This window comes from Sphingomonas sp. PvP056, from assembly GCF_040549155.1.
Lineage (GTDB): Bacteria > Pseudomonadota > Alphaproteobacteria > Sphingomonadales > Sphingomonadaceae > Sphingomonas.
Genome location: NZ_JBEPST010000004.1, coordinates 172009 through 285882, shown reverse-complemented (window position 1 = coordinate 285882; position 113874 = coordinate 172009). Strand labels below are relative to the sequence as shown.

Genomic DNA, 113874 nt, shown 5'->3' with positions numbered 1-113874 from the left:
CAGCTCCCCGCCATCGCCTTTCTGCGCGATCATCGCCGACACCTTCGACGATCCGATGTCGAGTGCGGTGATCAACCCTTCCGGTGCGGTTTTAGCCATGCCCTTACCCCTGTTCCCGCCAACACTTACCGCAATCGTTTAAACCTGTGAATCCTTAGTGATTCTTTTTACCGCGGTGAGCCGCGGCACCGTGCGCGGTGTCGCCGTGGGCGAAGCCGTCGGCGTCACGGTCGCCGGTGTGGTCCCCGCCGGTGTCGCCGTCGTCGCCCCCGGCGTACTCGCCGTCGACGGCGCACCACCCGGATCGGTGATCGCCTTGTTGGTCGTCACGCCTGGTTTGCGCGCCACCAGCCGCGTCGGGTCACGCATGTCGAAACCGAGCCACCCCTTGCCCAGCAACGGGCGCACACCGTCCAGTTGTGCGAACTTGATCAACGCCTTGCCCGCCGCAATGTCGCCTTCGGGCAAGGCGAGCGTCTCGCCGGTTTCGAATGTCAGCGTCCAGCGACGGTTGCCGACCCAGGTTGCCGCCTTGACTTGTCCCTTGAGCGCAGGCGCGACGTCGAGCAGCGCGCGATATGCCGGTTCCTGCTCGTTCGCATGCGGGCCGACCACCAGCGGCAGGTCCGGCATCGCTTCGGGATTGACCGGCTCGAGCCACGTCCCGTTCGACGCGATCAGCGCAAGCTGCCCCTTGTTCTGCCAGATCGCACTCGGCTGCCGCTCGATCACGCTGACCAGCAGCGTATCGGGCAACCGCCGGGATACGTGCACGTCCTCGATCCAGCCGCTGTGCGAGACGAGATCGGAGCGGATCTTCTCGAGACTGACGAGCGGCATCGCCATCGACGGCTGGTTCGCCGCGATCTTGTAGATCACGTTGTGGTCCATCCGGTTGAGGCCGGTGATCTGGATGTTGGTGACGCGGAATCCCGCATCGCCGATCCCCTCGCCGATCGCGGTGCCGATCGCCGCAGGAATGCCGAAGAAGGACGCGAGCGCGATCAGCCCTGCCCCGACCACCCCGGTGATCGTCCAGGTCGCGATCTTGTGCAGCGTCGCGTCGCTGATCGGCAGCGCGGTGATCGCGCGATCGATCACCGACGGCTTGGCCGCCTGCTTGCGCTTGGGCTGGACCGGGCGGCGGACGGTGCCGCGCTTGATCGTTCCGCTCATGGGGAATTGGCCTTCGCCGCTTTGTCCTTGATCGCCTCGTCGACGATGATCTGGACGAGTTGCGGATACTCGATCCCGCAATGCCGCGCCTGTTCGGGGACGAGGCTCAGCGCGGTCATCCCGGGCTGGGTGTTGACCTCGAGCAGGAACAGCCCGTCGACACCCTGTTCGTCATCCCAGCGGAAGTCCGACCGCGACGTCCCCTTGCAACCGAGCAACCGGTGCGCATCGAGCGCGATCCGCTTGCATGCCTCGGCGATCTCGTCGGGAATGTCGGCGGGGAAGACGTGTTCGGTCAGCCCGTCGGTGTATTTCGCGTCGAAATCGTACCAGCCATTTTTGGGCTTGAGCTCGGTAACGCCGAGCGCCCTGTCGCCCAGCACCGCGGTCGTCAGCTCGCGCCCGCGGATATACGGTTCGGCGAGCAGCTCCTCGAACGCGGTCCACGGCCCCGCCACGCCGCGTGCGATCGGGTTGCCGTAATTCCCCTCAGCGGTGACAATCGCCACGCCGACCGACGAGCCTTCGTTGACGGGCTTGAGCACATAAGGCCGGGGCAACGGATCGGCGTCGTAGAGCGATTCAGATTTGACGATCCGCCCGCCCGGCATGGGAATGCCACCGGGGACGAGCAGCAGCTTGGTCAACTGCTTGTCGATCGCGATCACCGATGTCGCCAGCCCGCTATGGGTGTAGGTCAGCTCCATCAGGTCGAGCATGCCCTGGACGGTGCCGTCTTCCCCCGGCGTGCCGTGAAGCGCGTTGAACACGACGTCCGGGGCGGCATCCGTCAGCCGCGCGGCGACGTCCTTGCCCATGTCAATCCGCGTGACGCGGTGGCCAAGCGATTCCAGCGCATCGGCAACACCGCTCCCCGACATCAGCGAAACTTCACGCTCGGCAGAGGGTCCGCCCATCAGGACCGCGACATGAAGAGTCATGCCAATCCTCCCCGGCACGGGGAGGGGGACCATTTTGCCCCTTCCGGCAAAATGGTGGAGGGGGCGGGCAACAAGCGAAGCGCGCGCGGCGCACCCCCTCCACCATTCCCCGTTCCGGGGAGGAACTGCCACGACACGTTCACGCTACCACCCCGACCCGCTGAATTTCCCACGTCAATTCCACTCCCGATTGCGCCATCACGCGATCCCGCACCTCTTCCCCCAGCGCCTCGATCTCGGCGCTGGTCGCGGCCCCGAGGTTGAGCAGGAAGTTGCAGTGCTTTTCGCTCACCTGCGCATCGCCGCGCGTCAGTCCGCGACATCCGGCCGCGTCGATCAACGCCCAGGCCTTGTGCCCGTCCGGGTTCTTGAACGTCGACCCGCCGGTGCGCGACCGCAGCGGCTGCGATGCCTCGCGCTCGGCGGCGATGCGGTCCATCTCCGCCTGGATCACCGACGGTTCCTCGGGATGCCCGCGGAAGGTCGCACTCACCACGATACAGCCTTCGGGCAGATCCGAATGGCGATAGCTGTACCCGACCGCCGCGACCGGCAACACGCGGCGTTCGCCGGTGCGGAGCACGATCTCGCACTCGACCAGCACATCCTTGGTCTCACGCCCGTATGCGCCGCCGTTCATCCGCACGAACCCGCCGACCGTGCCGGGGATCGAGCGCAGAAACTCGACGCCCCCGATTCCGGCATCGCGCGCCGACGACGATACCAGGATCCCGCTCGCCCCGCCGCCGCACACCAGCGTCGTCGCGTCGATCGCGGACACTTTGGCGAACGGCTTGCCCAACCGGATCACCACGCCGGGCACGCCGCCGTCGCGCACGATCAGGTTCGACCCTAGCCCGAGCGGCAACACCGGCACCGCAGGATCGAGCGCGGCGAGGAAGGCACTGAGGTCGGCCGTGTCCTTCGGCTCGAACAGCCACTGCGCGCTGCCACCCGATTTGAACCACACCAGTGGCGCAAGCGGCGCGTTCTCGGTCAATCGGCCTTCTGTTTTGGGCAGATCGCGCGCAGCCCGCGCGCCACCGGAAGGCGGCATCGCGCTCATCGCGCCGCCTCGATGCCAGCCGCCAGCCCCGCCGCCCATTTGGTGATGTCGCCAGCGCCAAGACAGACGACCATGTCGCCCGCCTGCACCACGCCCGCGAGCGTCTGCGCCAGCGCACCCGCATCCGCGATGGTGGCCGCAGAGCGATGCCCGCGGCGCTTGATCCCGTCGACCAACGCGTCCGCATCGACACCCTCGACCGGCTGCTCGCCCGCGGCATAGACCGGCGTCACCAGCACCATGTCGGCGTCGTTGAACGCGCCCTGGAACTCCTCCATCAGATCACCGAGCCGTGAATAGCGATGCGGCTGGACGACCGCGATCACGCGGTTGCGCACGCCTTCGCGCGCCGCGGCGAGCACCGCGCGGATCTCGACCGGATGATGCCCGTAATCGTCGATGATCGTGACCACCCCGCCCGGCACCGCGACTTCGCCGACGTTGGTGAAGCGCCGCTTGACCCCGCCGAACTGCTTGAACCCCTGCTGGATCGTCGCATCGTCGATCCCCAGTTCGAGCGCGACGCCGATCGCGGCGAGCGCGTTCTGGACGTTGTGCCGCCCGGCCATCGGCAGGTCGATCCCTTCGATCGAGCGGCTGGTCCCGTCACGGTGGCGGATGATGACTTCGAAGCGGTTACCGCCCGGCACCGGCGTCACATTGACCCCGCGCACGTCGGCCTGCGCCGCGAAGCCATAGGTCACGACGCGCCGGTCACGAACGCGCGGGATGATGTTCTGCACTTCGGGATGATCGAGGCACAGCAATGCCGCGCCGTAGAAGGGCACGTTTTCGATGAACTCGACATAGGCGTTCTTCGCCTGGTCGAAGCTGCCGTAATGGTCGAGATGCTCGGGATCGATGTTGGTGACGACCGCGATCGTCCCGTCGAGCCGCAGGAAACTCCCGTCGCTCTCGTCCGCCTCGACCACCATCCAGTCGCTCGCACCGAGGCGTGCGTTCGATCCGTAGGAATTGATGATCCCGCCGTTGATCACGGTCGGATCGACCCCGCCCGCATCGAGCAGCGCCGCGACCATGCTGGTCGTCGTCGTCTTGCCGTGCGTTCCCGCGACCGCGACGGTCGATTTGAGCCGCATCAGCTCGGCGAGCATCTCAGCACGCCGCACCACCGGGATACGCCGCTCGAGCGCGGCCTCGACCTCGGGGTTGCCGCGCTTGATCGCGGTCGACGTCACGATCACCGCCGCATCGCCGAGATTGTCGGCGTGATGCCCGATCAGGACCGGGATGCCCTTGGCGCGCAGACCCTCGATGACATAGCCCTCGGCCACGTCCGACCCCTGCACGCTGTAGCCGAGGTTCTTCATCACCTCGGCGATGCCCGACATGCCGATCCCGCCGATGCCGACGAAATGGATCGTGCCGATGTCGGTTGCGACACCCCTCATGCGAATGCTGCCTTCTGATTGGGGTTGCGGCGCTGCGGCGCGCCGATCGGCATGTCGCCGCGCGTATTGCCGAGGCTCTCGACCAGATCCGCGAGATCGCTCGCCGCTTCCGGACGACCACAGCCGCGCGCGCGCGCCGCGGCATTCTGGAGCGCCGCGGGATCGAGCCCGAGCTTCTGCATCTGCTTGGCGAGTTCGACCGGGGTGAAACTGCTCTGCTGGATCGTCCGTGCGCCGCCCGCGAGCGTCATCTCGCGCGCGTTGACGGTCTGGTGGTCATCGGTCGCAGACGGCAGCGGCACGAGAATCGCGGGACGCCCCGCGCACGTCAGTTCCGCCAGCGTCGATGCACCCGCGCGCGCGATCACGACATGCGCCCACGCCAGTTGCTCGGGCAAGTCGGGCAGATAGGTCGCCAGTTCCGCCGCGATCGACAACTCGGCATATTTGGCGCGGCACGCCTCGATATCCTCGATCCGCGCCTGATGCGTCACCTGCAACCGTCGCCGGAACGCCAGCGGCAGCAGCGACAGCCCGTCGGGCACCACCCGGCTGAGCACGCTCGCGCCCTGGCTGCCGCCGGTCACGAGCACGCGGAAGATCCCGTCTTCCTCGAGTAGCGGATACGGCTTGGCGCGAAGCGCGATCACCGCATCGCGCACCGGATTGCCGACCAGATACGTCTTGTCGCGCAGCTTCCCGCCCAGGCGCTCGACCTCGGCATAGGATGTCGCGATCGCATTGACCTTGCGCGCGACCAGCCGGTTGACCCGGCCCAGCACCGCATTCTGCTCGTGCACCGCGGTCGGGATCTTCTGGTTGAACGCCCCCAGCAGCGCCGGCAGCGCCGGATAGCCCCCGAAGCCGATCACCGCATCGGGGCGGAAGCTCTTGTACAACTGGATCGCCATCGCGCGGCCTTTCAGCATCGCGGACGTCGCCTTGAGATAGCCGACCGGCCCGCCGCCCAGCCGCCCCGCGGGGAGGATATGCGTCTGGATCCCCTCGAACAGCCCGGGAAAGCGCACGCCGCGCTCGTCGCTGACGAGGGCGACATAATGCCCGCGCCGCATCAGTTCGGCCGCGAGCGCCGCGGCCGGCACCATGTGCCCGCCGGTCCCGCCCGCTGCCAGTACGAAGTGTTTCGCCACGCTCATTCGCCGCTCCATCGCGCGATATATTTGGATCGCAAGACGAACGGATTGCGTCGGGTAAACGCCAGCAGCAACCCCATTCCGATCGACAAGGCGATCAGCGACGATCCGCCGTACGAGATAAATGGCAGTGTCATGCCCTTGCTCGGCGCGATCCCGGTGTTGACCGCCATCGAGATCAGCGCCTGGATGCCGAACTGCGTCGCCAGCCCCGCCGCCGCGAACAGGCGAAATTCGTCCTGCTCGTCGAGCAGTTTGACGAACACGCGCACAACGATCGCGAGGAACAGCATCGCGATGATCATGCACGCGATCAGCCCGAATTCCTCGCCGATCACCGAGAAGATGTAATCGGTATGCCCCTCGGGCAACCGGAACTTCATCGCGCCGCCGCCCGGCCCGGTCCCGCGCCAGCCGCCCGCCGTGATCGTGTCGTGCGCGGCGTTGGTCTGATAATGGTCGGCCGCGCCCGGACCGTCATGGTCGGGGAAGATGAACGCGTTGATCCGCGCGCGCGCCGTCCCGTAGAACATGTACGCCGCGACCAGCCCCGCCGGGACCGCCGCGACGAAGCCCGCGATGATCTTGGGCGAGGTGCCCGAGATCAGCAGCAACGCCATCCACACCGCGCAGAACACCACCGTCTGCCCGAAATCGGGCTGCAGCATCAGCAGCACCGAGACGAGCGCGGTCATCCCCGCGGTGATCGTCACCACCGGCAACGCATCGTCCTTCGCGCGCATCGACAGCACCCACGCCGCCGTCACGATGAAGAACGGTTTGAGGAATTCGGACGGCTGGAGCAACGACACGCCAAGGTTGAGCCAGCGTGTCGCGCCGTTCTTCTGCACCCCGAACACCGGGACCAGCATCAACAGCACAAGGCACGCGACCGTACCGATCAGCGCCATCCGGCGCGCAACGGGCACGGGCAGCATCGACACCCCCAGCAGGACGGGCAGCGACACGCCGACCCAGGCGAGCTGCCACCATAGATAGAAGAGCGGCGGAACGACGTGCTTGCCGTCCGAATAGCGCGTCGCCGCGGCGGGCGACGCCGCCCCGACCGCGACCAGCCCGACTGCGATCAGCAGCAGCGTCAGCAGCAGCAGCATCCGGTCGATATCCCAGAACCACGTGCCGAGCGGCGACCGGTCGCCGCGTCCGCCGCGACCCTTCATGCTCTTCCACAATTTTGGCGGGCTATTGCTCATGTCGTTCACTGGAGCGCCTCGACCAAAGTCCGGAATTGCGTGCCGCGATCTTCGAAATCGCGGAATTGATCAAACGACGCGCAGGCGGGCGACAGCAACACCGTGTCTCCCGGCGCGGCACTGCGCGCTGCCGCGGCGACTGCGGTGGCGAGATTGCCACATTGCTCGACCGGCACCTTGCCCGCGAGAATCGCAGCGAAGCGCGGTCCCGCCGCACCGATCGTATAGGCGCAGGCGACATGGCCGAACTGCGGTGCGCAGGCGTCGAGATCATCCGACTTGGCCTCGCCGCCCAGGATCCAGTGGATCCGCCCGAACGCCGCCAGCGCGGGCGCGGTGGACTCCGGGTTGGTCGCCTTGCTGTCGTTGACATAGGCGACGCCATCCCGGACCCGCACGCGCTCCATCCGGTGCGCCAGCCCCGTGAAGCTCTGCAGCCCCGCGTCGATCGCCGCTTCGCTGACCCCCAGCGCCTGCGCGACCGCGATCGCGGCGAGCGCGTTCTGCGCGTTGTGCGGCCCTTGCAGCGACGGCCAGCGCGACTGGTCCATGCACACGCCGGGCGCGATTTTGGTGAGATGCTCGCCCCGCGCGGACAGGCTGCGCGCGATCAGCGCCGAGGGCGTGTCGCCGATCCCGATGATCGCGGCATGCTCGGGCGACTGCATCGCGAACAGGCGGGCCTTGGACGCGGCGTAGGCGTCGAACCCGTCATAGCGATCGAGATGATCGGGGGTGATGTTGAGCAACACCGCGACGTCGCAATCGAGGCTCTGCGTTAGGTCGATCTGGTAGCTCGACAGTTCGAGCACATAGACGCCGCCTTCGGGGAGCGGTGGCTGTTCGAGGATCGGCAGGCCGATGTTGCCGCCCATTAGGCTGGGGATGCCTGCGGTTTGCAGGATGTGGTGGATGAGCGCGGTGGTGGTCGACTTGCCGTTGGTCCCGGTGATGCCGACGACCTTGTGGCGCGGCAGCGCGGGGCGCGCCTGGGCGAACAGTTCGATGTCGCCGAGAATGGGGACGTTCGCGGCGCGTGCTTTCTCCGCCACAGGATGGCGATTGAGGGGGACACCCGGGGATACGACGAGGCCGTCGAAGCCCGTAAGGTCGAACGTCTCCGGATCGTCGAAGCCTAAAAGCCCCTCCCCTTTAGGGGAGGGGTTGGGGGTGGGGGAGGTCTCACCGAGACCAGCGCCCGGTACAGCCCCACCCCAACCCCTCCCCTGAAGGGGAGGGGCTTGAGAAGAAAGAGCCGCCCGCTTCGCCGCATCCGAATCCCACGCAACAACCGCCGCCCCGCCCGCAACCAGCGCCCGCACACTCGCCACGCCCGAGCGCGCGAGCCCCAGCACGGCGTAACGCTTGCCAGCCCAGAGAGAGGAAACGATCACGAGAAAGCCACCATAAAGAAAAGCCCCTCCCCTTCAGGGGAGGGGTTGGGGGTGGGGCGTGTCTCACCGAGACCAGCGCCTGGTACAGCCCCACCCCAACCCCTCCCCTGAAGGGGAGGGGCTTGAGAAGAAAGAGCCGCCCGCTTCGCCGCATCCGAATCCCACGCGACCACCGCTGCCCCGCCCGCCACCAGCACACGCACACTCGCCACGCCCGACCGCGCAAGCCCCAGCACGGCAAACCGCTTCCCAGCCCAAGTCGGCGAAACAATCACAGCAGCGCCACCATAAAGAAAAGCCCCTCCCCTTCAGGGGAGGGGTTGGGGGTGGGGCGTGTCTCACCGAGACCGGCGCATGGTACAGCCCCACCCCAACCCCTCCCCTGAAGGGGAGGGGCTTCAGAAAGAAGACCTGCGCGCTTCACCGCAACTTCAACGTCGAAAGACCCGCCAGCGCCAGCACCAGCGCAATTATCCAGAACCGGATCACGACGGTCGGCTCGCTCCACCCGAGCTGCTCGAAATGGTGGTGGATCGGCGCCATCTTGAACACGCGGCGCCCGGTGCGCTTGTACCAGAACACCTGGACGATGACGCTCACCGCCTCGACCACGAACAGCCCGCCGATGATCCCCAGCACGATTTCGTGATGCGCGACGACCGAAATCGCCCCGAGCGCACCACCGAGCGCAAGGCTCCCGGTGTCGCCCATGAACACCGCGGCCGGCGGCGCATTGAACCACAGGAAGGCGAGCCCCGCCCCCACGATCCCGCCACAGAAGATCGCCAGATCGCCCGCATGCGGCACATGCGGAATCCCGAGATAGGTCGCGAACTTGAGGTTGCCCGCTAGGTACACGATCAGCATGAACGCGACGCTCGCGATGATCACCGGCATCGTGGCGAGCCCGTCCAGTCCGTCGGTCAGGTTCACCGCATTGCCGAACGCGACGATCGTGAACGCCGCGAACACGACGTAGAACCACCCGAGCTGGATTACCGGCCCGGTGTAGAACGGCAGATACAGATGCGTCCCGTTCTGGTGAACGATGATCGCGCTCGCAACCAGCGCGATCGCAAACTCGCCGATCAGCCGCAGCTTGCTCGAGACGCCCGCGGTGCTCGCCTTGCGCACCTTGTCATAGTCGTCGAGAAACCCGATCGCGCCAAACCCGAGCGTCACGAAGGTGCACGCCCAGACGAACGGGTTGGACAGGTCCATCCACAACAGGCTGGAGACGACCAGGCTGGTCAGGATCATCAGCCCGCCCATCGTCGGCGTGCCGCGCTTGGACAGATGCGATTGCGGGCCATCGAGCCGAATCGGCTGGCCCTTGCCCTGCCGCACGCGCAGCCAGCCGATGAACCGCGGGCCGATCAGCAGCCCGAGGAACAGCGACGTCGCCACCGCCCCGCCGGTGCGGAACGACAGATAGCGGAAGAGATTGAGCCCCCCCGGGAATCCCAGATATTCGGCGATGAAATAGAGCATTACTGTGTCCCGCCCCGCAGGCTTGCGACAACCGCCGCCAACCCTACGCCGTTCGATCCCTTGATGAGCACCGCGTCCCCCGCCCCCAGCATCGCAGACAGGGCAGCCCGCGCCGCGGCAGCGTCCGCGACATGGACGAAATCGCCCTTCCCCTCAAGCGCGTTCGCCAGCGGGGTGATGCGTTCACCGACAAGAATGCCCGCTTCGACCCCCGCCGCAAGGATCGGCTCGGCGAGCGCCGCGTGATAGGAATCGCTGTCGTCACCCAGCTCGCGCATTTCGCCGAGCATGACGATCCGCCGCACACCCTTTTCGGCGGCGAGCACCGCAAGCGTCGCACGCATCGATGCCGGATTGGCGTTATAGCTTTCGTCGATCACCAGCGCGCTCCCACCCGGAGCGGCTACGGTGAAGCGCGCACCGCGTCCGGCGAGCCCGCCCATCTCCGCCAGCGCCAGGCCCGCCAGTGCAAGGTCACCGCCGACCGCATCGACCGCAGCGAGCACCGCCAGCCCGTTCGACACCCAGTGCATCCCCGCCTGCCCCATCGTGAAGCTCAGCTCGCGCGTGCCGACCTTCGCGGTCACGAACGTACCGCGCGCGGTACGCATCGTCTCCACCGCGCGGACGTCCGCCGCCTTGTCGAGCCCGAAGGTCACGATCCGCGCGGCATGGGGCCTGGCCGCGGCGATCAGCCGGTCGCGGTGGCGGCTGTCATACGGCACGATCGCCACCCCGCCGGGTTCGAGCCCCGCGAAGATCTCGCCCTTGGCGTCCGCGATCGCTTCCTCATTGGGGAAGAATTCGGTGTGCGCGGGGGCGATCGTCGTGACAATCGCGACGTGCGGGCGGACGAGCTGCGTCAGTTGCGCGAGTTCGCCCGCATGGTTCATCCCCATCTCGAACACACCGAAACGCGTCGCGGCGGGCATCCGCGCAAGGCTCAAGGGCACGCCGGTATGGTTGTTGTAGCTCTTGACCGAACGATGCGCGGCATCGGGCGCACCGCGATCGAGTGCTGCGAACAGCGCTTCCTTGGTCCCGGTCTTGCCGACCGATCCGGTGACGCCGATGATCCTGGCCGAGGTCCGTGCGCGCGCCGCACGCGCGAGCGCGTCGAGCGCAAGCGTCGTGTCGGGGACGAGCACATGCGGGTATTTTGTGGGCTCGGACACGACCGAACCGGCGGCACCTTGCGTAAAAACGGTGTCGAGAAAGCTGAAACCGTCGCTGAATGCGCCCTTCATCGCGACAAAAAGATCGCCCTTGCCGACCTCGCGCGAGTCAAAAGTGACGCCGGTCGCGGCGAAGTCGGTCGAGGCGATACCGCCCGTCGCGGCGGCGATCTCCGCCGCGGTCCACAGCGGCGCGCTCATGCGCTCAGCTCCTGTGCCATCTCGCGCGCGACGCTGACGTCGTCGAACGGCAGCACCAGATCGCCCACGATCTGCCCCTGTTCGTGACCTTTGCCTGCAGTCAGAACGATATCCTGCGGTCCCGCCGCCGCGATCGCCGCGCGAATCGCATCTCGCCGCGACCCGATCTCGGTCGCGCCCGGCGCGCCTTCCAGCACCATCGCGCGGATCGCGGCGGGGTCCTCACTGCGGGGATTGTCATCGGTAACAATGACTTGGTCGGCCTGTTCGATCGCGACGCGCCCCATTTCGGCGCGCTTGCCCTGGTCGCGGTCGCCGCCAGCGCCGATCACGACGATCAGCCGCCCGCCCGCATGGGGCTTGAGCGCAGCGATCGCCGCTTCCAGCGCATCGGGCGTATGGGCGTAATCGACATAGACCGGCGCGCCGCTGGCGGCGATCACCGCACGTTCCAGACGCCCTCTAACCGGTTGTAACCGCGTAATATTCGCCAGTGTCGCCGCCACGTCGCCGCCCGTCGCGATCACCAGCCCCGCCGCGGTCAGCGCATTCGCCGCCTGATATGCGCCGATCAGCGGCAGGTTGATCGTATAGGTCGCGCCATCCGCCTCGATCGTCAGCACCTGCCCGAGCAGGCTCGGCACCCGCTTGACCAGCCTGAGCCGCTCCCCCGCCGCTCCCACCATCGCCACCGCAACGCCGCGCGCCTGTGCAACCTTCGCGACCTTCGCGCTCGCCGGATCATCCGCCCACAGCACCGCCGTACCGTCATCCGCCAGCACCTCGGAGAACAGCCGCAGCTTCGCCTCGAGATAAGCGTCCATCGTCCCGTGATAATCGAGGTGATCGCGGCTGAGATTGGTGAACGCCGCCGCCCGAACCGCCAGACCCTCGGTGCGATATTGCGTCAATCCGTGGCTGGATGCCTCGAACGCCACATGCGTCACGCCCTCGCGAGCCAGCCCGGCGACGTTCGACAGGAACGTCACCACATCGGGCGTCGTCAGCCCGGTCGAGACTCGGTCGTCCCCCGTGGTCACGCCCAGCGTCCCGATCGATGCCGCGTGGAACCCCGCCATACGCCACAATTGCCGGACCATCTCGACCGTCGAAGTCTTCCCGTTGGTCCCCGTCACCGCCACCGCGACGCCCGGGAACGGCGCGAAATAGCGCGCGGCAAGCTGCGCAAAGGCACGCCGCGGATTGGCATCGGCGATGTGCACCGCGCCGTCCACCACCGCCTCGGGTCGCGCCACGACCGCGATCGCGCCTCCCGCCACCGCCGCTGCGATATAGTCCTCACCGTTGACGGCCGCGCCCTGAAACGCTCCGAACACCGTTCCCGGAGCGACCTTGCGGTGGTCGATCGCGAAGCCGCTTACCGTCGCGCTTTCGTTTCCACCGGTCAGCGCACCCAATTTCACGGCAAATCCTTCATTCTGCAGTCGCGGCGGGCTTCTTGTCGCCCGTCCATACCAGCGGCAAAAGCTGCGATACATCAATGTCGCGGCTTGTGTCGGGTGTCACCCCCAGCATCGCGCCGGTCCGTGAGATCACCCGCCCGACAACCGGAGCGGCATTCCACGCTGCGGTGGTGAGGCCGAACGTCTCGGCGGTCCCGTTGGGCGAATCGAGCATCGCAACGACGACGTACCGCGGCGCGTCCATCGGGAAGGCGGCGGCAAACGTCGACACGTTCTTGCTCCGCGAATAGCCGCCTGCACCGGCGATTTCACCGGTGCCGGTCTTGCCGCCGACACGGTAGCCGGGTGCATCGCCCTTGCGCCCGGTGCCGAGCAGCACGACCAGCCGCAACAACTGCCGCATCCGCGCGCTGGTCGCCTCGGTCAGCACGCGACGTCCCTTAGGGGCAGCACCCGGTGCAACCTTGAGCAGCGTCGTCGGCCGGTAGATCCCGCCGTTGACGAGCGTGGCATAGGCGTTCGCCAGATGCAGCGGCGTGATCGCGATGCCGTGTCCATAGGCGGTCGTCATCACCGTCGTCCGGCCCCAATAGCGCGGCCAGATCGGCCCGGCACGCTCGCGCAATTCGATTGCGGGGCGTTCGCCGAAACCGAGCGCGGTGAACATCGCCGCCATCCGCTCCTTGCCCATCCGGTCAGCGATCTGCGCGGTCACGACGTTCGAGGAATAGACCAGCGTCTCGGGGATGTTGAGCCAGCGCTTGGGATCGCCGCGATCGTCGTGGATCGTGAAGCGACCGACCTTCAGCGGCTTGGTCGCGTCGAACCGCCGGGTCATATCGGTGATGACGCCGTCGTTGATCGCAGCAGCCATCGCGATCGGCTTAAAGGTCGACCCGAGCTCGTACACCGACTGGGTCACGTTGTTGCGCAGCGCGTCGCTGCTCGTGCCGCTGATCTTGTTGGGGTTGTACACCGGCAGCGACACCATCGAGATGATCTCGCCGGTATGCACGTCGAGGACGACGCCGGTCGCCGCCTTCGCCTTGAAGTTGGTCATCGCGCGACCGAGTTCGCTCTCCATCGCGGCCTGGACCCGCGCGTCGATCGACAGCGAGATCGGTTCGCCGCGGCGGCGCGGATCGCTCAACCGCTCATCGAACGCACGCTCGATCCCGGCGCGCCCTGCGATATGGGCATCGGTCGCGGTCGGGCCGATATAGCCGAGTACGTGCGCCGCCATCGTCGATTGCGGGTACAGCCGCTCGGGCTCGCGCGCGAACACCAGTCCGGGTTCGCCGAGCGCGTGGACCTTGTTGACGAGATCAGGGGATGCGTGTTTCTCGAGATAGGTGAACTTGGCGCGCATCGTCAGCTTCTGGAAATACCAGCCGGCGTCATGTCCCGGCATCAGCCGCGCGAGCGAATCCGCCAGGTCCTGCCGGTCCCCCAGCAACTGCGGCGGGCGTACGCCGATCGTCCAGGCGTCGATCGTCCGCGCCAGCGGCTGACCGTTGCGATCGAGAATGTCGCCGCGGATTTGCGGATTGACCGCGAGGTTCGCCGCACCGGCCGGAGCGCTCAGGATGCCGAGCAGCGCGATCCGGCCGATCACCAGCACGAACCCCGCCATGATCAGCAGCATCAGTATCATCAGCCGCACATGCGCGACCGCGACCAGCGCGTGGCGCTGTTCGTTACCCCGTCGCGCGGGGACCGGCCGGGCGACGAGAGTCGTCATTTACGCGATCGGGTCTCGGCGCGTGCGCCGCTGCGCAAGTCGCCCAGCATGCTGTCGTCGAGCAGCGCGCGATCGAGCATCGCCACTGCCGCACGCGGCTTGGGCGTTGCCACCGCGGCCATTGCGGTACGCCCGACCGGCGCTGCGTCGCGCGTCGGCTTGGTGCGCGGGGAAACGGGTGCCGGAACGATCGCGGCCTGAGCCCGCGGTGCGGGCACCGACGCCGGCGCGGTCTTGAGGGACACCGTCGCAACCGCAACGGCAACGGGTGCCGCCGCCGCCGTGGCGGGCACCACGGCCGCATCCGCCGCCGGGAGCGGGGCGAGCGGCTTGAACGACGCCAGTTGCGGACCGTTGGGCGAGCTCGGCTCGAGTGCCGCAAGCGCGGCTTCGTCGGCCACGAACTGTCCGGCGGAAGGGGCGACCAGCCCGAGCTTCTCGGCGTTCCACTTGTCGAGCTGCGCCAGATTGGCGCGCGTGTCGAACTCGGTTTCGAGCGCGCGAATCTCGCGTTCCGCCCGCGCGATTTCCACGACGGTGCGGTCGAGCTTCTTGCGCTCGGCGGCGACCTGCAACGGCACGAGCAGGAAGCCGAGCGCCACCGCGACGCTCGCCAGGAACCATCCCAGACTCTTCCAAGCCAGCCCCAGCATTACAACGCCCCTTCCGTCCAGGCGGTGGCACTCGTCCGTCGTGCCGTCCGCAATGTGGCTGATCGTGCGCGCGGATTGCGCGCGATTTCTTCGTCGCTCGGGCGCACGCCGCGACCGACCTGTTCGAAACTGGGAGCGTGCTTCGCCGCCACTTCGGGCAGATGCCGCGACCCCGAGGGCATTCCGCCCGAGCGTTCGCGCAGGAAGCGCTTGACCATCCGGTCCTCGAGGCTGTGGAACGTCACGATCGCGAGCCGACCACCCGGCGCGAGTACGCGCTCCGCCGCCGCCAGACCGTCCGCCAGTTCGCCCAGCTCGCGGTTGATGTGGATGCGGATCGCCTGGAAGGTCCGCGTCGCCGGGTCCTTCTTGTCATGCGCCTTATACCCGAGCGCCCGACGAACGACGTGCGCCAGCTCGCCGGTCCGCGTAATCGGCCGCGCCGCGACGATCGCGCGCGCCACACGGCGCGAGCGGGGCTCGTCGCCATATTGGTACAATACATCGGCAATCGCGGATTCGTCGGCGGTGTTGACGAAGTCGGCGGCGCTCTCGCCTTCCTGACTCATCCGCATGTCGAGCGGACCGTCCGACTGGAAGCTGAAGCCGCGCTCGGCTTGGTCGAGCTGCATCGACGACACGCCGATATCCATCGTCACGCCCTGCACCGGCACGGCATCCCGCGCGGCGAGTTCGGCTTCCAGCGCGGAGAAGGTCGCAGGCACGAGCATCAACGCGCCGTCGGACGCATCGACCAGCGCCGCGCCGGCAGCGATCGCATCGGGGTCACGGTCGAACGCAATCACGCGTGCACCGCGCGCCATCATCCCGCGGGTATAGCCGCCCGCGCCGAACGTCGCGTCGACGTGACATTCGCCGGGAGCAATCGCGAGCGCGTCGATCACTTCGTCGAGCAGGACGGGGACGTGGGGAGCCTCGCTCACAGGGCCACTCCCTTGGTCTTGCAGTGATAGCGGCATGCCGCCTGCATCACCGGATCGACATCCGCGGCGTCGAGCAACGTCTTCGGGTCCCAGATCTCGATCCAGTCGAGCGTGCCCCAGAAGAAGGCGTGCTCCCCGATCCCGGCATAGTCGCGCGGGAAGCCGGGCATGATGAAGCGCCCCGAACCGTCGAACGGAACCGGCTCGCCACTCGCGCCGCGGCGCTTGAAGTTATAGTTGGGCTCACCGTCCGCAGCGGTATGCGCGGCTTCCCGCGCATCGAGCTGGGCGCGCAGGATCTTCACGTAGGCCGGGTCGTAGGCGCGCAGGCATTTGTGCTTGGGATGGACACCGACGATCACCGTCCCGCCATCCTTGCCGTCGGGGCGCGGCGCATTGGCTGCCAGCGTCGCTCGGAGAGAAGCAGGAATCGCGACCCGGCCCTTGTCATCGACAAGGCCAAGACCGTCACCCTGATAATCTCCGCGTTCGTCCACGCTTACCCCGCATCAAGCGGGCGAACCTCCCCCGGTCCGGGAAATGCATTCCTGCGTTTCCCAGTGCTGCAAAATGCAGGCGAGATCGGGCTGCCCCTGTTGAATCAGAGGTACCACGGGGATAGCCGGGGATACAAGGGGAAACCCGGGGATGGAGCGGGCCGCGGAGCTAATCCCACGGTTTTCGGCGCAAATTTATCTACATTAATTCAAGCCGTTCCCGCTGTGTTCGGGCAACGCGTGCGATGACGGGGGCGAATCCCCCCGCAATCGGTTGCCGTGGCATGTTTTCCCGTGATTTCCCCGACCCGCCCCAGCCGTGAACCGGCCAGTCCCGGCCCGCCCGATTTCCCCGTCCGGCAGTCACTGCTGCGCGGCACCCTGCGGCAACATCGCATTGTCGATGGCAGTAGCGTTTTCGACTTCGGCACTCGGCGCGACGCCGAGTTCGGCAAGCGGTTCCTTGTTGGCGGCAGTACCGCTCGACCCGGATGCACCCGACACGATGTTGGCGACGACGTCCTCGCGCGCGCTGCCGATCGCCACGACCTGACGGTCATGGTTGGCGGTTGCGAAGATGGCGGCGGCAAGCCCGATAAATAGCAAGACCGCGGCGAGTCCGATCATCCCGACCCGGAACCGCTGCGTCGTTTGCGCTGCGTCTTGTGCAATGATTTTCATAGGCTGTGGTATAAATGTAACGTCATCGAACGTCTTTGTCGATGCAAAGCTCAATCCACCGCGAGCCATGCCGGGACAACCAGCCCCTTCGCCTCCAGCCATGCCCTGTTGTACAGGGTCGAGAGATACCGGAAACCGGTGTCGCACAGGATCGTGACGACCCGCGATCCCGGCCCTAGGTGCCGCGCGAGCCGGACCGCGCCCGCCACGTTGATGCCCGACGACAGGCCAAGACAAAGCCCCTCCTCCGACAACAACCGCGTCACCCACTCCATGCCTTCGGCATCGGAAATGCGGAATTGCGTGTCGATCGGCGCGCCTTCCAGATTGGCGGTGATCCGCCCCTGCCCGATCCCCTCCGCAACCGAGGACCCCTCGGACTTGAGCTCGCCATGCGCGTAATACTCGTAAAGCGACGCACCGTGCGGATCGGTCAGCGCGATGCACACCGATTCGTCATGCGCCTTCAGCCCCATGCCGACCCCGGCAATCGTCCCGCCGGTACCCGCCGCACACGTGAAGCCGTCGATGCGCCCGTCCATCTGGGACCAGATTTCCTCGCTCGTTCCCGTCACATGCGCGCGGCGGTTGGCAATGTTGTCGAACTGATTGGCCCAAACCGCATTGGGCGTTTCCTCGGCGATCCGGCGCGACGTGTGCACGAAATGCCCGGGGTTCGAATAGGGCGCGGCGGGCACCAGCACCAGTTCGGCCCCGAGCGCGCGCAGCGTGTCCATCTTCTCGCGGCTCTGCGTCTCGGGCATGACGATGATCGTCTTGTAGCCCTTGGCATTGGCGACGAGCGCAAGCCCGATCCCGGTGTTGCCCGCGGTCCCCTCGACGAACGTCCCGCCCGGCGCGATCGCCCCGCGCGCTTCCGCATCCTCGACGATGCCGAGCGCGGCGCGATCCTTCACCGACGCGCCGGGATTGGCGAACTCGCACTTGCCGTAGATTTCCGCGCCGGCAGCTTCGCTCGGTCCCTTCAACAGGACGAGCGGGGTATTGCCGATCAGGGCGAGCGTGTTCGATGTCGTGTGCATAAGGGGTTAGCTATGCGTCCGGGTGCCCAGCCGCAAGCAAGCTTCGCTTTGCCGCGGGTGAACGGCGCTACGGCACGCGCAAGATCCCTGTCCCGCACACCGATGTTCTGGTATCGTTCCGCCATCATGGCCACCGCCCCCGAGTCCCTGACCACTGCGTTGGCATTTCCCCCACGCCCGCTGCGCTGGCTGTTTCTCGACCTCAACAGCTATTTCGCGAGTGTCGAACAGCAACTCGACCCGACCTTGCGGGGCAAGCCCGTGCTCGTCGCCCCGATCGACAGCGATACGACCGTGGCGATCGCCGCGAGCGTCGAGGCGAAGCGGTTCGGCATCAAGACCGGCACGCCGGTATGGGAAGCCAAGCGGCTGTGCCGTGACCTCATCATCACGCCCGCCCGCCACGACAAATATGTCGAATTCCACGATGCGATCGTCGCGGAGATCTGGCGGCACATCCCCGTGACCAAGGTTTGCTCGATCGACGAAGTCGCATGCCGGCTGCTCGACAATGAGAACAGCGTCGCCGCCGCGACCGCGCTCGCGCACCGGATCAAGGCGGGGATCCGCGCCAACATCGGCGATTGCATGACGAGTTCGGTCGGGATCGCGCCCAACCGCCTGCTCGCAAAACTCGCGTCCGATCTGCAGAAGCCGGATGGTCTCGTCATTCTCCACGCGGAGACGCTCCCGCAGCGGCTCTACGACCTCCAGTTGCGCGACATCAGCGGGATCGGCGCGAAGATGGAGCGCCGCCTCGCGCAGGAGGGGATCAACGACATCCGCCAATATTGCGAACGACGCCCGCGCGATGCGGGCAACGCCTGGGGCGGAACCAACGGCGATCGCTTGTGGTATCTGCTCCACGGCGTCGACTTGCCCGAAAAGGCCACGCAAAGCCGCTCGATCGGCCACAGCCACGTGCTTTCACCGGGCAAGCGCAGCGCGGTGCCGGTGCGGCTGACCGCACGCCGCCTCGCGCTCAAAGCCACCAGCCGCCTGCGTCGCAAGGCGTATCGCGCGCGCCTGCTCGTGCTCCATGTGCGGTTCGAGGATGACAAGTCGACGTGGCGGTGCTCGATCAAGCTGCCGGCGACGCAGGATAGCTTCGTCGTCCTGGCGGCGCTGGAAACGCTGTTCCCGCGACTGGCGGCGGCGGGCAAAGCGCGACCGGGGGACTTTCAGGTCCGCATGGTCGGCGTCACGCTGGGGGAAATCGAGCCCGTCGCCGGCGAACAGGAATCGTTGTTCGGTTTACTCGACCCCGATGACCCCCTCGCCCGCGAAACCCGTACGCTTGCGCTCAGCCGTGCGATGGACCGGATCAACGAAAAGTTCGGTCGGCACGCGGTCAGCCTCGGACCGCAAAACGGCGGAAGGATTGACCGAATAGGCACCAAGATCGCCTTTGGTAGAATTCCCGATCTCGATGAATTCCATGAGTAATGGTGGCGCTACCACGAAATAATTGCTGCAGTGCGTTAGAGTGGGAACCGCCGCTGCCGTAGGGTCTTGACGGTCCGTACCGCGTGCGCGAAGAAAATTGGATGCTCAATCGACTCCTCCCCGCCGCTGCCGTCGCGCTCCTTGCGCTGTCGGCCTGTGACAACAAGCCAACCGAGGTCAGCTCGGTTGCCCCGGACCCCTTGGCCGCAGAGATCGCCAATCGTGCGCCGGTCGAACTGCCGCCTGCGATCAAGAAGGAAGCGACGTTCCGTTGCGCCGACAACAGCCTTGTGTACGTGACCTTCTTCGAGGGCGACAAGCAGGCGCTGGTCAAGGCGACGCAGACCGGCACCCCGGTCAAGCTGACCGCCGAAAAGGCGGGCGACCCGTTCAAGGCCGATGGCTATGAGATGACCGGAACCGTCAAGGCGGTGACGCTGACTCAGCCGGGCAAGCCCAAGCAGCTCTGCGACCTGTAACGCTCCTTCATTGCGCGCATCGTCGGCATCCGGCACGATGGCCATTCCTGGGCGAAGGGCTTACCGGTGTCGACGATCGCGATTTACAGTCTCAAAGGCGGCGTCGGAAAGACGACGATCGCGGTAAATCTGGCGTGGTCCGCGGCCATCCAGTCGTCGCGCCGCACGCTTCTGTGGGATCTGGATCCGCAAGCTGCGAGCAGCTTCCTGCTGTCGCCAGGCGCCGATCAACCCAGACGTCACCCCCACGCGCAATCGATCTTCGTCAAGGATGGGACACCCGATCCGCTGATCCAGCAGACGGCAATCCCACGGCTCGACCTGATCGCCGCTGACGCGTCGCTTCGCGGGCTCGATCTGCTGTTCCACGAAATGGACAAGAAGAAGCGCCTGCAAAAGCTGTTGAGCGGGCTTCGCAAGACATATGACCGAATCCTGCTCGATTGCCCGCCCGGCCTGACCGAGACGACCGAACAGGTCATGCGCGCCGCCGACCTGATCGTGGTGCCCGTCATCCCCTCCCCTTTGTCCGAACGCGCGCTGGCCGACGTGATCCGGCATCTGGGCGGCAGGACCGACGTGATGCCGGTACATTCGATGGTCGACGGTCGCCGCAAACTCCATGCCGACGCGCTGGCGCGGAATCCCGACTGGCCGGTCATCCCGACCGCGAGCCTGATCGAACAGGTCACCGCCCGCCGCGCACCGATCGGCAGTTTCGCGCCGCGCTCCGCCGGCGCCGCCGCATTCTCGCAGCTATGGCAGGCGATCGAACGCCGTATCGCCGCATGACCAGTTCCCCGTCACGCGAGGCACCCGTAGTGCCGTTCGAACCGCTCGACCCGCAAATCGTGCTCGGCGCCTATGCGGTCGGCGTGTTTCCGATGGCGGACAGTCGCGATGCGGACGAGATCTACTGGGTCGAACCGCAGGATCGTGCGGTCCTGCCGCTCGACGGATTCCATCTGTCGCAATCGCTTCGCAAGACGATCGTGCGCGAGCGCTTTCGCGTCACCGTGGATCAGCGGTTCGGCGCGATGATGCGGCTCTGCGCCGAATCGGTCCCCAACCGCCCCGACACCTGGATCAATCCGCACATTGAGGACGTCTTCAACCGCCTGCACGCACTCGGCTTCGCGCATTCCGTGGAAGTCTGGGACGGCGATACGCTCGTCGGGGGACTGTACGGTCTTGCGCTCGGTCGCGCCTTCTTCGGGGAAAGCATGGTCAGCCGGGCGCGTGATGCATCCAAGGTAGCCATCGCCTGGCTCGTCGCGCGGCTTCAGGTCGGCGGGTTTACGCTGCTCGACTGTCAGTTCATGACCGAGCATCTGGCGTCGCTCGGCGCGGTCGAAATCCCGCGCGCGGCTTATCTGGTGGAATTGTCCGAGGCGCTTTCGGGCGTGATCGGCTCGGATGCTTCGGCGTCGGGCGTCGGCGACTTCTTCGCGCTCGACCGCGGTGCCGTAGCACCGGAAGCGGCCCCCGCGGCAGTCGACTCCGGGCCGCCCTCGGGGAAGGTCATCGCGCAGCTCTTGACCCACACGTCATAGATCGGATGCTGGACGACGTTCAGGCCGGGCCGCTCCTTGAACAGCCAGCCTGAAAAGACCCGCCGCCAGACTTTGTCGGTCCCCGACACGTCGACCTGGACGAACGCGCCGGTGTAATGCTCCTGCTCCCACGGTGCGGTCTGCTCGCACGCCTTCAGGCGCAGCACGACGTCGCCCACCCGCAGCGTCTGGCCGGGTTTGAGCGTCGCATCACGCGCAATGCCGTTCCGCTTGTTGAGGACGCCGAGCGTCGCGACGCGCTCCGCCATCGGGGTCGCGCCAAGGCTGGGGTCGACCCCGCCCGCCACGTCGACGGTCACCACGGTTTGCCCGCTCGTGTCCGCATCCAGCGCGGTGTCGGCGGTTTCGGTCGGGGTCGGGGCGGGAGCATCCTGCGCTCGGTCGCACCCCGTTGTCGCCAGCAGCGCGGCCACACCGGCCGCGCCCAGCGCGCGCCGGATCACGCGTCCGGCGTCCAGGCTTCGTAATCCCCGGTCGCCTGCGCGCGAACACCGCCCTTTTCCATCGCACCGCTCGGGCGATACGCTAGCGCAGTGCCCGTCATGTTGGGTTCGGGCGGAAGCTGCCAAGCGCGCGGCGCGGGAAGCGAGCGTTCCGGCACGTCGGCGACCTGATGATGCAGCCAGCTAAACCATTCGGGTGCGATCCGGCTGGTATCGTTGATACCGTTATAGATGACCCAGCGCCGCGGATTGCCCGCAGTATCGCGTCCGCCTTCGTAATAGACGTTGCCGAGCGAATCCTCGCCCATCCGCGCCTTGCCGCGAAGCCCGAATGCGGTGCCCCAGCTCGCGCCGGTCCACCAGGTGAAAGGATTGAGATTGATGCCCATGCGGTAGCGCTTAGCGCGCCACGGTGCTGCCATCAACCGCGATCAACGCGCCTTCGGTGCCGTCCAGCTGACTCGATCGCCTTCCTTGATGCCGAGATCGAGCGAACGGCCGCCGCGGAGCTCCAGCACCGCGCCGACGGGTTCGCCCGACGCGACCGGGACTTCGGACTGGGGAATGGTGTTCTCGGCGATCCGCGCGATCGTCCGGTCGGGGCGAATGAAGATGATGTCGAGCGGTGTCGGCGTATCCTTCATCCAGAAGCTCGCTTCCTTCGGTTCGCCCGTCGGTGGATACGGTGCGAACAGCATCCCGCCGTTCTCAGGAATGTCGGTGCGGAACATCAGCCCGCGCCGCTGTTCTTCCTCGGTCGTCGCGGATTCAACGAGCAGACGGTGCGGGCCGTTCGCGCTCGTCACCGTTACCGCGACCATGCCCGCCGCGGCTTCGGCCTGACCCGCGGCTTCCTGCTCGGCGGCAGGTGCGCAACCACCGCTCATCGTCGTCAGCAGGATAAGGCCGATGACGGCAGTTGAACGCCTAAACATACGCAGGTCCTAGATCTTCGGTTCGACCGTTACCGCCAGCGGTCCCTTCTCTCCGGACACCATGCGGGCGGAAAGTACCTGTCCTGGCTCGACTTCCTCGAAACCAGCACGGCGCAAGGTCTCGACATGGACGAAGATATCGCCCGAATTGTCTTCGCGCACCAGAAAACCGTAGCCTTTGAGACGATTGAACCACTTCACCGTAACAGGTTCGTACGGCCCCGCCCCTTCGATCAGCGCCGACGGATCGGGCCGTTGCGGTTCGCTGCGCACCTTCGGCGGCGGTTCGACCGCGTTGGTCAGGTCGATCGACAGGATTTCGCTGGCCTGCAGCCCGCGCTCGCGCAAGGACGCGATACATTCGAGCCGCGCACCTTCCGGCAAACTGCGCCGCCCATGCGGGCGCAGTACCGAAAAGTGAATCAGAATATCGCCAATCCCATCTTCGTCGGCGACAAGAAAGCCAAAACCCCGAGTCATGTCGAACCACTTGAGAACGCCTGTATAGCGCCGTGAGTCTTCGTTCACGATGCCGGCTTCATCATTCATTCGACCCTCGCGATCCAGCTCCCCATACGCCGGAATCGGTTCATCACGCATGTTAGAAAGTCCCCCGCTCAGGCCCATAGCATGAGTTCGGGCCCGATCCATAGGCCCGACGTACCCGGACCACTATTCTTGTTACATACGCGTTTAAAGTAATATTGAGTATCAGTATCGCACAACTATTCAAATGGGTCGAAACTTTCCCCCGGCGCAAGGCTCGCAATCTTGCGCGCGATCGTAAAGCCATGACCACCACGGATCATCGCCGCGATTTGTTTCTCCCGCATCGGAGCATCGGCCTGCTGTAGCGCGAACGGTCCGATTCGACGGCGTTTCGCAAAAGCCAGTGCCGTTTCCAATGCGCGATCTTCGACTTCTGGCACGATCGCGGCGCTATCGGCCTCATCGAGACCGGCTTCGCGTAGCGCGCCCGCCACGCGACGCTGCCCCAGACCGCGCCGCCCCATCGCGGCCGCGCGCGCCTCGCCGAAGGCACGATCGTCGATATAGCCCAGTTCGGCGAACTTCTCCGCGATCGCGACGGGGTCGCGGTGGGCCCCTTCCCACCCGCGTTCGCGGATCTTGCGCTGCAGATATGTCACCAATTTCGCACGCGTCGTTGAAAATCGCTCGACATAGCGTAAGGCGAGCCGCTCCAGTGCGCCGCTATCTAGCGGAGGGACTGGCTTTTTCTCCCGCTTTCGGGTTTGGTTCTCAGGGCGCTGGTACATGACGCCATCATTGTGCCACACTCGAACCGGATTTTGAACGCTTGGCATAAGCAGGGGTGCTTGCCGAAAGGGACCATAAGCGTGGCCGAAATAATAGAGCCACGATCGAGGGCGCAGATACAGATGACAGTTGACGTTGCGGGCACGCAGGACCTCGAGGCCGAAACGCCGAAGCCGGTCGCTACGCCCACCGAAGATTCGCTCCCGCGGCGATTCGCCGATTTTGAAACGCTTGGGGCGGCGCTGGATTACGCTGCAACAGGTCAACGCGGGCTTAATTTTCACGACGCACGTGGGTCGCTGACCCGCGCCTATCCGTTTGCCGAACTGCGCGACGATGCGATCGCGATGGCACGCCGGCTGGTCGCCGCCGGGATCAAGCCCGAGGACCGCATCGCGATCGTCGCCGAGACCAGCCCCGACTTCGCGGCGCTGTTCTTCGGCGCGGTCTATGCCGGCGCATGGCCGGTCCCGCTGCCGCTGCCGACATCCTTCGGCGGACGCGATTCCTACGTCGAGCAACTGCGCGTCCAGCTTTCGAGCTGCGAGCCGGTGCTGCTGATCTACCCGCCCGAACTCGCGCAGATGGGGGTCGATGCGGCCCGCGCTGCCGGCACCGATGGAATCGATTGGTCCGAACTCGTCCAGCGCCCCGCACCCGACGTCCAACTCCCGCAGGCCACCGGCGATCAGGTCGCGTACCTGCAATATTCGAGCGGCTCGACCCGCTTCCCGCACGGCGTCGCGATCACGCATCACGCACTGCTCAACAATCTGACCGCCCATGCGTACGGCATGCAGCTGGTCGAAGCGGACCGCTGCATCTCGTGGCTGCCGTGGTATCACGACATGGGCCTCGTCGGCTGCTTCCTGTCGCCGGTGGCCAACCAGGTCTCGACCGATTACCTGAAGACCGAGGATTTCGCCCGGCGTCCGCTCGCATGGCTCGACATGATCAGCCGCAACGACGGCAATTCGATCAGTTACTCGCCGACCTTTGGCTACGACATCTGCGCGCGCCGCATGTCGAGCCAGACCAAGGCGTCGGAACGCTTCGACCTGTCGCGCTGGCGGCTAGCAGGCAATGGCGCGGACATGATTCGCCCGGACGTGATGCAGTCGTTCGTCGACGCCTTTGCGGACGCAGGCTTCAAGGCAAGCGCATTCCTCCCGAGCTACGGCCTTGCCGAGGCGACGCTCGCGGTGTCGATCATGCCACCGTCCGAAGGAATTCGGGTCGAACTGGTCGAGGAAACGCAATTGTCCGGCGTCGCGGCTGGCGAGGATCGCCCGCAGCGTTATCGCGCGATCGTCAATTGCGGCAAACCCGTGAAGGACATGACCGTCGAGATCCGCGAAGAGGACGGCACCCCCCTGCCCGAACGCGCGATTGGCAAGGTGTGGTGCTCGGGCCCGTCGCTGATGGTCGGCTATTTCCGCGACGACGCCGCGACCGACGCATGCATGGTCGACGGCTGGCTGGACACCGGCGACATGGGCTATCTGTCCGATGGTTACGTCTACATCGTCGGCCGTGCCAAGGACATGATCATCGTCAACGGCCGCAACCACTGGCCGCAGGACATCGAGTGGGCGGTCGAGCAATTGCCCGGCTTCAAGGCGGGCGACATTGCCGCCTTCGCGATCACCACCCCCGGCGGCGAGGAAACCCCTGCGGTCCTGGTACAGTGCCGCAGCTCTGACGATGCCGAACGCGTGCGCTTGCGCGAAGAGATCCGCGAGCGGGTCCGGTCGGTCACGGGGATGAACTGTGTCATCGAATTGATTCCCCCGCGGACGCTGCCGCGGACCAGTTCCGGTAAATTGAGCCGTGCAAAAGCGCGGAATTTGTACTTGAGCGGGGACATCAAACCCTACGATCTGGCAGCATAACGCGGCACAACGCGGCAGCGCGAAGGTATAATGCGGTTAAATCTTACCTTCGCGACTGCATTATAACGAACTGCTAACCTTACGGGTCCTACGACGGGCGGTGTGAACGCTCCGCCCTCCTCCCAATTTGCCGAGCCGCGGATCGACGTACAGGCCTTGCTTGGCCTGCAGGATCCCGCGGACGCGACCGATTGGGGTCCGATTCGCGCCGCACAGCTTCATGCCGGGAGCAAGCTCGCCAGCTTTCTCGTGATCGCAAACGGGATCGGGGCGGTGCTGGTCGTGGCGATCCTGTCGCACACCGTCCCGCTCTGGCCACTGGCAATCTGGGGTGCGGTGACCACGCTCGCCAGTGTCGTGGTGGCAGTTCGACGCCATGCGTCGCGACACCGCTCCGCCTATTCGGCACGGCTGAACGACATTCGCCAGACCTTGCTCGACGGCATTCTGCTCGGGGTCGTCTGGTCGATCCCGCCGATCTTCACCGGACTGCGCGGCGACACCGCAACCGCGCTGTATCTGTGCGTCGCGCTGTCGTTGCTGATGACGACATCCGCCATCGCCATCGCCGCGCTGCCGCTCGCAACGCTGAGTTTCCTCGCGATCCTGGGGGGCGCGACCGCGGCGATGATGCTGCTGACCGAAAGCCCGCTGCTCGTGCCCGCGGTGCTTGCGTTCACGGTCGTCCTGATGGTGACGTGCTTCACCCGTGCCAAGGCGCTCGTCCTGTTGCGCGCAAGCGAGATCGCGATCGCCGAACGCGACGAGACCGTCAGCCTGCTGCTGCGTGAGGCGGAGGAACATTCGTCCGACTGGCTGTGGGAAACCGATGCGTACCGCCGCGTCGTGCGCGCTTCGCCGCGCTTTGCCGCTTCCGTCGGGCTCGACGTCGAAACCGTGAATGGAAAGTCGCTGCTCGAGGTGCTCGCCGGGCCGACGTGGAAGGCGAGCGCGTTCCCGCCCGAACTGCGCCAGCTCGCCGAATTCCTGAAAGGGCGCGACGCCTTCCGCGGCCTGGTGCTGCCGGTCAAGGTCGGCTCCAGCGAACGCTGGTTCGAGATCACCGCCAATCCCCGTTATGACGAACGCGCGGTGTTCATCGGCTTTCGCGGGGTCGGATCGGATGTGACCGAACAGCGCGCGTCAGCCGACGAGATCAACCGGATGGCACGCTTCGATACGCTGACCGACCTCCCCAACCGCTTGTTGATCAACGAAACGCTCGCCGACGCGATGGCCGACGCCGCGAAATGGGGCAGCCGCTGCGCGTTCATGATGATCGATCTTGACCGGTTCAAGGCGGTCAACGATACGCTCGGCCATCCGGTCGGGGACCGGTTGCTCGGGCGCGTCGCGGAACGGCTGGCGCTGCTGATGACCGACAATGAGATCATCGGACGTCTGGGTGGGGACGAGTTCGCGGTGGTCGTGCGCGACGCAGGCGACTCGGCGCGGGTCGAGCGGCTCGCTCAGACGATCGTCGATGCCCTGGGGCAGCCGTACGACCTGGACCAGCACACGTTGTACACGGGCGCCAGCGTCGGCGTCGCGATCGGTCCGCGTGACGGACGGACTGCCGAGATGCTGATCCGTTCCGCCGATCTCGCGCTGTACCGGTCCAAGGATGCGGGCGGCGGCACCTATCATCGCTACGAACCACAACTCCATGTCGTTGCCGAGGAACGGCGCATCTTGGAACAGGCGCTGCGCCATGCGCTGAGCAACGACGAACTGCACATCTGCTATCAACCGGTCGTCAATTCCATGACCGGTAGGCTGATCGGGTTCGAGGCGCTGGTCCGCTGGACGCATCCCGAACTGGGCGTGGTCTCCCCCGACAAATTCATCCCCTTGGCGGAAGATGCGCGGTTGATCGCGCCGATCGGCGAATGGGTGCTTCGCGCCGCGTGCAACGAGGCGGCGCGCTGGCCCGGCACCGCGCGAATCGCGGTCAATGTCTCGGCCGAACAACTGCACCACCCCGGCTTCGTCGCGATCGTCGCATCGGCGCTGAGCACATCGGGGCTGCCCGCGCGGCGGCTCGAACTCGAAGTCACCGAGAGCGTCTTCATGCGCGACGATACGACCGCTGTGAAAGTGCTCGACCGGATCCTGGCGCTCGGGGTGCGGCTCAGTCTCGACGATTTCGGCACCGGCTATTCGTCGCTCGGCTATCTCAGTCGCACGCGCTTCTCGACCATCAAGATCGACCGCAGCTTCGTTACCGACGCGTCGAAGGGCGTACGCGAGGCGATCGCGATCGTTCGCGCGGTCATCGCGCTGGCGCAGAGCCTCGGCATGACCACGACCGCGGAAGGCGTGGAAACCGAAGAGGAATATCGCATGGTCCGCGACCTCGGCTGTACCAAGGTGCAGGGCTATTATTTCGGGCGCCCGCTGCTGGTCGAGGATGCGCGCGATGTCGCATTGCGGGCGGCACAGGATCTCGCGATTGCTTGATCCGCTTGCGATCCGCAAAATGTCGCGATAAGGAAGCCCTCGATAGGGGTGTAGCTCAGTTGGTTAGAGCGTCGGTCTCCAAAACCGAAGGCCCACGGTTCGAGTCCGTGCTCCCCTGCCACTTTCCAGAATCACCGCCTTTCTCGCGCCAGCTTGATTTCGCAGGCGGTGCGGATTAGGGTCGTTTCATTCCGAAATTGGGAATGACCGTCATCGGCCCTTCACAGGGCCGGGCAGCGGGCCCATGTCCCATCCTTCGGCGAAAAACACGAGTGCAGCACAGTGGCGAAGACGACTCCTCTCGAATTCATCCGTCAGGTTCAGGCCGAGACCAAGAAGGTCGTGTGGCCGACGCGGCGCGAAACGCTGATGACGGGGCTCATGGTTGTGATCATGGCCACGCTGCTGGGCGTCTTCTTCTTCGTCATCGACACCACGTTCGAGACGATCGTCCACCTGCTGCTGACCCTCGCGAAATAACGGACAGACAGACGACATGGCACGTTGGTACATCATCCACGCCTATTCGGGTTTCGAGGGCAAGGTCCGCGACGCGATCATGGCGGAGGCGACCCGCATGGGGCTCGAGCAGCTCGTCGAGCAGATCGAGGTTCCGACCGAGACCGTGACCGAAGCCCGCCGCGGCAAGAAGATCGCGGTCGAGCGCAAGTTCATGCCGGGCTACGTCCTCGCCAAGCTCAACATGAACGACGACGTCTATCACCTCGTCAAGAACACCCCGAAGGTGACCGGCTTCCTCGGGCCGAACGGCAAGCCGCAGGCGATTCCGGAATCGGAAGCTGCCCGGATGCTCAGCACCAAGGACGAAGCCGCCGCCGCTGCGCCCAAGCAGAAGGTCAAGGTCGACTTCGAGATCGGCGATTCGGTCAAGGTGCTCGACGGCCCGTTCGCGAGCTTCAACGGCATCGTCGAGGAACTCGATTTCGACCGCAGCCGCGTCAAGGTGTCGGTCTCGATCTTCGGTCGCGCCACCCCGGTCGAACTCGAATTCGAACAGGTCGAACGCAGCAAGTAAGTCATTGTGATGCCAAGCGTCTGTGCCGCCTTCTGGGGGTCGGTCGCTTGGATTTCCTCCTGCCATGCGCGCGCCCGGCGGCAGGCCCTAGGCGTGATCCCCGATCAGCCATATATGCTCCGATACCATCGCCGATCGGACCCAGCATGAACCGCCGCACCCTGATTTCTGCGCTCGGCGCGTTCGCCCTCGCCGCCGGTGCGACCGCGGCACCCGCCGCTCCCCCGCCCGCTACACGTGCAACGATCACCGTCTTTGCGGCGGCATCGCTGACCGATGCGCTCCAGGCCGTCGGCAAGGCCTACACCGCGCGGACCGGCGTCCCTGTCCGCTTCTCGTTTGCGTCCAGCAGCCTGCTCGCCCGCCAGATCGAATCGGGGGCGAAGGCGGACATGTTCGTGTCGGCGGATCTGGCGTGGATGGATCACGCGCAAAAGGCGGGTCGGATCGACGCGGGTAGCCGCCGCACGTTGCTGCGCGGCCGCCTCGCGCTGATCGCCCCTGCCGATTCGCGCGTCACGGTCCGTATCGCGCCGCGCTTCCCGCTGACACAGGCGCTGGGGGCGAATGGCCGCCTTGCGGTCGGCGATCCGGCCTATGTCCCCGCGGGCATCTACGCGCAGACCGCCCTCACCCGTCTCGGCGTATGGCCGTCGGTCCAGTCGCGGCTTGCGCGCGCAGACAATGTCCGCGTCGCCTTGTCCTACGTCGCGCGGCACGAAGCCCCGCTCGGGATCGTGTACGAGACTGACGCCCGCGCCGAACCCGGCGTCCGGATCGTCGGCATCTTCCCCGAGGCGAGCCACCCCGCGATCGATTACCCGGCTGCGCTCGTCCGCGGTGCCACTCCCGCGGCGCGCGGATTCGCCGCCTATCTGCAAAGCCCCGCCGCGAAGGCGACGTTCCGGCGCTACGGCTTCCGGACGTTCGGCTAGCGTGTGCTGACCGCGACCGAATGGGAGGTCCTCGCGCTCAGCGTGTCGATCGCGGGGCGCGCGGTGCTGTTCGCCCTGCCGCTCGCGCTGATTGCGGGATGGCTGATGGCGCGGACGCGCTTTCCCGGCCGGACGCTGCTGGATGCCGTGCTGCATTCGTCCTTGTTCCTGCCGCCGGTGGTGGTCGGCCTCGTGCTGATCCTGCTGTTCGGCAATGACGGACCGATCGGGGAGGTTCTGGCACGGTTCGGCATCCGGCTGATCTTCACCGCCAACGGCGCGGCGCTGGCCGCGGGCGTGATGGCCTTCCCGCTGATGCTGCGCGCCTGCAGACAGGCGATCGAAGCGGTCGATCCGCGGATCGAGGCGGTCGCGGACAGTCTCGGGGCCGGGTTCTGGGATCGGACCTTTTCGATCACGCTACCGCTCGCCGCACCGGGCCTGATCGCCGCCGCGGTGATCGGCTTCGCCGCGGCGCTCGGGGAATTCGGTGCGGTAATCACCTTCGCCGCCAATATCCCCGGCGAAACGCAAACCCTCGCGCTCGCGATCTACGCCGCCCTCCAGCAACCCGGCGGCGAGGCGGTGGCGCTGCGGCTCGCGGGAATCTCCTTCGGCGTCGCGATCGTCGCGCTGTTATCGTCCGAGGCCTTGCTCGCTTACGGTCGACGGCGGAGCGGGCAATGATCTCTGTCGCGATCCACCGTACCCTCGGCGCGTTCGATCTCGACGTCGCGTTCGAAGGCCCAGCCGACGGCGTGACCGTGCTGTTCGGCCCATCGGGCGCGGGCAAGAGCGCGACCCTTGCGGCGATCGCGGGGAGTGGCGCTATCGATCGTGGGCATGTTGTGCTCGGATCTCGTGTCCTGTTCGACAGCGCCACACGCGTGAACGTCCCACAGCGCGCACGCCGGATCGGCTGGGTCTTCCAGGATGCACGGCTGTTCCCGCACCTGCGTGTCGAGGCGAACCTGCGCTACGGTATGAGGCGGGCATCCGGCGTGCAGCGAATCGACTTCGACCATGTCGTCGGCGTGCTCGACATCGGGCATCTGTTGCGCCGCGGGGTGCGCGACTTGTCCGGCGGCGAGCGCCAGCGCGTCGCGCTTGGCCGGGCGTTGTTGAGCCAGCCCGAACTGCTGCTGCTCGACGAGCCACTCGCTGCGCTCGACGGCGGCCGCAAGGCCGAGGTGCTCGCCTATATCAAACGCCTCAAGGCCGACTTCGCATTGCCGATGCTGTATGTCACGCACAGCCCGGACGAGGTTCATGCCGTGGCGGACCATGTCGTCATGCTGGACCACGGGCGTGTCGTGACCACGGGCCCATCCACGATCGTCCAGGGCGCCCGGATCGGCGCAACGATTGTCGGGCACGACGAACACGGCCTGCTGTTGCGCGTACCGCACGGAAAAGCCGCCCCCGGAACGACGCTGGACCTAATGATCGACCGCTGATCATCGCCCCCATATTGCGTTTTTCGCCGCCTTCCCCTATGGCGCGCGCTTCGGTCAGGGTCATCCCTGGAGGCTTGGCCGGAACATACCACTTCCAGTATTTCGGAGCATTGCAATGAGCGAACAGATGACGCTCGCAGCCGAGACGCGCGAACAGGTTGGCAAGGGAGCCTCCCGTTTGCTTCGTCGTGAAGGCCGCGTCCCCGCCGTAATCTACGGCAACAAGCAGGAACCCCTGTCGATCCACGTCGAGGAAAAGGCGCTGATGCGTCTGCTCAACACGGGTCACTTCATGAATTCGGTCGTCATGGTCGGCGCCGGTGGCCAGCAGGTTCGCACCCTGCCGAAGGACGTCACCTTCGACGTCGTCACCGAGCGTCCGGTCCATGTCGACTTCCTGCGGATCGGCGCGCATTCGACCGTCACCGTCGCGGTTCCGGTCGTCTTCACCGATGAAGACGATGCACCCGGCATCAAGCGGGACGGCGGCGTGCTCAACGTCACGCGTCACGAAATCGAAGTCGTCTGCGACGCAGCCGAGATCCCCGGCGAGATCACCATCTCGCTCGCAGGCCTCGAAGTCGGCGCATCGATCCACATTTCGGACGTGAAGCTGCCCAACGGCGTCGAGCCGTCGATCGCCGACCGCGACTTCGCGATCGCGACGATCGTGCCGCCGACGGTCCCGACCGCAGCGGACGAAGAGCTGGAAGCAGCGGTTGCCGAAGCGCAGTCGTCTGAAGCCGAAGCCGAAGCAGCAGGCGAAGCCGCTGCCGAGGACGACAAGGCCGAATAAGCCGGTCTGCCCCTCCCTGCTTGCAGGGACAGGGCTGGAAAAAGGGACAGTCTGCGGCGCGAGCGTCCGGCGGGCTGTCCCTTTTTTTTGGAATTGACGATGGTGCGTCTCCCTGCCCGTTCGGTTCGAGCGGCACGAGAGATACAGCGGGCGGACAGGACACGACATGCAACTCTGGGCCGGTCTCGGAAATCCCGGTGCGCAATACGCACTCAACCGGCACAATGTCGGGTTCATGGCGGTCGACACGATCGCCGAGATGCATGGCTTCGGCAGCGTCAAGAAGGCGTTCCAGGGCTGGACGCAGGACGGCCGGATCGGCAGCGAGAAGATCCTGCTGCTCAAGCCCGCGACCTTCATGAACGAAAGCGGCCGCAGCATCGGCGAGGCGATGCGCTTCTACAAGCTGACCCCCGCCGACGTCACCGTCTTTTATGACGAGCTCGATCTCGACCCGTTCCGCGTCAAGGTGAAGACCGGCGGTGGTGCCGCCGGGCACAACGGCATCCGCTCGACCGCGCAGCATATCGGCGAGGAGTTCCGCCGCGTGCGGATCGGGATCGGGCATCCCGGGCACAAGGACAAGGTGTCGCCCTATGTGCTGGGCAATTACGCCAAGACCGAGATGGACCCGTTGAGCGACGTGCTCGGCGCGATCGCGGCGGAGGTGTCGTGGCTGGCGGCGGGGGACGACCAGCGGTTCATGAGCGACGTGGCCTTGCGGCTGGCGCGGTAGGCTCACCCGTTGCGCTTCCCCCTGTAGTTCTTCCCCGGCGAAGGCCGGGGCCCAGTCGCGCAGGTCGAAGTAACAACGCGCCGCCGCCGCCATGGTCCGCCCTCTGCTGGGCCCCGGCCTTCGCCGGGGAAGCGCGAAGAGAGGAAACCGCCGCCACCTAAAATGACCCGCGAAAGAAAAAGCGCCCCCACCATCCGCCCGCGCAACCGATCGCTTGGCAACGGCGGCGCACTGGAGGATAGGCGAGTCATGAAAACCTCCCCCGTCCGCAGCCTGTTCGCCACGCCCTTCTACGACGGCAAATTGAAGGACGCGGCGCTTGTGGCCGAGCTCGACCGGTCGTGCCGGATGCTCGCGGAGGATGACCGCGCGGGACGGACCTGGTCCAAGGCGCACGGCTATCGCGGCTACACCTCCTACGCCTCGCTCAACGACTTGCCGATGCGCGACCCCGCGTTCGGCGATCTCGTCAAATTGCTCAACAAGCATGTCGCGAAGTTCGCCGAGGCGTGCGCGTTCGATCTGCAAGGCGGCAAACTCAAGCTCGACAGCTTGTGGGTCAATGTAATGAAGCCGGGCGGCACGCATTCGGGGCACGTCCATCCGCACAGCGTGATTTCGGGGACGGTCTATATCGCGGTGCCGGACGGCGCAGGGGCTTTGAAACTCGAGGATCCGCGACTGCCGATGATGATGGCCGCCCCGCCGCGCCAGCCCGATGCGCGCGAGGACCAGCGGACCTTCGTCTATGTCGAGCCCGAAGCGGGGAGCATGTTCCTGTGGGAGAGCTGGCTCCGCCACGAAGTCGCACCGGGGACGGCCAAGGCCGAGCGGATCAGCATCAGCTTCAACTATCGCTGGTGATGTTTGGCGGGATGGCTTTACCGTCACCCCTCACCCCAAAAACTCCCGTCATGCTGAACTTGTTTCATCATCCACCGTGCGACAAGCACGGTCCGGGATCGCGGAGGGCTGGATCCTGAAACAAGTTCAGGATGACGGACGGTTTTGCAGAACTCTCGCGAAGATGGAAATGACGAGAGTACGGCATGGACACCTCTTTAGTCCAAAGCCTGTTCCCATTCCCGACACGCTGGCATTCCGCCGCGCAACGGCCTATCGCCCACGCTTCACATCATAACGCGCTTCAAGGACCATCATGGGATTTCGCTGTGGGATCGTCGGGCTGCCGAATGTCGGCAAGTCGACGCTGTTCAATGCGCTGACGCAGACCGCGGCGGCGCAGGCCGCCAATTACCCGTTCTGCACGATCGAGCCCAACGTCGGCAACGTCGGCGTGCCCGACGACCGGCTGTCCAAGCTGGCGGCGGTCGCGGGGTCGGCCAAGATCATCGAGACGCAGCTCGGGTTCGTCGACATCGCCGGGCTGGTGCGCGGCGCGTCCAAGGGCGAGGGCCTCGGCAACCAGTTCCTCGGCAACATCCGCGAAGTCGACGCGATCGTCCACGTGCTGCGCTGCTTCGAGGATGACGATGTCACCCACGTCGAGGGCAAGGTCGACCCGATCGCCGACGCCGAGACGGTCGAGACCGAGCTGATGCTGTCCGATCTGGAAAGCCTCGAAAAGCGCGTCCCCAACCTCGCCAAGAAAGCGACGCAGGGCGACAAGGAAGCCAAGATCGGTGCCGCCGTGCTCGGCCAGGCGCTCGAACTGCTCCGCGAAGGCAAGCCCGCACGGCTGACCGTCCCCAAGGATGAGGACGAAGCCCGCGTGTTCGCACAGGCGCAGCTGCTGACCGCCAAGCCGGTCCTCTACGTCTGCAACGTCGAGGAAGCGAGCGCCGCCGAGGGCAACAGCCAGTCCGCACGCGTGTTCGAAAAGGCCAAGACCGAGGGCGCGCAGGCAGTCGTCGTCTCCGCCGCGATCGAGGCCGAGATCGCGACGATGGACGCCGAGGAACGCGGCGAGTTCCTGTCGGAACTGGGCCTTGAGGAAACCGGCCTCGCGCGCGTCATTCGCGCCGGGTACAAATTGCTCTCGCTGCTGACCTTCTTCACGGTCGGTCCCAAGGAAGCGCGCGCCTGGACGGTGCATGCCGGGGCCAAGGCGCCGCAGGCGGCGGGCGAAATCCACACCGACTTCGAACGCGGCTTCATCCGCGCCGAGACGATCGCCTATGACGACTATATCGCGCTGGGCGGCGAAACCGGTGCGCGCGACGCGGGCAAGCTGCGGCAGGAAGGCAAGGAATATGTCGTCCACGACGGCGACGTGCTCAACTTCCGCTTCAACGTGTGATGTTGCCGGGCGAACGCCGCGCGCGTAATGATGCGCGCGTGTTCGCCCGGATGATCCTTGCGCTGTTGCTCGCCGCCTTCGCCTTTCCGGCGATGGCGAACGGGCCGTGCCATGATTCGGCTGCGATGATGCCCGGGATGATGATGGCGGCGATGGCCGCGCCGATGGCGCACCATCAGAATGCGCAACACGACCGATCCGATGAGCCGCGCGGCATGGCGGCGCATGTCTGCATCGGTTGCATTCCACCGGCGATGATCGCCCCGCGTCCGGTATCGACGCCCTTCACGTATGCGCCCATGCGCCGCGCGATCGCCGTGACGGCGTTTGCCACGGGTCCCAGCGCACCGCCGATCCTGCCCCCTCCGCGACCGACGGTCTGACTCGAGCGGCGCATTTGCGCGCCGCGCAGACCTGATCGATCCGCGAAGGACCTACGATGAACCGACCCCTGTTGGTCACGGCATGCGCCGTGGCCGCGTTGCTGCCGTCCGCGGCACGCGCGCAACATGCGATGATGCCCGGCATGAAGATGGATACGCCGAAGGCAAAGGCGAAACCCGCCCACGCGCGGCCTTCGGCGCGAGCGAAACCCGCCCCTTCCCCTCCTTCTTCGCCTTCCCCGGCGGAGGCCGGGGCCCAGTCGCGCAGCCTTGATCCCCACGCGCAGCACATGATGCCCATGGACGCCACGACTGGGCCCCGGCCTGCGCCGGGGAAGGAAAAAGGCGTGAAGCATGCCAAGCCTCAAACGTCCGCGGGCGAAGCCGACCCTGGTTCCCCTTCCACCTCCCCTTCCCCGGCGAAGGCCGGGGCCCAGGTGCGCAACCTCGATCCCCACGCGCACCACACAATGCCGATGGACACTACTGGGCCCCGGCCTGCGCCGGGGAAGCAGGGCGGGGCAACTGCGCCGACTCACATGATGTCGGACATGGGCATGGCCATGCCGGGTACCCCCGCCACGCCGCAAGACCCCCACGCCGGACACGACATGGCGGGCATGACGATGCTCCCCTTCGACGGTGCATACGGCGAAGGCCCGGGCACGTCGCGCAACCCCGGCAATGCCGGGCAAATGCTCGGCGAACACCGCATGCTCGGGCAGTGGGGCATGATGCTCCACGGCTATCTGTGGGGCACCTATACCGACCAGGGCGGCCCGCGCGGCGCCAACATGGTGTTCGTCGAATCGATGGCGATGCTGTCGGGCACGCGCGATCTGGGCAGCGGCGCGCGGCTTCAGCTCCGCACGATGATGAGCCTCGAACCGCTGATCGGCAAAGCCGGCTACCCCAATCTGTTCGCGACCGGCGAGACCGCGGACGGCGTCAATCCGTTGATCGATCGCCAGCATCCGCACGACCTGTTCATGGAATTGTCCGCGCGCGTCGACGTCGACGCCGGCAACGGCAGCGCGTTCCTCTACGGCGGCCCGGTCGCCGAGCCCGCGATCGGTCCCTCCGCCTTCATGCACCGTGCGTCCGCCACCTATGAACCGATGGCCCCGATCACCCACCACTGGTTCGACAGCACGCATATCGCCTACGGCGTTATCACCGCAGGCTATGCCGCCCCCCGCTGGCAGATCGAGGCATCGGCGTTCCGCGGGCGCGAACCCGACCAGTATCGCTGGGCGATCGAACGCCCGTCGCTTGACTCTTGGAGCGTCCGCGCGACCTGGACGCCCTCCCCCGCCTGGGCGGTCCAAGCGAGCCACGGGCAACTCAAGAGCCCCGAACAGCTCGAAGCGTTCCGCAACGAGCGGCGCACCACCGCGAGCGTGCAATATGCGCACGGCGGAGTCGCCACACTGCTCGCCTATTCGGCCAAGCATAAATTGCCGGGGCGGGTGCTGAGCGCGTGGCTGGCGGAAGTGAATTGGGACATCAACCGCCACGACACGCTGTTCGCCCGCGGCGAGAGCGTCGCCAACGACGAACTGTTCCCCGATCCGGCGAGCCCGCTCCACGACGCGAAGTTCCGCGTCGGCAAGCTGGAAGGCGGCTATGCCTACCGATTGCCGCTGGCCGGGCCGTTCGATCTGGCGCTCGGTGGGGCGGTCGGTGTTTATGCCAAACCCAAGGCACTGGATCAGGCTTACGGCACGTTCCCGGTGAGTTTCAGCCTGTTTGCCAAAGTGTCGCTGGCGCGATGAATTCGGGCTTCGTTCGTGCCGCAAGAATGTCATTGTCGTGACGCAGTTTTCGCGCAAGGGCGGAGTCATGCGTTGGACCACCCGGATTCTCGCCGCTGCGCTGTGCGCCGCTCTGCAAGCCTGCGTCACCGCGCCCGTCAATGCGCCCAGGCGGGATGCGATGGCGGCGGTGGAAGCGCCGCGCGCGCCGGTCACGATCCTGATCTCGATCGACGGTTTCCGCCCGGACTATCGCAACCGCGGCGTGACGCCCAATCTCGATGCGCTTGCAGACGGCGGGATCAGCGCGGCGATGCGGCCGTCCTTCCCCTCGGTCACTTTCCCCAACCATTATGCGATCGTCACAGGCCTGCGCCCGGATCGCAACGGGATCGTCGGCAACCGCATGGAGGACCAGCGCCGCCCGGGCGAAGTCTTCACGATGCAGAGCGACGATCCGTTCTGGTGGACCGAGGCCGAGCCGATCTGGGTGACCGCAGAAAAGGCGGGCATTCGCAGCGCGACGATGTTCTGGCCGGGCTCCAACGTCGACTGGAACGGCATCCGCCCCGATGATTGGCAGCAATACGCCCATGCCATCGATGCGCGTCAGCGGGTCGACTCGATCATTGACTGGTTGCGCCGCCCAGCGGCGACACGGCCCCGCTTCCTGACGCTCTATTTCGACGCGGTCGACAGCGCCGGACACAAATACGGCCCTGACGATGCCCATGTCACCACCGCGGTCCGCGACGTGGACACCGCGATCGGTCGCCTGCGCGCGGAACTGTCCCATCTGGGGCAACCCGCCAATCTGGTGATCGTCGCCGACCACGGGATGGCCCCGATCAGTCCGGCCCGTGTCGTGCGGATCGACAAGATGCTCCCGCCCGATGCGTTCCACGCCGTTACCGACGGTCCCTATGTCGGGCTGGATCCCGTTGCTGGGCGTGATGCGGAGGTGGCGCGTGCCCTGCTTGCCCCCCACGATCACCTGCAATGCTGGCGCAAGGGTGCGGTGCCGGAGCGTTTCCATTACGGGAAGAATGCGCGGGTCCCCGCTTTCGTATGCCTCGCCGAAACGGGCTGGCTCGCGCTGACCAAGGACGCGCCGATCGATCACCCGGTATCCGGTGGCACGCACGGCTTCGACCCCACCTCGCCCGAAATGGCCGCGCTGTTCATCGCAAACGGCCCCGCGATTCGGCCACGCGGCGCGATCACGGCATTCGACAATGTCGATGTGACGCCGCTGCTGCGCGACTTGCTCGGCCTACCGGCAGACGCGAAGCTGGACGGGGACGACACGCCGTTCCGGGAAGTAGTGGCGCGCTGATTTCCGGAAAACATACCGACCGGGGCCAAGCGAACTTGTCGCTTGCACTCGTGTCGCCGCCATCCGACACTCGCGCCATGCAGTATTTCGAAGACATCGTACCAGGGACAAAACAAGCGTTCGGTACGTATCGTGTAACGCGCGAGGAGGTGATGGCGTTCGCCAAAGCCTATGACCCGCAGCCCTTCCATCTTTCCGACGAGGCCGCCGCCGCGACGCATTTCGGTCGGCTATCCGCCAGTGGCTGGCATACCTGCGCAATGACGATGGCGATGGTCGTCGCCAATCTGGAGGCGAACCAGCAAGCCGGGCTGGGCTCCCCCGGGATCGACGCATTGCACTGGCTGAAGCCGGTCTATCCGGGCGACACGCTACGCTGCGAGACGGAGATTCTGGACAAGCGCGCGTCCCGCAGCCGGCCGGAAATGGGGAGCTATCGCAGCCAGATGACCGTGCTCAACCAGGACGATGTCGTGGTCATGACGTTCGTGTCGACCGGGCTGATCCGGACTCGCCCGATCGACTGACCCGCCTCAGCGCGGACGACCGCCACCCGAACGGCCGCCGCCCTGACGCCGCCCGCTGCTATATCCGCCCGGACGGCCGCCGGGTCGGGCACCGATGCTCCCGCGTCCGCCACGGGGAACCCCAAAGCTCCCACGATCCCCGCCGCGAACGCCATAGCTGCCGCGAAAGCCGCCACCCGGACGACCCCGTACGCCGTAATCGCGCCACATCGGGCGGATCTCCCGGCGCGCGCTGCGCCATCCCTGGGCACGGCCCTGCCAGTATCCGCGTTGCTGCGCGTTCCAGCGATACCGACGATTGGACCGGTCGAACACGTAATAGCCTGTGCCGGGATAATAGAAGTCGTTGTTCCAGCCCCAATAGGGATCGCCGGCATAGCCGCCATAATAGGGGTCCCACGCCGCATTGGCGTAGCCGGCCCCGATCCCGACACCCCCGTAGCCGCCACCGTAGCCGCCACCATAGCCGTAACCATCAGCGCAGGCACCAAGCCCCAGCGTCGCGGTCAACGCGGCGGCGGCAAAGGCCAGCTTCTTCAAAGGACGAGGTATCGAGATCGACATGGCGGGGCTCCAATGGTGGCCCGGCGCAGGTCGAGCGTGTCACACTATAACCGTTTGCGACACTACCCGTTCCGCCAGCGCGCTCAGTGCCCGGGGAAGGCGATCAGCGAATCGACCGCGATCCCGTCTCCGCGCAGTGCGTCCGCACCGCCGAGATCGGGCAAGTCGACAAGGAACTGCGCCTGTTCCACCACCGCCCCCGCCTTGCGCAGCAGCCGCACCGCGGCACGTGCGGTACCGCCGGTTGCGATCAGATCGTCGACCAGCAACACGCGTTTGCCGGGCGCGCAGGCGTCCTCGTGCATCGCGATCCGGTCGGTGCCATATTCGAGCGCATAATCCTCGGCGATCGTCACGCCGGGCAGCTTGCCGTCCTTGCGGATCAGCAAGACACCGGCGTTGAGCGGTGCGGCGAGCGCAGCCGCGAAGATGAACCCGCGCGCCTCGATCCCCGCGACCAGATCGACCGGCCCGATCGTCGCTGCCGCCATCCGCGCGATGCTTTCGGCGAAACCATGCGGGTCGAGCAGCAGCGTCGTGATGTCGCGAAACTGGATCCCCGGCTTGGGAAAGTCCGGAATGGTGCGGATCAGGGCCTTCAGATCATCGTTCACGGCGGACTTCCCTCGTCGGTCCGGCAAAAGCCGGGGGGTGCCTCCTACCCACAAGCGGGATCGCATTCACGCAAAAAAAGGCGGCCCGGGCGCTGGCCCGGACCGCCTACGATATCGGATGACGCCAGGCCGCCGCAGCGGCAGGGCGGATCTCAGTGCTTCAGGTCGCGCCAGATGTTCTGGTACGCGCCATAAGCGAGCGCCGAGAAGAACAGCAGGAACAGCACCACCGCGATCCCCGCACCATGCCGCTGCGGCAGATTGGGTTCGGCGGCCCATGCCAGGAACGCGCTGACGTCCTTGGCATTCTGGTCGACGGTCGACTTGGTCCCGTCGAGATAAGTGACCTGTCCGTCCTGCGTCAGCGGGGGCGGCATCGCGATGTTGAGGTTCGCGAAATACGGGTTGAAGTAGAGCCCGTCCGGCGTCTTCGCATCGGGGAATTTCTTGAGCAGCTCGGCGGGCTGGTCGGCATAACCGGTCAGCAGCGAATAGGTATAAGCGGTGCCGTCATGCCGCGCCTTGGTGATCAGCGACAGGTCTGGCGGGTTGCCGAGGCCGGGGTAATAGACCGTCGGGAACTTGTCGGCGGGCGTGTTGGGCCGCTCGACCTTGTCGCCGCTCTTGGGATCGATATCCACCGCCTTGACCGCCCAGTCCGCCGCGAACTTCTTCACCTGCCCAGCCGAATAGCCGAGCTGGGTCAAATCACGGAACGCGACATGCTTGAGCGAATGGCAGTTCGCGCAGACTTCCTTGTAGACCTGCAGCCCGCGCTGGAGCTGGCGCTGGTCGTAGGTTCCAAAGAAGCCGTTCGACGCGAGCGAAAGTTCCTTGGGATGCTTGTGGAATTCCTCGGTCGCGGTGGGGGCGACGGGGTCGGTGATGAGCCCCGAGATCGAGCTGAACAGAGCCAGCCCGAGGACGAAGACGAAGGCAGCCCCGACGGCCCATGAAATGTAGCGGATCATGCTCGAATTGCCCCTTATTCGGCCGGAACCGGGCTACCGCTGACCGCGGTATGCGCCGGACTTGTGCCACCCTTGCCCGCCAGCACCGCCTCGGTGATCGAGTTGGGGAGCGGACGCGGACGCTCGGTCCGTGCGACGATCGGCAGGATGATCAGGAAGTGCGCGAAGTAATAGGCCGCGCAGATCTGGCTAAGGATGACGTATACCGGCTCCGCAGGCGACCCGCCGCAATAGCCGAGGATCAGCACGTCGGCGACGAGCACCCAGAAGAACGTCCGGTACACCGGGCGATAGTTGGACGAGCGCACCGGCGAACTGTCGAGCCACGGCAGGAAGAACAGCAGCAGGATCGACCCGAACATCGCGAGCACCCCCCACAGCTTCGCGGGCAGGATGAAGTCGACCGTGAAGGCGCGCAGAATCGCGTAGAACGGCCAGAAATACCATTCGGGCACGATGTGCGCCGGCGTCTGCAGTGGGTTCGCCGGCACGTAATTGTCCGGGTGGCCAAGATAGTTTGGCGCGAAGAAGATGAGCCCTGCAAAGATCAGCAGGAAGATGCCGAGCCCGAACCCGTCCTTCGCGGTGTAATAGGGATGGAACGGCACCGTGTCCTGCTCACCCTTGACGTCCACGCCGGTCGGGTTGTTCGACCCCGGAATGTGCAGCGCCCAGATGTGCATGATGATGACGCCCGCGATCACGAACGGCAGCAGATAATGCAGCGAGAAGAAGCGGTTGAGCGCGGCATCGTCCGGCGCGTAGCCGCCCAGCAGCCAGATCCGGATCGTCTCGCCGACCACGGGGATCGCCGAGAAGAAGCCGGTGATGACCTGCGCGCCCCAGAAGCTCATCTGCCCCCAGGGGAGCACATAGCCCATGAACGCGGTCGCCATCATCAGCAGGAAGATGGTCACGCCAAGCAGCCAGATCATCTCGCGCGGGGCCTTGTACGACCCGTAATAAAGCCCGCGGAAGATGTGGATGTAGACGACGATGAAGAACATCGACGCACCGTTGGCGTGCGCATAGCGCAGGAACCAGCCCGCGTTGACGTCACGCATGATGTGCTCGACCGAATCGAACGCGACCCCGCCGTTCGCCGCATAATGCATAGCGAGGACGATGCCGGTGATGATCTGGATGCCGAGCGCGGCACCCGCGAGCACCCCGAAGTTCCAGAAATAGTTGAGGTTGCGCGGCACGGGATAGCCCGCGCCGACCGCGCCATAGACGAGGCGCGGGAGCGGCAGGCGCTCATCGATCCACTTGGTGAACCCGCTTTGCGGTGCGTAATGCTTGGCCCAGGGAAAACTCATCGTTCTATCCTCAACCCACCGTGACCGTTGTCGGCGTCGTGAATGCATATTCCGGAACCGCCAGATTGGTCGGTGCCGGGCCTTTGCGGATGCGCGCAGCGGTATCGTATTGCGACCCGTGGCACGGGCAGAAATAGCCGCCGTACTGGCCGCGATTCTCGCTTGCGACGATGCCCTGCGGGATGCAGCCGAGATGGGTGCACACGCCGAGCGTGATCAGCCAGTTCTTCTTGCCCTTGGTCCGCTGCTCGAGTGTCTCGGGGTCGCGCAGTTCGGACAGCGCCACCTTGTCAGCGGCGGCAATCTCGGCAGGCGTGAGGTTGCGGACGAACAAAGGCTGTTTGCGGAACGAGGTGACGATGCCGGACCCCGCCTCGATCTTCGAGAGATCCACCTCGGTCGTCGACAGGGCTAGCACGTCGGCGGAGGGGTTCATCTGGTTGATCAGCGGGACGATCGCGACCACGCCACCGACACCGGCGGCGGCGACTGCCGCGATATTGAGAAAGTCGCGACGGCGCGGCGCTGTCTCGTCGAATGGAGTGGGATCTTCCCCAATTGGCACGGCGGAATCGACTGTTGCCATTGAATAGCCCTTGTACCTCTGCCCTTCGCCCATCTGCTACGTGGCGACGGTCGTTCGTTCATATTGGGAAGAGCGGACACGAATGTGCCCGTCTGCCAGTCGCCCCCGCACCGTAGTTAGGGACGGTTCATGTTAGACGGCGTAACGACATTTTGCCAACAGCAATTCGTGCGTGGTAGCGGGCTGTCGATGCGTATCGCCCTTTACCAACCCGATATCGCCGGCAACGTCGGCGCCATTCTCCGTCTCGGCGCGTGCCTCGGCGTTCCCGTCGATGTGATCGAGCCGACCGGTTTCACCTGGAGCGACAAGGCGCTCGCGCGGTCCGGAATGGACTATGCGGATACCGTCGACGTGACCCGGCACGCCGACTGGGATGCGTTCCTGCCGACCGTGACGGGCCGGCTGGTGTTGTTGACGACCCGCGGCGGGACTCGGCTCGACGCCGCGACCTTTGCGGCCGATGATACGCTGCTGCTCGGATCCGAGGGCAGCGGCGTCCCCGACAGTATCCATGCACTCGCCGATGTCGCGGTGCGAATCCCGCTTGCGGCGGGGATGCGGTCGCTCAACATCGCGGTGGCGGCGGGAATCGGGGTCGCGGAGGCGCTGCGGCAGACCGGCGGCTGGCCACACGACCCGTGATCCGACATTCCCTCAGCATCCGTCAATTCCGCGCAGGCGGTCAGCCAGTATGGATCCCGGCCTCCGCGAGACCTTTGATAAAGTAGGATTACGGACCCGCCCTTTGCTGTTTTCCCGCGAAGGCGGGAATCCAGAGCCGAGCAGAACAACGGCTTACAATTCTCGCGACTCCTGGACTCCCGCCTTCGCGGGAGAACACTTATGGTCTCGAAGAGGACATGCCGCCGCGGGGATGACGGAATGGGGGGATGACCGAATGCAGGAACGGCAAAAACGGGACGTAGCCCCCTAAGCACCTTTACCAATGGTTCACCCCGCGCACCGTGACGAGTAGAGCCCCTCCCCATCACAACAGGACAGCTAAGCCGTGGACATTGCACTCGACCCCGAACAGGCCCGCGCTCGCACATGGTTCGAGCTGTTGCGCGACCAGATCTGCGCTGAATTCGTCGCGATCGAGCGCGAGGCGGGTTCGGATGCCGACTTCGAGTACACGCCATGGGATCGCACCGATCCCGATGGCTCGCCCGGCGGCGGCGGCGTACGCGGGGTGATGAAGGGCAAGGTGTTCGAGAAGGTCGGCGTCAACGTCTCCACGGTCGGCGGTACGTTCGAGGGCGATTTCGCCAAGTCGATCCACGGCGCGGCGGAAAACCCGAGCTTCTTCGCAACCGGAATCAGCCTGGTGGCACACATGGCCAATCCGCATGTGCCCGCCGTCCACATGAACACGCGTTTCCTCGTCACGACCAAGCGCTGGTTCGGCGGCGGCGCGGATCTCAACCCGCCATTGCCCTATGCCGAGGATACCGACGAGTTCCACGACGTGCTGAAGGCCGCGTGCGACCCGCACGGTGCCGATTATTACGATCGCTACGCCAAATGGGCGGACGAGTATTTCTACATCCCGCACCGCAAGGTCCATCGCGGCGTGGGCGGCATCTTCTGCGATCACCTCGAGGGCGACTTCGACGCGAACTTCGCGTTCATTCAGGATATCGGGCGCGCGTTCCTCGACGTTTACCCACGAATCGTACGGCGGCGCATGAACCTGCCGTTCACCGCCGCCGACACCGCCCAGATGCTCGAGTGGCGTGGGCGTTACGCCGAGTTCAACCTCGTCTATGACCGGGGCACGCTGTTCGGGCTCAAGACGGGGGGCAATATCGATGCGATCCTGATGAGCCTGCCGCCGCTCGCGACATGGTCCTGAACACGGTCGGCATCGCATGGCGTTGATTCCGGTTCGCGAGAATGAGGTCGCCGCGGTGGTCACGACGCTGGAAATGCGTCGACGCCCGCCGCTGCGACCGCTTCCTGCAGCACCGCTGCGGCTGGTGCGCTGGCATCAGCCCGACGCGGACAAATATCGCGCGCTGTTCCGCCGCGTCGGCGCGCCGTGGCTGTGGTTCTCGCGGCTGGTGATCGACGAAGCCGCACTGCTGAAGATCATCCACGACCCCGCCGTCCAGGTCTTTGCCGCGATCGATGCCGCCGGGATCGAGGTCGGGTTCCTCGAACTCGACTTCCGGCAAAACGCCGCGTGCGAAATCTGCTACTTCGCGTTGATCCCGGAACTCGCGGGTCGAGGGCTGGGACGGTGGCTGATGGCGGAGGCACTCACCCGCGGCTGGGGCAAGGACATCAAGCGCGTCTGGCTACACACTTGCTCGCTCGATCATCCGTCTGCGCTCAACTTCTACCGCAAACAGGGGTTCGAGCCGACCCGACGGACGGTCGAGACCTTCGTCGACCCGCGCCTCAGCGGTCACCTGCCCCCCGACAGCGCGCCTCACATTCCCTTGTTGAGCCGTCGATAGAGCGCAACCTGGATCAGCAAGGTCGTGACCATTCCGATCGTCACGCCTGCCGCCGCCCCCACCTGAAGAATCGCGGCGACAACGGGGTTTGCGAGCGGTGCCCCGGCCAATGCCGCGCCGATGCTGCGGAACGGCAGTGCCAGGATGTCGCCCATCAACACCGTGATGCACGCAAGCCCCATCAGGATCAGCCCGTGACCGCGCGTCAACCGGAAGCTCTGCGTAAAGGCGGCGATCACCCCCATCGAGGGTTTGCCGATCAGCAACGGCAGCGCGAGGAGCAACCGCCCCTGCAAGTACAAGCCGGGCAGGAACAGCAGCAGCGTGCCCAGGCTGACCGGGAACGACATCAGCAGCGACAGCAGCACGACGCGTGGCAACAGCGCCAGCGCCTGCAGCAACGCGCCCTGCGCGGTCGGGCGATCACGGTCGAGATACAGGAACAGCACGGTTGCACTGCCGAACAGCAGGATGATCGACAGGGCGATGACCGGCAAGCTGTACACTTGCGACCACGCCTGAACGGCGGCCAGCCAGGCGCTCGTTTCCTCGGCATTGCTTGGCAGCGCGGGCGGCCTTGCCACGAACATCGCAAGCGCGATTTGCGGTACGAGCAGCAGCAGCCCGCACACCCCGATCAACACATCGCGATCGCGCTTCGCCATCGCCCACGCGTCGCGCAGGACCGCTGCGATATCGAGTCTTGCCAGTGCCTGTTTCATGCGCCCTCGACGATCGCGGCAAACGGGCCCGACGCATCCTTTGCGTCGCGCAATGCCAGATACAGTTTTGCCAGAAACGCGAACGCCAGCACCGAGAACAGCGTCGAGACGATCGCCACCACGCACGCCGTGAGGATTGCTGACAACGACATCAGTCCAACGCCCCCGATCAGGATGCCGAACACCGCACCCGCCACCATCCGTGCGGCCAGTCCGGCGATCTGCGACACGATCAGATACAGCAGGATCACGCCCATGATCTTGAGCGCGCTTCCGCGGGTCAGGCGAAACGCGCGGGCGAACACCCCCAGCCCGCGATGTTCGTTGATCAGCGTGGGGTAGATCACCGACAGGCGCGCAACGATCCACAACAGCACCGGCAGCAGCACGAGCGAATAGAGGCTCGCAAGCAGCACGATCGGCGCGCTGACGGTTTCGAGCGACGGTTGCACCGTCGTCTGCCCCGTCATCTGCGCCATCGGAATACCGCTCATCGCGAAACCGATCATCGCAGGAAGGAAAAGCGCGAACACTGCGATCAGGGCAATGGCATTGACGGCAACCACGGGAAGGAAGCGACGGTTGGCGGTTCGGACCGCCCCGCTCCGGCCTGCGGCCGGGTCGATCGCGAGCGCAGTCACCGCGACCGCGCCCCAGTTGCTCGCCAGCGACAGGATCACGACCAGGATGCCCGCGACCGAACTCCCCGTCAGCCCGATCGCGCCGACCAGCGGCACGAGATTCCCGATCAGCGCGATCGGCAAAAACATGCCCAACAGCACGATCGGCGTCAGCGGCGCGAGATTGTCGCCGACGAACTCGGTCGTCCGGTCCCATACCGTACTCATCGTCGCCGTCACATGTGGTCTCCCCGTCTGTCGACCCATAAGGGACGCCTGCCCCGAAAAGCGCATTGGCGCGCTGTTAGCGCAACGCCGGACAGCTTGCCAATGACTTGCACCCGCGGCGCGACTGGAGCAATCGAGCAAGGGTGGACCATCTTCCCGACGACATCGAATGGCGCATCGCCCCCGCCCCCGTTCCCTATGCGGAAGCCCTCGCTGAAATGGAGGCGCGCGCGGCGGCGGTCGCCGAGGGTCAAGCACGCGAATTGATCTGGCTGCTCGAACATCCCCCCGTCTACACCGGCGGCACCAGCGCGGACCCCGCCGACCTGCGCAATCCGCAGTTTCCCGTGATCGGCACGGGACGCGGCGGGCAGTATACCTACCACGGCCCCGGCCAGCGCATCGGCTATGTCGTCCTCGACCTTACCCGGCGTGGGCGCGATGTGCGCCAGTTCGTCCATGCGCTCGAAGGGTGGGTGATCGATACGTTAGGGGATCTGGGGATCACCGCGTTCCGCGCGCCGGGGCGGATCGGGATCTGGACGACGGTGCCCGATCCGGTCTTTCCGCAAAGCACGACCGAAGCCAAGATCGGCGCGATCGGGGTGCGCGTGCGCCGCTGGGTGACGCTCCACGGTTTTTCGGTCAATCTCTCGCCCGACCTGTCCCATTTTGCGGGAATCGTCCCCTGCGGCATTGCCGACTTTGGCGTGACCAGCGCGGAAGCGCTTGATACGCCGATCGATTTTGCAACCTTTGATGCCGCCCTGGCGTTGCGACTTCCAGCCTTCCTAGAAACTCATTCTTTGGGGCGGCAAAACTAGGCTTGAGGGCCAGACGTATTACGACTAATGTCCACCACGGTTTGGGTATTAAAGGTCTCGAGACCTGCCAATCCATCTATCTAGGGAGCTTTCCAATGCGTGCATTCATTTCCAAGGTCGCTGCTGGTTCGATGATCGCTGTTGCAGCGATCGCGATTTCGGCTTGCACTCCGAAGACCGAGACGACGACGACCGACAACACGATGGTCACCGACCTGAACTCGACCGACACGATGGCAACGTCGACCAACGACACGATGACGTCGACCGACGGCGCGATGGCAAACGACGGTGGCATGATGGCGAACGACACCATGATGATGTCGAACACCACGACCACGACCACGAACGCGATGTAATCTTCCCTCACGGGAAACATCGTTGAAGGGGCCGCTCGGGAAACCGGGCGGCCCCTTTCGATTCGTGGCATGCGGGGCGTCGCCGGGCCGGATTTTTCTAATCGGAATCGAGGCGATTTCAGACTTGGTTTGCGACGGGCCGATCGGCTAAAAGAGTTGGGAAGCTCCGCGAAAAGCCGTAAGCGCTGCTGCGTGAATCGAGAGGGAACGAATGACCGTGTTGCGTATTTTCGCTGCGTTGACCGCCACTTGCGGCGTCGCGCTGGCAACTCCTGCTTCGGCGCAGTTCTTTTTCCAGTCGCATGACATGACGGCACCGCCCATCTCGGGCGATGAGCCCGGCCAGCTCGCGCTGCCGGATGCGACACCTGCGGAAGTGCGCGCCAATCTGCTGTGGAACCTCCGCTCCGCCCTCAACGTCGCGGCGCTGCAATGTCAGTTCGAGCCGACGTTGCTCAACGTCGAAAACTACAATGTGATGATCAACAATCACAAGGACGAGCTCAAGACCGCGTTCGACACGCTGGTGAAGTACTTCAACCGCGTCAACAAGACGCCTAAGGCCGGTCAGGCCGCGCTCGACCGGTTCGGCACGCGGACCTATTCGTCGTTCACGACGGTCGGCGCGCAATACGGCTTCTGCCAGACCGCGTCGCAGATCGCGACCAGCGCCGCTTATGCAAAGCGCGGTGAGCTGTACAAGGTCGCGATCGCCGACATGGGCACGCTCCGCAACTCGCTGACGCCCTGGGGTGAGCAGCGCTTTGCCCGCCGCCCCCGAATCGAGACGCGCGTTTCGGTCCCCCGGTTCGATGAGATGTGCTGGTCCAAGAACGGCGAGTGGGTTTCGCGGCGTTGCGGCGAGTTCAAGGCGACCTTGCGCTGATACGACCGCCCAGGTGCGGGATGCGGCGCAACGCCTGCACCCCCCACTGGACGGCTAGCGCAGGCCCAGGGTCTTGTGCGCCTGCAACGTCAACCGCCACCGCGGCCGCGCCATGACAAGGTCGATCGCCGCCGCATGGTTCGCAACCGCATCGACACTGTCGAGCGGCTGGATCAGATGGTGTGCAAAATCCCACCGTTCCAGCTCGGCGACGTCGCTCCCCGGCTGCGGCCATACCAGCTTCAGCTCGTCGCCCTGCCGCTGAACCACCACGCTGCCCGCCTTGGGGCTGATGCACACCCAGTCGATGCCGGGATGCGCGGCCAGCGTCCCGTTGCTCTCCATCGCGATCGTGAATCCGGCGTGATGAAACGCCTCGACCAGCGCGTCGTCGATCTGGAGCATCGGTTCGCCACCGGTCAGAACAACGAACCGTTCGCTCAGACCCTCGCCCCAAAAGTCGACCGCCGCTGCCACCAATTGCGTCGCGTCGGCGAACCGGCCCCCACCCGCACCATCGGTACCGATGAAATCGGTATCGCAGAACCGGCAGACCGCAGTAGCGCGGTCCTGTTCGCGCCCCGACCACAGGTTGCAGCCGGCAAAGCGCACAAACACCGCGCGACGCCCCGCCTGAACGCCCTCCCCCTGGAGCGTCAGGAACATCTCCTTGACCGCATAGCTCATGCCATCAGACCGCGTAGCGCGTCGGATCGGGCAGGCCAGCGTCCTCGAAGCCCTTCTTGCGCAGGCGACAACTGTCGCACGTTCCGCAATGCAGCCCCTCCGGGGTCGGATCGTAGCAGGACCAGCTCATCCCCGCGTCGAGCCCAAGCCGGTCGCATTCGCGCACGATATCGGCCTTGGTCATGTGCTGCAGCGGCGCGTGGATCTTGAACGGTTCGCCCTCAACCCCGGCCTTGGTGGCAAGCTCCGCCAACCCTTCGAACGCCGCGATGAACTCTGGTCGGCAATCCGGATAGCCCGAGTAATCGAGCGCGTTCACCCCGATGAACAGGTCGCGTGCACCCGCGGCCTCGGCCCAGCCAAGCGCAAGGCTAAGGAAGATCGTGTTGCGTGCCGGAACATAGGTCACCGGAATACCCGGCAGCACGCCCTCCTTGGGGACGTCGATGTCCGCGGTCAGCGCGGACCCGCCGAACGCGGACAGGTCGAGCGGCAGGACGATGTGCCGCTCCGCCCCCAGCGCCTTGGCAATCGTGCCGGCGGCATCGAGTTCGCAGCGGTGCCGTTGATTGTAATCCACCGAAAGCGCGAACAGGCGGTAGCCGTCCGCTTTCGCCCGTGCGGCGGATACCATCGAATCTAGCCCGCCCGATACCAGCACGACGGCTGCAGGGGCGACCTTTGGGGTCTTTTGATCTGTCATGATGCGCCGGTAGATAAGCGCCGTCCCCGCGACACGCAAGCACGCCGCCCTGGATGGCTGCTGCACAGAAAAATGGGCCGCCCGTAAGCGACCCAGGGGGTGCCCGAGTATGGGCAGATCAGGAGAAAGCTTTCCGTCTGGAATGCAGTCTTTGATCTACCCCCCAATGCGTAAATGAAACACTAACGATACCGCCGGATCAGTGCACGCGTGCACCCGGCGTGCAGGCCCCGATGTATCGCGCCTCGAACGAATCCTCGAACGGCGCGCCGTTGATGATGCCCTGCGTATCGAGGTTAAAGGAACGCGGCGTAGCGACCTTTACGGTGGTCTGCCCGTGGCTTCCCTGGCAGGTGTAGTGCACCGCAGTGGCGTTCGCGTCGTTGACCGTGACGGTGTGCTGGCATTGCGCGACATCATGTCCGTAATGGATCAACACACGCGGGTCCCGGATGCAGAGCGTGCGGGTTTCGGGATTGGTCCCGATTTCCTTCAACTGCCACTGCCCTCGTTCGACCCGTGCCAGCGCCACGAGCGCAGGATTCGCTGCCGCCGTCGCAAGCCCGCCGCCCAACACCAGGGCAATGCCGGCCAGCGAAGCCCGCACCATGTTCCGATTCTTCATGATCATCCTAGACGTCCCCGCCGAACCTGCTGCACGCCTGCCGCGCACCGCTGCCGCCTTGACCGCTATCTGGGGAGTGCGCGCCGACTTACAATGACGCAGGCGTAACAATCTCGAGTGCGGCGGGAACCGGAAACTTCTGCGCACAGAACGCACAATCGACGACGATAATGCCATCGGCGTCGGCCATGTCGCGCTGTTCTTCGGGCGGGAATTTGGCAAGAACAGACGCAATATAGTCGGGCGAACACCGGCAGCCGCGCACGAAGCGTGTCTCGCCCTGTACGCGCACTTCGGTCTCTTCGTTGAACAACCGCCATACCAGCATTTCCAATGCCAGCGCGGGATCGGCTAGTTCTTCTGGCTTCATCGTGCTGCCCAGGATCGCGACATGCTCCCATTCGGGGTGGTCCAGCCGGGTGTGGATCCGGTCACGTCCGTCCTCGCCCTCCGGCAGATGCTGCAACAGCAACCCGCCCGCGACACGGCCGTCGGCACCATTGCCGTGCATTCCGACGCGGATGAGGGTGGGGATTTGCTCGGACTGGAGGAAATAATGCTCTGCCGCTTGGCTCAGCGAATCGCCATCGAGCGGGACGATCCCCTGATAGCGTTCCCCGGTGGTCGACTGGTCGAAAGTGATCGCCAGATACCCCTTGCCGAACAGCGCGTAGAGGCTCGGGTCGGCGGGCGCTTCGGCGAGCCGCTCGGCATCGAAATCGACATAGCCGCGCAGTTCGCCGCCGCGGTAATCGCATACCAGCAGCTTGACGATCCCGCCCTCGGTCTGCGCCTGCATCGTGAGCTGGCCGCCTGCTTCCTTGAGCGTCGAGCCGATCAGCGCAGCCAGCGTCAGCGCCTCGGTCAGCAGCGCCTCGATCGGTGCAGGATAGGCGTGCGCGGCGAGGATCGTGTCGAGCACCGGCGCAAGGCGCACGATCCGGCCGCGGGCATGGCGCGCGGGGATGGTGAAACCGATCGCGCGATCGGTGTCGGCGGGGGTGGTGGGGACGGGGCTGGTTGGAACGGGGGTCATGCTTCTACCTCTGAACTTTGGTACCCCGCCCTCTTCCGTTCGTGCTGAGTAGAGACCGAGTAGCCCCTCTTCGGGGCGTATCGAGGGCGTGTATCGAAGCACAGGACGCGCGCGCCAACCTGTCCTTCGATACACGCCCTCGATACGGCTTCGCCTACTCGGTCGCTACTCAGGACGAACGGGAAAAAGAGAGGCGTCGAGCGAGACGACACCCTCGGGACAACAGAACCAAGAAGATAGGAACCCCCAGCCCCCAATCAACCGATCTGCCCGAAGCACCACCGCAGCACCGATTTCTGCGCATGCAGCCGATTCTCGGCCTCGGGCCAGATCAGCGACTGCGGCCCGTCGATCACTTCCGCGGTCACTTCCTCGCCGCGATGCGCGGGGAGGCAGTGGAGGAACTTCGCATCGGGCTTCGCAGTCGCCATCAGCGCAGCGTCGACCTGATACGGCCACATCGCCGCGAGCTTGGTCTCGGCGTGATCCTGCCCCATCGATATCCACGTGTCGGTGACGATCACGTCCGCGCCCTCCACCGCTTCCTTGGCGGTGCCGACGATGCGCGCACGCCCCTTGCCCAGCGCGACGTCGCTTTCGGGCGGCATGAACCCCTGCGGGCACGCCGCAACCACGTCGAACTGCATCAGCCCGGCGGCCTCCATGATCGACGCGAGTACGTTGTTACCGTCCCCAAGCCATGCGACCTTGAGGCCGGGGAGCGGCTTGCCCGCTTCCATCAGCGTCAGCAGGTCGGCCATGATCTGGCACGGGTGCGAATTGTCGGTCAGGCCGTTGATCACCGGGATGGTCGCGTGGCGCGCCATCTCTTCGAGCTTCTCGTGGTCATCGGTGCGCAGCATGATCGCATCGCAATAGCCCGACAGGACGCGCGCGGTATCCGCGACGGTCTCGCCGCGCCCGAGTTGCGTCGTGCCCGCGTCGAGAATCACGCTGTTCCCGCCCAACTGGCGGATCGCCATGTCGAAGCTGACGCGCGTGCGGGTCGAGTTCTTCTCGAACACCATCGCGAGCGTGTGCCCGGCGAGCGGTGCGTCGGCATCCGGCTTGCCCTTGGGCCAGCCCGCGCGTGCGGCCTTGCGGTCGAGCGCATCGGCAAGCATCGCGGCGACGCCGTCGGGACCCGCGTCCGAGAGACTAAGGAAATTGCGCATCATGCCTCCCTCTTCCCGCTCGCGGGGAGAGGGCAAGCGAGCGCAGCGAAGCGCGGGAGAGGGGCAGTCACGCGGACGGCAGTGTCAGGCACTGCCCCTCTCCCCGACCCTCTCCCCGCAAGCGGGGAGAGGGAGACTTGCGCGCTCACGCCGCCACCGCCAGCGCGGTATACGCCCGCGCGCCGTCGCTCAGCTTCTGGACGAACTCGGTAATATGCGCCTCCTCGATCACGAGCGGCGGAAGCACGCGGACGACGTTCTCGCCCGCTGCGACCGTCAGCAGCCCGTGATGATCGCGCAGATGCGCGACGAAATCGCGCGCGACCGCGCTGTCCTTGAGCTTGATGCCGAACATCAGCCCCTTGCCGCGGACACCCTCGAAGATCTGGTCGTGGTTCGGGATCATCTGCTCGACCGACGTACGCAGCCGCTCGCCCATCGCCGTCACGTGCTCGAGGAAACCGGGTTCGAGCATCACGTCGAGGATCGCCTCGCCCGCCGCCATTGCGAGCGGGTTGCCGCCATAGGTCGAGCCATGCGTACCGAACACCATGCCCTTGGCCGCTTCCTCGGTCGCGAGACACGCGCCGAGCGGGAAGCCGCCGCCGATGCCCTTGGCCGAGGAGAGGATATCGGGGGTGATGCCGTAATGCTCATAGGCCCACATCTTGCCCGTCCGGCCATAGCCGCACTGGACTTCGTCGAGCACCAACAACAGGCCATGCTCATCGCACGCCTTGCGCAGGCCCTGGAGGAACTCCGGGGTAGCGGCGGAGACACCGCCCTCGCCCTGAATCGTCTCGACCATGAAGCCAGCAGTCGTATCATCGATCAGCGCGAGCGCCGCTTCCAGATCGTTGAACGGTGCGTAGGCAAAGCCCGGCAGCAACGGCTCGAACCCGTCGCGCATCTTGGGCTGGTTGGTCGCCGAGATCGCGCCCATCGTGCGCCCATGGAACGCGTTGTTGAAGGTGATCAGCATGGTCCGCTGCGGGTTGCCGGTGACGAAATGATAGCGCCGCGCGGTCTTGATCGCGCATTCGACCGCTTCGGTGCCCGAATTGGTGAAGAACACCGTGTCCGCGAACGAACTCTCGACGATCCGCTGCGCGAGATGCTCGCCCTGTGGGGAACCGTAGAGGTTGGAGACGTGCATCAGCGTCGCGGCCTGCTCGGCGATCGCCTTGACCAGCGCGGGGTGGCCGTGGCCGAGCGCGTTGACCGCGATCCCGGCGGCGAAGTCGAGATATTGCGCGCCATCCTCGCCGTAGAGATAGACGCCCTCGCCGCGCACCGGACGCACGCCACACCGTGGGTATACGGGCATCAGGGCTGGGGTCGACACGACGCGTCTCCTTCAAAAAGCAAAAGGGCGACCTGTACGGTCGCCCGATCACGGTTTTTACGGAGATTGGGGGGCGAGCGCAACACCATGTGTTGGTGGTTGCGTGTCGGGCTCAGGCGGGGCGTTTCATAGGAAGGGATTTATCACGCAAAGGCGCAAAGGCGCGAAGAGAAGAAGATGATGCAGGCTTGACCGAGCAGGGCGCGCCAGGCTGTTCTGAATGAGCTTCGCTCGGCACACTCTGCCGCAGGCATTCAAAACCTTCCTCCTTCTTCTCTTAGCGGCTTTGCGCCTTTGCGCGATAAAACCCTTCTACCACCGCCAACCCAGGACGCAGCGTCAGTTCTTCAACCGCCACCCGCTCCGCAGCAGCAGATAGCACAGCAGCCCAAGCACGATGTCGATCGCCAGGATGATCACCGACCCCAGCATCACCGGCGAATCCGCCGTCCCCAGGAACCCGTAACGAAACCCCGAGATAATGTAGAAAAACGGATTGGCATGGCTGAACGCCCGGAACGCCGGTGCCAGCTTGTCGACCGAGTAGAACGTCCCCGACAACAACGCCAGAGGAGTGATCACGAAGTTGGTCACCGCCGCCGCATGATCGAACTTGTCCGCCCACACCGACGTCAGCACGCCAAGGAACGACAGGAACGCCGCGCCCAGGAACCCGAACCACAGGATCGCCAACGGATGCCGCGGCGTGACATGAACGTCCGGATAAAGCGCCATAGCCAGCCACACCACGAACCCGACGATGAACGCCCGCGTCATCGCGCCGCCAACCAGTGCGGTCAGCAATTCCATCGTCGACAGCGGCGGCTGGAGATAATCGACGATCGTCCCCTGGATCTTGCCGACCATCAGCGAGAAACTCGCATTCGCAAAGGCAGGCCCCATCATCCCCTGGCTGATGATCAGCCCGGGCGCGATGAAATCGGCGAACGGGATCTCGACCCCGCCGACCAGAACCGGGCGTTTCGCGCCGGTTGCGATGGTAAAGACGACCAGAAACAGCAGCGTGGTGATCGCGGGCGCCCACACGGTTTGCAACTGCACCTTGAAGAAGCGGCGAACCTCCTTGATATAGAGCGTTCGCAGACCGCCCCAATTGACGCTCCGGATGACCGGGACGCCGGGGGCGTTCATCGCCGTTGTACGAATTTCGCCGATTGGGGGCTGGCTGCTCATGGCATGGTCGCTAAAGACTGCCGCCGCCGCCTGCAACCCGGAACAGGAATTTGGCGGCCAGGGACGATTGGAAACGAGAGCAGATGAGCTGGACCGACGAACGCATCGATATGCTGCGCAAGATGTGGGAAGCAGGGCAGACCGCGAGCCAGATCGCCGAGGAACTCGGTGGCGTCAGCCGTAACGCCGTGATCGGCAAGGCGCATCGCCTGGGTCTCCAGTCGCGCCCGTCGCCGGTCAAGCCCAACGATGGCACCGCCAAGGCCGCCGCTGCTGCCGCCGCAGCCGCCCCCCAGGCCGCCGCACCGCCCGAACCCAAGCCGACCCCGGCACCAGCCGCACCGCGTCCGCCGGTCGAGCGAGTCGCGCCGCCCGTCGCCGCAGCCCCGCCCCCGCCGCCGCCCGCACCGCGCCCGGTGATCGAGGCGGACGCCGAGGACGAGATCGAAGACGACGCCGACGACGACGCAACGGAGACCCCCGCCGCACCGCCGCGCCCGGCTCCGCCGATCATGCGCTCGGTCGGCCCCGGTGGCTTCCTCCGCCAGGCCCCCGGCGAACAGCAGGCCCCGATCACGCCCGCCCCGCCGCGCCGCCTCGTTCCGGCCAAGCCGTCGGCCGACATGGCCGGCAAGACGACGCTGCTCGATCTGAGCGACAAGATCTGCAAATGGCCGATCGGCCATCCCGGCGAGCCCGACTTTCACTTCTGTGGCGAGAAGGTGAACCCGGGGTTCCCTTACTGCGTCGGCCATTGCGGCCACGCCTATCAGGCGCAGCTCCCGCGCCGCGATCGTCGCCCCGCACCGCCGCTCCCCTTCGGCGGCCCGCGCGCACGTTAAACTGCAACGTTACGTATGAAAAAAAGGGCCGCGCACCAACAGGTGCGCGGCCCCTTTTTTTGCCGACGAAACGGCAGCCTTAGAAGCGGAACTGCGCGGTCGCGCGGACGCTGTGCCAGCGGAACTTGTCGTCGCTGCGACGGAAGTCGGTGCCTGCCGTATTCGGCGCGAGCACGAACGGGTTGGTCGCAGGAGCCGACCCCTGCGTCACGCGAACGCGCGCACCGTCGTCCTTATACTGGTTGTACAGATACTCGAGACCGACCGAGAAGTGCTTGCCAAGCTTCTGCTCGACACCGCCGCCTGCCACGAAACCCCACGCATCATCGTCACCGCCCGCTGCGAAGGCATTGGCGGTGTTGCTGGTCTCGAAGGTCGAGTTGATCTTGGCATAGGCAACGCCGCCGGTGCCGTAGAACAGCGTCCGGTCGAGCGCATAGCCTGCGCGCGCGCGGATGTTGGCGTTATAGTCGACTTCGCGCGTCATCGTGTAGGATGCGGGCGTGGTGCTGAACCCCGAGACGCTGTCGCGGACTTCGCTCTTGCCGAATTCCCCGATGGCCCCGACGACGATGTTGCCGAACTGCTTGTCGAACCCGACGCGTGCCGAATAGCTGATATTGTCCTTGTCGTTCCGGCAATTGGCGTTCGCGCTCGACCGCGCTGCGCCGTTGCAGAAGCCCGGCGAGAAGGCATTTCCACCAGCTGGGGTCGTCACCGTGTCGCCGAACCGGCCATCGCCGGTGCGGTCGAACAGGATCGACGAACCGACGTCATTCGGCTGTGCATCGAAGCCGACCGTGCCGCCGATATAGACGCCGTCGAACGGCTTATCGTCCATGTCCTGTGCGATTGCCGGCGTGCCAAAAGACACCAGCGCAGCGCTCGCGGCTGCGAGGAAATAGGTTTTACGCATTAAAAACTCCCTGTCGTGCTTGTACAAAGCAGCTGAGGAACGTCTCGACCGGAAGATGGAGGCAGCGGCAACATTACTTTACGGCAACCGTCGGAACCGGCAAAAATCGGATCAATATTCAGGTCGGGCAATGCCGCTTGGCAGTGCCACCCCGCGCACCGTATAGCGGGGTATGTCCGAAGACCTGTTCGCAGCGACCCCGAAACACGTTCCTACCGATTATGACGCCGCGTCGATCGAAGTGCTCGAAGGGCTCGAACCCGTCCGGCGGCGGCCGGGCATGTATATCGGCGGCACCGACGAGCGCGCCTATCATCATCTCGCCGCCGAAGTGCTCGACAATGCGATGGACGAAGCGGTCGCGGGCCATGCCACGCGCATCGAGATCGAGCTCGCGCCGGGCAACCGGCTGACCATCTCGGACAATGGCCGCGGCATCCCGGTCGACCCGCATCCCAAGTTTCCGGGCAAGTCCGCACTCGAAGTGATCCTGTCGACGCTCCATTCGGGCGGCAAGTTCGACGGCAAGGCCTATGCGACCAGCGGCGGGCTTCACGGCGTCGGGGTCAGCGTCGTCAACGCGCTGTCGTCCGACACGGTGGTCGAGGTCGCACGCGGACGCGAACTGTACCGCCAGAAATTCGCCCGCGGCGAGACGCTCGGGCCGCTCGAGCATGTCGGTGCGGCGCCCAACCGGCGCGGCACGACCGTTGCGTTCACCCCCGATACCGAAATCTTCGGCCCCGACATGGGGTTCAAGCCCGCCCGGCTCCACCGCCTCGCGCGGTCCAAGGCGTATCTCTTCGCAGGCGTCGAGATCCGCTGGAAGTGCGCGCCGGAGCTGATCGGCGACGACACGCCCGCCGAAGCGGTGTTCCAGTTCCCCGGCGGCCTCGCCGATCATTTGCGCGAGCAACTTGGCAAGCGCGAATGCGCGACGACCGAGCTGTTCGTCGCGCGGCAGGATTTCCCCGGCACCGCGGGCCGCGTCGAATGCGCGGTCGCCTGGCCGTTGTGGAGCGACGGCAGCTACAGCTGGTATTGCAACACCATCCCCACCCCCGACGGCGGGACTCATGAGAACGGCCTGCGCGCCGCGCTGGTCAAAGGCATTCGCGCGTTCGGCGATCTGGTCGGCAACAAGAAGGCGAAGGACATTTCCGCCGAGGACGTGATGACCGGGAGCGAGCTGATGCTCAGCGTCTTCATCCGCGATCCGCAGTTCCAGAGCCAGACCAAGGACCGCCTCACCTCGCCCGAAGCCGCGACGCTGGTCGAGCGCGCGGTGCGCGATCACTTCGACCATTTCCTCAGCGACAATATGGACCGCGGCAAGGCGCTGCTGAGCTATGTCGTCGAGCGGATGGACGAACGCCTCGCGCGGAAAGCCGAGCGCGAGGTCAAGCGCAAGACCGCCACCTCGGCGCGCAAGCTGCGGCTGCCGGGCAAGCTGACCGACTGCTCGTCCAACGGCCCCGAAGGCACCGAGATCTTCATCGTCGAGGGCGATTCGGCAGGCGGATCGGCCAAGCAGGCGCGCGACCGTAAGACGCAGGCGATCCTCCCGATCCGCGGCAAGATCCTCAACGTCGCGTCGGCGACCTCGGCCAAGATCCACGCCAACCAGGAAATCGCCGACCTGATCCTCGCGCTCGGCTGCGGGACGCGCAAGGACTGCAACCCGGATCACCTGCGGTATCAGCGGGTCGTCATCATGACCGACGCAGACGTCGACGGCGCGCATATCGCGACGCTGCTGATGACCTTCTTCTTCCAGGAAATGCCCGAGATCGTCCGCGCCGGGAACGTCTTCCTCGCGCAGCCACCGCTGTACCGGCTGACCGCGGGCACCAAGAGCCTCTACGCGATGGACGACGCGCACCGCGCGCAGCTCGAGGCGACCGAGTTCAAGGGCAAGAAGGTCGAGATCGGGCGATTCAAGGGCCTCGGCGAAATGAACCCGATGCAGCTGCGCGAAACCACGATGGACCCCAAGACCCGCTCGATGCTGCGGATCACGCTGCCGCAGGAATATGAGGCGCGCGCCGGCGTGAAGGATCTGGTCGACCGGCTGATGGGGACCAACCCTGCGCATCGCTATGCTTTCATTCAAGAAAATGCCGCCCGGATGGACGAGGACGCAATCGACGCCTAGCCTTTCTCCCGAATCAGGGAGTCCGGGCGATGGTGGCAACGCGGTGGTCGATATTCGGGGTCCTGCTCGCGGCGACACCGCTGACAGCCCAAACCACCCCGCCCCCGGCCGTGCCCGATACCGCCGCCACCGGACGCGACATCGTCGTCGTCGGCAGCCGTGCCCCCGACCTGCGCAAGCGGCTCGACATCTGCATCGCCGAGGGGTGTCGCCCCGACAAGGATATCGCGATCACGCTCGATCTGGCGCAGGCGCAGTTCGAGGCGGGGCATTATGAGGACGCGCAAGCCGCCCTGCTCGCCGCCCGCCACCGCACCGCGCGGTTCGCCAAGGACTATCCGGTCGCGGTCGCCAACCTGTTTCACGCCACCAGCATAATCTCCGCGCACCTCGGTGATCCCGAGCCCGAATGGTCGAACGCGCTCAACACGATCAGCGCGATGAAGGCGGGCATGTCCGAAAAGGATCCGCGCGTGTTTATCGAACGGATCCAGCTCGGCGACGCCTATGCCCGCGCCGGGCGGTTCGACGAAGCCAGCGTCCAATATCGCGAGGTCGCTGGCCGCGCGCACAAGCTCGGGATGATCGAGACCGAAGGGTTGGCGCGCGTGCGCTACGCAACGCTCAAGACTCACCTCGCCGAACAGGTCTATGCCCATTACGCACCGGTCGCGCGCAGGGCGATCGACGCGATCCTCGAACGGCGCGAACCCGAAATGCAGCCGATGGTCGAAAGCGCGCGCCAGCTGAAGATCCAGCTCGCCGCGATGACCGCGACCGACGCCGAACTCGACCAGCTGATCGCGCGCTATCCTACTCAGGCGGCCGGTGCGCCTGCGGTGCTGCTGTATGCGCCGCCGGTGCTGATGACCCCGACCGGGCAGCGCCGCCCCAATGGCACCGCCGCCGACAGCTACACGCTGTTCAAGTTGAACCCGACGACGGTCTTTCTGGAACATCTGGACTATCTCTGGATCGACGTCGTCTATACGATCGGCACTGATGGCCGGGTCCGTGATGCGCATGTTGCCGGTCAGGGCGAGCAAGTTGCCGGGACCGGGGACTGGCCCGACAAGATCGTGGAGGCGATCGACGCGCGCCGCTACGCGACCCAGGCGATGCCCTCCAAGGGACGCGAGCGCTATACCTTCACGTCGAACCTGACGATCAAGACCGGGACGCGCATTCCAGGCCGCAGCGGCATTCCGCGGCTGCTACGCGTCGATCTCGACCCAAGAACCGACACGCCGCTGCCCGAACAGCGGTCGTAACCCGGATCGGGATCGGCGACGCGTATGTCGCCGATCCCACCCGTTCCCCTACAGCGCGACCACGCCGCCATCGTTCTTGGTGATCACCACCGTGGCCGAGCGCGGACGGATCGTCGCTGCGGCGGTGCCGGTTGCCTGCGTGTCAGGCCAGTGGCTGGTGATGTTCGACGGGTTCCCGTTTTCACCCGGATGCTGGATGTTGACGAACAACGTCTTGCCGTCCGGCGTCGAATCCACCCCGGTGATTTCCGCCTCGAGCGGGCCGACCAGGAAGCGGCGGAGCGTCGTGCCCGGCGCCTTGCCCACGCGCGTCGCCTGCGTGCGCCCGGCGTTGGTGACGGTCTTGACGCCGCCGTCATTGACCGGGCCCGGCATCGCCGCGAGCATCATGCAGTTGGTGACGTCGGTATAGGCGCTGTCGTCGGTCTGGATCCACAGCACCGGCGTCACCAGTCCCGAGGCGTTCGACGGACGCCCGAACCACAAGCCGTCGGGGCTCGAGAAATCGTTGGTCGCATCGAGGCCGGACAGGTTGATGTTGACCGGGTCGAGATCCGCGCCAGCGCCGAACGCATAGATGTCCCAGGCGAAGCCGAGCGCCTCGGACGTGTCGCCGGTTTCGCGCAGGCGGATGATGTGGCCGTTGCGGTTGGAGACCGAGGTGCTGGGCGGATCGAGATAGGCGCGCGGGTTGGCGGCATCGGTGTTCGCCGCGGTGCGCGAGCTGTTGTTGGTGAGCGTCAGATACACTTCGCCGCTGACCGGGTTGACCGCGGTCCATTCCGGACGGTCCATCTTGGTCGCGCCGAGCGCATCGCCCGCGAGGCGGGCGTTGGCGAGCACGTCCGCCTGATCGGCAAAGGTATAGGTTGCGTTGCCCGCGGTCAGCGGCCCGCTGCCGAAGGTCAGTGGCGACCAGCTGCCCGAGCCATCGGCGTTGAACTTGGCGACATAGAGCGTGCCGTTGTCGAGATATTTGTCGCCGATCGAGAGGCGGTCGGTGGAGGCTGCATCGGCCGCGGTCCACGGCGTGTTCGAGACGAACTTGTAGAGATATTCGTTCTGCGCATCGTCGCCCATGTACCAGGCGGGCTTGCGCCCGACGACGAAGTTGGACGGCCAGCAGCCCTCATGATTGAATCGGCCGAGCGCGGTGCGTTTGCGGGGCGCGCTTGCCTTGTCATACGGGTCGATCTCGACGACCCAGCCGAACTGATAGGGCTCGTTGCGGAAATCGTCGGTCGCGGTCGCGCCGGTGACCCGTGCGTCCCAGCGGCGGTAGAGCGTGTTGGTGCTGTCCGCGGGGACGACCGTCGACCAGCTGTAATTGCCCGTCGCGCTGGTCACGCCGGAGCGAGTCAGCGCGGTGACTTCCCGTGTCGTCCGCAGCGCATTGTCGGTCGCGGTCGGGCGGCGGAAATAGCCCGCCCAATTCTCCTCGCAGGTCAGGTTGGTCGCCCACGGCGTATAGCCATTGGCGCAATTGTTGATCGTGCCGCGTCCAGCGACGCCGGTCGGCGAAAACGCGGTCTTGAGCAGGTCGCTGCCCTTCGCCGGTCCGTTGAAGACCATCGGCGTCAGCGGCGTGATCCGGCGGTTGAGCGCGCCCGCCTGGACATAGCTCCATGCACCCGCACTGCTGCGCGTCACCTCGACGACGCTGAGGCCGTGGCACTCCATTTCCTTGAGCGCTTCCGCCTCGGGGCGAACGCCGCCGGGAGACGTCGCGCCAGCGGTGTGGAGATACGGTTGGTTGATGTTCTCGTGGTTCATGACCAGCAGCCCGCGCGTGCTGCTGCTATCGTCGCGCGTCGTTCCGGCAGCGGCCAGGCCGAACCAGTGCAGCGCATCGCCATGATCGCCCGCGCGGGTCGAATAGCTCGTGTCGGTGCCGTCGTTCTTGTACGCGGGCGTTGCCGCGTCGATCGGATCACCCAGGCGGTAAAGGATCGAGACGGTATAGCCCGCCGGTACGGTGACGACGTCGAGCTTGTTCTTGGAAACGGCCGCAAAGCCGAGCGTTGCCGGGCTCACGACGACCGACGTGTCGGTCGTGATCGTCAGGCCATTGGTGTCGGTCGAGCTGTAGCGGAACACCAATGTGGTGGCCGCACTGACGCTGGGGGCGATGAAGGTCGTGCCCGCCGCCGTCTGCGTCAGTCCGACGCTGGGACCAGAAACCTGCGTGAACCCGCTCTGTGCGACTGTCGCGGTGTTGGCAGCGACACCGGTCAATGTAACGACACGGCCAGACGTCGTCTCGCCCGACGATCCCGCGGTGACAGTCGGTCCGGGGCCCGAGTCCTTGTCCTCGCCACACGCCGACAGCACCGCGCCGCCGAACACCGCGAACGCCGCCGCCTTGGTACCGCCAAACAGCGCGGCGCGGCGCGAATAGCGCCGGTCGATCAACGCGTTGAGCGAATTGCCGCCATTGCTGCGATTGGTGTCGATGTCGCCATCGTCATAGCCGATGGTGATGCTGGTCGAGTCGGTCATGCGTCTGCCCCCGTCGATCGCGTGGTCGCGTCGTTTCTGGGAGCAGCCATGCCGCGCCAACCTGACGGGAAGACGTCAATTCCGCTACGGAACGAAGACGTTGCGATGACGGATCAGTGACAACCGCGGCAACGCCCGCGCGAAACCGTCATTCCGCGGGATTCATCCGCTTCTGATGATATTTCAAGCGAATGACGACCGCAGCGATCATGTGGAGCGCGGCGACACCCAGCAGGAACAACGGCAGCACCATCGGGATCTGCGGCGCATAGCGCGCGCGCACCAGGGCTAGCACCGCGGCGATGATCGCCACCGCGACCCCCATCCACCGTACCGGGCGCGCGACCATCCGCAATTCGCGCTGATAGGCTGCGCGTTCGCCAGGATCGTTGAGGTTGGGCGGGGGTGTCATCGATCGATCCATTCGGTTGCGAGCAGCCCCCACAGGAAGGTGTCGCGCACGCCGATATGCGTCTCCCATTCGCCCCGCAAGCGCCCTTCCAGCGTGAAGCCGAGCGCCTTGAGCAAAGCATTGGAGCGCACGTTGTCGGGATCGGTGTCCGCAAACACGCGCCGCTGCCCTTCGGTGACGAACAGATGGTCGATCACACACGCCACCGCCTCGCGCGCCAGTCCCGCACCGCCATGCGCGCGTGCAAGCACATAGCCGATTTCCCGGACGCCCGGCCGCTTCTCCCCTGCTGCGACGAAACCGATCGCGGTGTCGTCCGTCGGCAAGGTGATCGACCAGGCGCGCCAACTCCCCTCGCCTTCGACGAAACTGGCACGCACCGCCTCGACCGTCTCATACGGCGCATGCGACCAGTAGGTCATCGCGTGCGGGTCGGACAGCGTCGGGAACAACGCCTCGGCATCCTCCACCGTCCGCGGCCGCAACCGCAGCCGCGCACTGGCGAGGACCGGAACGTTTCTCACCGCGTCAACGCGGCGACGAGCGCCTTCACCTTCTTCTGCCGCCACTGCGGCAGCGGTGCGACGAGCCAGTAACCGAGCTGATACGCCCTGGCCTCCGTGATCGCGACGATCCGGCCGGACGCCAGATCCGCCGCCGCCAGCAATTCAGGCACCGTCGCGCGCCCCAGCCCCTGCGCCGCCGCATCGATCGCCAAGCCGGCATCGCTCACGCGCACGAGCGACACCGACTCGTCGTTGATGCACCCGGGCCACGAGATGCGCGTGTCCGCGCCGCCGCCCGGCCGTTCGACCGTCACCATCCCGGCGGACGCGATCGCCTCGCCCTCATGCTCGCCCGGACCATCGCCCCAGCGGATCGCAAGATCGAGGTTCGCTTCGGTAAAATCGATCGCCGCGCTCGCATTCGACGCATCGGCGGAAATCAGCACGAAGCGCATCTCCGGGTCGTCTCGCGCGATGTCGGCAAGCCGCGGCATCAGCCATTTCTCGGTCAGGTCGCGCGGCGCGGCGATCGTCAGCGACTTGCTCGTCTGCCCCGCCTGCATCGCACGGACGGCTTCCTCGAACTGCAGGAAACCGTGTCGCAGAGCCGCAAGCCCGCCCTCGCCTTCCGGCGTCAGTTCAAGACCCTTGGTGGTCCGTCGGAACAGCACGACCCCGAGCGTGTCCTCCAGCGCCCGGATCTGCTGCCCGACCGCCGCCGGGGTCACCGCCAGTTCGTCCGCAGCACGCGTAAAGCTCAGATGCCGCGCAGCCGCATCGAGCACGCGCAGTCCATTCAGAGGCAGATGCGTGCGTTTCATCCGCCGGTTGCCCCGAACAAACGACTCATGCGCCCACCGCCGGCGCGATCAGCGTGAACCGCGGGATGTCGACATCGAACGCGGCACCATCCTCGGCGAGCATATGATAGCTCCCGACCATCGCCCCGCTCGGCGTCGCCAGCGGACACCCCGAGACATAGTCGAAACTCTCGCCCGGCGCGATCGTCGGCTGTTCGCCGATCACACCTTCGCCTTCGACGGTATGGCGTGCGCCACGTCCGTCGGTGATGATCCAGTGCCGCGTCAGCAGCTGGACCGTCCGGTCCGACACGTTCTCGATCCGGATATGATACGCCCAGAACCACCGCCCGCGCTCGGGCTCGGACTGTTCGGGAAGGAAGCTGACGGACACCCGGACGACAACGCCGAAGGTTTCCGCGACATAGGGGAAAAGCGCCTTCACGAAGCGGACTCCCTGCACTGACCGCCCACGATACTCAAAGCCCCGCCGCCGTCAGCGCCTGATCGATGTCCCCGATCACGTCGTCGGCATCCTCGAGCCCGACGTTGAGCCGCAGCAACCCCTCGGTCACGCCCATCTCCAGACGCTTGTCCTCGGCGACACTCGAATGCGTCGTCGAGGCGGGATGCGTCATCAACGACCGCGAATCCCCGATGTTGTTCGAGATGTCGACAAGCTCGAGCGCGTCGAGCAACGCATGTGCCTGCGTACGACCGGCAACCTCGAACGCGAAGATCGGGCCGCATGCCTCCATCTGGCTCATCGCCAGATTGTGCTGCGGATGGCTCGGCAGGCCGGGATGAAGGATCCGCGGCACCCGCCCCTCGATGAAGCGCCCGACCTTGACCGCATTCTCCGACTGCCGCCGGATCCGCAGGTCGAGCGTCTCGAGCCCCTTGAGGACCACCCACGCATTGAATGCGCTCAGCGTCGGCCCGGTGTTGCGCGTGAAGGGGAGCAGCGTGTCGTTGATAAACGCTTCCGTCCCGCACACCGCGCCCGCCAGAACGCGCCCTTGCCCGTCCATCATTTTCGTCGCGCTATAGGCGGTCACGTCCGCACCGAATTCCATCGGACGCTGCAGCGCAGGCGTCGCGAAGGCATTATCCACCACCGACGTGATCCCGCGCGCGCGCGCGATGTCGCACACCGCCTTCAGGTCGACGACGTCCATCGTCGGATTGGCGGGGGTCTCGAAGAAAAACACCTTCGTGTTCGGGCGGCACGCATCCTCGAACTGCTGTGGATCACGCGCGTCGACGACGGTCGTCTCGATCCCGAACTTGGGCAGCAACGTATCGACCAGCCACCGGCACGATCCGAATGCCGCACGCCCCGCGACGACATGGTCGCCGGTCTGAAGCTGGCACAACAGGACCGCGGTCATCGCCGCCATGCCGGTCGCCATCGTCCGGCACGCTTCCGCGCCTTCGAGCAGCGCGATGCGGTTCTCCAGCATCTCGACCGTCGGGTTCTGCAACCGCGAATAGGTCATGCCGGTCTGCTCGCCGGCGAAACGCGCCGCGGCGTCCGCCGCGCAATCATAGGCATAGCCCGACGTCAGGAAGAGCGCCTCGGAGGTTTCCCCCCATTCGCTGCGCGCGGTGCCGCCGCGGACAGCTTGCGTTGCGGGGCGCCACTGGCGGGTGATGCTCTGGTCTTGTCCGGTACGGCGTTTCATGGTGCACGCTTTGCCGGTTGGCGGCGGGGCGCGTCAATGCCCGTTCCCGCCGACATCGCTTGAAAGCAAGTCCGTTCGGCTGGATAGAGGCGCTCGTGAGCGACGCCCGGCCCCATCCCTATCGTGCAGCGGCCGCTCTGGCGCTGCTCGCGCAGGCCTTGTTCAGCTATCGCCTGACGATTCCCACCAAGCTGATGTTCGACGAAACGCATTACGTCCCCGCCGCACGGACGCTGATCGCGCTCGCCGGACCGACCAATATCGAACATCCGTTGCTCGCGAAGGAAATCATCGCCTGTGGCATCCTGCTGTTCGGCGATACGAGCCTGGGGTGGCGGTTCTTCTCGACGCTCGCCGGGACGGGCATCGTCCTCGGCGTGTTCGCGATTGTCTGGCTGATGCTGGGGCGCGTCCGCCCAGCGGTGTTCGGCGCGCTGTTCGCGCTGTTCAACGGCACGGTGTATGTCCAGGCCCGCATCGGAATGCTCGACGGCTTCATGGCGGCCTTTGCGATCCTCGGGTTGGCGGCGTTGATGTGGGCGATGCGGGGACGGACCGCGGCGCAGGCGTGGTCCCGCTGGATTCTGGGGGCAGTGCTGCTGGGGCTTTCGGTTGCCGCGAAGTGGGCGGCGGCACCGTTGATCGCCTTTGCCGCAATCGGCTTCGTCCTGCTGCGGCTCCACGACGCCCGCAACGGCGGACGGTCCATGTTTGCCGCGCTGAATGCCGGGGGGCATCGCCACTGGCCCGGGATGTCGGCGGTTCCGGCAATCCTGGCGCTCGGAATGGTCAGCGTGGCGGTGTATTTCGCCACCTTTGCGCCCGCTTTCTTCTACACCCACGATCCTTTGACGTTCGGCACGCTCTTCTCGTTCCAGCAGCGGATGTACGACCGCCAGACACTGCCGTTGCCGCCGCATCCCTATCAGTCGGACTGGTGGGCCTGGCCGATCATGCTCCGCCCGATCTGGTATCTGTACGAGCGCGTCGACGGGGCCCAACGCGGGGTATTGCTGATCGGCAATCTGGCGGTGCTGTGGGGCGGGCTGATCGCGGTCGCCGGGTGCCTGTATGTCGCGGTTCGCGACAGGGTGCCGAAACTGTTCGCCGCTGCTGGATTGTGGGTCGCCAGCTATCTCGTCTGGATCGTCATTCCCAAGAAGATCGGCTTCTTTTATTACTATTATCTGCCGAGCATCGCGCTGTGCATCGTGCTGGCGGTGGCATTCGACCGGTTCGCACTGCCCCGGCGATGGGAACAGATCTTCCTCGCGGTAACGATTTTGATTTTCGCGGCCTTCTACCCTGTGTTGTCGGCTGCACCGCTCCCGGGGCCTGATTCCTTCCGCTACTGGACGTGGTCGCCGACCTGGGTGTGAGCTAAGTCATCGTTCGCACCGTTCGTCCTGAGGTGCGACCGAGTAGGCGAAGCCGTATCGAGGGCGCGTATCGAAGGACAGGTTCCCGCGCCGCCCGACATCAAAAAGGGCGCCCGGGTTTCCCCGGACGCCCCACCAGTTCGGACTGCGCTTGGGAGCAGCCCGATCTGTTTCGCAATTACATGCCGTTCGACAGGTTCGTGTCGGCATCGTTGGTGCGCATGTCGGTCGCCTGGTTCTGGCCCGTTGCGCGCACTGCGTCTGCCGTGTTCTCGAGCATTGCTTCGCCTGCCGGAGTCGTTGCGTTGTCCGCAGCGTCCTCGAGGTTGTCTGCAACGGCTTCAGAGTTGGCTTCGATATTGTCGGCAGCCTGCTCGCGCGGGGTCGAGTTGCAAGCGGCCAAGGAAACCAGACCAGCAGCGGCTGCGAGAACGAACATCTTCTTCATCGTGATATACCCTTTTCGAACGGCTCGAAGGCCGAAGGGACATAAATCACAGCGCTCCGGTTTGTTCCAGTATCCGCATCATAAATTTCGTACTCTGACGAACGATACTGTAAAATAACGATTATTTTATCTACAGTTGATCGCCTTGGTCCGCCGCCGCATCAATCGAGCGTCAGGACGATCTTGCCCACATGATCCCCCGCCTCCATCCGACGATGCGCCGCGGCTGCCTCCGCGAGCGGGAATGTGCGATCCAGCACCGGCTTCAACCGTCCCGCCTCGACATGCGGCCAGACCGTGCGATGCAGTTCATCCGCGACGAGCGTCTTGAATGCGGTATCCCGCGCCCGCAGCGTCGATCCGGTCAGTGTCAGGCGCCGTCGCATGATCTCGAAGATCGGAATGGTCGCGGTCGCGCCGCCCTGCACCGCGATCGAAACATGCCGCCCGTCTTCTGCAAGGCATTGCAGGTTGCGCGCGACATAGTCGCCGCCGACCATATCGAGCACCACGGCACATCCCGCCCCGCCGGTGATCTCCTTGACCCGCTCGACGAAGTCTTCGGTCTTGTAGTTGATCGCATGGGCCGCGCCGAGCGCCTTGGCCGACGCGCATTTGTCGTCCGACCCTGCGGTGACGATCACCGTCAACCCGAAGATCGCACCGAGCGAGATCGCCATCGTCCCGATCCCGCTGGTGCCCCCATGGATCAGCACCGTGTCGCCTTCGGTCGCGTAGCCGCGCTCGAACAAGTTGGTCCACACGGTAAACAGGGTTTCAGGCAAGGCCGCCGCCTCGACCATCGACAGCGCATTGGGCACGGGTAGCACTTGCCCCGCCGCGACGGCGACATACTCGGCATACCCGCCGCCCGCGACCAGGGCGCACACCGGCTGGCCAAGCATGTGCCCCGCAACATCGGCACCCTGCGCCACGACGGTACCAGAAATTTCGAGCCCGAGAATCGAGGGTGCCCCCGGCGGCGGTGGATAACCGCCCTTGCGCTGGAGCACGTCCGGCCGATTGACCCCCGCGGCGACCACCCGGATCAGAACCTCCTGCGCGCCGATCTTCGGCACCGGCCGTTCCACCACCGTCAGCACTTCCGGACCACCCGGTTCGCTGGGGTCGATCGCGCGCATCGTATCCGGCACATCCTGCATCGCTTCTACGCCCCGTCTTACTGAGCACCACGGGGAAGTCCCTTTGGTCCGCGTGCCTTATTGACATCCCCTGCGTGCGGGTCAACGATCCTCCCCATGGACATCGACGAGATTCTCCCGAACACGGCGGGCGATCCGCTCGCTGCGGTTGTCGCGCAGGACCTGGACCCGCTTTCGGTTAAGGAACTCGACGACCGGATCGTAATGCTCGAACGCGAGATCGTCAGGACGAAGGCGAAACGGGATCGTGCCGTCGATCATCGCGCCTCCGCAGACACACTCTTTAAGTCGTGAAGTGTCGGGTTCCGGAACACAGGAACACCGAGAGTCGTTTTCAAGAGGTTGATGCGGGCGTCCTGCCTTCCGACATAGCAGGAAAGGGCCGCCCGTCTGACGTGGCCCGCAAGGAGTAACTACAGATGCCATCCTTCGCCTCCGCGCTGGAAACCACGTTGCACAAGGCTCTCGAAGCCGCGTCTTCGCGCCGGCACGAATATGCTACGCTCGAGCATCTGCTGCTCGCCCTTATTGATGACGAACATGCGTCGAAGGTGATGCAGTCGTGCGGGGTCGATACCGCCGAGCTGACGACGACCGTCAAACATTATCTGGATACCGAGCTCGAGGCGTTGAAGGTCGATGCCGCGACCGATCCCTCGCCCACCTCGGGCTTCCAGCGCGTCGTCCAGCGCGCGATCCTCCACGTCCAGTCCTCGGGCCGCGACGAAGTCACCGGCGCCAACGTGCTCGTTGCCCTGTTCAGCGAGCGCGAGAGCTATGCGGTCTATTTCCTGCAGCAGCAGGACATGAGCCGTCTGGATGCGGTGAGCTTCATCAGTCACGGCGTCGGCAAGGGCGGTTCCGCGCCCGAAGCCTCCAGCCCCAAGGGTGCCGAGGAAGAAAAGCCGCAGAAGCCCGGCGAAAAGGGCAAGGAAAGCGCGCTCAAGCAGTTCTGCGTCGACCTCAACGAGAAGGCCAAGAAGGGCAAGGTCGATCCGCTGATCGGTCGTGGCCCCGAGGTCGATCGTACGGTCCAGATCCTGTGCCGCCGTTCGAAGAACAACCCGCTCTATGTGGGTGATCCGGGCGTCGGCAAGACCGCGATCGCCGAAGGTCTCGCGCGCAAGATCGTCGAGGGTGACGTTCCCGAGGTGCTGCTTCCCGCGGTGATCTACTCTCTCGACATGGGCGCGTTGCTCGCGGGCACGCGCTATCGCGGCGATTTCGAGGAGCGGCTGAAGGCGGTCGTGACCGAGCTCGAGAAGATGCCCGACGCGATCCTGTTCATCGACGAGATCCACACCGTGATCGGCGCTGGTGCCACCAGCGGCGGCGCGATGGATGCATCCAACCTTTTGAAGCCGGCTTTGTCGGGCGGGACGATCCGTTGCATCGGCTCGACCACCTACAAGGAGTTCCGCAACCACTTCGAGAAGGACCGCGCATTGCTGCGGCGCTTCCAGAAGATCGACGTCAACGAGCCGACGATCGAGGACACCGTCAAGATCCTCGCTGGCCTGCGGACCGCGTTCGAGGAGCATCACAAGGTCAAGTACACGCCCGACGCGATCAAGTCGGCGGTGGAACTCAGCGCGCGCTACATCAACGACCGCAAGCTGCCGGACAAGGCGATCGACGTGATCGACGAAGTCGGCGCGATGCAGATGCTGGTGCCGCTCGCCAAGCGCAAGAAGACGATCACCAGCCGCGAGATCGAGCAGGTCATCGCTACAATGGCGCGCATTCCGCCTAAAAGCGTGTCCACGGACGACACAAAGGCGCTCGAATCGCTTGAAACCGATCTCAAACGCGTTGTGTTTGGGCAGAATGCGGCGATCGAAAAGCTCGCGTCGGCGATCAAACTGTCGCGTGCGGGTCTGCGCGATCCGGAGAAGCCGATCGGCAACTATCTCTTCACCGGCCCCACCGGCGTCGGAAAAACCGAGGTTGCCAAGCAGCTTGCGACGATCATGGGGATCCCGCTCCAGCGCTTCGACATGTCCGAATACATGGAACGCCACTCGGTCTCGCGGCTGATCGGTGCCCCCCCGGGCTACGTCGGCTTCGACCAGGGCGGCCTCCTCACCGATGCAATCGACCAGCAGCCGCACTCGGTTCTGCTGCTCGACGAGATCGAGAAGGCGCATCCGGACCTGTTCAACATCCTGCTGCAAGTGATGGATAACGGGCGGCTTACTGACCAGCACGGCAAGACGGTCGACTTCCGCAACGTCATCCTGATCATGACGACCAATGCGGGCGCCAGCGATATGGCGCGCGAGACATTGGGCTTCGGCAACCTCACCCGCGAGGGCGAGGATGAGCAGGCGGTCCAGAAGATGTTCACGCCGGAGTTCCGCAACCGTCTCGATGCGATTGTGCCGTTCGGTTACCTTCCGACCGAGGTCGTGGCGCGGGTGGTGGACAAGTTCATCCTCCAGCTCGAGTTGCAGCTGGCGGACCGCAACGTCCACATCAACTTGGACGACGAAGCTAAAACGTGGCTCACCGCCAAGGGCTATGACAAGCTCTACGGTGCGCGCCCGATGGGTCGTTTGATCCAGGAGAAGATCAAGCAGCCGCTCGCCGAGGAACTGCTGTTCGGCAAGCTGGTCCACGGTGGCGAGGTGACGGTGAAGATGAAGGACGGTGCACTGTCGTTCGAAATCACCTCCGCCCCGCCAAAGAAACCGCGGCGCAAGACCCCCGGCAAGGTCGATACGACCGCCAAATAAGCATCTTGCCACGAGGCATCAGCGCGGGTTCGGTTATGCCGAGCCCGCGTTTTTGTTTGTGCGGTTTCCGCCCAAGCCTCCCCATCATCGAACGGCATTGCGCACTTGCAACGGGGACATTTGGTTCCGCTACCAAGCGGACCCCCGTAGTTGAGCGTGCCAAGCCACGGCAAACATTCCTTGAAATGCGTGGCAAAGTCGGATTGTTACTTTCTGTTCGCCCTTCTCGGCCTAGGAATCGGCCATGCATCTCACGATCCCATCACGACTGCTCCTCCTCTTCCTGACGTGCTGCACGATCGTGTTTCTGGTCCAGCCGGCTAAGGCTAAGGACAGGGGCACCGGTGAACCGATCACGACGTGCATCGTACGCGACCGACCGGGGCTGACCTCGACGCAGCTGTTGCGTCCTTCAACACCCGTCTCGTGCCTGACGGACCAGCGGACTTTGGGTCCGGGGAACTACTGGATCCGCTCAACGCCCTTGCGCCGGGGCGGACCGGTCAACGTCCGCAGCGCCAGCCTTTGGCAAGGTACGCAGAACCTCTATGCGCTATACGCGGACGGAGCCATCGTCCGCACGACGATCGATCAACGGCATGCATCGCGCTACATGCAATTGGGCGCCCTGCTGGAGGTGCCACTCCCCGAGCGTAACGCCCCACTCGTCCGCCTGCTGTGGCAGGTCGAAGATGCCGCCAACCTCCGCGGAATCGTACGCGATCCCATGCTCGCGACGGACGCGGAAAGCGTCCGGTCCAACCTGTTGCTCGGCGGACTATATGCGGCGTTCGCGGGACTTTGCATTGCGCTGCTGTCGTACAATTTCGCGTTGTGGGTCGCGCTGCGGCACCGTTTCCAGCTTGCCTATTGCGCGATGGTCTTGGGGTTGCTCGCGTACACCGTGTCGTCCTCGGGGTATCTGGCCTGGATCTATCCGGACATCGGCAACAACGATCGCATCCGCTGCAACTATCTGCTGCTGGGCCTATCGACGGTCGCAGCGTTCGCCTTCGCGCGCGCTTTTTTTGAAGAGCGGGTGTTTGCGGGCCGGGTCGGAACGCTTGTCCAGATCAGTTGCGGGATCACCTTTACCGCCTCGCTCGCCTTTTTCCTGTTTGGTCCCTTGCAGGTCAGACTGTTTGACCGGTTGTACTCGCTCGCCTTCGTGCTCCAGATGGCGATGGTGATCCCCCTCCTGTGGCGGGCCTGGGTATTGCGGAGCAATTACCTGTGGGTCTTCGCGCTGGCGTGGGCGATGCCGATCATGATGGCGACCGTCCGTATCGTCTGTTCGCTCGGCATCATCCCCTGGAACTTCTGGCTCGACAATTCCACGATCGTATCGATGACCGTCGAGGCACTGCTGTCGAGCATCGCGATCGCATATCGCATGCGGCTGCTGAGCAACGAACGCGACGAGGCGCGTGAGCGCGAAATTGCGGCACGATTGCTGGCAGATACGGACCCGTTGACCGGTCTGCTCAACCGCCGCGCGTTTCTCAATCAGGCGATCGGGCGAAAGGGGGAACAGATCCTGATGATTGCGGATCTCGACCATTTCAAACAGGTCAACGAAACCGTCGGCCACGATGGCGGCGACGAAGTGTTGCGCGTGTTTGCGCGGACGCTGTGTCAGGTTGTCCCGGCAGACGCATTGGTGGCACGGATCGGCGGGGAAGAGTTCGCGGTTGTCCTTGCGGCGGGAGGAGCGTTTGATCCTGAAGACATCCTTGCGGGACTTCGGGCCGAACGGATGCCCTACGATGTCACGATCACCGCGAGCATCGGGGTCTGTGTCGGCACGCTCGAACGCGAACAGGACTGGAAAGCCCTCTACGGTTGCGCCGATCGTGCTCTATTCGAAGCAAAATCCGCAGGACGTGACCGCGCCCGTGTCCGCGTATTGACGAACCAGCGGACGGTGCAAATCGTACCGCCGCTTGCCGTCATCAGGTGAAGCGGTTATATCGGCTGCGTAAGGAGTCGGCTTGGTGCGAAATCGTCAAATGATCGTCGCATTGTGCGCCATTCTGGTCGTCGCAGTTGCAATCCAGCGCCATCCGACTGCGGATATTCGTGTTTTGACGCATGATTCGTCCGACCCGACGCCGCATCAGGTGAAGGCCGCGCTCGATCTCGGCTTGCTCGGGATCTCGGTTCTCTACACATGGACCGCCCGCCCGCTTAGCTGACACAATCGCTTACACGCGGGCCGCCGGATGATGTCCGCGACGCCTTGCGGGTCCCGGATCGCTTGCTTACACCTGTGTCAATGAACAGACCCGAAGCGCTCTGGCGCGAATCGTATCGTCATCCCGCTGCCTGGGACAGCACCTACCCGCCGCTTTCGATGGCCACGCTGTTCGACGACGCTGCCGCGCGCGGCGGCAAGGCGCCGCTGATCGATTTCATGGGGCGGCATTACAGTTTCGCAGAGACATTGGACGGCGCGAACCGGGTTGCGGCGGGGCTCGCGGCGCTCGGCTACGGCCCTGGCGACCGTATCGGCCTGTTCCTGCCCAACGTGCCGCATTACGTTGCGGCCTATTACGGGATCCTCAAGCTCGGCGCGACCGTCGTCAATTTCTCCCCGCTCTATACCGCGGCCGAACTGGCGCATCAGGTCGAGGATTCGGGAACACGCTTGCTGTTCACGCTCTCGGCGAACCAGTTGCTCCCGACCGCGCTCGAAGTGCTGGAGCAGAGCGGGCTGGAGCGACTGGTGGTCGGATCAATCGCGGGTGCCCTGCCCCCGACGAAATCGCTGCTTTACCGCATGTTCAAAGGCGGTGAGGTGACGAAACGCCCCGATGATCCCCGGATCTTCGCTTTCTCCAAACTGATCGCGAACGACGGTGCCCATCGTCACCCCGAGATTGATGCGGAAAAGGACGTCGCGCTGATCCAGTACACCGGCGGGACCACCGGCGCGCCGAAGGGCGCGATGCTGACGCACCAGAACCTCACCGCCAACGCGCGCCAGGTGATGGCGATCGACCCGCATCCCGACGGCCCTGACCGCATCCTCGGCGTGCTGCCGATGTTCCACGTCTTCGCCAACACCTGCGTGCTCAACCGCACGGTACTCAACGGCGGGTGCATCGTGATGCTGCCGCGGTTCGAAGCCGGGGCAGTGCTGGCCGCAATCGGCCGGACGAAGGCCACCGCGCTGCCCGGCGTACCGACGATGTACCAGGCGCTGCTCGATCACCCCAAGATTGGCGCAACGGATTTCTCGTCGCTCAGGATCTGCATTTCGGGCGGAGCGCCGCTTGCGCCCGAACTGAAGGCGAAGTTCGAACAGATGACCGGGGCGACGGTCGTCGAAGGATACGGGCTTTCCGAAAGCTCGGGCGTGCTCTCCGCCAACCCGTATGAAGCCGAGGGCAAGCCCGGCACGATCGGCCAACCGCTGCCCGCAACGCGCCTCCGGCTGGTCGACAAGGCCGATCCGACGCTGGACGTGGCCGAAGGGGAACCCGGCGAGATCGTCGCCTGCGGACCACAGATCATGAAGGGCTATTGGAACCGCGCCGATGCCGATGGTGATGTGTTCATCAACAATGCCGACGGCAAATGGCTGCGCACCGGCGACGTGGGGACGATCGATGCCGACGGTTTCGTCAAAATTGTCGACCGGTTGAAGGACATGATCTCGGTATCGGGTTTCAAGGTCTTCCCGAGCCAGATCGAAGCGGTGCTGTACCATCATCCCGCGGTCAAGGAAGCGCTCGTGATCGGCCTTCCCGATGCGTACCGCGGCGAACATCCGCGCGCTTACGTCACGCTCAACGACGGCGTTGACGTGGACGGCATCACGCTGCGCGACTGGCTCAACCCGCAGGTCGGTCGCCATGAACGCGTCGATGAGGTCGTCGTCCGGTTGACTATGCCCAAGACGATGATCGGCAAGCTCAGCCGCAAGGATTTGATCGCAGAGGTCGTTGCGGATACGGCATGAAACCGCGGCTCGGGTCGGCGAGCCAAAGGAGCATGCGATGGCGAACCTGATCCTGCACGAATATGCCGCGTCCGGTAATTGCTACAAGATCCGCCTGACCGCAGCGCATGTCGGCATCCCGCTCGAACGGCGCGAATATGACATCGTGGCGGGCGATACGCGGACCGCTGCGTTCCTTGCGGACATCAACCCCGACGGCCGCATCCCGGTCCTGCAAGTCGGCGACGATTTCCTGCCCGAAAGCGCTGCTGCATGTCTGTATCTGGCCGATGGATCGGCGCTCATCCCGCAGGATCGGTTCGACCGCGCCGACATGTTCCACTGGATGTTCTGGGAGCAGTATAGCCATGAACCCAATATCGCGACGGTGCGATTCTGGATGACGATGACCGGCGAGGATCGGCTGAGTGAGCTGCAGCGGATGCAATTGCCCGTCAAACGCGCTGCGGGGGCGGCGGCGCTGGCGTTGATGGACACGCATCTCGCGCAGACGCCGTTCCTCGCGGCGGGCCGGTTCACCCTCGCCGACATCGCGCTCTATGCCTACACCCATCTGGCGGATGAGGCAGGGTTCGAATTGCACCGTTATCCAGCCGTCCAGGCATGGCTCGCCCGTGTGGCTGCGATCCCCGGACATGTCACGATGTGACAGTTGGATGAAGCACCCCACGTCCGATTGTAACAATCCCAAGGCATAGCCCGTGGTCATCCAAAGGCTTTCCGGGATGCCGAACGATGGACGCAATCACGACGCTTGGCCTCGAGCGCCCCACTGGTGATCACCAGACCGCGTTCAACACGATCGCCGACCTTGCCGACTTCGCCAATTCGCGCCCGACCATTCCAGAACAGCCGATCGGCGAACGCCGCAACTATCGCACGATCTGGATTTCGGACATTCACCTCGGCACGCGCGGGTGCAATGCCGGGATGCTGATCGACTTCCTCGACCATGTCGATAGCGAGCGGATGTATCTGGTCGGCGACATTATCGACGGCTGGCGGTTGAAGAAGAAGTTCTACTGGCCGGTCGCGCATAACGACGTCGTCTGGCGCCTGCTCAAGCGCGCACGGCGCGGGACCGAGGTGATCTACATTCCCGGCAATCACGACGAAGTGATGCGCCAGTTCACGGGGCTCGATTTTGGTGGCGTAGCGATCCGTCGCAAGGCAATCCACGAAACCGCCGACGGCCGCCGCTTGCTCGTGCTCCACGGCGACGAGTTCGACGCGATCACGCTGGCGCATCGCTGGCTCGCGCATGTCGGGGACGTTGCCTACACACTGCTGATGACGCTCAACCGCTGGATGAATGCGTATCGGCGGGCGTTCAACCTGCCCTATTGGTCGCTTTCCAAGCATGCCAAGGCGAAGGTCAAGAACGCGGTGGAGTTCATTTCCAACTACGAAGAGGTGATCGCGCAGGCGGCGGGCTCGCGCGGGGTCGACGGGGTAGTGTGCGGACACATCCACACCGCGGAATTCCGCGACATTAACGGAATTGCCTATTATAACGACGGCGACTGGGTGGAGGGCTGCACCGCTCTGGTCGAACATTTCGACGGTCGCATGGAATTGCTGCATTGGGCGGACGAGATCGCTGCACGGGAGAAGGCTCGACCAAGTGTGAAGATCGCGCATTTGGCGGCCTGACGCCGGTGCGGATCGCGATCGTCACCGATGCCTGGAGCCCGCAAGTCAACGGCGTGGTGCGCACGCTGCAGGCAGTCCGCGCCGAACTGATCAAACAGGGGCATGAAGTCCTGATCGTCTCGCCCGATCTGTTCTATTCGATGCCTTGCCCGACCTACCCCGAGATCCGCCTCGCCTTTGCGCGGACAGCGGCCGTCGGGCGTATTCTCGCAGATTTCGCGCCCAATGCGATCCATCTTGCGACCGAGGGTCCCGTCTGTCTCGCCGCGCGCCGTTGGTGCCTGACGCGGGGTTTCCCCTTTACGACCGCCTATCACACGCAATTCCCGGACTATGTCTCGGCGCGTACGGGGGTGAATCCCGAATGGGTATGGCGCTACATCCGTTGGTTCCACTGGCCCGCGCAGTCGATCCTCGCATCGACCCCGTCGATTGCCGCGACGCTCAAGGCGCATGATTTGACCCGCGTCCGGCACTGGGGCCGGGGTGTGGACCTCTCCACGTTCGGAACCGACATACCACCCGACCCCGCGATCCGTGCGCTGGCGGCGGATGGCCAGGGCCCGATCCAGCTTTATGTCGGGCGGGTGGCGGTCGAGAAGAATATCGAAGCGTTCCTGACCGCGTCGCATCCCGGCGTCAAAGTCATCATCGGCGATGGCCCTGCACGTGCGGCGTTGACCCTCAAATACCCCAAGGCGCATTTCCTCGGCCCACGTTTCGGGCGCGACTTGGCTGCGGCCTATACTGCCGCCGACGTATTCGTTTTCCCGAGCAAGACCGACACCTTCGGTCTGGTCATGATCGAAGCGCTGGCGTGCGGCCTGCCGGTCGCGGCGTATCCCGTGACCGGGCCGATCGACGTGCTCAATCCCCGGGTCGGCGCGATGGACGACGATCTGGATGCGGCGATCGCTGCCGCCTTGACGCGCGACCGCACGGAATGCGCGACATACGGCCAGAGCTTCACTTGGGCGGCGAGCGCGCGGCAGTTCTTGGGCGCGTTGGTGCCGGTCAACCACCCCGAGGCGATCGCGGCTTGAGGCGAAGTGCGCGATAGCGTAAATTTGCCGAGCGACTGCTGTAGCAAGGGACGATGGGATGGACGTATCGGTCGGACCGCGCTGGGAATCCTTCATCGAATTGATCGTCGCGGAAGGCCGTTACGCCTCGGCAGACGCGGTGATGCGCGAGGGGCTGCGGCTGGTGGAAGAGCGCGAGCAGAAGATGAAGGCGCTGCGCGAGACGATTCAAGGCGCGATCGCACGGGGCGGGTCTCATTCAGACGACGAGGTCGGTGCGGCGGTGGACGAGGCGCTGGACGAATGGGAAGCACGGCGGCACGCTTGACGTGCGGCGGCTGATCTATCTGTCGGATGCGCAGATCGCCCTGAGGGACATTGCCGTTTACATCGCTCAGGAGACAGGTGACCGGGCCCTGGCGCCACGGTTCATCGATAATATCCGGGACCGCTGCCGCAAACTTGCAGCATTGCCAGGACTTTTGGGGAGTGCCCGCCCGGAACTCCACGGAGATGTCCCCAGCGTCGTGCACCGCGGCTACCTCATCTTTTTCCGGTACGAAGCGACCACGCTGCAGATCGTGACGGTTCTCAAAGCTGACCGCGATATCCAAAGCTACTTCACCAAAACCCCTTCGCCGCAATAGGGCGTACCCCGCAACCGCGCTTGCCACTCCCCTCTAACCGGCGTACATGCAAAGTCAGCACAAGTGGCCGCTCCGAAAGGGGCGGCCCTTTCCGTTTCTGAAGGAGTTCGCCGCATGGCCCAGCCGCTCATGCCCCATGCCACCGCATCGTGGCTCGTCGACAATACCGCGCTCAGTTTCGAGCAGATCGCGGAGTTCTGCGGTCTCCATATCCTCGAAATCCAGGCGATCGCGGATGACACCGCCGCGACCAAACTGACGGGGCGCGACCCGATCCGTGCGCACGAGCTGACCCAGGCGGAAATCGACAAGGGTCAGGCCAATGCCGACTATCGGCTGCAGATCCTGAAGGGACCGGAGCAGGTCCGTCGCACCAAGGGGCCGCGCTATACGCCGGTGTCGAAGCGTTCGGACAAGCCCGACGGCATTTCGTGGATCATCCGCAATCATCCGGAGATTAGCGACGGCGCGATCAGCGCGTTGATCGGCACGACCCGCACGACGATCGCGGCGATCCGCGACCGCAGCCATTGGAACATTGCGAACATCACGCAGAAGGATCCGGTCACGCTCGGCCTGACGACACAGCGCGAACTCGACGCCGCGGTCGGCAAGGCCGCCAAGGCTGCCGGGATCGAAGCGCCGGTCGACACGCGGCTCGAGGGCGACCGCGAGGCGCTCATCTCCGAACTGCGCGCCAACCGCGACCAGCTTGCGCGCGACAGCGAAGCCGCCGAGCATGGCGAACCCGCCCCGCGCGCCGAGCCGACCGCCGAGACGCTGTTCAAGCGCTAAACCAGGACTGACACCCTCCCCTCCCTCCCAAGGGAGGGGCCGGGGGTGGGTTGGTATGAGGCGGGTGCCGCGTTCGACAACGAACCGACCCACCCCCAGCCCCTCCCTTCCAGGGAGGGGAGCAAGACATGACAGACCGACCCCGATTCGCCTTCACCATCGCCGCGACCGACGGCAAGGCACGCACCGGCGAAATCGCGATGCGCCGCGGCACGATCCGCACCCCCGCCTTCATGCCGGTCGGCACCGCCGCCACCGTCAAGGCGGTCAAGCCCGCCGACGTCCGCGCAGCGGGCGCGGACATCATCCTCGGCAACACCTATCACCTCATGCTCCGCCCCGGCGCGGAACGCGTCGCACGGCTGGGGGGGCTGCACGATTTCATGGGCTGGAACCGCCCGATTCTTACCGACAGCGGCGGCTATCAGGTGATGAGCCTCAGCGACCTCACCAAGCGCGACGAGAATGGCGTCACCTTCAAGTCGCACCTCGACGGCACGCGCCACACCCTCAGCCCCGAACGCTCGATCGAGATCCAGCGCCTGCTTGGTTCGGACATCGTGATGGCGTTCGACGAACTGGTCCCCACCACCTCGACCCCCGAAGTCCAGGCCGCCGCGATGGCGCGCTCGATGCGCTGGGCGAAGCGGTCGCGCGATGCGTTCGATGGCGGCGGCGCGCATGCCGAAGGTGCGGCGATCTTCGGCATCCAGCAAGGCGCGCTCGACCAGACGCTCCGCGCCGACAGCGCGGGCGCGCTGATCGACATTGGCTTCGACGGTTATGCGGTCGGCGGCCTTGCGGTTGGTGAGGGGCAGGAAGCGATGTTTGGCTGCCTCGACTTCGCGCCCGATCAATTGCCTGCGGACAAGCCGCGCTACCTGATGGGCGTTGGCAAACCGACCGACATCGTCGGAGCGGTCGAACGCGGGATCGACATGTTCGACTGCGTTCTTCCCACTCGATCGGGGCGGACCGGCCAGGCGTTTACGCGCCACGGCCCGATCAACCTGCGCAATGCCAAGTTCGCCGAGGATCAGGGGCCGCTTGATCCGGCCTGCGGTTGCCCGGTCTGCGGAACGTGGACGCGGGCATATCTGCATCATCTCGTCCGCTCGCAGGAAATCCTCGGCGCGATGCTGATGACCGAACATAACTTGTGGTTCTATCAGGGGTTGATGGCGGACCTTCGTGCGGCGATAACGGACGGGCGGCTCAAGAGCTTTGCCGACGGCTTTCGGGAGGCATATCGGTCTTCCCCGGTAACGCCGTCGGAGTGAGAGGGAATCATGGCTGAAATCAACGAAATCGAAGCAGCGGCTCGTGACCACAAGCGCGTCCGCGACGCCGCCGAAGCCGCCAAGGGTGCGGTCAAGGACAGCTGGCCCGTCGTACCGATCGCGATCGGCGTGGGCGTCGGCTCGGCGGCACTGGCGGCGGTGCTGATGTATACCAACCGGGATCGCAGCAAGCCCTGACGCGGTGGAATAATCGCTGCTTCTACGTGAGCAGCTTCCCCGGCGAAGGCCGGGGCCCAGCAGGATAGGTTGCCGTAACAGGGCGCTAGGCCCCGTTATCGGCGTTTCGCTCCTGGGCCCCGGCCTTCGCCGGGAAAGCAGTAACAAAAGGGAAAGCCGCCAGTACGGATAGCGCGCCCCTACGATTGACAGACCCCACCCCCAGGCAACAGATGGCGGCCTTCCCGTTTCGTCGGAGTTGCCCCCCATGCGCTTGTCCCGTGCCGCCCTTCTGCTGGGCGCCGCCCTGCTGCCCGCAACCCTCGTACAGGCGCAACCGACCGCCCCAGCCGTAAAGCCGATCGCCTTCACCGAACGCACGCTCGCCAACGGCCTGCGCGTCTATGCGATCCGCGACACCAGCACGCCCAACGTCTCGGTCCAGATGTGGTACGACGTCGGCTCGAAGGACGATCCCGCCGGTCGCTCGGGTTTCGCGCACATGTTCGAACATCTCATGTTCAAGGCGACGCGCAACCTCGTGTCGGAACAGATGGACCGGCTGACCGAGGACGTCGGCGGCAACAACAATGCGTCGACCAACGACGATTACACCGAATATCACGAGACGATTCCCGCCAACCACCTCCAGCGCCTGCTGTTCGCCGAAGCCGACCGAATGGCGAGCCTGGTGGTCGAGCCCAAGAGCTTCGCCTCCGAACGCGACGTGGTGAAGGAGGAACTCCGCCAGAACACCAACGCGCGGCCCTACGGCAAGTTGTTCTCGCAATATTTCCCCGCGATCAGCTACACCCGCCACCCCTATGCGCGCGGGACGATCGGCAGCATCGACAATCTCGACAGCGCACAGATCGACGACGTCCGCGCGTTCCATGCAACTTTCTACCGCCCCGACAATGCGGTGCTCGTCGTCTCGGGCAATTTCGACCCCGCGCAATTGAACCAGTGGGTCGACCAGTATTTCGCGAAGATCAAACGCCCCGACCGTCCGATCCCGCGCGTCACCACGACCGAGCCGCCGCGCACGCAGGCTGTCAGCCGCACGGTCTATGAAGCGAACACCCCGCTCCCCGCGGTGCTCATCAGCTACCCCATCCCCGCCGACCGCGACCCCGACAGCGCGGCGCTCGCGGTGCTCAACACGATCCTGTCGCAGGGCGAAAGCTCGCGGCTGTATGAGAGCCTCGTCTACCGCGACCAGCTTGCGCAGTCGGCGGAGACCTATCTCGACGTCAAGCAGGGCCCGGGCAATCTCGCGGTGATCGCGATCATGGCGGGCGGCAAGGACGTCGCGACCGGCGAGGCCGCGCTGCGCAAGGAAATCGCGCGGATGCGCGACACCGCGGTCAGCCCGGCGGAACTGGCGAAGGCGAAGAACCAGATCGTCACCGCCGAACTGCTCGGCCGCGAAACCGCCGAGGGCAAGGGCCGCACGATCGCGCAGGCGACGATCATCGACGGCGACCCGCACGCTGCCGACCGGCAGCTCGCCGCGATCGGCCGCGTCACCGCCGCCGACGTCCAGCGCGTCGCGCGCAAATACCTCCAGGACAATCGCGCCGCGACGATCCATTACCTCCCCGCGGAAAGCGCAAACGGTGCGAAGGGCGACACGATCGCGGTGGCCCCGACCGTCGTCGCGCAACAGCTCGTCACCCCGCCCGACGTCGAGATCGTCACGCCTGCGACCGCCGCCGAGCGGATCGCGCCCCCTGCCCCTGCCGCCACGGTTCAGGCGACCACTCCAAAGCCGGTCGAATTCGCGCTCGCCAACGGCATGCGCGTCGTCGTCGTCGAGAAGCACGATTTGCCGCTGATGACCGCGCTGCTCGTCGGCCAGGGCGGCGGCGCGAACGATCCCGCGGCGCTCCCCGGCGTCAACAGCCTCGCCGCGACGCTGCTGACCAAGGGCACCGCGTCTCGCAGCGCGACCGATATCGCGCAGCAGATCGAAACGCTCGGCGGCGCGATCTCAAGCGATGCGAGCTGGGACGGGTCGACGATCGACATCACGGTCAAGGCGGATCAGGCCGCGCCCGCGCTCGCCATCCTGGCGGACGTCGCGCGCAACCCCGCGTTCAAGCCCGACGAGATCGAACGCGCCCGCGCGCAGGCGATCGACGGCGTGCAGGTCGCGCAAAAGAACCCGAGCCAACTCGCCGGCCTCGTCGCCGCGCGGACTGCGCTTGGCGCGTCCGCCTATGGCCATCCGCTCGAGGGGACGCCCGCGTCGCTCAAGGCGATTGGCGCGAACGACATTCGCGCGGCCTATGCCGCGACCTGGGCCCCGAAACAGGCAGCCCTCGTGCTCGTCGGCGATATCACTCCTGCACAGGCCAAGCCGTTGGCGGAAGCGGCGTTCGGCATGTGGCGGACGGTCGCTGCGAAACCCTCCACCGTCCCGGCCCAGAGCTATCCCAAGCCGCGCGTCGTCGTCGTAGACATGCCGGGCGCAGGGCAAGCTGGGGTCGTCGTCGCGCGTCCGGGCCTCGCTCGCAGCGATGCGCGATATTATCCGACCGCAGTCGCCAACACGATCCTCGGCGGCGGCTTCTCGTCACGGCTCAACCAGGAAATCCGGATCAAGCGCGGGCTGGCCTATGGCGCGGGGAGTTCGCTCCAGGCGGGGCGGCAGCCAGGGCTGATCGCGGGGCGCACCTCGACCAAGAACCCGTCCGCGCCCGAGACGGTGTCGATCATCCTCGCCGAAATGAAGCGGCTCGGCACGGAGGCGGTGACCCCTGCCGAACTCGACACGCGCAAGGCAGTGCTCGTCGGCAATTTCGGTCGCGCGACCGAGACGACCGGCGGCATCGCAGGCGCGGTCGGCGGCTATGTCGTGCAGGGCGTGCCGCTGAGCGAGCTCGGCGAGTATGTCGCCAAGGTCACGGCGGTCGATCCGGCGGCGGTGCAGGCGGCGGCTGCGGCCGAGCTCGATCCGGCGCGCGCCAGCGTGGTGGTGGTTGGGGATGCGAAGGTGTTCATCGATCCGTTGCGCAAGGCGTATCCGCAGGTCGAGGTGATTCCGGCGGGATCGCTCAAGCTGGAGACGCAGGAGTTGCGCTGACCTTCTCTCTTTCGCCCCTCCCCTTCAGGGGAGGGGATGGGGGTGGGGCAGTTCAGCAAAACCAACGCTTGGCAATCTGCACGGCCCCACCCCAACCCCTCCCCTGAAGGGGAGGGGCTTTTCTCGTTACCCGCGCGTCGGGATCACGACGAAGGCTTCAAATACCGATCAAACCACGCCAACGACCGCTTCCGAACATCCGCAGCATTCGCCGGCGCGCGAATTCCGTGCCCCTCCTCCGGATAGATCACCAGCGACGTCGGCACGCCCTGGTCCTTCAGCCCGTGCCAATATTCGATCGACTGAGTCGGCGGCACCTCGATGTCGCGCTCACCGACGTAGATGAAGGTCGGCGTCTTCGCGCGCGTCATGAAATTGACCGCCGAGACATCCTCATACGCCTTGCGATCCTGGTACAGCGTCTTGCCGAAGAACGGCAGCATCCACTGGTCAATCCCGTTGGTGCCGTAATAGCTGACCCAGTTGGACAGCCCCGCCCCCGCGACGATCGCCTTGAAGCGGTTGGTCTGGGTGTTCGCCCACATCGCCATGAACCCGCCATAGCTGCCCCCGGTCAGTCCGAGCCGCGCGTCGTCGATCGGTGCGACCTTCTCGACCGCGTCGATCCCGGTCAGGATATCGCGCAAATCGCCCCCGCCGAAATCGCGCTTGTTGGCGGCGGTGAACGCCTCGCCCTGACCGAAGCTGCCGCGCGGATTGGGCAGGAAGATGTAGTAGCCCGCGTCCAGCAGATCGCTGTAGCCCCCGCCGAAATAGGGCGTATTCGCCGCCGACGGCCCGCCATGGACGATCGTGATCATCGGCGCCTTCTTCGCAGGATCGGCATCGAGCGGTGCCAACAGCCATCCTTGCGCGGTAAAGCCCTCATTCTTCCAGCTGATCGAGCGCGCTGTCATCGTCGCCGGAATAGCGTCGTTATCGTGCGTTATCTGTACCGGCGCGGTCACCGGCCCGGCAAAGATCACCGGTGCGTGGGTGAAATCCTGGGAGACCGTCGCAACGGTCTGGCCATCCGCGCTCCACGCAGCCTTGGCATCGCCCGCCGCGAGGCTGGCCGGGCGCGACCAGCCGAAACCGTCCGAGCGATCCCCCGATACCGTGAACAGCCCTGCCCGGTCGCCCCGCAACGCAGTGCCGCGGATCAGTCGGTCGGTCCATTCGAGCGACGTTATGGTCAGCCGCCCATCGGGCGTAACGTTGCGCGGTGCGCCGCCGGCGAACGGAACCGTCCAGACGTCCCCGCCGACCGAGCCAAAGTCGCTCATCAGGCCGCCGATGTAAGCGACGGTCGTGCCATCCGGCGAGACGCGCGGGAAGTTGAGTTGCGTCGTCGGCTTGGCAATCTGTCGCACCACGCCGGTCGTGGCATCCACCGCATCCAGCGTCGCCACCCACCAGTTGTTGTCGCCGTTGCCGAGTGCAGACGTGACGACGAAACCCTTGCCGTCGGGCGTCCAGTCATATTCGTAGATGTAGCGGTCCGCCGGGGACACCGGCTTGACGGCTTCCGCCGCGACCGGTGCGCCATCGACATCGAATATCGCCAGCCTCTGTTCGTCACTCTTCTCGCCGATCTCGCCGACCTGCCGGACGCCCGCTTGTGCCGCCCCCGATTCCTTGGCGGCCCCGATCGTCACCAACAGGGCAAGCCGCTTGCCGTCGGGCGCGAAACGCGGGGTCTGCGCAATACCCTTGATCGTGGCGACGGTCCGCGCGGTACCGTTGCGGTCCACCGCCAGCGTCACCGTCCCCGCGGTACGATCCCGCGCAAGCCAGGCGAGTGTCCCGTCGGGCGCGAACGTCAGCCCCGACAAGCTGCACGCGCTGCGGCAGGGATCGAAGCTCCGCAGCACCTTGCCGCCGCGTACTGCGCGGATCGTGATCGTCCCCTTGCCGCCGCTTGTGTCGACACTGGCGATCTTGTCGCCCTGCCCCGAGATGGCGAGGCTGCTATAGCCGTGCACCGCTGGTGGCGTAGCAGCCATTGCGGGCATCGCCAGGGCGGTAGTGGCGGCGGCAGTCAACAAGGCGAAGATCGGGCGCATCAGGATACTCCGGGAGTGATGGAGTGGGATAGCACAGTAAAACTGCGAGGCAATCGGCCGAGCGTCCCGTCCCCTTCGCTGCCTCTCTATCCGGATCCACCCTCCGGCATTGCGTTACTTCTCCAGTCCGCGCGCCTTGCCCCAGGAACGTGCTGCAGTGTAGCCAAGATACCCGGTCCCGAAGAGCGCATAAAGCGGTTCTGGAATGCCGGAGAGGTAGGCGTTCATGCCGGCTGCAATGTCCGCCGCCATCTGCGGCCGGACCGCCGCGATCAGCCCCATCGGGATTGCCCACAACAGCAGTGCGTACATCACATACAGAAAGCTCGGTCGCGCGCGGCTTGTCCAGGGATCAGTCGACTGCGCTTCGGCAATGATCGCCGCAATCTGCGTCTTGACCTGTTCCAGCTCCTGGCTGCCTTGCAACGCGAGGAGCTTCCGCTTCGCCTCGTCGCGTGCTTTCGGGTCCGGGACGATCTTGTCGATGATCCCCGCGATCGGACCGATGAGTCCATTCAGCAATCCCATGTTCCACTCCCATGTTTAACCGATACGGTTTGACAGCCATCCGTAGAGGAACGTTTCATTTGCCGGGCGTGCCTCCGCCAGGGCGACGTACCGCTCTCCGCGCAGTGCCTCGACCGCCTTGGCAAGCACCGCATCACCACCTGCTCCGCGACGTGCAGCGAAACCGCTCAACGCTGCGATTGTGGCTGGGCCGATCACACCGTCAGGCTGCACATCGGGATAGTCCTGCGCTCCGCGGTTGAGCGCGTTGAGCGCTCGCTGCAAAAACGCGACAGCAACCACCACTCCCATATTCACGCTGGTATCGAACAGAATCGCGGCAACGTTCGGTGTCAGTTTTGCTACCGCATCGAGCCGCGGCCGTTCCCAATAGGCTTCGCGGTAGATCTGCCGCGCAGTTGCGACGGGAAGGCTGCGCATTGGCCCCGCATATCCGTGCGCACGTGCGACCGCGGCGGTGATCCCGTACCGCGTCTCGCCGCCAGCGTCGGCGGGATCATGCGTGTATCCCCCCTCCCGTCGCAGCACATCGTCGATCAGTCCGTCAACCGTCATGGCATCCTCCATGATGGGCAATGTAACCGGTTTGGTTTGTGTAGGACAGCCACGGGCATACCGCATGTGATCCACGACAGCATGTCTGCGATTTGCTATTCAAGGCCGTGCACCCAACCCTGGTTCCCAAGGGCCCATGACAGCAGCGCTTTTACCTCCACAGCAGGATCGGCAGACGCAGTGGGCCCATCGGGTCGGCTGGTTGCTTGCGCGGTGCCTATTCGGCGCGACGATCTTCGCGCTTGCCTGGATCGGGATCGTGTGGTCGGTCGGCGAAGAATCGATCGCGGCCTTGTGGCTCCCCAATGCGTTGCTGACCGCCGCCATTCTGCGAGGCGGCTGGGCCCGCTCAGCCGGATGGATCGTCGCAACGTTGATCGGGCTCGTCACGGCCAGCGTCGTGGCATCGGGTTCGGTCGGGGCGAACCTCATGTTTCCGCTGATCGACGTCGCCGAGGCGATGTTCGGATGCTGGCTGTTCACGCTCGGTCGGACAAGCCGCCCGGACATGCGCGAGATCGCCGACGTGACGCGCTACGTACTGTGCTGTGCCGTTGTCGCGCCGGCAATTTCGGGCTTTGCGGTGGCATTGCGCCTGGCCCCTCCTGGGGAATGGATCGTGTGGCGCGCGTGGCTTTCGTGGTCGCTTGCCAACGGACTTGGGATGTTGATCACCGGACCGGTCGCGCTGATCGCGATCGACGCCTGGCCGCGCCGCCATGAAGTCGATCGCGCGCGGTTCCCGGAAATCGCGGGAATCCTGCTGGGCAGTGCGGCGCTCGCGATCGTTGTGTTCGGGCAAACGCGCTATCCGCTGGCGTTCCTGTGTCTGCCGATGATGATCGTCGCCGCAATGCGCCTCGGCATCATCGGTACGGCGGCGACGATCCTGGTCGTGTCGGTCATCGCGACCGTCGAGACGCTTCGCGGATCGGGGCCGATGTGGCTGATTGACGTGCCCTTCAGCATGCGGATCCACGTTTTGCAGGTGCTACTGGCAACCGCGTTCGGGATCGGTCTGCCGTTCGCCTCGGTTCTCAGCACGCGGGATCGTACGCGGGCCGAACTGAAATATGCGCGCGATTTCTCGGATACGCTGCTGGCCGCGATGCAGGAAGCGGTGTTCCGGACCGACGCCGAGGGGCGATGGATCTTCCTCAACCGCGCATGGGAAACGCTGACCGGCTATTCGGTCGAAGAAAGCCTTGGCTGGCACACCGCGCGGCTGCTGCATCCGGAAGACCGCACGCATGCGGCCACACACTATCCACGGATTGTCTCGGGCGAGATCGAGGAGACCACACTCAAGCAGCGGTTCTACACGGCATCTGGCGAATCCCGCCACATCGAGGTGACGTTGCGCCGCCTCGCCAGTGCGGATGGCACGTTTGACGGCACGATCGGGACGATCCGCGACATCACGGCTGCAGTCGCGACACAACGCGCCCTCGAGGACAGCGAAGTCCGGTTCCGCCGGCTTGCCGAGGCGGCGCCCGTCGGCATCTTCCGGGCCGGCCCCGATGGCGGCCTCACCTACGTCAACCGCGCCTGGGCGACCAAGATCGGCCTCTCGGTCGAGGAATCGCTCGGGACCGGCTGGATGCAGGCGTTGGTCGACCCCGGAACCTTCGTGCGCGAACCGGCCTGGCATGGGCTCACGCCCGGGACGATCAAGGTTCGGGATTTTGCCTTCCACGATCCCAAGGGTGGCGAGCTGTGGGTGCAAAGCGTCAACAGCGCCGAGTTCGACAGCCAGGGTGTTCTGACGGGATACGTCGGCGCGGTCGTCGACATCACCGAACAACGGCGCGCCAGAATTGCGCTGGCGGAGAGCAAGCGACTGTTCGAGACGCTGGCGGCACTGTCGCCGGCGGGCATCTACCGCTCCAATGCGCAAGGCGGTATCGTCTATGCCAATCGTGCCTGGTTGGATGTGGCGGGGCTAACGCTGGAACAGGCATCCGGGGACGGGTGGATCCCGTCGGTTCACCCCGACGATCTGGAGCGTTTGCGCACGGAATGGCGCGAGACCGTGCTCGAGTCGCGCGAGCTTCGCACCGAATTCCGCTTCGTTCGCCCCGACGGATCGATCCGTTGGGTCGAGACGATCACCACCAGCGAGTGGGACGATTCCGGCCGGCAGATCGGTTTCATCGGCGTCAACGTCGATATCACGCATCGCAAAGCCACCGAAGCAGCCCTTCGCGAGCGAACCGAGCAGTTAAAGCTGCTGGCGGAGAACGCCACCGATGCGGTATTCCGGACGTCGATCGATGGGGTTTGCCTGTACGTTTCCCCATCGGTGTTCGATCTCGTCGGATTGCGGCCTGATCAGTTGGTCGGGCGCAACATGCTGCGTGGATACCATCCCGATGATGTCGAAGACGTACTCAGGACGCATCGGGCGCTTGGCGCGGGGCTGATCGATCGGCGCGTGATCGCCTATCGCATGAAACGCGTCGATCAGCCCGACACCTGGCGCTGGCTTGAGTCGAACAGTGGGCTGGTGCGCGACCCCGTGACGGGCGAGCCACGCGAGATAATCTCGTCGGTGCGCGACATTTCCGAACGCAAGCGACTCGAATTCGAGCTGGACTCAGCGCGACGCCATGCCGAAGTCGCGGCGCAGGCGAAATCGAGCTTCCTCGCCAACATGAGCCATGAAATCCGGACGCCGATGAACGGTGTGCTCGGCTTCACCGAACTGCTGCTCGCGGAAAATCCCCGCAAGGATCAGCAGCAGAAGCTCCAGATGATTGCCGATTCCGGCAAGGCGATGATGCGGTTGCTCAACGACATCCTGGATCTTTCGAAGATCGAGGCGGGGCATGTCACGCTCGCGCAAGACCGCGTCGACTGGCATCACCTCGCCCGGAGCTGCGCGCGGTTGATCATGCCGCTCACCACCACGGCAGGGATCGCGCTCGAGGTCGACGTCGCCGATTCCGTCCCGAACGCGGTGATCGGGGACGGGCTGCGCTTGCGACAGATCGTGCTGAACCTGCTCGGAAACGCGGCCAAGTTTACCGAACGCGGATCGATTCGACTGAGCGTATCGTGCGATGACGCCATGATTGTCGTTGCGATCGCGGATACCGGCGTCGGCATTGCGGAGGATCGCCAGGGTGCGATCTTCCACGAATTCGTCCAGGAGGATGTGAGCACCTCGCGTCGGCACGGTGGCACCGGGCTCGGCCTCGCGATCTCGAACCAGCTTGCGCACTTGATGGACGGCACGATCTCGCTCACCAGCACGGTCGGCGTCGGGACGACGGTGACGGTGCGCCTCCCATTGATCGTCGCGCCCGCGGAACAGTCCGTCATCACACAGAGGCGCACCGCCGCCCCTGCGCTGCCCGCCGTACCGGGTGCACGCGTGCTTGTTGCCGAAGACCATGAGGTCAACCAGACGCTCATTAAGGCTATGCTAACACGGCTTGGTTATCGTCCCGCTATTGCCCGTACCGGGCTCGAAGCGATCGCGATGGTCGAACGTGCCAGGAGCGCGGCTACGCCGTTCGCGCTGATATTGATGGACATGCAAATGCCGGAACTCGACGGGATCGAAGCGACCAAACGGATTCGAGACGCGGGCATTTCGGCGGAAACGCTCCCGATCGTCGCGCTGACCGCCAACGCCTATGCCAGCGACGTCGAAAGCTGCGTCGCGGCGGGAATGCAGGGACATTTGGCAAAGCCTGTGCAGATGGGTGCGCTGGACGATATCGTGCGACGCTGGGCAGTGCCCAAACAGCCGCCGGTCGTGCCCCAGGCAACCAGTGACGACACCGATCTCCAGGCGCAGTTCGATGCACGGGTGCGCAACCTCTTCGCGCTGTATGACGCCACGATCGCGCTGGATACGGTCGATGCCGCCGCGATCGATGCGCTGCGCCACGCGCTGCATCAGGTGGCGGGCACCGCGGCCTTCTTCGGCCACGGCAAGCTCGGCACGGTAGCGCGGGACATCGACGACGGGCTCGACATCCCCGCCGGGGCGGCGCGCGACACGGTGCTCCAATCGGGTCACGCGCAGCTGCACCGCGTGCGGCAGGCGGGATAAGACGATGGCCCGCATCGTGATCGTCGATGACGACGAGTTGATCTGCGCGATCGTCGCGCGGACGCTGACACCGCTTGGCCATGTTGTTCTGCCGGTGGGTGACGGTGCCGATGCGCTCGACAGCCTGTGGGATAGCGGTCCCGATCTGGTGATCCTCGACTGCGCGCTACCCGGGAAGACGGGTCTCGCGATCCTTGGCGAGATGCGGACATCGGCGATGTTCCGGGATCTTCCGGTGGTGATCCTGACCGCTCGGCGGAGCGAATGGCACGTCAAGATGGCGCTGGATGCCGGCGCGAACGCCTATGTCCGCAAACCCTTCGCGCCCGAGGAACTGGTCGAGAAGGTCACCGCGCTGCTCGCCCCTGCCCCCGCCGCCGACTTGTCGCCCGCCACCGCCATCGCGCCGGAAACGCTGCTTGATTGCGACCGCCTTGCCGACCTGCGTGGCGCGGTTGGCGACGCGGATGCGGACCGGTTGCTCGAGATGATGGTGCGCGATATCGGGGCGCGCACGGAAGCGATCGCCGGAGCGCTCGCGGAAGGCAATCACGTCCGGGCGGAACGCGAGGCGCATGCCTTGCGCGGGGCGTGCAACGGGATCGGCGCGCTCGATCTTGCGCTAGCGTGCCTGGCGATCGAACGTGGCGAATGTCGCACAAGCGACGCCCTGACAGGGCTTGCCGTCCGCACGATGGCCGCGATCGAAGAGGCACGAGCGACCACTGCCATTTGATATAATGTCGTTCTACATCAACGACTAAACGGCATCACGCAGCGACGTCCAGCGCTTGCAACGCCAGGATCGCCTGGGTCCGGTTGGTAACGCCGAGCTTGCGGAAGATCTGCGCGAAATGCGTCTTCACGGTCGTTTCGGCGATCCCGAGTTCATAGGCGATCTGCTTGTTCTGGCTGCCATCCGCGGCGGCGCGCAGGACGCGGAATTGCGCAGGCGACAGTTCGCCGATGCGGGAGGGGAGCGTCACGACGTCGCTATCCGTCTGCGCCATCTCCGCCGGAAACGCGTTTCCGCCCGTCATTAGCGTCCGAATCGAGCCAACCATCGCACTCATCGGGGCGCTCTTGGGGATATAGCCGCTCGCCCCCTCGCGTGCGGCGCGGCGCATGACGGCAGGATCGTCGGTACTGCTGACGATCGCTACGGTGGCGCGCGGCTGGAGCCGGCGCAGCATCAGCAAGCCCGCGAACCCCTGCACATCGGGCAACATTAAATCGAGCAAGATCAGGTCGAAGCGACGTTGCTCCGCTACGGCGACCGCCTCCGCGATCGTCCCCACCTTGACCGTGTCGGCGCCCGGCGCAACCTGTTCGGTCGCCATTGCCAGCGCTGCCGCGCACATCGGATGGTCGTCTGCGATCAATACAGCCTGAGTCAAAACAATACTCCCCCGGATATATCCCACTTATAGTCGATCCTCCCGCGCAGAATTGCAATCCTTCGTAATTCTTGCGTGACGGCCGATGGGTTCGTCATGCTAACCGCAATCCATGCGGAGAGCCACACTTTCGGTGCAGATCGTTACGCTGCTGATCGCCGCCGGAATCATCACCCAGCTGGCAGTTTTCTGGCCGGGAATCATGACCTGGGATGCGATCCGCCAATATGGCCAGGCCGTCAGCGGCCATTACGACGATTGGCATCCGCCCGCGATGAACTGGTTGTGGCACCTGCTGCGGCGTATTGCCGCCGGACCAGCGCCGATGCTGGTGGTGCAGGCGACACTCTACTGGGCCGGGACCGGGATGCTCGCGCTCGCCACGCTGCGTCGAAGGATGCGGGGGCCGGTCGTCGCCATACTCGTGCTGGCGGTCTCGCCGATCGCGCTGGTGCTGATCGGCACGATATTAAAGGACAGCCTGTTCGCGGGCGCCTTGCTGTTCGCAGCAGGGCTGGTCGCTGTCGCCAGTCCGACTGCGCATTGGCCCCGGATCTGCGCCGCCATGCTGCTGATCGCCGCCGCATCGCTCCGTTTCAATGCAGTGCCAGCGTGCCTTCCCTTGCTTGTCGCGCTCGCGCCTGCCGCGTGGCGACGATCGCTGCCACGGCTAGCCGCGACCGCCACGCTTGCGATCGTACCGCTCGTCCTCGCACTCCCCCTCGCCAATGCGGCGTTACGGGCGGACCGCAGCGGGGTGGAACTGTCGCTCGTGATCTACGATCTCGGCGGGATCGGACGCTTTGCGAACGCTGACGTCTTCCCCCCGACCGGCGTCGCCGATCCGGTCGCGGTCAACAGCGCCTGCTATTCGCCGATCTCCTGGGACAGCTACGCATGGTGGGCGGACGAACCCTGCGCGATCGGTTTCGCTACGCTGCGGGCGCCGCTAAGCGCTAAGCACGCAGCCTATCGCTGGTGGATTGCTGCAATTGTCGACCATCCGGGCGCCTATGTGGCACATCGGCTCGCCCATTTTGACCGCAATACGCGCGCTTTCGTGCAGGATGCGGACCTGCCCGGACTGTCGCTCGAGTCCGATCCCAATCGCTGGGGCTATGCGGTCACACCCGGCGCGCTGCGCGATGGTATCGCAACGCTGGCAATCGCGAGTCTCGCCACCCCGCTCGGCTGGCCAGCCTGCTGGATCGCGCTGGCGTTCGGCCTGGTGGTGTTGCGCCCGTCACTTGGCGGGGGAGAAGGCGGGGCTGGCACGGGTGGGGCGGGCAACATCGCGCCTACGCTTGCATGGTCGGCGCTGCTCTACGCCCTCAGCTACCTGCCGCTCAGCGTGGCGTCCGAAGTGCGCTATCATCTCTGGACGATTACCGCGACAGGCGTGGCGGCGGCGCTGTTGCTCGGCCAACCCGCGACATGGGCGGTGCCGCGCTGGCGGCAGATGCTGGCGATCGGTCCCTTCGCCGCGATCCTGCTGGGCAGCATCGCGGCGCGGGTCATGGGCTAGACGTTACTTCTTGGCGGCGGCCGCAGGCTGCTGGCTCTTCGCGACGCCCTGGATCATTTCGGCGGTCGCGATCTGCTTGGCCTGGAGGCCGCGTGCGCAATTGGTCATCGTCTGAGCGATGTCCTTGCCCATCGGTTCCTTGCCGACCGCGACGACCGCGCTGCGGAACTGCGCAGGCGACAGCTTGGCGTCGACCCGGCCGAGATAATAAGCGACCGAGATGATCGCGACCTGCTTCTTCTTGGGGTCGGCTTCCTTCTCGGCGAAGACGTTGCTGACCAGCATGCACCGCACGTCCGGGTCGGCGGCCTGCGCGGTCGCAGCGGCGGGAACGAGCGACAGGCCAACGGCCAGCGACATTAGAATGGTTTGACGACGCAAGAATATTCTCCGGACAAGCGCACGGCGCAAACGCCATGCTGGGGGCGGCTGTAGCGTGCTATGGGATGCCACGGCAACAATACTGGTCGTGTCTGCCACTCTGGCTGACGAATCGCAGTGTGGGTGGTGCCCGACCCACCGCCCGCATTGCTCACGGTGCCGCCGGAGGCCAGATCAGCGGCGTAAAGCGCCGCGCTAGATCGCGGGCGGCACTCACGGTCAAATGATGGCTGTCGAACAGGATCGGCCGATTACCGGTGGTCAGGCGGCACGTGGTGGGCGAGCAGAAAACATCGCTTGGCCAGAGGACGACTACGCCCGATCGCCCAAGCCACTGTACATACCGGATCGTGGATGCCTGCCGGGTGCGATAGTCCTGAACGCGGATCTCGCGAGTGCCGGTCAGGAGCAGGTAATGGGGCAGATCCTCGCCCACTTCGGCTGGGGTCGGACCAAGCAGGAAGACCGTTTTCCCGCTCCGCTGCAGCGCCCGGATGCTCTCTAGCATACCACGCCGATAGTGCGGGTCGTCGAGGTTCCATGCGAAAAAGCTCGCAAGAATGACGGTATGGATGCGCGTGCTGGTTCTCAGATAGTCCAGGACCAGCGCGTTATGATCGACGCACGCCGGACGTTCGGGCACGATGAACCCCGTGGCGGGCGGGCAGCCCGAATATGTCAGCGATCGCAGTGGATGGGCCGGGCTGCCGAGCGCGTAGGCCAGTTCGATGCCATGGCTGTCACCCCATAGGGCCGTATGCTCGGTCTTGCCGCCAAAGACGCACGCCTTCTCCGGCGGGGCCAGGCCATCGAGAGGATGGCACCGGTCACGCTCGGGACTGGAGTCCAGCCGACCCGCATCGTACGCCAGCACTTCGGGAGAAAACCGCCGCCCGACGAGACCGTCGGTACTCAGCGCAAACGCCCCGCCGACCGTCAGCAGGATGGCCCCACTCGCGGCGGCAAACCCGAACACGTGCTTGCGGGCGAACCGCAACCTATTGCGGAACGGTGTCTCGATGAACTTCCAGGAAAGGTAGCCCATCACCAGGGAAACGATGACCAGACCCACAGCATGATCGAGGGCCGTCCCGGGCAGCGGCAATCGCCGCGCAAAGACAATCAGCGGCCAGTGCCAGAGATACAACGAATAGGAGATCAACCCGACAAACGCGAAAGGACGAAAGGCAAGCACCTGGCCAGCCCGCGTGCCGGGCGCGTAGGCCACGATCAGTGCTGCGCCTCCAACCGGCAGCATCGCCGCCACGCCCGGAAAGCCGGTCTGCGGATCGAACAGGACGCTCGCGGCGACGATCAGGACGATCCCGCACGCCGCAGCGATTTCCCGGATGAACGCCGAACGAACCGTGGGAACGGCCCCAAGCGCGATCAGCGATCCAGCCAGCAGTTCCCAGGCACGCGTCGGGATCAGGTAGAAGGTCGCCATCGGTTTGACCGGGGTCAGGACAATACAGGCCGCGAGCGACACCACTGCCAGCAGGGCAACCAGCAACCGGCGTTGCGCGGGGAAATACCGGATGATGACCGCAAGAATGATCGGGAAACCGATATAAAATTGCTCTTCGACCCCGAGCGACCAGGTGTGCAGCAACGGCTTGTCATAGGCATTGATGTCGAAATAGCCCGACTGCCGCCAGAACACGATGTTGGACGCAAAAAGCAGCGTTCCCAGCACGCTCAATGCGAATGCGTGCATTTCGGTGGGCAACACGAAGTAATAGGCAGCGGCGATGCAGGCCGTAAGCATACCGATGAGCGCCGGGAAAATCCGACGGATCCGGCGTTCGTAAAAGATTGCGTAGCTGAACCGTCCCTCCGTCACGTCACGGTCGATGATCCGCGTAATCAGAAAGCCTGATATGACGAAGAAGATGTCGACCCCGACGTAACCGCCGCCAAAACCCGGGATACCGGCGTGAAAGAAGGTAATCGGCAAGACTGCCAGGGCTCGCAGGCCGTCAATGTCCGCACGGTGTCCCGTCGACGTCGCATCGTGTTGCATTGGTGATCCCGAGCATATGCCTTGACCAAAGCTTCACACGACGCTCGATCGGCACGTCTTGATGACGATGCCGATACCACCCGTTGACAAGTTCATGACGGCGTTCGGGCAGAACACAACCTTTTTCGAAGCGGTACTTTGGTTCGAGGTCACACGACCAAGCTATTGGGAAGCACATCTCTGGAACGTCGGGCGTCGTAAACGCTCGTGATGCCGTCGCCGCAAGGCGTTACTGGCGTGTTCAACTGGCAGGATGTGAAATCTCTGGTCGGGGCGACAGGATTCGAACCTGCGACCCCCACACCCCCAGTGTGATGCGCTACCAGGCTGCGCTACGCCCCGACCGAGGCAGGCGCGTTAGGCCGAGAATGCGACGGATGCAAGTCACTTGAATTGACCAAGCGGTAATAAGCGGTTCGCAAGCGCCTGAACCCCGCGTGCGTCGCCATTTTTCAGCGGCGCGATCAGCAGAACGGCGCGGCGCTGAAGGATCCGGTCGAGCGCGGTCGGAGTCGCCGCGCGCGCCGCGGTTTCCGCCAGCGATGCGCCGACCGGGTCCTTGGGGTCGATCGCAAGCCGCAACAACGCTGCCAGCCCCGGGAACAGCGCGCGTTGCCCGCCGAGCGCAACTGCACGGTCGAGTGCGTCGAGCCCCGACGCCTTGCGCGCACCGAGCGCGCCACGCGCGACCAGCCCACCGAGCGATTTGACCGCACTCAGATGCCACGCACCGAGCGCTGCCTGTGCCTCCGCATCGCGCGGGTTGCGCGCGGTGATCGCCTCGAACTGCGCCTTTGCTTGCAGCGCGTCGGCACGACTGTTGGTCAGCTTCGCCCGGTAGCTCGTCGCCAGCGCGCGCGTCAGTTGCGCCTCGACGTCGCCGGGGGAGCGCAACAGCGTGGCCGCGGCATTCGCCTCGACATTGGCGATCTGCCGCAACGCGCTGGGGCGATCCGATGCGCCGAACGCGGTCTGGGTCAGCGTCTCGCGACTGCTTTCGGCCGCTACCGCAGGTGCGGCGCCACACCATAAGGCGACCGCCCCCGCGGTTGCGAGCCCCGTCCCGAACCGAACCATCATGCGTTTTGCCACAGGGTTTGCCGACCGTTGTTAACCATCCGACTGAGCCAACGGCTCAATCGCCGATCAGGGTCCGCGAGGAGCTGCCCTCCCAGGTCTTCACGCTCATCTCGACAATGCCGAGATCGCGCAAAGTGCGCCCGAACGCTTTCTGGTGGTCGGCCTGTCCGTGCGCGGCAAGCGCGTCTTCCGATGCCCAGCGCTCGGCGATGCGGATCACGTCCGGATCGGCGACGTCGAACGAAAAGGCGTAGAATTCGCAACCGTCTTCCTGTTCGACGCGCGCGACATGTGCGGCCAGCAAGTCCTTGATGCGGGCGGCATCGCCCGGTGCGGTCTTGATGTGCCCGAGGACGAGGATCGTCATGTTCGCGTCTCCTGAAGTCATGATCCGTTGCACCGGCGCGCGTGAGATGATAGCGCGCGCTGCTTGTAGCGGGGCGTCTTCGTCCCGCAATCCCGCATGTCCCTTGCCCGCACGACGGTTGCGTGCAGGCGGGTCCGCTTTACCAAGGTAGCCCATGTTCGCCACCCCAGCTTCTGCCCAGACCACAGGCGCCGCCACCGGTGCCGGCCCCGACGGATTTCTGTCGCTGCTCGTCAACTTCGGCCCGCTGCTGCTGGTCTTCGTCGCCTTCTACTTCATGATCCTGCGCCCGCAGCAATTGCGCGCGCGCAACCAGGCGGCGGCGATCAACGCGGTCAAGAAGGGTGATTCGGTTGTCACGGCTGGCGGCATCGTCGGCAAGGTGACCAAGGTCGAGGACCGCTTCGTCGAAGTCGAGATCGCGCCGACCACGCGCATCCGCGTCGTCAAGGCGACGCTCGCCGAAGTGACGCCGCTCGGCTCCAAGCCCGCGAACGACTGATCCGATGCTCGATTTCCCCCGCTGGAAGGTCATATCGATCTTCGCTTTCCTCGCCGCGCTGATGGCGCTGGCGATCCCGAGTTTCCTGCCCGAGTCGGTCACCGACCGCTGGGGCGCGTTCCCGCATCCGCGGGTCAACAAGGGGCTCGATCTGGCGGGGGGCAGCTATCTGCTGCTCGAGGCGGACACCAACGAGCTGGTCAAGAACCGGCTCGAGGCGATGCGCGAGCAGATCGTCACGCAAATGGCGCTCAACCCGGTGATCCCGATTGGCGACATCGCGACCGACAACGGCAAGCTGAGCTTCATGTTGCGGAACGTGACGCAGCTTGATGCAGCGCGCGAGCGGCTCAACAAGCTGACCGGCGGCGTCGGCCTGACCGGCCAGCGCGACTGGGACCTGCAGGTCGTCGATTCGTCGCGGATCGTGATGACCCCGACCGAGGCGGGCATCAACGCGTCGATCAAGGAAGCGATGTCGACCGCGCGGGACGTGGTCAGCACCCGCATCGACAAGCTCGGCACCAAGGAGCCGACGATCGTCGGCCAGGGCACCAGCCGCATCGTCGTCCAGGTTCCCGGCCTCAAGGATCCGCGCGCTTTGCGCGAGTTGATCGGCAAGACCGCCAAGCTCGAATTCAAGATGGTCGCGGACCAGCCCTATGTCCCCGGCGGGATCATCCCCGCGGGCACGCAGGCGCTCCCCTATCCCGAGGGTGGCCCCGGCGCGAAGATCCTCGTCAAGCGTCAGGCGATCATCACCGGCGACCAGCTGCTGACTGCAAAACAGTCGTTCAAGCAGGAAGACAACGCCCCGATCGTCGACTTCAGCTTCAACGCCGAGGGCGGGCGCAAGTTCGCCGCAATCACCCAGGCGAACACCGGCAAGCGGTTCGCCGTGATTGTCGATGACGCGGTCATCTCGGCACCCCGGATCAACACCGCGATCCTCGGCGGGGCGGGCTATATCGAAGGCTCGTTCACTGTCGAATCCGCGAACAACCTTGCGATCGCGCTGAGCTCGGGCAAATTGCCGATCTCGCTCAAGATCGTCGAGGAACGCACCGTCGGCCCCGATCTCGGGCAGGAATCGATCAACGCAGGCGTCCGCGCCTCGGCGATCGCGGTGATCCTGGTGATCGTGTTCATGATCGTCACCTACGGCCGCTTCGGTTTCTATGCTGACTATGCCGTCATCATCAACGTCGTCGTTATCATGGGTGTGCTCGCGCTGCTCAACGGTACGCTGACGCTGCCGGGGATCGCGGGCTTCGTGCTGACGATCGGTACTGCGGTCGACGCGAACGTGCTGATCAACGAGCGTATCCGCGAGGAACGCCGTCGCGGTCGCAGTGTGATCCAGGCGGTCGAGCTCGGGTATAAGGAAGCGAGCCGCACGATCTTCGAGGCGAACGCGACGCACGCGATCTCGGGGCTCATCATGCTGATGCTCGGTTCGGGTCCGGTGAAGGGCTTTGCAGTCGTGCTACTGATCGGCATCGCCACCTCGGTCTTCACCGCCGTTACCTTCACGCGGATGCTCGTGGTGTTGTGGATTCGCCGCAACCGCCCGACCGACATCAACATTTGATCGGCCAGACACCATGCGCCTGCTGAAAATCGTTCCGGACAACACCAACCTCCCCTTCGTTTCCCTACGCAAATGGGCGTTCGGGCTGACGATCCTGCTGTCGGTCGCCGCGCTTGCGCTGGTGTTCACACGCGGGCTCAACCTCGGCGTCGATTTCGTCGGCGGGCTGATGATCGAGGAGAAGTTCGCTTCGCCGCCGTCGCTCGACAAGCTGCGCACGACCATCGACAATCTGGAGCTGGGCGAAGCGCGGCTCCAATCGGTCGGCAACGACAATACCATCTCGATCAAGCTGCCGCCGCCCGAGAGCACCGACGAGGGCGCGGCCAACCGCATCGTCCAGCAGGTTCAGGTCGCGATCTCGCGCGACTTCCCCGATGCGCGCTTCTCGCGGCAGGATTCGGTCAGCGGCAAGGTCTCGGGCGAATTGATCTGGAAGGGCATCCTCGCGGTCGTGCTCGCGGTCGTCGGGATCGGCCTGTTCGCGATCTTCCGGTTCGAATGGCAGTTCGGCGTCTCGACCGTCGTGGCGATCGTCCACGACGTGCTGATGACGCTCGGCTTCTTCGCGCTCAGCGGGTTCGAGTTCGACCTCAACATCGTCGCCGCGGTGCTGACGATCATCGGCTATTCGATCAACGACAAGATCGTCATCGATGACCGCATCCGCGAGAATATGCGCCGCTATCGCAAGATGGACATGTCCGCGATCGTCGATCTGTCGGTCAACGAGACGTTGCCGCGCACCGTGATGACCTCGGTCACGATTCTGCTCGCCTTGTTCGCGCTACTGATATTCGGTGGGCCGGTGCTGCGCGGGTTCACCGCGGCGATGATCCTCGGCATCTTCGTCGGCACCTATTCGTCGATCTACGTGTCGTCGTCGCTGCTGATCTCGCTCGGGCTGCGGCCCGACCCAAGCCAGGCGGAGCCCGTCGCCGTAACGGGCACCCCGAAGGCGCGCTGATGCAGATCGACCGCGCCAGCGGATCGGGTCCGGCGATCACCGGTTTCTCCCCCAACGGCTTCAAGGTCGAGGCGGGGGATTTCCGGGGAGTGTACCGCGCGCTGACGATCGCCCCTGAAGCCGTGGCCGAGTGGGATGCGCCTGCGTTCGAGACGCTGTCGCCTGAGTCGCTTGGCGACCTGATCGCGCTTGATCCGGCACCGGAGTTCCTGCTGCTCGGGACAGGCGCGACGATGCGACGTCCCGCCCCTGCGTTCGTCCGCGCGCTCGAGGCGAAGGGCATCGGGGTGGAGGCGATGGACAGCCGTGCGGCGGCGCGTGCCTGGGCCGTGCTGCGTGGTGAGGGCCGTTGGGTCGTGGGCGCGCTCTACCCGCTTTGATCGGCTAACTCGCCGCGCTTCTTTATCTCACGATATATGCTTGCGCTGACGATGGCGCTTCCCAAGCGAAGGCCGGGGCCCAGCAGAGGGCGGGCTGATCGGGCGTCGCGCGCTCGACCTTGCGCACCGCGACTGGGCCCCGGCCTTCGCCGGGGAAGCGCCACGCTGGGAACAGGGGCAATGTGGCGTCCCGACCCTGCATTCGTTTGCGCCCTCGCAGAGGTAGACGGGCGTGGTGTGGCCCGTGCCGGGGTCGTGCTGCGCGGAGAGGGGCGCGGGGTGGTCGTCGCACTCTATCCGCTTTGACCGGCTGACTCGCCGCGCTAGTGTTTCCCAAGATATGTGCTTGCGATGACAATGGCGCTTCCCCGGCAATGGCCGGGAAAGCGCCGTGGTGGAAACGTCGCGCCAAGAGGTCGGGATCCTATGATGAAATCGCTTGCCGCCATCCTGCTGGCCTCCGCAATGCCCGTCGGGGGGTTAGCACAGACCCCCGCCCCCGCACCGACGGCCGAGGCCACACCGAAATACACCAACCCCGATGCCTGGCTGTGCCGTCCGGGTCGCACCGACGCGTGCGCCGCCAATCAGGACGCGACGATCATCCGGGCCGACGGGACGCAATCGATCGAGCGATTTTCGCGCGACGACAATCCCAAGTTCGACTGTTTCTACGTCTATCCGACGGTATCGCTCGATGCGTCGCCCAACAGCGACATGACCGCGGGCCCCGAAGAGATCACCGTCGCGACGCATCAGGCGGGGCGCTTCGCCAAGCATTGCCGCGTGTTCGCGCCGCTCTACCGTCAGGTCACGCTGCTCGCACTGCGCGACGCGATGCTGGGGCAGCCGATGAAGGGAGATCGTGCGCGCGCCTTCGCCGATGTGAAGGCGGCGTGGGAAGAATATCTCGCCTATGACAATCACGGGCGCGGCGTCGTGCTGATCGGGCACAGCCAGGGGTCGGGGATCCTCAAGGAGCTGGTCGCGAAAGCGATCGAAGGGACGCCGGTCCAGCGACAGATCATCTCTGTCATCATCCCCGGTACCAACGTCGCGGTCCCCGCGGGCAAGGACGTCGGCGGCGATTTCAAGTCGACGCCTTTGTGCCATAGCGACAAGGATAGCGGTTGCGTGGTCAGCTACGTCAGCTTCCGCGCCGATGCGCCGCCGCCCGCCAACAGCCGCTTCGGGATCGCGGCACAACCCGGCATGACCGTCGCCTGTGTCGACCCCGCCGCGCTCGACGGTGTGGTCAAGCCTGCCGACGCTTACCTCGGCGCACGCGGTGCGGGGATCGCCAGCGCCTCGCAAGGGGCGTGGAGCCAAAACGGCGCCGTCGTCACGACCGGCTTCGTCAAGGTACCGGGGTTGCTCAGCACGCGCTGCGTCACGTCCGGCACCGCGTCCTATCTGGCGGTGACGACCAATGCCAACCCGGCGGACAAGCGCACCGATCATATCGTCGGCGATGTGATGTATGGGGGCAAGGCGCTACCCGACTGGGGGCTGCATCTGCTCGACCTGCCGGTCGTCATGGGCGATCTGGTCGAGCTGACCGACGATCAGGCAAAGGCCTGGCTTGCGAAGAACCCGCCCGCCGCCGCGGGCTGATAGGCGCGCGGCCGGGGAGGTCCCGGTTGCCCGGGACCGCTCCTTTACCCTTCCAACTGGCGCAGCAGCGTGCGCACCGAGCTGTCGATCTCGTGATCCTTGTCGCGCAGATCCTCGATCCGGCGGACCGCATGGATCACGGTCGAATGGTCGCGCCCGCCGAACTTGCGCCCGATCTCGGGTAGCGAGCGCGTGGTGAGACGCTTGGCCAGATACATGGCGATCTGCCGCGGACGCGCGACGACGACCGCGCGACGCGCCGATACCAGATCGATCGGCTTGATCTCGAAATGCGCCGAGACCGCCTTCTGGATCTCGTCGATCGTGACCCGGCGCTCGGCCCCGCGGAGCACGTCGCCGAGCGTCGCGATCGCGAAGTCGAGATCGATCTCGACGTTGCTGAGCTGCGCATAAGCGACGACGCGGTTGAGCGCGCCTTCGAGGTCACGGATGTTACCGGTGATCCGCGATGCGAGCAAATCGAGCACCGCCACCGGGACCTGCGCATTCGGCATGTCGGCGAGCTTGCGGTCGAGCACGCGGCGGCGCAGCGCCAGGTCGGGTGCCTTGATGTCGGCGACGAGGCCGCACGACAGCCGCGAGGTGATCCGCTGTTCCACGCCGTCGAGCCCCTGCGGGCAGCGATCCGCCGAGATGACGAGCCGCTTACCCGCGCCCATCACTTCGTTCATCGTGTGGAAGAACTCTTCCTGCGTCGCGTCCTTGCCCGCGATGAACTGCAGATCGTCGATCAGCAGCAGGTCGGCGGCGCGCAGCCGGGTCTTGAACGCATGCGTCTCGCGGGTGCGGAGCGCCTGGACGAATTCATACATGAACCGCTCGGCCGACATCAGCAGGACGCGCGCACCGGGGACCGCCATGAGATAGGCGGCACCGATCGCGTGCATCAGGTGAGTCTTCCCCTGCCCCGTGCCGCTGTGGAGGAACAGCGGACTGAACCGCGGTGCCCCCGGCTGCGTCAACGCGACCGCCGCGTTGTAGGCGACGAGGTTCGACGGATCGACCACGAACCGGTCGAAGGTGAACCGCGGATCGAGCGACGGGCGCTCGATCGTCGGCACCGGTTCCGCCGGCTGAATGTTGGCCGGTGCCGGCAACGTGTCGATCGTCACGACCTGCGCTGACCGCGCGACGGTTTCGACCGAAACGCTGCGCACCGCCGGGATCAGCACGCGGAATTCGTGCAACAACCGGTCGGCGTAATGATTCCGTACCCAATTTGTCATGAATGCCGACGGCAACCCTAGACGCACTGCGTCCAGGTCGCTCCCGGGAATCAAGACGATCGGCTTAAGCCACTGATCGAACAACCGTACGCCCGATGATTCGCGAAGATTAGCACGGACCGTGGCCCATGCCTGCGCAACCATGTCGTCCTGCGTTTCGGCGGCGCTATGGTTGTTCGCGATCGCTACCCCCTGCCCCAAAAATGCCACGACAAAACCCTTCCCCGGCCCCCCAGCCAAGCTGGCGGAGCCTTGATATACAACGGACAAAAACCCCCACAGCCGGAATCAAGTCCGCCTGAACGCGCCATTCGAAATGAGTCGCGAGACGATCGTCTGCGCGGTGGAGGGCCAGTTATGAAGAACCGGCCGAGTCTATCAATCCCTGCCCCGGTCAGATTTCTGAAATAATCGGGATTGACTCGGATTCCGCCAAGGATTCGCGTCAAAAATCGCACAATCTGTTGAAATCGTTGGATTTTTAATCGTTACACTTCCGTGAAGGTTATGCGAATCGCAGTAAAACCACGCTTTCCAGAAACGGGACAAAAACTGTTCTTGCGATGTTCTTCCCGCGGTGAAAATCCATCTTTCGAACGATGTACACGGCACGACAAAAAGCCCGCCGGACGATGTCCGGCGGGCGAATTGATCGTTAGAGAACGCGCGTTCAGGCGAGCGCGGTGAGGCGCTTCGTCAGTCGTGCGAACTTGCGCGAGGCAGTGTTCTTGTGGAGCACACCCTTGGCGACGCCACGCATCAACTCGGGCTGAACCTGCAGCATGGCTGCAGTTGCCGCGACCTTGTCCCCGGACTCGAGCGCAGCCTCAGCCTTCTTGACGAAGGTGCGGATGCGGCCGACGCGGTTGCCGTTCACCAGTGCCCGTGCAGCGTTGCGACGGATACGCTTTTTCGCCTGTGGCGTGTTCGCCATGAAGCCCTCTGACTTTAGAAATAAGAAAGGGCGGGAGAAGTCTCCCGGCCCCGGAAGCCGCTGCCCTTACCGACAAGCACAGGGTCGGTCAAGAACACATGCCATAATTAGCGTTGGCAGGTCGGGCACCAGAAGGTCGATCGCCCCCCTTCGGCATAGCGCTGGACCAGCCCGCCACAGGCGCACGGCTGCCCCCCCCGCCCATAGACCGCGAACTGCTTGGAAAAATATCCGAGCTCGCCGTCTGGCTTGGCATAATCGCGCAAGGTCGACCCACCGGCCTCGATCGCGGCCAGCAACACGCTGCGAATCGCCGGCACGAGTCGATCGAGTTTCGCACGCGACACCTTCCCCGCCGCGCGCTTGGGCGAGATGCCCGCGAGGAACAGCGCTTCGCAGACATAGATGTTGCCCAGCCCCGCGACGATCCGCTGGTCGAGCAGCATCAGCTTGATCGACGCGATCCGGTCCTTGAGCATCCGGTGGAGATAAGCGGCGGTAAGATCCGGTCCGAGCGGTTCGGGCCCGAGCGCGAGGAACGCCGGGAAAGCGGCAAGCCCCGTGGTCGCGACCAGATCGACCGAGCCGAACCGCCGCGCGTCGTTGAGCGCGAGCCGGTGCGTCGCAGTCTCCAGGATCAGGTGGTCGTGCGGCAGGACCTCGGCGGGATCGACTCGCCACCGCCCCGACATGCCGAGGTGAAAGATCATCGTGTCGCCGCGGGTCGTATCGATCAGTCCGTATTTCGCGCGCCGCCCGAGCGCGGTCACCGTCGCGCCGGTGAGTCGCTGCCCGAGGTCCTCCGGGAACGGCCGCCGCAGATCGGGGCGACGGATCTGCACCGCAGTGATGCGCTGCCCTTCTAGCACGGGGCGCAGGCCCCGCACGGTGGTTTCGACTTCGGGCAATTCTGGCATCGCAATCAGCTAGGTTGCGTTTGCCCGCGCCACAAGCACTGGCTAGAGCGGGGGCCATGAACGATACAGTCTCCTTCGGCTACGAAGACATCCCCGCCTCCGAAAAGACCGCCCGCGTCGGCGGCGTCTTCTCCAGCGTCGCTGCGCGCTATGACATCATGAACGACGCGATGTCGGGCGGCATGCACCGGCTGTGGAAGGACCGCTTCGTCCGCCGCCTCAAACCGCGAGAGGGCGAGCAGATCCTCGACATGGCGGGCGGCACCGGCGACATCGCGTTCCGCATCGCCGAATCAGGTGCGAGCGTGACGGTCGCGGACATTAACCCGCAGATGCTCGAAGTCGGCATGGAACGCGCCGCCAAGCGCGGCATCGACGGGCTGGTGTGGACCGAGGCGAATGCCGAGACGCTCGCCTTCCCCGATCGCTTCTTCGATGCGTACACGATCGCGTTCGGGATCCGGAACGTCACCGACATCCCCAAGGCGCTCCGCGAAGCACACCGCGTGCTGCGGCGTGGCGGACGGTTCTTCTGCCTCGAATTCTCGACCACCGTGTGGCCCGGGTTCGCGGACGTGTACGACGCCTATTCGCACAAGGTCGTGCCCCAGCTTGGCAAGCTGCTTGCGCAGGATGCGGACAGCTATCGCTATCTGATCGAGTCGATCCGGCGCTTTCCCGACATGCCGACCTTCGAGGGGATGATTCGCGACGCAGGGTTCATCCAGACCGGCGTGGAGCCGATGCTGGGCGGGCTGGTCGCGATTCACCACGGCTGGAAGATTTGATGAGCCCGACGCTTAAAGCCCCTCCCCTTCAGGGGAGGGGTTGGGGTGGGGCCGTAGAGGGCGCAGCCGCCCAATTCGGCGCGACCACCCCGCACTGCCCCACCCCCAACCCCTCCCCTGAAGGGGAGGGGAGTAAGATATGACCGCGCCTGCTGTTCACCTCTGGCGCTTGCTCAAATGGGGCCGCATCCTCGCGCGCCACGGCGCGCTGCGCGGGATTGAGCGGGATCCTAACACTCCCGCCCCCGTCCGCCGCCTCGCCCGGATCGCACGGTTTGGTGCGCGTGTGCCCAAGGTGCCGCGCTATGCCGACGCGCTCCAGGCGATCGGTCCCGCCGCGATCAAGCTCGGGCAGACGCTCGCGACTCGCCCGGACATGGTCGGCGACGCTGCCGCGCTCGACCTCATGCGATTGCAGGATGCGCTGCCCCCCGTCCCGTATGAGACGATTCACGCCGCGCTCACCCGCGCGTTCCAGCGTGATCCGGCCGAGCTGTTCCAGTCGATCGAACCGGTGCCCGTCGGTGCCGCGTCGATCGCGCAAGTCCACCGCGCGGTGACGACCGACGGCCGCACCGTCGCGATCAAGGTGCTCCGCCCGGGCGTCGAGGAAGACTTCACCCGCGCGATCGACACGTACGAATGGGCCGCCGCGCAAGTCGAGGCGATGGGCGGCGAACTTTCGCGCCTGCGCCCTCGACTGACGATCGAGACGTTCAAACGCTGGACAGCGCGCGAGCTCGATCTGCGGCGCGAGGCGGCCTCGGCGTCCGAACTCGCCGATTCGATGCAGGCGGAGCCCGACTTCACCGTCCCCAAGATCGACTGGCAGCGCACCACCGGCAAGGTGCTCACGCTCGAATGGATCAACGGGATCAAGCTGTCGAACCGCCCTGCACTGATCGCGGCGGGCTATGACCTGCCGCAGCTTGCCGACACGCTGGTCCATGCGTTCCTGCGCCAAGCGATCGCGGAAGGGTTCTTCCACGCCGACATGCATCAGGGGAACCTGTTCGCGCTGCCCGGCAACAAGATCGCCGCGATCGACTTCGGGATCATGGGCCGGATCGACCGGCGCGCGCGGGTGTGGCTGGCGGAGATTCTCTACGGGCTGATCACGGGCAATTACAAACGCGTCGCCGAGATCCATTTCGAGGCAGGCTATGTCCCCTCGCACCACAATGTCGCAGAATTCGCGACCGCGCTCCGCGCGGTTGGCGAGCCGATGCGCGGGATGGCGGTCAAGGACATGTCGATCGGGATGATGCTCGACGGGCTGTTCAACATCACGCGCGACTTCGACATGCAGACTCAGCCGCATCTGCTGCTGCTGCAGAAGACGATGGTGATGGTCGAGGGTGTCGCAACCAGCCTTGATCCCGACATCAACCTGTGGGACGCTGCGGCACCGTTTGTCCGTGAATGGATCCGCACCGAACTGGGGCCGGAGGCTGCGGTTGCCGACCGGATCGTCACCGACCTGCGCACCTTCGCGCGGCTGCCCGACCTGATCCGCAACATCGAGCGTCGCTTTCCCGATCCGCCGGGTGCCCCGCCCGAGCCCCCGCTCCGCAAGATCGAGGTCGTGCGGTTCGGTGGCGGGTGGCGCTATGCGATCGTCGCGATCGTCAGCGCCGCCGCGAGTCTTGGCGCCGGATGGATGTTGTGGGGCTAGCCACCCCACCACCCGTTCCGACCGGCGCCCCGCTATGGCTCGCCATGCCGTCGCGCTTTGCCGGCCTCAGTCGGTCGCAGGCGCGCTGGGCGCTCGGGCTGCTGGCGCTGCTGCTCGGCGCGACGTTGCTGGCGCTCGCGGTCCCCGCCCCGGCGGGCGCGCCCGAAGGTGGCACGGGCGAGGTACAGACCGATGTCGCACTGTACGATTCGATCGTGTCGGCAATTCGCGGCGGCGGGGACTATTACGGCGTAGCCGCCAAGGAACTACGGCGCGGCGGCTATCCACTGAAGCCGTTCATCACCTTCCGGCTGCCCGCGCTGGCGGTGATCCAGGCGCACATTTCGCCGATGGTAATCCAGGCAGTGCTTTTCGCGCTGATCGCCGCAACGGCCGGTGCCTGGTTCGTACGCTTCAGGGCCGCGTTCGTCCGGAAGCCACCGCTGGTCTTTGCGATGCTGTTGCTGGCGGGCGGGATGGTCGTCTTCATCCAGCGCGGGCTGATCGGCTTCCACGAGATCTGGGCGGGGATGCTGATCGCTCTGTCGCTGGCACTTCGTCGCAATGACCGGTGGACCACGGCCGTCGCGATCGGGCTGATCGCGATGCTGATCCGCGAGACCGCGCTGGTGTATGTCGCGATCATGGGGATCCTGGCGTTCGCCGAAGGGCATCGGCGCGAGGCACTCGGCTGGGGCGCGACGATCCTCGTGCTGGCAGTGGTGCTCGGCTTCCATGCGCATGCGGTCGCCGACGTCGTGCGTTCGACCGATCCCGTGTCACCGGGCTGGATGGGGCTGCTCGGCTTCGGCTTTTTCGTCAAGACGATGATGCTGTCGACCGCGCTGGCGGTCGTCCCGGCAGTCCTTGCGGCACTGCTGGTGGGGCTGGCGCTGTTCGGATGGGCGTGCTGGGCGGACCCGGTCGCTTTGCGCGTCCTGACGGTGTTCTGCGGCTATGCCGCCTTGCTCGGGCTGTTCGGACGCCCCGACACCTTCTACTGGGGATTAATGATCGCACCGCTGCTCCTCGTCGGCCTCGCCTTCGCGCCCGATGGCCTGCGCGATCTAGTGGCACGTGCGCGCGATCGGCGTCGCATCATCGTCACGCGGCTGGTGCGATGAAGATCCTGCTGATCATCGGCGGCGGGATCGCGGCGTATAAGGCGAGCGAGCTGATCCGCCTATGCCGCAAGGCGGGGATTTCGGTCAAATGCGTGCTGACCGCAGGGGGCGCGCATTTCGTGACCCCGATGACGCTCGCCGCTTTGTCCGAAAATCAGGTCCACACGAGCTTGTGGGACCTCAAGGACGAGGTCGAGATGGGGCATATCCAGCTCAGCCGCGAAGCCGATCTGGTGGTGGTGGCCCCCGCCACCGCGGACCTGATGGCCAAGATGGCGGCGGGAATCGCGGACGACCTCGCCACCACGCTGCTCCTCGCAACCGACAAGCGCGTACTCGCCGCGCCTGCGATGAACGTACGAATGTGGCAACACCCCGCCACGGTCCGCAACGTGGTGACGCTGCGGGGCGACGGCGTGACGGTGCTCGAGCCCGATGAGGGCGCGATGGCCTGTGGCGAGTTCGGCCCCGGCCGTCTGCCCGAACCTCCTGCGATCCTTGCAGCGATCCAGCAGATGCTCGGTGGCTGACGCACGGATGCTGCAGGGCAAGCATATCCTCGTGACTGCCGGGCCGACGCATGAACCGATCGACCCGGTGCGGTATCTCGCCAATCGGTCGTCGGGGAAGCAGGGGTTTGCGATTGCGGGGGCGCTGGCTGCGCTGGGCGCGCGAGTAACGCTGGTGGCCGGGCCGGTTACCCTGCCGACACCCGCTGGCGTCGACCGGATCGATGTCGAGACCGCGTTACAGATGGCTGCAGCGGTAGAGGCAACGCTGCCCGTGGATGCCGCGGTGATGGTTGCGGCGGTCGCCGACTGGCGAGTCGAGGGGGCGGCGCAGAAGATCAAAAAGGGCGCGGAAACCCCAGTCCTTCGGCTGGTCGAAAACCCCGACATCCTCGCGACGCTGGCGCGCAGCCCGCAGCGGCCAAGGCTGTTGATCGGCTTTGCGGCGGAAACCGAACAGGTGATCGCCCATGCGACCGCCAAACGTCAGCGCAAGAACGTCGACTGGATCGTCGCCAACGATGTGTCGGGGGATGTGATGGGGGGCAGCGCCAACACCGTCCATGTCATCACCGAGGCGGGCACGGAAAGCTGGGATCGAATGCCCAAGGATAAGGTGGCAGACCGGCTTGCGGCGCGGATCGCTACGGCATTGGCTGATTAGAAAGAAAACCGCCGCCGCACTCCCTTCGGAGGCGGCGGCGTGACGAAAGTCTTAGTGGCCGAGCTTCTGCTTGAGCTCGTCGATCATCTTGGAGGCATCGCCCTTGTTCATGTCGGCGCTGGGCGGATCCATCTTCGCTTCCTCGCACAGCGTCGTCAGATACGACTTCTGCGCCCCCGTCATGGGATCGCCGCCCGAGACCCAATCCGCCGGATCCTTCTCGGTATTCGAGTCGGGATGTTCTTCGAGCTTCGGGTTGGGGAGCGTCTCTTCGGCCATGAACTGTCTCGCTATGTTTCGTGTATGTTCCTAACCCGCAACCCGCTTCCCGGTTCCGCGATTGACCGCGTTGCGGCAGACTTTACTCGCGCAAAGACAGACCGGTCTTCGCGCCCGGCGCAAGCATCGTTAAGAGGGCGGCCATGACGACATTCCCGATCACGATTCAGTTCCTGTCCTTGCCGCACGGTGCGGGACTGCCCTTGCCCGCTTATGCCACCGACGGTGCCGCCGGCATGGACGTCGTTGCCGCCGAGGCGGTGACGCTGGCGCCGGGCGCGCGCGGCGCGGTCGCGACCGGCTTTGCGATCGCCATCCCGACCGGCTTCGAAGTGCAGGTGCGCCCGCGCTCGGGCCTTGCGCTCAAGCATGGCGTGACGTGCCTCAATACGCCGGGCACGATC

The 113874-nt window shown here is 65.3% G+C and carries 111 protein-coding genes, 2 tRNA genes and 2 pseudogenes (2 of these 115 cut by a window edge); 57 read left to right on the top strand and 58 right to left on the bottom strand.

What is annotated here, in order from left to right:
- The 17 genes from ftsA to ABIC17_RS11845 form a co-directional block, all read right to left on the bottom strand.
- Positions 1-99 carry the 5' portion of a cell division protein FtsA gene (ftsA, locus tag ABIC17_RS11930; protein ID WP_354282031.1) on the bottom strand. It extends 1164 nt beyond the left edge of the window, so only the first 99 of its 1263 coding nucleotides appear in the window; it begins with the start codon at positions 97-99; its stop codon lies beyond the left edge, outside the window.
- A gap of 39 nt (positions 100-138) precedes the next feature.
- Positions 139-1176 (bottom strand): cell division protein FtsQ/DivIB, encoded by a 1038-nt coding sequence (locus ABIC17_RS11925; RefSeq protein WP_354282030.1) that lies wholly within the window; start codon positions 1174-1176, stop codon positions 139-141.
- A complete protein-coding gene (locus ABIC17_RS11920) occupies positions 1173-2117 on the bottom strand; it encodes a D-alanine--D-alanine ligase (RefSeq protein WP_354282029.1) in 945 nt (314 codons plus the stop codon). The genes ABIC17_RS11925 and ABIC17_RS11920 overlap by 4 nt, the downstream gene beginning before the upstream one ends.
- Before the next feature lie 139 nt (positions 2118-2256).
- Complete coding sequence (gene murB, locus ABIC17_RS11915) at positions 2257-3174, bottom strand: UDP-N-acetylmuramate dehydrogenase (protein WP_354282329.1); 918 nt, start codon at positions 3172-3174, stop codon at positions 2257-2259.
- Between the two features lie 5 nt (positions 3175-3179).
- The gene (gene murC / locus ABIC17_RS11910; RefSeq protein ID WP_354282028.1) at positions 3180-4595 is read right to left on the bottom strand and encodes a UDP-N-acetylmuramate--L-alanine ligase; all 1416 of its coding nucleotides are present in this window, start codon (positions 4593-4595) and stop codon (positions 3180-3182) included.
- Entirely contained in the window at positions 4592-5752 is a 1161-nt protein-coding gene (gene murG, locus ABIC17_RS11905; RefSeq protein ID WP_354282027.1) for an undecaprenyldiphospho-muramoylpentapeptide beta-N-acetylglucosaminyltransferase, read from the bottom strand. Before murG ends, murC begins: the two co-directional genes overlap by 4 nt.
- Complete coding sequence (locus ABIC17_RS11900; protein ID WP_354282026.1) at positions 5749-6963, bottom strand: FtsW/RodA/SpoVE family cell cycle protein; 1215 nt, start codon at positions 6961-6963, stop codon at positions 5749-5751. Before ABIC17_RS11900 ends, murG begins: the two co-directional genes overlap by 4 nt.
- 5 nt (positions 6964-6968) lie before the next feature.
- Positions 6969-8357, bottom strand: a complete 1389-nt coding sequence (murD, locus tag ABIC17_RS11895; protein WP_354282025.1) for a UDP-N-acetylmuramoyl-L-alanine--D-glutamate ligase — start codon at positions 8355-8357, stop codon at positions 6969-6971.
- 420 nt (positions 8358-8777) lie between these two features.
- Positions 8778-9848: a phospho-N-acetylmuramoyl-pentapeptide-transferase gene (gene mraY, locus ABIC17_RS11885; protein ID WP_354282024.1), complete on the bottom strand. Its 1071-nt coding sequence runs from the start codon at positions 9846-9848 to the stop codon at positions 8778-8780.
- The gene (locus ABIC17_RS11880; RefSeq protein WP_354282023.1) at positions 9848-11224 is read right to left on the bottom strand and encodes a UDP-N-acetylmuramoyl-tripeptide--D-alanyl-D-alanine ligase; all 1377 of its coding nucleotides are present in this window, start codon (positions 11222-11224) and stop codon (positions 9848-9850) included. The genes mraY and ABIC17_RS11880 overlap by 1 nt, the downstream gene beginning before the upstream one ends.
- The gene (locus ABIC17_RS11875; protein ID WP_354282022.1) at positions 11221-12648 is read right to left on the bottom strand and encodes a UDP-N-acetylmuramoyl-L-alanyl-D-glutamate--2,6-diaminopimelate ligase; all 1428 of its coding nucleotides are present in this window, start codon (positions 12646-12648) and stop codon (positions 11221-11223) included. Before ABIC17_RS11875 ends, ABIC17_RS11880 begins: the two co-directional genes overlap by 4 nt.
- Positions 12649-12658: 10 nt before the next feature.
- Entirely contained in the window at positions 12659-14389 is a 1731-nt protein-coding gene (locus ABIC17_RS11870; RefSeq protein WP_354282021.1) for a peptidoglycan D,D-transpeptidase FtsI family protein, read from the bottom strand.
- Positions 14386-15042 (bottom strand): hypothetical protein, encoded by a 657-nt coding sequence (locus tag ABIC17_RS11865; protein WP_354282020.1) that lies wholly within the window; start codon positions 15040-15042, stop codon positions 14386-14388. The genes ABIC17_RS11870 and ABIC17_RS11865 overlap by 4 nt, the downstream gene beginning before the upstream one ends.
- On the bottom strand, positions 15042-16022 hold the full coding sequence (rsmH, locus tag ABIC17_RS11860; protein WP_354282019.1) for a 16S rRNA (cytosine(1402)-N(4))-methyltransferase RsmH: 981 nt from the start codon (positions 16020-16022) through the stop codon (positions 15042-15044). The genes ABIC17_RS11865 and rsmH overlap by 1 nt, the downstream gene beginning before the upstream one ends.
- Positions 15983-16483, bottom strand: coding sequence for a division/cell wall cluster transcriptional repressor MraZ (locus tag ABIC17_RS11855; RefSeq protein ID WP_354282018.1), 501 nt, complete (start codon positions 16481-16483; stop codon positions 15983-15985). Before ABIC17_RS11855 ends, rsmH begins: the two co-directional genes overlap by 40 nt.
- Positions 16484-16846: 363 nt before the next feature.
- On the bottom strand, positions 16847-17164 hold the full coding sequence (locus tag ABIC17_RS11850; protein WP_354282017.1) for a hypothetical protein: 318 nt from the start codon (positions 17162-17164) through the stop codon (positions 16847-16849).
- Positions 17165-17214: 50 nt separating this feature from the next.
- A complete protein-coding gene (locus ABIC17_RS11845) occupies positions 17215-18207 on the bottom strand; it encodes a cysteine synthase A (RefSeq protein WP_354282016.1) in 993 nt (330 codons plus the stop codon).
- Between the two features lie 159 nt (positions 18208-18366).
- Here ABIC17_RS11845 and ABIC17_RS11840 point away from each other — a divergent pair, with 159 nt between their 5' ends.
- From ABIC17_RS11840 to aat, 4 genes are all read left to right on the top strand, one after another.
- Positions 18367-19653 (top strand): Y-family DNA polymerase, encoded by a 1287-nt coding sequence (locus tag ABIC17_RS11840; protein ID WP_354282015.1) that lies wholly within the window; start codon positions 18367-18369, stop codon positions 19651-19653.
- A gap of 101 nt (positions 19654-19754) precedes the next feature.
- A complete protein-coding gene (locus ABIC17_RS11835) occupies positions 19755-20132 on the top strand; it encodes a hypothetical protein (protein WP_354282014.1) in 378 nt (125 codons plus the stop codon).
- 66 nt (positions 20133-20198) lie between these two features.
- On the top strand, positions 20199-20924 hold the full coding sequence (locus ABIC17_RS11830) for a ParA family protein (RefSeq protein WP_354282013.1): 726 nt from the start codon (positions 20199-20201) through the stop codon (positions 20922-20924).
- Entirely contained in the window at positions 20921-21685 is a 765-nt protein-coding gene (aat, locus tag ABIC17_RS11825) for a leucyl/phenylalanyl-tRNA--protein transferase (RefSeq protein WP_354282012.1), read from the top strand. The genes ABIC17_RS11830 and aat overlap by 4 nt, the downstream gene beginning before the upstream one ends.
- 35 nt (positions 21686-21720) lie before the next feature.
- Here aat and ABIC17_RS11820 read toward each other — a convergent pair.
- The 5 genes and pseudogenes from ABIC17_RS11820 to ABIC17_RS11800 form a co-directional block, all read right to left on the bottom strand.
- Positions 21721-21954, bottom strand: a pseudogene (locus tag ABIC17_RS11820) (DUF2155 domain-containing protein); the annotation flags it as partial.
- A 191-nt stretch (positions 21955-22145) separates the two neighbouring features.
- Positions 22146-22538 (bottom strand): NADH:ubiquinone oxidoreductase subunit NDUFA12, encoded by a 393-nt coding sequence (locus ABIC17_RS11815; protein WP_354282011.1) that lies wholly within the window; start codon positions 22536-22538, stop codon positions 22146-22148.
- A 42-nt stretch (positions 22539-22580) separates the two neighbouring features.
- Positions 22581-23036, bottom strand: coding sequence for a DUF192 domain-containing protein (locus ABIC17_RS11810; protein WP_354282327.1), 456 nt, complete (start codon positions 23034-23036; stop codon positions 22581-22583).
- Between the two features lie 57 nt (positions 23037-23093).
- Positions 23094-23633 (bottom strand): cold-shock protein, encoded by a 540-nt coding sequence (locus ABIC17_RS11805; protein ID WP_354282325.1) that lies wholly within the window; start codon positions 23631-23633, stop codon positions 23094-23096.
- A 176-nt stretch (positions 23634-23809) separates the two neighbouring features.
- A complete protein-coding gene (locus ABIC17_RS11800) occupies positions 23810-24232 on the bottom strand; it encodes a regulatory protein RecX (protein WP_502958456.1) in 423 nt (140 codons plus the stop codon).
- Between the two features lie 252 nt (positions 24233-24484).
- Between ABIC17_RS11800 and ABIC17_RS11795 the strand changes: the two genes are divergently transcribed.
- The 16 genes from ABIC17_RS11795 to ABIC17_RS11720 all read left to right on the top strand — a co-directional run bounded on the left by ABIC17_RS11795 (position 24485) and on the right by ABIC17_RS11720 (position 39934).
- Positions 24485-26254: a fatty acyl-AMP ligase gene (locus ABIC17_RS11795; RefSeq protein WP_354282009.1), complete on the top strand. Its 1770-nt coding sequence runs from the start codon at positions 24485-24487 to the stop codon at positions 26252-26254.
- Between the two features lie 102 nt (positions 26255-26356).
- On the top strand, positions 26357-28714 hold the full coding sequence (locus ABIC17_RS11790) for a putative bifunctional diguanylate cyclase/phosphodiesterase (RefSeq protein WP_354282008.1): 2358 nt from the start codon (positions 26357-26359) through the stop codon (positions 28712-28714).
- Between the two features lie 44 nt (positions 28715-28758).
- Positions 28759-28835: transfer RNA gene (locus tag ABIC17_RS11785), tRNA-Trp, on the top strand.
- A 161-nt stretch (positions 28836-28996) separates the two neighbouring features.
- Positions 28997-29194 (top strand): preprotein translocase subunit SecE, encoded by a 198-nt coding sequence (gene secE, locus ABIC17_RS11780; protein ID WP_354282007.1) that lies wholly within the window; start codon positions 28997-28999, stop codon positions 29192-29194.
- A 16-nt stretch (positions 29195-29210) separates the two neighbouring features.
- On the top strand, positions 29211-29750 hold the full coding sequence (nusG, locus tag ABIC17_RS11775; RefSeq protein WP_131527007.1) for a transcription termination/antitermination protein NusG: 540 nt from the start codon (positions 29211-29213) through the stop codon (positions 29748-29750).
- A gap of 146 nt (positions 29751-29896) precedes the next feature.
- Positions 29897-30685, top strand: coding sequence for a molybdate ABC transporter substrate-binding protein (gene modA / locus ABIC17_RS11770; RefSeq protein ID WP_354282006.1), 789 nt, complete (start codon positions 29897-29899; stop codon positions 30683-30685).
- 3 nt (positions 30686-30688) lie between these two features.
- A complete protein-coding gene (modB, locus tag ABIC17_RS11765; RefSeq protein WP_354282005.1) occupies positions 30689-31372 on the top strand; it encodes a molybdate ABC transporter permease subunit in 684 nt (227 codons plus the stop codon).
- On the top strand, positions 31369-32142 hold the full coding sequence (modC, locus tag ABIC17_RS11760; RefSeq protein WP_354282004.1) for a molybdenum ABC transporter ATP-binding protein: 774 nt from the start codon (positions 31369-31371) through the stop codon (positions 32140-32142). Before modB ends, modC begins: the two co-directional genes overlap by 4 nt.
- Before the next feature lie 115 nt (positions 32143-32257).
- A complete protein-coding gene (locus ABIC17_RS11755) occupies positions 32258-32938 on the top strand; it encodes a 50S ribosomal protein L25/general stress protein Ctc (RefSeq protein WP_354282003.1) in 681 nt (226 codons plus the stop codon).
- Between the two features lie 166 nt (positions 32939-33104).
- Positions 33105-33674: an aminoacyl-tRNA hydrolase gene (pth, locus tag ABIC17_RS11750; RefSeq protein WP_354282002.1), complete on the top strand. Its 570-nt coding sequence runs from the start codon at positions 33105-33107 to the stop codon at positions 33672-33674.
- A 249-nt stretch (positions 33675-33923) separates the two neighbouring features.
- Positions 33924-34538, top strand: coding sequence for a TIGR02466 family protein (locus ABIC17_RS11745; protein WP_354282001.1), 615 nt, complete (start codon positions 33924-33926; stop codon positions 34536-34538).
- Between the two features lie 295 nt (positions 34539-34833).
- Positions 34834-35934, top strand: coding sequence for a redox-regulated ATPase YchF (ychF, locus tag ABIC17_RS11740; RefSeq protein ID WP_354282000.1), 1101 nt, complete (start codon positions 34834-34836; stop codon positions 35932-35934).
- 38 nt (positions 35935-35972) lie between these two features.
- On the top strand, positions 35973-36317 hold the full coding sequence (locus ABIC17_RS11735; RefSeq protein WP_354281999.1) for a hypothetical protein: 345 nt from the start codon (positions 35973-35975) through the stop codon (positions 36315-36317).
- A 557-nt stretch (positions 36318-36874) separates the two neighbouring features.
- Positions 36875-38092: a hypothetical protein gene (locus ABIC17_RS11730; protein ID WP_354281998.1), complete on the top strand. Its 1218-nt coding sequence runs from the start codon at positions 36875-36877 to the stop codon at positions 38090-38092.
- A 67-nt stretch (positions 38093-38159) separates the two neighbouring features.
- Entirely contained in the window at positions 38160-39407 is a 1248-nt protein-coding gene (locus ABIC17_RS11725; protein ID WP_354281997.1) for an alkaline phosphatase family protein, read from the top strand.
- A 77-nt stretch (positions 39408-39484) separates the two neighbouring features.
- Positions 39485-39934 carry a MaoC family dehydratase gene (locus tag ABIC17_RS11720; protein ID WP_354281996.1) on the top strand — a complete coding sequence of 150 codons (450 nt, stop codon included), beginning with the start codon at positions 39485-39487 and terminating at the stop codon, positions 39932-39934.
- A 6-nt stretch (positions 39935-39940) separates the two neighbouring features.
- Here ABIC17_RS11720 and ABIC17_RS11715 read toward each other — a convergent pair whose 3' ends face one another.
- From ABIC17_RS11715 to petA, 5 genes are all read right to left on the bottom strand, one after another.
- Complete coding sequence (locus ABIC17_RS11715; RefSeq protein ID WP_354281995.1) at positions 39941-40498, bottom strand: hypothetical protein; 558 nt, start codon at positions 40496-40498, stop codon at positions 39941-39943.
- A gap of 83 nt (positions 40499-40581) precedes the next feature.
- The gene (locus ABIC17_RS11710; protein ID WP_354281994.1) at positions 40582-41112 is read right to left on the bottom strand and encodes an adenine phosphoribosyltransferase; all 531 of its coding nucleotides are present in this window, start codon (positions 41110-41112) and stop codon (positions 40582-40584) included.
- 152 nt (positions 41113-41264) lie between these two features.
- Entirely contained in the window at positions 41265-42083 is an 819-nt protein-coding gene (locus ABIC17_RS11705; RefSeq protein ID WP_354281993.1) for a cytochrome c1, read from the bottom strand.
- A gap of 14 nt (positions 42084-42097) precedes the next feature.
- Positions 42098-43402: a cytochrome b gene (locus ABIC17_RS11700; RefSeq protein ID WP_354281992.1), complete on the bottom strand. Its 1305-nt coding sequence runs from the start codon at positions 43400-43402 to the stop codon at positions 42098-42100.
- A gap of 10 nt (positions 43403-43412) precedes the next feature.
- On the bottom strand, positions 43413-43988 hold the full coding sequence (gene petA / locus ABIC17_RS11695; protein ID WP_354281991.1) for a ubiquinol-cytochrome c reductase iron-sulfur subunit: 576 nt from the start codon (positions 43986-43988) through the stop codon (positions 43413-43415).
- A gap of 189 nt (positions 43989-44177) precedes the next feature.
- Between petA and ABIC17_RS11690 the strand changes: the two genes are divergently transcribed.
- The 3 genes from ABIC17_RS11690 to ABIC17_RS11680 all read left to right on the top strand — a co-directional run bounded on the left by ABIC17_RS11690 (position 44178) and on the right by ABIC17_RS11680 (position 46453).
- Positions 44178-44633: a tRNA (cytidine(34)-2'-O)-methyltransferase gene (locus ABIC17_RS11690; protein ID WP_354281990.1), complete on the top strand. Its 456-nt coding sequence runs from the start codon at positions 44178-44180 to the stop codon at positions 44631-44633.
- 367 nt (positions 44634-45000) lie between these two features.
- Complete coding sequence (gene hemF, locus ABIC17_RS11685) at positions 45001-45846, top strand: oxygen-dependent coproporphyrinogen oxidase (protein ID WP_354281989.1); 846 nt, start codon at positions 45001-45003, stop codon at positions 45844-45846.
- Positions 45847-45862: 16 nt separating this feature from the next.
- Positions 45863-46453 (top strand): GNAT family N-acetyltransferase, encoded by a 591-nt coding sequence (locus ABIC17_RS11680; RefSeq protein WP_354281988.1) that lies wholly within the window; start codon positions 45863-45865, stop codon positions 46451-46453.
- Here ABIC17_RS11680 and ABIC17_RS11675 read toward each other — a convergent pair.
- Both ABIC17_RS11675 and ABIC17_RS11670 read right to left on the bottom strand, forming a co-directional pair.
- On the bottom strand, positions 46426-47175 hold the full coding sequence (locus ABIC17_RS11675; RefSeq protein ID WP_354281987.1) for a hypothetical protein: 750 nt from the start codon (positions 47173-47175) through the stop codon (positions 46426-46428). The two genes, ABIC17_RS11680 and ABIC17_RS11675, sit on opposite strands and share 28 nt — an antisense overlap.
- Positions 47172-48035: a hypothetical protein gene (locus ABIC17_RS11670; RefSeq protein WP_354281986.1), complete on the bottom strand. Its 864-nt coding sequence runs from the start codon at positions 48033-48035 to the stop codon at positions 47172-47174. Before ABIC17_RS11670 ends, ABIC17_RS11675 begins: the two co-directional genes overlap by 4 nt.
- A gap of 131 nt (positions 48036-48166) precedes the next feature.
- Between ABIC17_RS11670 and lipB the strand changes: the two genes are divergently transcribed.
- The 3 genes from lipB to ABIC17_RS11655 all read left to right on the top strand — a co-directional run bounded on the left by lipB (position 48167) and on the right by ABIC17_RS11655 (position 50092).
- On the top strand, positions 48167-48847 hold the full coding sequence (lipB, locus tag ABIC17_RS11665) for a lipoyl(octanoyl) transferase LipB (protein WP_354281985.1): 681 nt from the start codon (positions 48167-48169) through the stop codon (positions 48845-48847).
- Positions 48848-48942: 95 nt separating this feature from the next.
- Positions 48943-49206 (top strand): hypothetical protein, encoded by a 264-nt coding sequence (locus tag ABIC17_RS11660; protein ID WP_354281984.1) that lies wholly within the window; start codon positions 48943-48945, stop codon positions 49204-49206.
- A 211-nt stretch (positions 49207-49417) separates the two neighbouring features.
- Positions 49418-50092, top strand: coding sequence for a hypothetical protein (locus ABIC17_RS11655; RefSeq protein ID WP_354281983.1), 675 nt, complete (start codon positions 49418-49420; stop codon positions 50090-50092).
- Positions 50093-50146: 54 nt separating this feature from the next.
- On the opposite strand, the gene queE is transcribed toward ABIC17_RS11655, so the two are convergent.
- The 7 genes from queE to ABIC17_RS11620 form a co-directional block, all read right to left on the bottom strand.
- Entirely contained in the window at positions 50147-50779 is a 633-nt protein-coding gene (gene queE / locus ABIC17_RS11650) for a 7-carboxy-7-deazaguanine synthase (RefSeq protein WP_354281982.1), read from the bottom strand.
- A gap of 4 nt (positions 50780-50783) precedes the next feature.
- Complete coding sequence (gene queC, locus ABIC17_RS11645; protein WP_354281981.1) at positions 50784-51482, bottom strand: 7-cyano-7-deazaguanine synthase QueC; 699 nt, start codon at positions 51480-51482, stop codon at positions 50784-50786.
- Positions 51483-51681: 199 nt separating this feature from the next.
- The gene (locus ABIC17_RS11640) at positions 51682-52107 is read right to left on the bottom strand and encodes a DUF3617 domain-containing protein (RefSeq protein WP_354281980.1); all 426 of its coding nucleotides are present in this window, start codon (positions 52105-52107) and stop codon (positions 51682-51684) included.
- 88 nt (positions 52108-52195) lie between these two features.
- On the bottom strand, positions 52196-53143 hold the full coding sequence (gene hslO, locus ABIC17_RS11635) for an Hsp33 family molecular chaperone HslO (protein ID WP_354281979.1): 948 nt from the start codon (positions 53141-53143) through the stop codon (positions 52196-52198).
- Between the two features lie 257 nt (positions 53144-53400).
- Positions 53401-54318 (bottom strand): ornithine carbamoyltransferase, encoded by a 918-nt coding sequence (gene argF, locus ABIC17_RS11630; RefSeq protein ID WP_354281978.1) that lies wholly within the window; start codon positions 54316-54318, stop codon positions 53401-53403.
- A gap of 145 nt (positions 54319-54463) precedes the next feature.
- Positions 54464-55663, bottom strand: coding sequence for an aspartate aminotransferase family protein (locus tag ABIC17_RS11625; protein WP_354281977.1), 1200 nt, complete (start codon positions 55661-55663; stop codon positions 54464-54466).
- 339 nt (positions 55664-56002) lie between these two features.
- Positions 56003-56857 carry an ABC transporter permease gene (locus ABIC17_RS11620; protein WP_354281976.1) on the bottom strand — a complete coding sequence of 285 codons (855 nt, stop codon included), beginning with the start codon at positions 56855-56857 and terminating at the stop codon, positions 56003-56005.
- A gap of 83 nt (positions 56858-56940) precedes the next feature.
- On the opposite strand from ABIC17_RS11620, the gene ABIC17_RS11615 reads away from it, so the two are divergent.
- Positions 56941-57699 carry a GcrA family cell cycle regulator gene (locus tag ABIC17_RS11615; RefSeq protein ID WP_354281975.1) on the top strand — a complete coding sequence of 253 codons (759 nt, stop codon included), beginning with the start codon at positions 56941-56943 and terminating at the stop codon, positions 57697-57699.
- A gap of 79 nt (positions 57700-57778) precedes the next feature.
- Here the strand turns inward: ABIC17_RS11615 and ABIC17_RS11610 are convergent, their stop codons facing one another.
- Positions 57779-58615 carry an outer membrane protein gene (locus tag ABIC17_RS11610; protein ID WP_354281974.1) on the bottom strand — a complete coding sequence of 279 codons (837 nt, stop codon included), beginning with the start codon at positions 58613-58615 and terminating at the stop codon, positions 57779-57781.
- 172 nt (positions 58616-58787) lie between these two features.
- On the opposite strand from ABIC17_RS11610, the gene parE reads away from it, so the two are divergent.
- A complete protein-coding gene (gene parE / locus ABIC17_RS11605) occupies positions 58788-60770 on the top strand; it encodes a DNA topoisomerase IV subunit B (protein ID WP_354281973.1) in 1983 nt (660 codons plus the stop codon).
- 29 nt (positions 60771-60799) lie between these two features.
- Positions 60800-62041: a hypothetical protein gene (locus ABIC17_RS11600; RefSeq protein ID WP_354281972.1), complete on the top strand. Its 1242-nt coding sequence runs from the start codon at positions 60800-60802 to the stop codon at positions 62039-62041.
- A gap of 48 nt (positions 62042-62089) precedes the next feature.
- Here ABIC17_RS11600 and ABIC17_RS11595 read toward each other — a convergent pair whose 3' ends face one another.
- The 6 genes from ABIC17_RS11595 to ABIC17_RS11570 all read right to left on the bottom strand — a co-directional run bounded on the left by ABIC17_RS11595 (position 62090) and on the right by ABIC17_RS11570 (position 67943).
- Complete coding sequence (locus ABIC17_RS11595; RefSeq protein WP_354281971.1) at positions 62090-64540, bottom strand: PhoX family protein; 2451 nt, start codon at positions 64538-64540, stop codon at positions 62090-62092.
- 148 nt (positions 64541-64688) lie between these two features.
- Entirely contained in the window at positions 64689-64952 is a 264-nt protein-coding gene (locus ABIC17_RS11590; RefSeq protein WP_354281970.1) for a hypothetical protein, read from the bottom strand.
- Positions 64949-65476 (bottom strand): GNAT family N-acetyltransferase, encoded by a 528-nt coding sequence (locus tag ABIC17_RS11585; RefSeq protein WP_354281969.1) that lies wholly within the window; start codon positions 65474-65476, stop codon positions 64949-64951. Before ABIC17_RS11585 ends, ABIC17_RS11590 begins: the two co-directional genes overlap by 4 nt.
- On the bottom strand, positions 65473-66279 hold the full coding sequence (locus ABIC17_RS11580) for a LysR family transcriptional regulator (RefSeq protein WP_354281968.1): 807 nt from the start codon (positions 66277-66279) through the stop codon (positions 65473-65475). Before ABIC17_RS11580 ends, ABIC17_RS11585 begins: the two co-directional genes overlap by 4 nt.
- 25 nt (positions 66280-66304) lie before the next feature.
- Entirely contained in the window at positions 66305-66703 is a 399-nt protein-coding gene (gene apaG / locus ABIC17_RS11575; RefSeq protein ID WP_354281967.1) for a Co2+/Mg2+ efflux facilitator ApaG/CorD, read from the bottom strand.
- Between the two features lie 34 nt (positions 66704-66737).
- Positions 66738-67943, bottom strand: a complete 1206-nt coding sequence (locus tag ABIC17_RS11570; protein ID WP_354281966.1) for a trans-sulfuration enzyme family protein — start codon at positions 67941-67943, stop codon at positions 66738-66740.
- A gap of 59 nt (positions 67944-68002) precedes the next feature.
- On the opposite strand from ABIC17_RS11570, the gene ABIC17_RS11565 reads away from it, so the two are divergent.
- Complete coding sequence (locus tag ABIC17_RS11565; protein ID WP_502958453.1) at positions 68003-69322, top strand: glycosyltransferase family 39 protein; 1320 nt, start codon at positions 68003-68005, stop codon at positions 69320-69322.
- A gap of 178 nt (positions 69323-69500) precedes the next feature.
- Here ABIC17_RS11565 and ABIC17_RS11560 read toward each other — a convergent pair whose 3' ends face one another.
- Together ABIC17_RS11560 and ABIC17_RS11555 are read right to left on the bottom strand one after the other, a co-directional pair.
- Positions 69501-69770, bottom strand: coding sequence for a hypothetical protein (locus ABIC17_RS11560; protein WP_354281964.1), 270 nt, complete (start codon positions 69768-69770; stop codon positions 69501-69503).
- A gap of 161 nt (positions 69771-69931) precedes the next feature.
- Positions 69932-70933, bottom strand: a complete 1002-nt coding sequence (locus ABIC17_RS11555; protein WP_354281963.1) for an NAD(P)H-quinone oxidoreductase — start codon at positions 70931-70933, stop codon at positions 69932-69934.
- 96 nt (positions 70934-71029) lie between these two features.
- On the opposite strand from ABIC17_RS11555, the gene ABIC17_RS11550 reads away from it, so the two are divergent.
- The 14 genes from ABIC17_RS11550 to ABIC17_RS11485 all read left to right on the top strand — a co-directional run bounded on the left by ABIC17_RS11550 (position 71030) and on the right by ABIC17_RS11485 (position 86294).
- Positions 71030-71227 carry a DUF1192 domain-containing protein gene (locus ABIC17_RS11550; protein ID WP_354281962.1) on the top strand — a complete coding sequence of 66 codons (198 nt, stop codon included), beginning with the start codon at positions 71030-71032 and terminating at the stop codon, positions 71225-71227.
- Positions 71228-71352: 125 nt separating this feature from the next.
- A complete protein-coding gene (gene clpA / locus ABIC17_RS11545; RefSeq protein ID WP_354281961.1) occupies positions 71353-73668 on the top strand; it encodes an ATP-dependent Clp protease ATP-binding subunit ClpA in 2316 nt (771 codons plus the stop codon).
- A gap of 244 nt (positions 73669-73912) precedes the next feature.
- Positions 73913-75628, top strand: coding sequence for a sensor domain-containing diguanylate cyclase (locus tag ABIC17_RS11540; RefSeq protein ID WP_354281960.1), 1716 nt, complete (start codon positions 73913-73915; stop codon positions 75626-75628).
- Between the two features lie 34 nt (positions 75629-75662).
- The gene (locus ABIC17_RS11535) at positions 75663-75863 is read left to right on the top strand and encodes a hypothetical protein (RefSeq protein WP_354281959.1); all 201 of its coding nucleotides are present in this window, start codon (positions 75663-75665) and stop codon (positions 75861-75863) included.
- 80 nt (positions 75864-75943) lie between these two features.
- On the top strand, positions 75944-77632 hold the full coding sequence (locus ABIC17_RS11530; protein ID WP_354281958.1) for a long-chain-fatty-acid--CoA ligase: 1689 nt from the start codon (positions 75944-75946) through the stop codon (positions 77630-77632).
- A 37-nt stretch (positions 77633-77669) separates the two neighbouring features.
- Positions 77670-78281: a glutathione S-transferase family protein gene (locus tag ABIC17_RS11525; protein WP_354281957.1), complete on the top strand. Its 612-nt coding sequence runs from the start codon at positions 77670-77672 to the stop codon at positions 78279-78281.
- Positions 78282-78367: 86 nt separating this feature from the next.
- Entirely contained in the window at positions 78368-79285 is a 918-nt protein-coding gene (locus ABIC17_RS11520; RefSeq protein WP_354281956.1) for a UDP-2,3-diacylglucosamine diphosphatase, read from the top strand.
- Positions 79286-79290: 5 nt separating this feature from the next.
- The gene (locus tag ABIC17_RS11515) at positions 79291-80328 is read left to right on the top strand and encodes a glycosyltransferase family 4 protein (protein ID WP_354281955.1); all 1038 of its coding nucleotides are present in this window, start codon (positions 79291-79293) and stop codon (positions 80326-80328) included.
- 58 nt (positions 80329-80386) lie between these two features.
- A complete protein-coding gene (locus ABIC17_RS11510) occupies positions 80387-80635 on the top strand; it encodes a type II toxin-antitoxin system ParD family antitoxin (RefSeq protein ID WP_354281954.1) in 249 nt (82 codons plus the stop codon).
- Between the two features lies 1 nt (position 80636).
- On the top strand, positions 80637-80954 hold the full coding sequence (locus tag ABIC17_RS11505; RefSeq protein WP_354281953.1) for a type II toxin-antitoxin system RelE/ParE family toxin: 318 nt from the start codon (positions 80637-80639) through the stop codon (positions 80952-80954).
- Between the two features lie 114 nt (positions 80955-81068).
- Entirely contained in the window at positions 81069-81749 is a 681-nt protein-coding gene (locus ABIC17_RS11500; protein WP_354281952.1) for a cell cycle transcriptional regulator TrcR, read from the top strand.
- Between the two features lie 128 nt (positions 81750-81877).
- Positions 81878-83029 carry a tRNA guanosine(34) transglycosylase Tgt gene (tgt, locus tag ABIC17_RS11495; RefSeq protein WP_354281951.1) on the top strand — a complete coding sequence of 384 codons (1152 nt, stop codon included), beginning with the start codon at positions 81878-81880 and terminating at the stop codon, positions 83027-83029.
- 9 nt (positions 83030-83038) lie between these two features.
- Positions 83039-83227, top strand: a complete 189-nt coding sequence (locus ABIC17_RS11490) for a hypothetical protein (protein ID WP_354281950.1) — start codon at positions 83039-83041, stop codon at positions 83225-83227.
- Positions 83228-83474: 247 nt separating this feature from the next.
- Positions 83475-86294, top strand: a complete 2820-nt coding sequence (locus tag ABIC17_RS11485) for a M16 family metallopeptidase (RefSeq protein WP_354281949.1) — start codon at positions 83475-83477, stop codon at positions 86292-86294.
- A gap of 143 nt (positions 86295-86437) precedes the next feature.
- On the opposite strand, the gene ABIC17_RS11480 is transcribed toward ABIC17_RS11485, so the two are convergent.
- The 3 genes from ABIC17_RS11480 to ABIC17_RS11470 all read right to left on the bottom strand — a co-directional run bounded on the left by ABIC17_RS11480 (position 86438) and on the right by ABIC17_RS11470 (position 89443).
- Complete coding sequence (locus ABIC17_RS11480; protein WP_354281948.1) at positions 86438-88360, bottom strand: S9 family peptidase; 1923 nt, start codon at positions 88358-88360, stop codon at positions 86438-86440.
- A gap of 114 nt (positions 88361-88474) precedes the next feature.
- On the bottom strand, positions 88475-88888 hold the full coding sequence (locus ABIC17_RS11475; RefSeq protein WP_354281947.1) for a holin family protein: 414 nt from the start codon (positions 88886-88888) through the stop codon (positions 88475-88477).
- Positions 88889-88903: 15 nt separating this feature from the next.
- Complete coding sequence (locus tag ABIC17_RS11470; RefSeq protein WP_354281946.1) at positions 88904-89443, bottom strand: glycoside hydrolase family 108 protein; 540 nt, start codon at positions 89441-89443, stop codon at positions 88904-88906.
- Positions 89444-89579: 136 nt separating this feature from the next.
- Here ABIC17_RS11470 and ABIC17_RS11465 point away from each other — a divergent pair, with 136 nt between their 5' ends.
- Together ABIC17_RS11465 and ABIC17_RS11460 are read left to right on the top strand one after the other, a co-directional pair.
- Complete coding sequence (locus tag ABIC17_RS11465; RefSeq protein ID WP_354281945.1) at positions 89580-93506, top strand: PAS domain S-box protein; 3927 nt, start codon at positions 89580-89582, stop codon at positions 93504-93506.
- 4 nt (positions 93507-93510) lie between these two features.
- Positions 93511-94242, top strand: a complete 732-nt coding sequence (locus ABIC17_RS11460) for a response regulator transcription factor (RefSeq protein WP_354281944.1) — start codon at positions 93511-93513, stop codon at positions 94240-94242.
- Positions 94243-94276: 34 nt separating this feature from the next.
- On the opposite strand, the gene ABIC17_RS11455 is transcribed toward ABIC17_RS11460, so the two are convergent.
- Positions 94277-94903 (bottom strand): response regulator transcription factor, encoded by a 627-nt coding sequence (locus tag ABIC17_RS11455; RefSeq protein ID WP_354281943.1) that lies wholly within the window; start codon positions 94901-94903, stop codon positions 94277-94279.
- A gap of 112 nt (positions 94904-95015) precedes the next feature.
- Here ABIC17_RS11455 and ABIC17_RS11450 point away from each other — a divergent pair, with 112 nt between their 5' ends.
- A complete protein-coding gene (locus ABIC17_RS11450; RefSeq protein ID WP_354281942.1) occupies positions 95016-96428 on the top strand; it encodes a hypothetical protein in 1413 nt (470 codons plus the stop codon).
- A 3-nt stretch (positions 96429-96431) separates the two neighbouring features.
- On the opposite strand, the gene ABIC17_RS11445 is transcribed toward ABIC17_RS11450, so the two are convergent.
- The 5 genes from ABIC17_RS11445 to ABIC17_RS11425 form a co-directional block, all read right to left on the bottom strand.
- Entirely contained in the window at positions 96432-96788 is a 357-nt protein-coding gene (locus ABIC17_RS11445; RefSeq protein ID WP_354281941.1) for a hypothetical protein, read from the bottom strand.
- Between the two features lie 172 nt (positions 96789-96960).
- Entirely contained in the window at positions 96961-98832 is a 1872-nt protein-coding gene (locus ABIC17_RS11440; protein ID WP_354281940.1) for an acyltransferase family protein, read from the bottom strand.
- Positions 98833-99097: 265 nt separating this feature from the next.
- A tRNA-Pro gene (locus tag ABIC17_RS11435) sits at positions 99098-99174 on the bottom strand.
- A gap of 42 nt (positions 99175-99216) precedes the next feature.
- Positions 99217-99912, bottom strand: coding sequence for a hypothetical protein (locus tag ABIC17_RS11430; RefSeq protein ID WP_354281939.1), 696 nt, complete (start codon positions 99910-99912; stop codon positions 99217-99219).
- Between the two features lie 55 nt (positions 99913-99967).
- Positions 99968-100279, bottom strand: a complete 312-nt coding sequence (locus ABIC17_RS11425; protein ID WP_354281938.1) for a putative quinol monooxygenase — start codon at positions 100277-100279, stop codon at positions 99968-99970.
- Between the two features lie 154 nt (positions 100280-100433).
- Here ABIC17_RS11425 and yajC point away from each other — a divergent pair, with 154 nt between their 5' ends.
- The 5 genes from yajC (at position 100434) to ABIC17_RS11400 (ending at position 105333) form a co-directional block, all read left to right on the top strand.
- Complete coding sequence (gene yajC, locus ABIC17_RS11420) at positions 100434-100781, top strand: preprotein translocase subunit YajC (RefSeq protein ID WP_354281937.1); 348 nt, start codon at positions 100434-100436, stop codon at positions 100779-100781.
- Positions 100782-100785: 4 nt separating this feature from the next.
- Entirely contained in the window at positions 100786-102372 is a 1587-nt protein-coding gene (secD, locus tag ABIC17_RS11415) for a protein translocase subunit SecD (protein WP_354281936.1), read from the top strand.
- A 13-nt stretch (positions 102373-102385) separates the two neighbouring features.
- On the top strand, positions 102386-103339 hold the full coding sequence (gene secF, locus ABIC17_RS11410; RefSeq protein WP_354281935.1) for a protein translocase subunit SecF: 954 nt from the start codon (positions 102386-102388) through the stop codon (positions 103337-103339).
- Positions 103339-103719: an Mth938-like domain-containing protein gene (locus ABIC17_RS11405; protein WP_354281934.1), complete on the top strand. Its 381-nt coding sequence runs from the start codon at positions 103339-103341 to the stop codon at positions 103717-103719. Before secF ends, ABIC17_RS11405 begins: the two co-directional genes overlap by 1 nt.
- 429 nt (positions 103720-104148) lie before the next feature.
- Positions 104149-105333: a DUF3089 domain-containing protein gene (locus ABIC17_RS11400; protein ID WP_354281933.1), complete on the top strand. Its 1185-nt coding sequence runs from the start codon at positions 104149-104151 to the stop codon at positions 105331-105333.
- A gap of 44 nt (positions 105334-105377) precedes the next feature.
- Here the strand turns inward: ABIC17_RS11400 and dnaA are convergent, their stop codons facing one another.
- The 3 genes from dnaA to mutM all read right to left on the bottom strand — a co-directional run bounded on the left by dnaA (position 105378) and on the right by mutM (position 108431).
- Positions 105378-106724 carry a chromosomal replication initiator protein DnaA gene (dnaA, locus tag ABIC17_RS11395; protein ID WP_354282323.1) on the bottom strand — a complete coding sequence of 449 codons (1347 nt, stop codon included), beginning with the start codon at positions 106722-106724 and terminating at the stop codon, positions 105378-105380.
- Between the two features lie 526 nt (positions 106725-107250).
- The gene (gene rpsT, locus ABIC17_RS11390) at positions 107251-107514 is read right to left on the bottom strand and encodes a 30S ribosomal protein S20 (protein ID WP_354281932.1); all 264 of its coding nucleotides are present in this window, start codon (positions 107512-107514) and stop codon (positions 107251-107253) included.
- 107 nt (positions 107515-107621) lie between these two features.
- A complete protein-coding gene (gene mutM / locus ABIC17_RS11385; protein ID WP_354281931.1) occupies positions 107622-108431 on the bottom strand; it encodes a bifunctional DNA-formamidopyrimidine glycosylase/DNA-(apurinic or apyrimidinic site) lyase in 810 nt (269 codons plus the stop codon).
- Positions 108432-108487: 56 nt separating this feature from the next.
- Here mutM and ABIC17_RS11380 point away from each other — a divergent pair, with 56 nt between their 5' ends.
- From ABIC17_RS11380 to coaBC, 4 genes and pseudogenes are all read left to right on the top strand, one after another.
- Positions 108488-109219, top strand: a complete 732-nt coding sequence (locus ABIC17_RS11380; RefSeq protein ID WP_354281930.1) for a class I SAM-dependent methyltransferase — start codon at positions 108488-108490, stop codon at positions 109217-109219.
- 139 nt (positions 109220-109358) lie between these two features.
- Positions 109359-110894, top strand: coding sequence for a 2-polyprenylphenol 6-hydroxylase (gene ubiB / locus ABIC17_RS11375; protein WP_354281929.1), 1536 nt, complete (start codon positions 109359-109361; stop codon positions 110892-110894).
- Positions 110876-112018 carry a glycosyltransferase family protein gene (locus ABIC17_RS11370; protein WP_354281928.1) on the top strand — a complete coding sequence of 381 codons (1143 nt, stop codon included), beginning with the start codon at positions 110876-110878 and terminating at the stop codon, positions 112016-112018. The genes ubiB and ABIC17_RS11370 overlap by 19 nt, the downstream gene beginning before the upstream one ends.
- A pseudogene (coaBC, locus tag ABIC17_RS11365) lies at positions 112015-113191 on the top strand (bifunctional phosphopantothenoylcysteine decarboxylase/phosphopantothenate--cysteine ligase CoaBC). The gene ABIC17_RS11370 and the pseudogene coaBC overlap by 4 nt, the downstream one beginning before the upstream one ends.
- Positions 113192-113242: 51 nt before the next feature.
- Here coaBC and ABIC17_RS11360 read toward each other — a convergent pair.
- The gene (locus tag ABIC17_RS11360; protein WP_354281927.1) at positions 113243-113470 is read right to left on the bottom strand and encodes a DUF3072 domain-containing protein; all 228 of its coding nucleotides are present in this window, start codon (positions 113468-113470) and stop codon (positions 113243-113245) included.
- Between the two features lie 143 nt (positions 113471-113613).
- On the opposite strand from ABIC17_RS11360, the gene dut reads away from it, so the two are divergent.
- A protein-coding gene (dut, locus tag ABIC17_RS11355) for a dUTP diphosphatase (protein WP_354281926.1) crosses the window boundary here: on the top strand, positions 113614-113874 show its 5' portion. The gene runs 189 nt beyond the window's last position; only the first 261 of its 450 coding nucleotides appear in the window; its start codon is at positions 113614-113616; its stop codon lies off the right edge, out of view.

Bases quoted from the DNA above. Each gene is read 5' to 3' on its own strand.
- ABIC17_RS11925 (WP_354282030.1), bottom strand. From the start codon at position 1,176: ATGAGCGGAACGATCAAGCGCGGCACCGTCCGCCGCCCGGTCCAGCCC.
- ABIC17_RS11920 (WP_354282029.1), bottom strand. From the start codon at position 2,117: ATGACTCTTCATGTCGCGGTCCTGATGGGCGGACCCTCTGCCGAGCGT.
- murB (WP_354282329.1), bottom strand. From the start codon at position 3,174: ATGCCGCCTTCCGGTGGCGCGCGGGCTGCGCGCGATCTGCCCAAAACA.
- murC (WP_354282028.1), bottom strand. From the start codon at position 4,595: ATGAGGGGTGTCGCAACCGACATCGGCACGATCCATTTCGTCGGCATC.
- murG (WP_354282027.1), bottom strand. From the start codon at position 5,752: ATGAGCGTGGCGAAACACTTCGTACTGGCAGCGGGCGGGACCGGCGGG.
- ABIC17_RS11900 (WP_354282026.1), bottom strand. From the start codon at position 6,963: ATGAGCAATAGCCCGCCAAAATTGTGGAAGAGCATGAAGGGTCGCGGC.
- mraY (WP_354282024.1), bottom strand. From the start codon at position 9,848: ATGCTCTATTTCATCGCCGAATATCTGGGATTCCCGGGGGGGCTCAAT.
- ABIC17_RS11880 (WP_354282023.1), bottom strand. From the start codon at position 11,224: ATGAGCGCGCCGCTGTGGACCGCGGCGGAGATCGCCGCCGCGACGGGC.
- ABIC17_RS11870 (WP_354282021.1), bottom strand. From the start codon at position 14,389: ATGACGACTCTCGTCGCCCGGCCGGTCCCCGCGCGACGGGGTAACGAA.
- ABIC17_RS11865 (WP_354282020.1), bottom strand. From the start codon at position 15,042: ATGCTGGGGCTGGCTTGGAAGAGTCTGGGATGGTTCCTGGCGAGCGTC.
- rsmH (WP_354282019.1), bottom strand. From the start codon at position 16,022: ATGCCGCTATCACTGCAAGACCAAGGGAGTGGCCCTGTGAGCGAGGCT.
- ABIC17_RS11850 (WP_354282017.1), bottom strand. From the start codon at position 17,164: ATGAAAATCATTGCACAAGACGCAGCGCAAACGACGCAGCGGTTCCGG.
- ABIC17_RS11845 (WP_354282016.1), bottom strand. From the start codon at position 18,207: ATGCACACGACATCGAACACGCTCGCCCTGATCGGCAATACCCCGCTC.
- ABIC17_RS11835 (WP_354282014.1), top strand. From the start codon at position 19,755: ATGCTCAATCGACTCCTCCCCGCCGCTGCCGTCGCGCTCCTTGCGCTG.
- aat (WP_354282012.1), top strand. From the start codon at position 20,921: ATGACCAGTTCCCCGTCACGCGAGGCACCCGTAGTGCCGTTCGAACCG.
- ABIC17_RS11815 (WP_354282011.1), bottom strand. From the start codon at position 22,538: ATGGGCATCAATCTCAATCCTTTCACCTGGTGGACCGGCGCGAGCTGG.
- ABIC17_RS11810 (WP_354282327.1), bottom strand. From the start codon at position 23,036: ATGAGCGGTGGTTGCGCACCTGCCGCCGAGCAGGAAGCCGCGGGTCAG.
- ABIC17_RS11805 (WP_354282325.1), bottom strand. From the start codon at position 23,633: ATGAATGATGAAGCCGGCATCGTGAACGAAGACTCACGGCGCTATACA.
- ABIC17_RS11795 (WP_354282009.1), top strand. From the start codon at position 24,485: ATGACAGTTGACGTTGCGGGCACGCAGGACCTCGAGGCCGAAACGCCG.
- nusG (WP_131527007.1), top strand. From the start codon at position 29,211: ATGGCACGTTGGTACATCATCCACGCCTATTCGGGTTTCGAGGGCAAG.
- modA (WP_354282006.1), top strand. From the start codon at position 29,897: ATGAACCGCCGCACCCTGATTTCTGCGCTCGGCGCGTTCGCCCTCGCC.
- modC (WP_354282004.1), top strand. From the start codon at position 31,369: ATGATCTCTGTCGCGATCCACCGTACCCTCGGCGCGTTCGATCTCGAC.
- ABIC17_RS11755 (WP_354282003.1), top strand. From the start codon at position 32,258: ATGAGCGAACAGATGACGCTCGCAGCCGAGACGCGCGAACAGGTTGGC.
- pth (WP_354282002.1), top strand. From the start codon at position 33,105: ATGCAACTCTGGGCCGGTCTCGGAAATCCCGGTGCGCAATACGCACTC.
- ABIC17_RS11745 (WP_354282001.1), top strand. From the start codon at position 33,924: ATGAAAACCTCCCCCGTCCGCAGCCTGTTCGCCACGCCCTTCTACGAC.
- ychF (WP_354282000.1), top strand. From the start codon at position 34,834: ATGGGATTTCGCTGTGGGATCGTCGGGCTGCCGAATGTCGGCAAGTCG.
- ABIC17_RS11730 (WP_354281998.1), top strand. From the start codon at position 36,875: ATGGCCATGCCGGGTACCCCCGCCACGCCGCAAGACCCCCACGCCGGA.
- ABIC17_RS11725 (WP_354281997.1), top strand. From the start codon at position 38,160: ATGCGTTGGACCACCCGGATTCTCGCCGCTGCGCTGTGCGCCGCTCTG.
- ABIC17_RS11720 (WP_354281996.1), top strand. From the start codon at position 39,485: ATGCAGTATTTCGAAGACATCGTACCAGGGACAAAACAAGCGTTCGGT.
- ABIC17_RS11715 (WP_354281995.1), bottom strand. From the start codon at position 40,498: ATGTCGATCTCGATACCTCGTCCTTTGAAGAAGCTGGCCTTTGCCGCC.
- ABIC17_RS11705 (WP_354281993.1), bottom strand. From the start codon at position 42,083: ATGATCCGCTACATTTCATGGGCCGTCGGGGCTGCCTTCGTCTTCGTC.
- ABIC17_RS11700 (WP_354281992.1), bottom strand. From the start codon at position 43,402: ATGAGTTTTCCCTGGGCCAAGCATTACGCACCGCAAAGCGGGTTCACC.
- petA (WP_354281991.1), bottom strand. From the start codon at position 43,988: ATGGCAACAGTCGATTCCGCCGTGCCAATTGGGGAAGATCCCACTCCA.
- ABIC17_RS11690 (WP_354281990.1), top strand. From the start codon at position 44,178: ATGCGTATCGCCCTTTACCAACCCGATATCGCCGGCAACGTCGGCGCC.
- ABIC17_RS11680 (WP_354281988.1), top strand. From the start codon at position 45,863: ATGGCGTTGATTCCGGTTCGCGAGAATGAGGTCGCCGCGGTGGTCACG.
- ABIC17_RS11675 (WP_354281987.1), bottom strand. From the start codon at position 47,175: ATGAAACAGGCACTGGCAAGACTCGATATCGCAGCGGTCCTGCGCGAC.
- ABIC17_RS11660 (WP_354281984.1), top strand. From the start codon at position 48,943: ATGCGTGCATTCATTTCCAAGGTCGCTGCTGGTTCGATGATCGCTGTT.
- ABIC17_RS11655 (WP_354281983.1), top strand. From the start codon at position 49,418: ATGACCGTGTTGCGTATTTTCGCTGCGTTGACCGCCACTTGCGGCGTC.
- queE (WP_354281982.1), bottom strand. From the start codon at position 50,779: ATGAGCTATGCGGTCAAGGAGATGTTCCTGACGCTCCAGGGGGAGGGC.
- queC (WP_354281981.1), bottom strand. From the start codon at position 51,482: ATGACAGATCAAAAGACCCCAAAGGTCGCCCCTGCAGCCGTCGTGCTG.
- ABIC17_RS11640 (WP_354281980.1), bottom strand. From the start codon at position 52,107: ATGAAGAATCGGAACATGGTGCGGGCTTCGCTGGCCGGCATTGCCCTG.
- hslO (WP_354281979.1), bottom strand. From the start codon at position 53,143: ATGACCCCCGTTCCAACCAGCCCCGTCCCCACCACCCCCGCCGACACC.
- argF (WP_354281978.1), bottom strand. From the start codon at position 54,318: ATGCGCAATTTCCTTAGTCTCTCGGACGCGGGTCCCGACGGCGTCGCC.
- ABIC17_RS11620 (WP_354281976.1), bottom strand. From the start codon at position 56,857: ATGAGCAGCCAGCCCCCAATCGGCGAAATTCGTACAACGGCGATGAAC.
- ABIC17_RS11615 (WP_354281975.1), top strand. From the start codon at position 56,941: ATGAGCTGGACCGACGAACGCATCGATATGCTGCGCAAGATGTGGGAA.
- ABIC17_RS11610 (WP_354281974.1), bottom strand. From the start codon at position 58,615: ATGCGTAAAACCTATTTCCTCGCAGCCGCGAGCGCTGCGCTGGTGTCT.
- parE (WP_354281973.1), top strand. From the start codon at position 58,788: ATGTCCGAAGACCTGTTCGCAGCGACCCCGAAACACGTTCCTACCGAT.
- ABIC17_RS11600 (WP_354281972.1), top strand. From the start codon at position 60,800: ATGGTGGCAACGCGGTGGTCGATATTCGGGGTCCTGCTCGCGGCGACA.
- ABIC17_RS11595 (WP_354281971.1), bottom strand. From the start codon at position 64,540: ATGACCGACTCGACCAGCATCACCATCGGCTATGACGATGGCGACATC.
- ABIC17_RS11590 (WP_354281970.1), bottom strand. From the start codon at position 64,952: ATGACACCCCCGCCCAACCTCAACGATCCTGGCGAACGCGCAGCCTAT.
- ABIC17_RS11580 (WP_354281968.1), bottom strand. From the start codon at position 66,279: ATGAAACGCACGCATCTGCCTCTGAATGGACTGCGCGTGCTCGATGCG.
- ABIC17_RS11570 (WP_354281966.1), bottom strand. From the start codon at position 67,943: ATGAAACGCCGTACCGGACAAGACCAGAGCATCACCCGCCAGTGGCGC.
- ABIC17_RS11560 (WP_354281964.1), bottom strand. From the start codon at position 69,770: ATGAAGAAGATGTTCGTTCTCGCAGCCGCTGCTGGTCTGGTTTCCTTG.
- ABIC17_RS11555 (WP_354281963.1), bottom strand. From the start codon at position 70,933: ATGCAGGATGTGCCGGATACGATGCGCGCGATCGACCCCAGCGAACCG.
- ABIC17_RS11550 (WP_354281962.1), top strand. From the start codon at position 71,030: ATGGACATCGACGAGATTCTCCCGAACACGGCGGGCGATCCGCTCGCT.
- clpA (WP_354281961.1), top strand. From the start codon at position 71,353: ATGCCATCCTTCGCCTCCGCGCTGGAAACCACGTTGCACAAGGCTCTC.
- ABIC17_RS11540 (WP_354281960.1), top strand. From the start codon at position 73,913: ATGCATCTCACGATCCCATCACGACTGCTCCTCCTCTTCCTGACGTGC.
- ABIC17_RS11530 (WP_354281958.1), top strand. From the start codon at position 75,944: ATGAACAGACCCGAAGCGCTCTGGCGCGAATCGTATCGTCATCCCGCT.
- ABIC17_RS11525 (WP_354281957.1), top strand. From the start codon at position 77,670: ATGGCGAACCTGATCCTGCACGAATATGCCGCGTCCGGTAATTGCTAC.
- ABIC17_RS11520 (WP_354281956.1), top strand. From the start codon at position 78,368: ATGGACGCAATCACGACGCTTGGCCTCGAGCGCCCCACTGGTGATCAC.
- ABIC17_RS11510 (WP_354281954.1), top strand. From the start codon at position 80,387: ATGGACGTATCGGTCGGACCGCGCTGGGAATCCTTCATCGAATTGATC.
- ABIC17_RS11500 (WP_354281952.1), top strand. From the start codon at position 81,069: ATGGCCCAGCCGCTCATGCCCCATGCCACCGCATCGTGGCTCGTCGAC.
- tgt (WP_354281951.1), top strand. From the start codon at position 81,878: ATGACAGACCGACCCCGATTCGCCTTCACCATCGCCGCGACCGACGGC.
- ABIC17_RS11490 (WP_354281950.1), top strand. From the start codon at position 83,039: ATGGCTGAAATCAACGAAATCGAAGCAGCGGCTCGTGACCACAAGCGC.
- ABIC17_RS11485 (WP_354281949.1), top strand. From the start codon at position 83,475: ATGCGCTTGTCCCGTGCCGCCCTTCTGCTGGGCGCCGCCCTGCTGCCC.
- ABIC17_RS11480 (WP_354281948.1), bottom strand. From the start codon at position 88,360: ATGCGCCCGATCTTCGCCTTGTTGACTGCCGCCGCCACTACCGCCCTG.
- ABIC17_RS11475 (WP_354281947.1), bottom strand. From the start codon at position 88,888: ATGGGATTGCTGAATGGACTCATCGGTCCGATCGCGGGGATCATCGAC.
- ABIC17_RS11470 (WP_354281946.1), bottom strand. From the start codon at position 89,443: ATGACGGTTGACGGACTGATCGACGATGTGCTGCGACGGGAGGGGGGA.
- ABIC17_RS11465 (WP_354281945.1), top strand. From the start codon at position 89,580: ATGACAGCAGCGCTTTTACCTCCACAGCAGGATCGGCAGACGCAGTGG.
- ABIC17_RS11460 (WP_354281944.1), top strand. From the start codon at position 93,511: ATGGCCCGCATCGTGATCGTCGATGACGACGAGTTGATCTGCGCGATC.
- ABIC17_RS11450 (WP_354281942.1), top strand. From the start codon at position 95,016: ATGCGGAGAGCCACACTTTCGGTGCAGATCGTTACGCTGCTGATCGCC.
- ABIC17_RS11445 (WP_354281941.1), bottom strand. From the start codon at position 96,788: ATGTCGCTGGCCGTTGGCCTGTCGCTCGTTCCCGCCGCTGCGACCGCG.
- ABIC17_RS11440 (WP_354281940.1), bottom strand. From the start codon at position 98,832: ATGCAACACGATGCGACGTCGACGGGACACCGTGCGGACATTGACGGC.
- ABIC17_RS11430 (WP_354281939.1), bottom strand. From the start codon at position 99,912: ATGATGGTTCGGTTCGGGACGGGGCTCGCAACCGCGGGGGCGGTCGCC.
- ABIC17_RS11425 (WP_354281938.1), bottom strand. From the start codon at position 100,279: ATGACGATCCTCGTCCTCGGGCACATCAAGACCGCACCGGGCGATGCC.
- yajC (WP_354281937.1), top strand. From the start codon at position 100,434: ATGTTCGCCACCCCAGCTTCTGCCCAGACCACAGGCGCCGCCACCGGT.
- secD (WP_354281936.1), top strand. From the start codon at position 100,786: ATGCTCGATTTCCCCCGCTGGAAGGTCATATCGATCTTCGCTTTCCTC.
- secF (WP_354281935.1), top strand. From the start codon at position 102,386: ATGCGCCTGCTGAAAATCGTTCCGGACAACACCAACCTCCCCTTCGTT.
- ABIC17_RS11405 (WP_354281934.1), top strand. From the start codon at position 103,339: ATGCAGATCGACCGCGCCAGCGGATCGGGTCCGGCGATCACCGGTTTC.
- ABIC17_RS11400 (WP_354281933.1), top strand. From the start codon at position 104,149: ATGAAATCGCTTGCCGCCATCCTGCTGGCCTCCGCAATGCCCGTCGGG.
- dnaA (WP_354282323.1), bottom strand. From the start codon at position 106,724: ATGGTTGCGCAGGCATGGGCCACGGTCCGTGCTAATCTTCGCGAATCA.
- rpsT (WP_354281932.1), bottom strand. From the start codon at position 107,514: ATGGCGAACACGCCACAGGCGAAAAAGCGTATCCGTCGCAACGCTGCA.
- mutM (WP_354281931.1), bottom strand. From the start codon at position 108,431: ATGCCAGAATTGCCCGAAGTCGAAACCACCGTGCGGGGCCTGCGCCCC.
- ABIC17_RS11380 (WP_354281930.1), top strand. From the start codon at position 108,488: ATGAACGATACAGTCTCCTTCGGCTACGAAGACATCCCCGCCTCCGAA.
- ubiB (WP_354281929.1), top strand. From the start codon at position 109,359: ATGACCGCGCCTGCTGTTCACCTCTGGCGCTTGCTCAAATGGGGCCGC.
- ABIC17_RS11370 (WP_354281928.1), top strand. From the start codon at position 110,876: ATGGATGTTGTGGGGCTAGCCACCCCACCACCCGTTCCGACCGGCGCC.
- ABIC17_RS11360 (WP_354281927.1), bottom strand. From the start codon at position 113,470: ATGGCCGAAGAGACGCTCCCCAACCCGAAGCTCGAAGAACATCCCGAC.